Origin of the sequence: Pseudoalteromonas sp. MMG007 (assembly GCF_018100985.1) — a bacterium.
Taxonomy (GTDB): Bacteria; Pseudomonadota; Gammaproteobacteria; order Enterobacterales; family Alteromonadaceae; genus Pseudoalteromonas.
The window spans coordinates 1-115,343 of the sequence record NZ_JAGJEI010000007.1 but is presented as its reverse complement, the minus strand read 5'-3'; the positions used below and the strand labels follow the sequence as shown (position 1 = coordinate 115,343).

92 protein-coding genes and 10 tRNA genes (1 of these 102 running past the window's edge) are annotated in these 115,343 nt (G+C 39.1%); 38 read left to right on the top strand and 64 right to left on the bottom strand.

Annotation, left to right across the window (positions count from 1 at the left end):
- Window positions 1-456, bottom strand: the 5' end (the start) of a protein-coding gene (yejK, locus tag J8L71_RS10545) for a nucleoid-associated protein YejK (RefSeq protein ID WP_211000500.1). 561 nt of this gene lie to the left of the window's left edge; 456 of the gene's 1,017 nt are visible here — the first part of the coding sequence; it begins with the start codon at window positions 454-456; its stop codon lies beyond the left edge, outside the window.
- A 62-nt stretch (window positions 457-518) separates the two neighbouring features.
- On the opposite strand from yejK, the gene J8L71_RS10540 reads away from it, so the two are divergent.
- The 6 genes from J8L71_RS10540 (at window position 519) to J8L71_RS10515 (ending at window position 6,294) form a co-directional block, all read left to right on the top strand.
- Complete coding sequence (locus tag J8L71_RS10540) at window positions 519-731, top strand: DUF1414 domain-containing protein (RefSeq protein WP_002961475.1); 213 nt, start codon at window positions 519-521, stop codon at window positions 729-731.
- Window positions 732-736: 5 nt separating this feature from the next.
- Window positions 737-2,233 (top strand): DUF3413 domain-containing protein, encoded by a 1,497-nt coding sequence (locus J8L71_RS10535; RefSeq protein ID WP_211000499.1) that lies wholly within the window; start codon window positions 737-739, stop codon window positions 2,231-2,233.
- A gap of 98 nt (window positions 2,234-2,331) precedes the next feature.
- Complete coding sequence (locus J8L71_RS10530; RefSeq protein ID WP_211000498.1) at window positions 2,332-2,799, top strand: DUF4124 domain-containing protein; 468 nt, start codon at window positions 2,332-2,334, stop codon at window positions 2,797-2,799.
- 196 nt (window positions 2,800-2,995) lie between these two features.
- The gene (gene aceK, locus J8L71_RS10525; RefSeq protein ID WP_211000497.1) at window positions 2,996-4,714 is read left to right on the top strand and encodes a bifunctional isocitrate dehydrogenase kinase/phosphatase; all 1,719 of its coding nucleotides are present in this window, start codon (window positions 2,996-2,998) and stop codon (window positions 4,712-4,714) included.
- Between the two features lie 19 nt (window positions 4,715-4,733).
- A complete protein-coding gene (locus J8L71_RS10520; RefSeq protein WP_211000496.1) occupies window positions 4,734-5,672 on the top strand; it encodes a LysR family transcriptional regulator in 939 nt (312 codons plus the stop codon).
- A gap of 178 nt (window positions 5,673-5,850) precedes the next feature.
- Window positions 5,851-6,294, top strand: a complete 444-nt coding sequence (locus tag J8L71_RS10515; RefSeq protein WP_211000495.1) for a PA2169 family four-helix-bundle protein — start codon at window positions 5,851-5,853, stop codon at window positions 6,292-6,294.
- Window positions 6,295-6,748: 454 nt separating this feature from the next.
- On the opposite strand, the gene J8L71_RS10510 is transcribed toward J8L71_RS10515, so the two are convergent.
- From J8L71_RS10510 to J8L71_RS10500, 3 genes are read right to left on the bottom strand one after another with little or no spacing between them, the layout of a single operon-like run.
- The gene (locus J8L71_RS10510; RefSeq protein ID WP_247655268.1) at window positions 6,749-9,784 is read right to left on the bottom strand and encodes a TonB-dependent receptor; all 3,036 of its coding nucleotides are present in this window, start codon (window positions 9,782-9,784) and stop codon (window positions 6,749-6,751) included.
- A 9-nt stretch (window positions 9,785-9,793) separates the two neighbouring features.
- On the bottom strand, window positions 9,794-10,873 hold the full coding sequence (locus J8L71_RS10505; protein WP_211000494.1) for a FecR domain-containing protein: 1,080 nt from the start codon (window positions 10,871-10,873) through the stop codon (window positions 9,794-9,796).
- Window positions 10,870-11,436 (bottom strand): RNA polymerase sigma factor, encoded by a 567-nt coding sequence (locus J8L71_RS10500; protein WP_211000493.1) that lies wholly within the window; start codon window positions 11,434-11,436, stop codon window positions 10,870-10,872. Before J8L71_RS10500 ends, J8L71_RS10505 begins: the two co-directional genes overlap by 4 nt.
- A gap of 108 nt (window positions 11,437-11,544) precedes the next feature.
- Here J8L71_RS10500 and J8L71_RS10495 point away from each other — a divergent pair, with 108 nt between their 5' ends.
- Window positions 11,545-12,060 carry a DUF2937 family protein gene (locus J8L71_RS10495; protein ID WP_211000492.1) on the top strand — a complete coding sequence of 172 codons (516 nt, stop codon included), beginning with the start codon at window positions 11,545-11,547 and terminating at the stop codon, window positions 12,058-12,060.
- On the opposite strand, the gene J8L71_RS10490 is transcribed toward J8L71_RS10495, so the two are convergent.
- Window positions 12,040-12,927, bottom strand: coding sequence for a LysR family transcriptional regulator (locus J8L71_RS10490; RefSeq protein WP_211000491.1), 888 nt, complete (start codon window positions 12,925-12,927; stop codon window positions 12,040-12,042). The two genes, J8L71_RS10495 and J8L71_RS10490, sit on opposite strands and share 21 nt — an antisense overlap.
- Window positions 12,928-13,048: 121 nt before the next feature.
- On the opposite strand from J8L71_RS10490, the gene J8L71_RS10485 reads away from it, so the two are divergent.
- The 8 genes from J8L71_RS10485 to J8L71_RS10450 all read left to right on the top strand — a co-directional run bounded on the left by J8L71_RS10485 (window position 13,049) and on the right by J8L71_RS10450 (window position 22,096).
- A complete protein-coding gene (locus J8L71_RS10485) occupies window positions 13,049-13,699 on the top strand; it encodes a peroxiredoxin-like family protein (RefSeq protein WP_211000490.1) in 651 nt (216 codons plus the stop codon).
- The gene (locus tag J8L71_RS10480; RefSeq protein WP_211000489.1) at window positions 13,699-14,466 is read left to right on the top strand and encodes a haloacid dehalogenase type II; all 768 of its coding nucleotides are present in this window, start codon (window positions 13,699-13,701) and stop codon (window positions 14,464-14,466) included. The genes J8L71_RS10485 and J8L71_RS10480 overlap by 1 nt, the downstream gene beginning before the upstream one ends.
- A 367-nt stretch (window positions 14,467-14,833) precedes the next feature.
- Window positions 14,834-15,442 (top strand): PilZ domain-containing protein, encoded by a 609-nt coding sequence (locus J8L71_RS10475; RefSeq protein WP_211000488.1) that lies wholly within the window; start codon window positions 14,834-14,836, stop codon window positions 15,440-15,442.
- Between the two features lie 57 nt (window positions 15,443-15,499).
- Window positions 15,500-16,555 carry an agmatine deiminase family protein gene (locus J8L71_RS10470; RefSeq protein WP_211000487.1) on the top strand — a complete coding sequence of 352 codons (1,056 nt, stop codon included), beginning with the start codon at window positions 15,500-15,502 and terminating at the stop codon, window positions 16,553-16,555.
- Window positions 16,552-17,445, top strand: a complete 894-nt coding sequence (locus J8L71_RS10465; protein WP_211000486.1) for a carbon-nitrogen hydrolase — start codon at window positions 16,552-16,554, stop codon at window positions 17,443-17,445. The genes J8L71_RS10470 and J8L71_RS10465 overlap by 4 nt, the downstream gene beginning before the upstream one ends.
- 70 nt (window positions 17,446-17,515) lie before the next feature.
- Window positions 17,516-20,989, top strand: coding sequence for a transcription-repair coupling factor (gene mfd / locus J8L71_RS10460; RefSeq protein ID WP_211000485.1), 3,474 nt, complete (start codon window positions 17,516-17,518; stop codon window positions 20,987-20,989).
- Window positions 20,989-21,825 carry a peptidoglycan binding protein CsiV gene (locus tag J8L71_RS10455; RefSeq protein WP_211000484.1) on the top strand — a complete coding sequence of 279 codons (837 nt, stop codon included), beginning with the start codon at window positions 20,989-20,991 and terminating at the stop codon, window positions 21,823-21,825. The genes mfd and J8L71_RS10455 overlap by 1 nt, the downstream gene beginning before the upstream one ends.
- 19 nt (window positions 21,826-21,844) lie before the next feature.
- Window positions 21,845-22,096: a DUF3862 domain-containing protein gene (locus tag J8L71_RS10450; RefSeq protein WP_211000483.1), complete on the top strand. Its 252-nt coding sequence runs from the start codon at window positions 21,845-21,847 to the stop codon at window positions 22,094-22,096.
- A gap of 71 nt (window positions 22,097-22,167) precedes the next feature.
- Here J8L71_RS10450 and J8L71_RS10445 read toward each other — a convergent pair whose 3' ends face one another.
- The 3 genes from J8L71_RS10445 to J8L71_RS10435 form a co-directional block, all read right to left on the bottom strand.
- A complete protein-coding gene (locus tag J8L71_RS10445) occupies window positions 22,168-23,520 on the bottom strand; it encodes a hypothetical protein (protein ID WP_211000482.1) in 1,353 nt (450 codons plus the stop codon).
- Window positions 23,521-23,624: 104 nt separating this feature from the next.
- Window positions 23,625-26,312 (bottom strand): TonB-dependent receptor, encoded by a 2,688-nt coding sequence (locus J8L71_RS10440; RefSeq protein WP_211000481.1) that lies wholly within the window; start codon window positions 26,310-26,312, stop codon window positions 23,625-23,627.
- Window positions 26,313-26,890: 578 nt separating this feature from the next.
- Window positions 26,891-27,316: a hypothetical protein gene (locus J8L71_RS10435; protein WP_211000480.1), complete on the bottom strand. Its 426-nt coding sequence runs from the start codon at window positions 27,314-27,316 to the stop codon at window positions 26,891-26,893.
- Between the two features lie 341 nt (window positions 27,317-27,657).
- Here J8L71_RS10435 and ccoN point away from each other — a divergent pair, with 341 nt between their 5' ends.
- The 11 genes from ccoN to ttcA all read left to right on the top strand — a co-directional run bounded on the left by ccoN (window position 27,658) and on the right by ttcA (window position 37,703).
- Window positions 27,658-29,091 carry a cytochrome-c oxidase, cbb3-type subunit I gene (gene ccoN / locus J8L71_RS10430; RefSeq protein ID WP_058549680.1) on the top strand — a complete coding sequence of 478 codons (1,434 nt, stop codon included), beginning with the start codon at window positions 27,658-27,660 and terminating at the stop codon, window positions 29,089-29,091.
- A gap of 12 nt (window positions 29,092-29,103) precedes the next feature.
- Window positions 29,104-29,778, top strand: coding sequence for a cytochrome-c oxidase, cbb3-type subunit II (ccoO, locus tag J8L71_RS10425; protein WP_058549800.1), 675 nt, complete (start codon window positions 29,104-29,106; stop codon window positions 29,776-29,778).
- A gap of 6 nt (window positions 29,779-29,784) precedes the next feature.
- Window positions 29,785-29,970 carry a CcoQ/FixQ family Cbb3-type cytochrome c oxidase assembly chaperone gene (locus J8L71_RS10420; RefSeq protein WP_004588824.1) on the top strand — a complete coding sequence of 62 codons (186 nt, stop codon included), beginning with the start codon at window positions 29,785-29,787 and terminating at the stop codon, window positions 29,968-29,970.
- Window positions 29,967-31,001 carry a cytochrome-c oxidase, cbb3-type subunit III gene (gene ccoP / locus J8L71_RS10415; RefSeq protein WP_211000479.1) on the top strand — a complete coding sequence of 345 codons (1,035 nt, stop codon included), beginning with the start codon at window positions 29,967-29,969 and terminating at the stop codon, window positions 30,999-31,001. Before J8L71_RS10420 ends, ccoP begins: the two co-directional genes overlap by 4 nt.
- A gap of 141 nt (window positions 31,002-31,142) precedes the next feature.
- Window positions 31,143-31,634 carry a FixH family protein gene (locus J8L71_RS10410; protein ID WP_211000478.1) on the top strand — a complete coding sequence of 164 codons (492 nt, stop codon included), beginning with the start codon at window positions 31,143-31,145 and terminating at the stop codon, window positions 31,632-31,634.
- 8 nt (window positions 31,635-31,642) lie between these two features.
- Complete coding sequence (locus J8L71_RS10405; RefSeq protein WP_211000477.1) at window positions 31,643-34,018, top strand: heavy metal translocating P-type ATPase; 2,376 nt, start codon at window positions 31,643-31,645, stop codon at window positions 34,016-34,018.
- Window positions 34,015-34,182, top strand: a complete 168-nt coding sequence (gene ccoS, locus J8L71_RS10400) for a cbb3-type cytochrome oxidase assembly protein CcoS (protein ID WP_002963071.1) — start codon at window positions 34,015-34,017, stop codon at window positions 34,180-34,182. The genes J8L71_RS10405 and ccoS overlap by 4 nt, the downstream gene beginning before the upstream one ends.
- Window positions 34,175-34,846, top strand: coding sequence for a sulfite exporter TauE/SafE family protein (locus J8L71_RS10395; protein ID WP_211000476.1), 672 nt, complete (start codon window positions 34,175-34,177; stop codon window positions 34,844-34,846). Before ccoS ends, J8L71_RS10395 begins: the two co-directional genes overlap by 8 nt.
- A gap of 68 nt (window positions 34,847-34,914) precedes the next feature.
- The gene (locus tag J8L71_RS10390; RefSeq protein ID WP_211000475.1) at window positions 34,915-35,652 is read left to right on the top strand and encodes an FNR family transcription factor; all 738 of its coding nucleotides are present in this window, start codon (window positions 34,915-34,917) and stop codon (window positions 35,650-35,652) included.
- Between the two features lie 106 nt (window positions 35,653-35,758).
- A complete protein-coding gene (gene uspE / locus J8L71_RS10385; protein WP_211000474.1) occupies window positions 35,759-36,685 on the top strand; it encodes a universal stress protein UspE in 927 nt (308 codons plus the stop codon).
- Window positions 36,686-36,788: 103 nt separating this feature from the next.
- Window positions 36,789-37,703, top strand: coding sequence for a tRNA 2-thiocytidine(32) synthetase TtcA (gene ttcA / locus J8L71_RS10380; protein ID WP_211000473.1), 915 nt, complete (start codon window positions 36,789-36,791; stop codon window positions 37,701-37,703).
- Between the two features lie 34 nt (window positions 37,704-37,737).
- On the opposite strand, the gene J8L71_RS10375 is transcribed toward ttcA, so the two are convergent.
- The 8 genes from J8L71_RS10375 to J8L71_RS10340 form a co-directional block, all read right to left on the bottom strand.
- Window positions 37,738-38,802 (bottom strand): hypothetical protein, encoded by a 1,065-nt coding sequence (locus tag J8L71_RS10375; protein WP_211000472.1) that lies wholly within the window; start codon window positions 38,800-38,802, stop codon window positions 37,738-37,740.
- A 51-nt stretch (window positions 38,803-38,853) separates the two neighbouring features.
- Entirely contained in the window at window positions 38,854-39,915 is a 1,062-nt protein-coding gene (locus J8L71_RS10370; protein ID WP_211000471.1) for a hypothetical protein, read from the bottom strand.
- Between the two features lie 550 nt (window positions 39,916-40,465).
- Window positions 40,466-41,791 carry a methyl-accepting chemotaxis protein gene (locus J8L71_RS10365; protein WP_211000470.1) on the bottom strand — a complete coding sequence of 442 codons (1,326 nt, stop codon included), beginning with the start codon at window positions 41,789-41,791 and terminating at the stop codon, window positions 40,466-40,468.
- Between the two features lie 374 nt (window positions 41,792-42,165).
- Window positions 42,166-44,196 (bottom strand): exodeoxyribonuclease V subunit alpha, encoded by a 2,031-nt coding sequence (recD, locus tag J8L71_RS10360; protein WP_211000469.1) that lies wholly within the window; start codon window positions 44,194-44,196, stop codon window positions 42,166-42,168.
- Window positions 44,193-47,765 (bottom strand): exodeoxyribonuclease V subunit beta, encoded by a 3,573-nt coding sequence (gene recB / locus J8L71_RS10355; protein WP_211000468.1) that lies wholly within the window; start codon window positions 47,763-47,765, stop codon window positions 44,193-44,195. The genes recD and recB overlap by 4 nt, the downstream gene beginning before the upstream one ends.
- The gene (gene recC / locus J8L71_RS10350) at window positions 47,752-51,072 is read right to left on the bottom strand and encodes an exodeoxyribonuclease V subunit gamma (RefSeq protein ID WP_211000467.1); all 3,321 of its coding nucleotides are present in this window, start codon (window positions 51,070-51,072) and stop codon (window positions 47,752-47,754) included. The genes recB and recC overlap by 14 nt, the downstream gene beginning before the upstream one ends.
- 350 nt (window positions 51,073-51,422) lie before the next feature.
- Entirely contained in the window at window positions 51,423-53,696 is a 2,274-nt protein-coding gene (locus tag J8L71_RS10345; protein ID WP_211000466.1) for a TonB-dependent receptor, read from the bottom strand.
- A 194-nt stretch (window positions 53,697-53,890) separates the two neighbouring features.
- Window positions 53,891-54,934 carry an alkene reductase gene (locus J8L71_RS10340; RefSeq protein WP_211000465.1) on the bottom strand — a complete coding sequence of 348 codons (1,044 nt, stop codon included), beginning with the start codon at window positions 54,932-54,934 and terminating at the stop codon, window positions 53,891-53,893.
- Window positions 54,935-55,161: 227 nt separating this feature from the next.
- Here J8L71_RS10340 and J8L71_RS10335 point away from each other — a divergent pair, with 227 nt between their 5' ends.
- Complete coding sequence (locus J8L71_RS10335) at window positions 55,162-55,551, top strand: DUF2750 domain-containing protein (RefSeq protein ID WP_058549662.1); 390 nt, start codon at window positions 55,162-55,164, stop codon at window positions 55,549-55,551.
- Between the two features lie 142 nt (window positions 55,552-55,693).
- Here the strand turns inward: J8L71_RS10335 and J8L71_RS10330 are convergent, their stop codons facing one another.
- Window positions 55,694-57,019 (bottom strand): OprD family outer membrane porin, encoded by a 1,326-nt coding sequence (locus J8L71_RS10330; RefSeq protein ID WP_211000464.1) that lies wholly within the window; start codon window positions 57,017-57,019, stop codon window positions 55,694-55,696.
- A 406-nt stretch (window positions 57,020-57,425) separates the two neighbouring features.
- Here J8L71_RS10330 and J8L71_RS10325 point away from each other — a divergent pair, with 406 nt between their 5' ends.
- Window positions 57,426-60,095, top strand: coding sequence for a CHASE domain-containing protein (locus J8L71_RS10325; protein WP_211000463.1), 2,670 nt, complete (start codon window positions 57,426-57,428; stop codon window positions 60,093-60,095).
- A 65-nt stretch (window positions 60,096-60,160) separates the two neighbouring features.
- Here the strand turns inward: J8L71_RS10325 and J8L71_RS10320 are convergent.
- The 21 genes from J8L71_RS10320 to J8L71_RS10220 form a co-directional block, all read right to left on the bottom strand.
- Window positions 60,161-60,250 (bottom strand) — tRNA-Ser (locus J8L71_RS10320).
- A gap of 166 nt (window positions 60,251-60,416) precedes the next feature.
- A complete protein-coding gene (nadA, locus tag J8L71_RS10315; RefSeq protein WP_104642874.1) occupies window positions 60,417-61,457 on the bottom strand; it encodes a quinolinate synthase NadA in 1,041 nt (346 codons plus the stop codon).
- Between the two features lie 141 nt (window positions 61,458-61,598).
- Window positions 61,599-61,674, bottom strand: a tRNA-Lys gene (locus J8L71_RS10310).
- 64 nt (window positions 61,675-61,738) lie between these two features.
- Window positions 61,739-61,814: transfer RNA gene (locus J8L71_RS10305), tRNA-Lys, on the bottom strand.
- An 81-nt stretch (window positions 61,815-61,895) separates the two neighbouring features.
- Window positions 61,896-61,971, bottom strand: a tRNA-Lys gene (locus J8L71_RS10300).
- Window positions 61,972-62,051: 80 nt separating this feature from the next.
- Window positions 62,052-62,127: transfer RNA gene (locus tag J8L71_RS10295), tRNA-Lys, on the bottom strand.
- An 82-nt stretch (window positions 62,128-62,209) separates the two neighbouring features.
- Window positions 62,210-62,285 (bottom strand) — tRNA-Lys (locus tag J8L71_RS10290).
- An 81-nt stretch (window positions 62,286-62,366) separates the two neighbouring features.
- A tRNA-Lys gene (locus J8L71_RS10285) sits at window positions 62,367-62,442 on the bottom strand.
- An 82-nt stretch (window positions 62,443-62,524) separates the two neighbouring features.
- Window positions 62,525-62,600: transfer RNA gene (locus J8L71_RS10280), tRNA-Lys, on the bottom strand.
- Between the two features lie 69 nt (window positions 62,601-62,669).
- Window positions 62,670-62,745, bottom strand: a tRNA-Lys gene (locus tag J8L71_RS10275).
- A gap of 226 nt (window positions 62,746-62,971) precedes the next feature.
- Window positions 62,972-63,721, bottom strand: a complete 750-nt coding sequence (ybgF, locus tag J8L71_RS10270; protein ID WP_138681694.1) for a tol-pal system protein YbgF — start codon at window positions 63,719-63,721, stop codon at window positions 62,972-62,974.
- 13 nt (window positions 63,722-63,734) lie between these two features.
- Window positions 63,735-64,277 (bottom strand): peptidoglycan-associated lipoprotein Pal, encoded by a 543-nt coding sequence (gene pal / locus J8L71_RS10265; protein WP_211000462.1) that lies wholly within the window; start codon window positions 64,275-64,277, stop codon window positions 63,735-63,737.
- A gap of 34 nt (window positions 64,278-64,311) precedes the next feature.
- Window positions 64,312-65,670 (bottom strand): Tol-Pal system beta propeller repeat protein TolB, encoded by a 1,359-nt coding sequence (tolB, locus tag J8L71_RS10260; protein ID WP_211000461.1) that lies wholly within the window; start codon window positions 65,668-65,670, stop codon window positions 64,312-64,314.
- A gap of 9 nt (window positions 65,671-65,679) precedes the next feature.
- The gene (tolA, locus tag J8L71_RS10255; RefSeq protein ID WP_211000460.1) at window positions 65,680-66,606 is read right to left on the bottom strand and encodes a cell envelope integrity protein TolA; all 927 of its coding nucleotides are present in this window, start codon (window positions 66,604-66,606) and stop codon (window positions 65,680-65,682) included.
- Between the two features lie 4 nt (window positions 66,607-66,610).
- Window positions 66,611-67,042 (bottom strand): protein TolR, encoded by a 432-nt coding sequence (gene tolR, locus J8L71_RS10250; protein WP_004587274.1) that lies wholly within the window; start codon window positions 67,040-67,042, stop codon window positions 66,611-66,613.
- The gene (gene tolQ / locus J8L71_RS10245; protein WP_058549653.1) at window positions 67,029-67,733 is read right to left on the bottom strand and encodes a protein TolQ; all 705 of its coding nucleotides are present in this window, start codon (window positions 67,731-67,733) and stop codon (window positions 67,029-67,031) included. The genes tolR and tolQ overlap by 14 nt, the downstream gene beginning before the upstream one ends.
- A gap of 955 nt (window positions 67,734-68,688) precedes the next feature.
- Window positions 68,689-69,696 (bottom strand): Holliday junction branch migration DNA helicase RuvB, encoded by a 1,008-nt coding sequence (gene ruvB, locus J8L71_RS10240; protein WP_104642877.1) that lies wholly within the window; start codon window positions 69,694-69,696, stop codon window positions 68,689-68,691.
- A 7-nt stretch (window positions 69,697-69,703) separates the two neighbouring features.
- Entirely contained in the window at window positions 69,704-70,321 is a 618-nt protein-coding gene (ruvA, locus tag J8L71_RS10235) for a Holliday junction branch migration protein RuvA (protein WP_211000459.1), read from the bottom strand.
- A gap of 2 nt (window positions 70,322-70,323) precedes the next feature.
- The gene (ruvC, locus tag J8L71_RS10230; RefSeq protein WP_058549799.1) at window positions 70,324-70,848 is read right to left on the bottom strand and encodes a crossover junction endodeoxyribonuclease RuvC; all 525 of its coding nucleotides are present in this window, start codon (window positions 70,846-70,848) and stop codon (window positions 70,324-70,326) included.
- Between the two features lie 127 nt (window positions 70,849-70,975).
- Window positions 70,976-73,477 carry an FtsX-like permease family protein gene (locus J8L71_RS10225; RefSeq protein ID WP_211000458.1) on the bottom strand — a complete coding sequence of 834 codons (2,502 nt, stop codon included), beginning with the start codon at window positions 73,475-73,477 and terminating at the stop codon, window positions 70,976-70,978.
- Complete coding sequence (locus J8L71_RS10220) at window positions 73,467-74,180, bottom strand: ABC transporter ATP-binding protein (RefSeq protein WP_211000457.1); 714 nt, start codon at window positions 74,178-74,180, stop codon at window positions 73,467-73,469. Before J8L71_RS10220 ends, J8L71_RS10225 begins: the two co-directional genes overlap by 11 nt.
- On the opposite strand from J8L71_RS10220, the gene J8L71_RS10215 reads away from it, so the two are divergent.
- Both J8L71_RS10215 and J8L71_RS10210 read left to right on the top strand, forming a co-directional pair.
- Window positions 74,181-74,804, top strand: coding sequence for an arylesterase (locus tag J8L71_RS10215; protein WP_211000456.1), 624 nt, complete (start codon window positions 74,181-74,183; stop codon window positions 74,802-74,804).
- 111 nt (window positions 74,805-74,915) lie between these two features.
- Window positions 74,916-74,992, top strand: a tRNA-Pro gene (locus J8L71_RS10210).
- A 195-nt stretch (window positions 74,993-75,187) separates the two neighbouring features.
- Here the strand turns inward: J8L71_RS10210 and J8L71_RS10205 are convergent.
- The 3 genes from J8L71_RS10205 to J8L71_RS10195 all read right to left on the bottom strand — a co-directional run bounded on the left by J8L71_RS10205 (window position 75,188) and on the right by J8L71_RS10195 (window position 77,579).
- The gene (locus J8L71_RS10205; RefSeq protein WP_211000455.1) at window positions 75,188-75,844 is read right to left on the bottom strand and encodes a hypothetical protein; all 657 of its coding nucleotides are present in this window, start codon (window positions 75,842-75,844) and stop codon (window positions 75,188-75,190) included.
- Window positions 75,845-75,909: 65 nt separating this feature from the next.
- Window positions 75,910-77,253 carry a hypothetical protein gene (locus tag J8L71_RS10200; RefSeq protein WP_211000454.1) on the bottom strand — a complete coding sequence of 448 codons (1,344 nt, stop codon included), beginning with the start codon at window positions 77,251-77,253 and terminating at the stop codon, window positions 75,910-75,912.
- Between the two features lie 89 nt (window positions 77,254-77,342).
- Complete coding sequence (locus tag J8L71_RS10195) at window positions 77,343-77,579, bottom strand: helix-turn-helix domain-containing protein (RefSeq protein WP_004587264.1); 237 nt, start codon at window positions 77,577-77,579, stop codon at window positions 77,343-77,345.
- 1,130 nt (window positions 77,580-78,709) lie between these two features.
- Between J8L71_RS10195 and J8L71_RS10190 the strand changes: the two genes are divergently transcribed.
- Both J8L71_RS10190 and J8L71_RS10185 read left to right on the top strand, forming a co-directional pair.
- Entirely contained in the window at window positions 78,710-78,931 is a 222-nt protein-coding gene (locus J8L71_RS10190; RefSeq protein WP_182702478.1) for a hypothetical protein, read from the top strand.
- Window positions 78,924-79,805 carry a site-specific integrase gene (locus J8L71_RS10185; protein WP_211000453.1) on the top strand — a complete coding sequence of 294 codons (882 nt, stop codon included), beginning with the start codon at window positions 78,924-78,926 and terminating at the stop codon, window positions 79,803-79,805. The genes J8L71_RS10190 and J8L71_RS10185 overlap by 8 nt, the downstream gene beginning before the upstream one ends.
- Window positions 79,806-79,834: 29 nt before the next feature.
- Here J8L71_RS10185 and J8L71_RS10180 read toward each other — a convergent pair whose 3' ends face one another.
- The 5 genes from J8L71_RS10180 to J8L71_RS10160 all read right to left on the bottom strand — a co-directional run bounded on the left by J8L71_RS10180 (window position 79,835) and on the right by J8L71_RS10160 (window position 85,675).
- Window positions 79,835-80,503: an RloB family protein gene (locus J8L71_RS10180; protein WP_211000452.1), complete on the bottom strand. Its 669-nt coding sequence runs from the start codon at window positions 80,501-80,503 to the stop codon at window positions 79,835-79,837.
- Window positions 80,496-81,752 carry an ATP-binding protein gene (locus tag J8L71_RS10175; protein WP_211000451.1) on the bottom strand — a complete coding sequence of 419 codons (1,257 nt, stop codon included), beginning with the start codon at window positions 81,750-81,752 and terminating at the stop codon, window positions 80,496-80,498. The genes J8L71_RS10180 and J8L71_RS10175 overlap by 8 nt, the downstream gene beginning before the upstream one ends.
- Window positions 81,753-81,962: 210 nt before the next feature.
- Window positions 81,963-83,222 carry a tyrosine-type recombinase/integrase gene (locus tag J8L71_RS10170; RefSeq protein ID WP_211000450.1) on the bottom strand — a complete coding sequence of 420 codons (1,260 nt, stop codon included), beginning with the start codon at window positions 83,220-83,222 and terminating at the stop codon, window positions 81,963-81,965.
- 426 nt (window positions 83,223-83,648) lie between these two features.
- A complete protein-coding gene (locus tag J8L71_RS10165; protein WP_211000449.1) occupies window positions 83,649-83,897 on the bottom strand; it encodes a hypothetical protein in 249 nt (82 codons plus the stop codon).
- Window positions 83,898-84,016: 119 nt separating this feature from the next.
- Window positions 84,017-85,675, bottom strand: coding sequence for a cyanophycinase (locus tag J8L71_RS10160; protein WP_211000448.1), 1,659 nt, complete (start codon window positions 85,673-85,675; stop codon window positions 84,017-84,019).
- A 331-nt stretch (window positions 85,676-86,006) separates the two neighbouring features.
- On the opposite strand from J8L71_RS10160, the gene J8L71_RS10155 reads away from it, so the two are divergent.
- Together J8L71_RS10155 and J8L71_RS10150 are read left to right on the top strand one after the other, a co-directional pair.
- Window positions 86,007-86,918 (top strand): zinc dependent phospholipase C family protein, encoded by a 912-nt coding sequence (locus J8L71_RS10155; RefSeq protein ID WP_211000447.1) that lies wholly within the window; start codon window positions 86,007-86,009, stop codon window positions 86,916-86,918.
- A gap of 4 nt (window positions 86,919-86,922) precedes the next feature.
- Complete coding sequence (locus tag J8L71_RS10150; protein WP_211000446.1) at window positions 86,923-87,324, top strand: hypothetical protein; 402 nt, start codon at window positions 86,923-86,925, stop codon at window positions 87,322-87,324.
- A 191-nt stretch (window positions 87,325-87,515) separates the two neighbouring features.
- Here the strand turns inward: J8L71_RS10150 and J8L71_RS10145 are convergent, their stop codons facing one another.
- From J8L71_RS10145 to J8L71_RS10135, 3 genes are all read right to left on the bottom strand, one after another.
- Window positions 87,516-89,786, bottom strand: coding sequence for a GGDEF domain-containing phosphodiesterase (locus J8L71_RS10145; protein ID WP_211000445.1), 2,271 nt, complete (start codon window positions 89,784-89,786; stop codon window positions 87,516-87,518).
- Window positions 89,787-89,878: 92 nt separating this feature from the next.
- On the bottom strand, window positions 89,879-89,992 hold the full coding sequence (locus J8L71_RS10140; RefSeq protein WP_211000444.1) for a hypothetical protein: 114 nt from the start codon (window positions 89,990-89,992) through the stop codon (window positions 89,879-89,881).
- Window positions 89,993-90,187: 195 nt separating this feature from the next.
- Window positions 90,188-92,743 (bottom strand): UvrD-helicase domain-containing protein, encoded by a 2,556-nt coding sequence (locus J8L71_RS10135; RefSeq protein ID WP_211000443.1) that lies wholly within the window; start codon window positions 92,741-92,743, stop codon window positions 90,188-90,190.
- A 259-nt stretch (window positions 92,744-93,002) separates the two neighbouring features.
- Here J8L71_RS10135 and J8L71_RS10130 point away from each other — a divergent pair, with 259 nt between their 5' ends.
- The 3 genes from J8L71_RS10130 to J8L71_RS10120 all read left to right on the top strand — a co-directional run bounded on the left by J8L71_RS10130 (window position 93,003) and on the right by J8L71_RS10120 (window position 95,251).
- Window positions 93,003-93,740 carry a hypothetical protein gene (locus J8L71_RS10130; RefSeq protein WP_211000442.1) on the top strand — a complete coding sequence of 246 codons (738 nt, stop codon included), beginning with the start codon at window positions 93,003-93,005 and terminating at the stop codon, window positions 93,738-93,740.
- A gap of 112 nt (window positions 93,741-93,852) precedes the next feature.
- A complete protein-coding gene (locus tag J8L71_RS10125) occupies window positions 93,853-94,767 on the top strand; it encodes a M14 family metallocarboxypeptidase (protein ID WP_211000441.1) in 915 nt (304 codons plus the stop codon).
- Window positions 94,768-94,840: 73 nt separating this feature from the next.
- Complete coding sequence (locus J8L71_RS10120; RefSeq protein WP_211000440.1) at window positions 94,841-95,251, top strand: hypothetical protein; 411 nt, start codon at window positions 94,841-94,843, stop codon at window positions 95,249-95,251.
- Between the two features lie 42 nt (window positions 95,252-95,293).
- Here the strand turns inward: J8L71_RS10120 and ccoG are convergent, their stop codons facing one another.
- From ccoG to J8L71_RS10070, 10 genes are all read right to left on the bottom strand, one after another.
- On the bottom strand, window positions 95,294-96,676 hold the full coding sequence (gene ccoG / locus J8L71_RS10115; RefSeq protein ID WP_211000439.1) for a cytochrome c oxidase accessory protein CcoG: 1,383 nt from the start codon (window positions 96,674-96,676) through the stop codon (window positions 95,294-95,296).
- A 144-nt stretch (window positions 96,677-96,820) separates the two neighbouring features.
- Window positions 96,821-98,239, bottom strand: a complete 1,419-nt coding sequence (locus tag J8L71_RS10110; protein WP_211000438.1) for a sigma 54-interacting transcriptional regulator — start codon at window positions 98,237-98,239, stop codon at window positions 96,821-96,823.
- Window positions 98,240-98,311: 72 nt separating this feature from the next.
- A complete protein-coding gene (locus tag J8L71_RS10105; RefSeq protein ID WP_211000437.1) occupies window positions 98,312-99,616 on the bottom strand; it encodes an AarF/ABC1/UbiB kinase family protein in 1,305 nt (434 codons plus the stop codon).
- A gap of 60 nt (window positions 99,617-99,676) precedes the next feature.
- Window positions 99,677-100,234, bottom strand: coding sequence for a DUF1439 domain-containing protein (locus J8L71_RS10100; protein WP_211000436.1), 558 nt, complete (start codon window positions 100,232-100,234; stop codon window positions 99,677-99,679).
- Window positions 100,235-100,330: 96 nt separating this feature from the next.
- Window positions 100,331-103,012 carry a DUF349 domain-containing protein gene (locus J8L71_RS10095; protein ID WP_211000435.1) on the bottom strand — a complete coding sequence of 894 codons (2,682 nt, stop codon included), beginning with the start codon at window positions 103,010-103,012 and terminating at the stop codon, window positions 100,331-100,333.
- Complete coding sequence (locus tag J8L71_RS10090; RefSeq protein ID WP_211000434.1) at window positions 103,002-103,283, bottom strand: DUF1315 family protein; 282 nt, start codon at window positions 103,281-103,283, stop codon at window positions 103,002-103,004. Before J8L71_RS10090 ends, J8L71_RS10095 begins: the two co-directional genes overlap by 11 nt.
- Window position 103,284: 1 nt before the next feature.
- Complete coding sequence (locus J8L71_RS10085; protein ID WP_211000433.1) at window positions 103,285-103,611, bottom strand: zinc-ribbon domain-containing protein; 327 nt, start codon at window positions 103,609-103,611, stop codon at window positions 103,285-103,287.
- A 59-nt stretch (window positions 103,612-103,670) separates the two neighbouring features.
- Window positions 103,671-105,299 (bottom strand): AGCS family amino acid carrier protein, encoded by a 1,629-nt coding sequence (locus tag J8L71_RS10080; RefSeq protein WP_211000554.1) that lies wholly within the window; start codon window positions 105,297-105,299, stop codon window positions 103,671-103,673.
- A gap of 197 nt (window positions 105,300-105,496) precedes the next feature.
- Complete coding sequence (locus J8L71_RS10075) at window positions 105,497-106,624, bottom strand: M14-type cytosolic carboxypeptidase (protein ID WP_211000432.1); 1,128 nt, start codon at window positions 106,622-106,624, stop codon at window positions 105,497-105,499.
- Window positions 106,625-106,825: 201 nt separating this feature from the next.
- Window positions 106,826-108,268, bottom strand: a complete 1,443-nt coding sequence (locus J8L71_RS10070) for a glyceraldehyde-3-phosphate dehydrogenase (RefSeq protein WP_211000431.1) — start codon at window positions 108,266-108,268, stop codon at window positions 106,826-106,828.
- A 175-nt stretch (window positions 108,269-108,443) separates the two neighbouring features.
- Between J8L71_RS10070 and J8L71_RS10065 the strand changes: the two genes are divergently transcribed.
- Entirely contained in the window at window positions 108,444-109,244 is an 801-nt protein-coding gene (locus J8L71_RS10065; protein ID WP_211000430.1) for a DUF2989 domain-containing protein, read from the top strand.
- 87 nt (window positions 109,245-109,331) lie between these two features.
- Here J8L71_RS10065 and ihfA read toward each other — a convergent pair whose 3' ends face one another.
- The 5 genes from ihfA to J8L71_RS10040 all read right to left on the bottom strand — a co-directional run bounded on the left by ihfA (window position 109,332) and on the right by J8L71_RS10040 (window position 114,865).
- Window positions 109,332-109,631: an integration host factor subunit alpha gene (ihfA, locus tag J8L71_RS10060; RefSeq protein ID WP_002960690.1), complete on the bottom strand. Its 300-nt coding sequence runs from the start codon at window positions 109,629-109,631 to the stop codon at window positions 109,332-109,334.
- Between the two features lie 2 nt (window positions 109,632-109,633).
- A complete protein-coding gene (pheT, locus tag J8L71_RS10055) occupies window positions 109,634-112,021 on the bottom strand; it encodes a phenylalanine--tRNA ligase subunit beta (RefSeq protein ID WP_211000429.1) in 2,388 nt (795 codons plus the stop codon).
- 15 nt (window positions 112,022-112,036) lie between these two features.
- The gene (pheS, locus tag J8L71_RS10050) at window positions 112,037-113,017 is read right to left on the bottom strand and encodes a phenylalanine--tRNA ligase subunit alpha (RefSeq protein ID WP_211000428.1); all 981 of its coding nucleotides are present in this window, start codon (window positions 113,015-113,017) and stop codon (window positions 112,037-112,039) included.
- 82 nt (window positions 113,018-113,099) lie between these two features.
- Window positions 113,100-113,810: a DnaA regulatory inactivator Hda gene (gene hda, locus J8L71_RS10045; RefSeq protein WP_211000427.1), complete on the bottom strand. Its 711-nt coding sequence runs from the start codon at window positions 113,808-113,810 to the stop codon at window positions 113,100-113,102.
- Window positions 113,810-114,865, bottom strand: a complete 1,056-nt coding sequence (locus J8L71_RS10040) for a DUF2066 domain-containing protein (RefSeq protein WP_211000426.1) — start codon at window positions 114,863-114,865, stop codon at window positions 113,810-113,812. Before J8L71_RS10040 ends, hda begins: the two co-directional genes overlap by 1 nt.
- Window positions 114,866-115,343: the final 478 nt, after the last annotated feature.

Below are 115,343 nucleotides of genomic sequence, written 5' to 3'. Positions count from 1 at the left end.
CGCAGCTAATTGCATACGCGAAATATCTAAATGACGAGATGCGGCTAAATCAAGCTCAGAAGTCATTGAGTAATGCTCTTTGATATTGATCATTGCAATAAGCATGTAATCAGTAGCTACATACTGGTAATGACAAAAAACTAAATAACCTGTTTCACTAAATGCATATTTATCCAGCTCTTCTTTTAAAACATTAGACGCTTGCTCGGTCATATGCCAAAAACCTAGTTCGTCATTACGGTAGCTTTGCATTGCAGATGCTACAACACTGTTTTTATCACCACTAAAAGCACAGTAACCTTTACCTGGCTTACCATTGTATGCATGATGTAATTGTTCGATAAAAACGGCTACTTTATCGTTAATAACCATCTCATCATTTCGAAGGTGAATTTGCGTATCGTCGTCTTTTTTGTCTACATAATGAACGACTAGTTTTTTAACGTCTGTTGTCATCTTTGTTTTTCACGCCTCTGGTGTTAAAATACGGGAATATAACTCTTTTATTGAACCAACTGATGCCAATCTTATCAAAATACTCTAATGAAGAAGTAGAACAAATCGTCGATCAGCTTATTGATGTGCTAACTAAACACAATGCGCCGGTTGATTTAAGTCTTATGTGTTTAGGAAATTCTATCACGCATATCCTAAAAGAGCATGTACCAACAGGGAAAAGACAAGCCGTAACCGAGAACTTTGCAAAAGCACTCGCGCAGTCGGTTAAATAAAGTCTATGAATTTATCGCAGCACAATCAATTTTCATCAAAGGCTAGTCAGTTATTAAGTTGGGGGCATTGGTTTACCTTTGCCAACATTGGCTTAGCGCTATTAATTAGCTTAAGCTATTTATTTGCAGACTCGCCACCATCAAGCTTTATAGGTATTACTTATATGCTAGTAACATGGTTAAGCCATACTAGCTTTATTGCCTTTTTAGCGTTTGTGCTGACGGTATTTCCGCTTAGTTTAATATTCCCATACCCTAAACATATACGCGGCATGGCAGCAGTTATAGCAACTGTTGGCGCATCGTTACTTACTTTAGATGCCTATGTTTATGTTAATTTAGGTTACCACTTAAGTGGCTCAGCTTTGCCAGAAATTATTTCTTTGTTATGGCACCGTTTAACTAGCTCACCGGCATTAACTACTATTTTAGCCGGTGGTATTGTACTCCTTATTTTAGGTTTTCAACTTGTAGTAAGTAACTATACATGGCATCACCTTGCACGTTTAAAACAATACAAATTTGCGCGTTATGCCATATCGTCTTTAATTGTGTGTTTTGCACTTAGCCACAGTATTCATATTTGGGCTGATGCAAACTTAAAGTTTGACGTAACAAAGCAAGATAATGTGTTACCGCTTTCATACCCAACAACGGCTAAAAGCTTACTCGCTAAGAATGACTTACTCGATATAGAAAGCTATAAACAAGCACATAATGTTAAAATAAATAACCAAAACATTAGTTATCAATTACCTGCCCCACTCGAAAAGTGCGCAGATTACACGCAGGCCAATGTTGATATTTTTGTATTTGATAACAATGAAGGATTAGCTGCATTTGTTGCTAACAACAAAAATTTGCACAAAACAGAACAATTTTTACAACCAACCAATCACGACGACACTTTATTTAGCTTAGTGTATGGCTTACCCGCCTTTTATAAAGCAGCAATATTGAATGAGCAAACATTACCTGCGTGGCAAAGCCAACGCCGAAGCATTCAGGTAGATGGTGTTAAAGAATTAGGCTTTGTTAATGACCAAGCTCATAGCTCAAGTGCGATACGTATTATTAAAAGTAACGATAAGGTTGCTATAAAAGATGATAACACACATGTTTTTGCCTTTAGCCTAGCTCGTGATAAAGCAGAAGTAGTTATCACGTCAACTTTATACAGCTCAGATAAGCGTATTTCTAAGGTTGACGGGCTTATTCAACCCAGTGATTTAATTGCAACAAGTGTTGGCCAATACTTAAATTGTAAAGCAATCGCTAAACAAACAATGCTTGGTGTAAACCTATACAAGAAAAAAGACGATATGGGCGTTAATTACTCACAAGGCGTCGTAATTGCGTATAAAAAAGACAGAATTACTTTAATAGATTCTGACGGTAATTTTAAAAATATATCAGCCGCAGAAGGCTTTTCTATTGAGCAAGGTTTAGACATCCCATTTTTAGTGCAAAGCATTAAAAAGCTCAAAGCGTTTACTCAATAACTTAAAGCGATCGCTCTTACCTAGCTTGCTATAACAGTAAGCTAGGTTATAGTTTTATATTGTTTAATTAACGTGTAAAACTCACAGGGATAGACTCAATGCTTCGATTGATATACTGCTCTTTACTATTTACTAGCTTTTGCACCCTAGGCAATACAACCTATTATAAATGCGTGACCGAACATGGAACTACGTTTTCTCAATTCCCCTGTGATGATAAAGCCACTACCTATAAAGTAAGCACTACTGGTAACCAATATTCAGGCCCTAAGATTGATTATACTAAGCAGTTAAATGATCTTGAACGCGAAAGGCTGCTATCTGGCTTAGAGTCAGAACTTAGAAGTAATAACCATAAACTGGCAATACTCGATAGAGAAAAGCAGCGTGCTGAATACAAACAGCAAGAGCGGCTAAATCATATATTAGCTGAAGATGATAAAAAACGGATTACTAAAGATATAACCAAAAAACTGAAAGTAATTAATCAAAATTACAAAAAAGACGTTGCAGCGATCACAAAACATATTAAAAAACTCGAAAAGAAAATAGCTCGATACCAATAAATATGCCTAAACTGTTTTGGTTATTTCACTACATCTGCAGCTATTCTTAATATTGAATTGAAAATAAAAAGAGTAAATTGCAGGAAGGTCATTTAGCAGCACCCAGGTTACTTAGAATTTATCTTGGTTTTAAACTTAAAATAACATACCCTTTACACAATAGAGTATAAGCTCTACGATGTATTAAGGAGTTGATATGCAACCATGCCAGATTGCAGAGCTAATTTTAACAGGCTTTAAAAAGCACTATCAGCTATTTCAAAAAATAACAGCTAAAGCACCGATGGCTTTTGCTCAACAAGATTGGCAAGCAATTAATGATATTAGCCGTTTACGCATAAGTTATTATGATGATCGTGTTAACGAAACTACACACATATTAAAACAACAAAATCCAACCGAACAACTCGATGAAACACTTTGGCTAAATGTAAAAAAAGCATACCAGCAATATTTATGCTTTCATCCTCAAGCTGAATTAGCCGAAACATTTTATAACTCTGTATTTTGCAGACTGTACCATAGACGCTATTTTCATAATGATTTTATCTTTGTTGAGGCCTCATTGAAAGATGCGCCATCAGTGCCTGTTGAAGCCGAGTACAGAACTTACTTCCCAGTTGTTGAGGGTTTAAAACCGACAATAAAACACATTATTAATCACTTTGATTTTAAAGCTCCCTTTGTCAATTTAGAGCGTGATATTCGCCTGCTCGTAAAAGCATTTTATAAACAAGCACCTGATACTCACCATCAACCTTGGCAAATGCGTTTTGATATATTACACACGCCTTTTTATCGTAATAAAGCAGCTTATATAGTTGGCCGTGTGGTGTCACAAAGTGGTGTTCAGCCTTTTATTATTGCCGTATTACATGATGGAGATAACGGTCTTTATTTAGATGCGCTCTTAACTAAATCATCTCAAATGCGAGTTGTTTTTGGCTTTGCTCGTGCTTATTTTATGGTAGAAACACATGCGCCTTCTGCGTTGGTGCGCTTTTTAAATCAGTTAATGCCTAATAAAACATTGGCCGAACTCTACAACGCAATAGGCTTTCACAAACAAGGCAAAACAGAGTTTTATCGTGAGTTTTTAAGCCACTTGTCACACTCAAATGACGAGTTTACTATTGCCCCCGGCACACCTGGCATGGTGATGATGGTGTTTACTCTCCCCTCCTTTGGTTATGTGTTTAAAGTAATAAAAGATAAATTTAGCGAGAGCAAACCTTTTGGCCGTGATACTGTTCTAAAGCGTTATCAACTCGTAAAAAGTCATGATCGCGTAGGCAGAATGGCCGACACAATAGAGTACTCTAACGTCGTATTTCCTTTAGCGCGTTTTGATAGTAATTTACTTGAGCAGTTACACAAAACAATAGGCTCATCTATGATCATCGAAGGCGATTGGTTGATCATCAAGCATCTTTATATAGAAAGACGCATGACACCGCTTAATTTGTTTTTAGAAAGTGCCAGCGAAGAAAGTGCGGCTGACGCAATAGAAGAATACGGCCAAGCGTTAAAAGAAATGATTGCCGTTAATATTTTTCCCGGTGATATGCTTTTAAAAAACTTTGGCGTTAGTAAGCATAAACGCATTATATTTTATGATTACGATGAAGTTCAGTACTTAACAGATATGAACTTTAGAGCCCTACCAAAGGCCAAAAGCTACGACGATTACTTAACCGATGATCAAAGTTATTCTGTTGCTCCACAAGATGTATTTCCTGAGCAACTTTGTACCTTTGTAATGCCAAACCCTATGTATAAAAAGTTTTTACTCAGCACTCACCCAGAACTAATAGATGTTAGTTATTGGAAGCAAGCACAACAAAATATAAAAAATGGGCAGGTAAGTCATATTTATCCCTACCCGACAGCACAGCGCTTTATTCACCACTGGTAAGCGCTAAAGGACACACACAATGAATATAAGTAAAATAGATTTAAATTTACTGGTTTACCTCGACACATTACTACGAGAATGCAACGTAACGCGTGCTGCCAATCAGCTAAGCATAACGCAACCTGCAATGAGTAATGGGCTTAAACGTCTACGTAACTTATTTAACGACCCCATTTTAGTACGTACTAGCGATGGTATGGTACCTACTGAGCGCGCTATTGAACTTCAACCGGTTATTCGTGGCATACTAATGACCCTTGAAGAAACCCTTGCGCCTAATCGCGAGTTTGAAGCAAGCCAAAGTAAACGTGTGTTTAGAATAATGGCGAGCGACTACGCAGCCAGTACACTAGCGCCAAAGCTTTTAAGTAAATTACATGAAGAAGCCCCCGATACAACCTTAGATATACTTACACCCAGTGATGTAACGTTTCATGATGTTGAAAATGGTAAAGTAGATATGGCTATTAATCGCTTTGAAAATTTACCGCAATCTTTTCACCATAAACGTATATGGAAAGACAGCTTTTGTTGCTTGGTAAAAGCAGATAACCCAATTATTGAAAATTTCAGTCTCGACAGCTATTTAAAAGCTCGCCATATATGGGTAAGTAAAACAGGTTTTGGTGTAGGTGTGGGTATGGACCCTAAAGATGTTCAAAAACTAGGTTGGGTTGACGAAGCGCTCGCTCACTTTGGAAAACATCGCAACATTGCCACCTTTACGCGTAATTACCATGTAGCTATTCACCTAGCGAAAGAGAAAAACTTAATTGCAACCTTACCCTCAAAAGCCGCTAATATTTATTTAGATGATCCGGGCCTTAAAATATTAGAGCCACCGTTTCCTATCCCGCCGTTTGAGCTGGATATGATTTGGAGCCCGCTTTTACATCGTGATGCTAGCCATATTTGGCTTCGTCAAAAAGTAGCCGAAGTAGCTGAAGAGCTTAAATAACCTTATTACACGACATAATGTAAAAATTGCTAGGTTTGATCTACTCACCTAAGCCTAGCAATCCATAAAACCCATTTAAACCATTGCATATCAAGCAGTTAAATAAAATAAAAAACATTGGAACGTGCTTTGCTTTTATTAAATTGAACGATACATTCATTTAATAAAAGAGGTCATTATGAACACCCATCAAGGAACAGAAGTAAATCATATTACTGACATCATCCAAGTTATGAACAGCGGCATCGATTTTTATCAAAAAGCACAAGAGAAGGTAGAAGACCCTGCTATTGGTGCACTTTTTCAACGTATGATAGATGCCCGAAAAGTGAGTGTAGAACGCTTACAACCTTATGCAATTAACGAAAAAGGTGAACGAGAAGACGGCTCGTCTTTTGCCGTTGAAGCAAGACGTGCTTATACATCACTGCTAACAACTTTTAGCTCGCATAACGATAGTACATACGTAAAAGAGCTTGAAGAAGTTGAGGATAAGACGCTTGACGAAATTAAAACTGCAATGGATAAGCCGCAACCTGCTGACTGTGAAGCAGCTCTTGCTAAAACCTTATTAACGATGCAAAGCTGTCATGCTGAAATGAGCCGCATGCAAAAACACTAAAAGCAATAGCATAAACTACAACCCAGCTTTTTAGCTGGGTTTTTTATTGGCAAGTAATGGCGTGAGCAGAACACGAACCCTTGCTCAGTTTCTACTTATTGTGATCATGTAGAAGCAACTATTAGCCCATTACACTCTAATCTCGCGTCTTGATTAAACTTCCCCTAGATTGAACAAATTTCAATCCGCAAAGTTCAACACGCCCTAATAAACTTAGAACAAGTAACCAATAATCTTGCGATGTTTTCGGCTAAATACAAAGTAAGTGCTGTACTTATTAAGGCTCACGAAAACAGTAAACATAATACATTAATGAGAGTAATGGATAATATTAAAGAGTATTAAGATTACACTATTAGCTTAGTATACAAAAAAAGTAGCTATACATTGATGGTAAACCAAAAAAAGGGCCTTACGGCCCTTAGAGTTAAATAACGAAAGGGAGTGTTATTAATTAAAAGCGGTATTCTGCGCCTACATAGTAGTACGCACCATTAAAACCAAATGGCGCTGAGCGACGTGAGTATTCAAATACACCTGAGCTGCTGACAATTGTATTACCGTTTGCATCTACAATAGTCCCTGAGCGAGAGTTACCAATTTCGTTTTTATCTGGGTATACGTCAAACAAATTGTTTGCACCAATATTTACCGATAAATCTTCAGTAACAAAGTAATTAACTTTAACATCAGTTAATATTTCTGCGTCGTAAGTTTGGCGACCACCATCTTCCACTGTGTACTCACCAAAACGGTTAAGTGATAAGTTTACTGTCCAATCATCGCGCTGATAAAGTGCACTTAAATTAATACGGTCTTCTGGTTGCCATTCTTCAATAATCGAAATTTCTTGATCAGAGAATACATCTTCTACTGGCACTGTTTCGAGGCCTGAGCCTGATGGCGTAAATAACGATACAACATCCGTTTCAGTAAAGTTAGCCGCTAGGGTAAAATCAAGGGTGCCACCAAAACCTTCGGTGTTCCATGTTGCAACAAAATCGATACCCGAAGTTTCAGTATCTGCACCATTTAAGAAAAATTGGCCCGCGCCTGCGCCTGAGCTGAGGAGTGCAGCATCTAAGCTTGAAGAAAGCCCTTTGCCTAAACGATTACTAATTACAATACGGTCGTCAATATCAATTGAGTAGTAATCAACAGTGACATTAATGTTGTCTGTTACGTTGTAAACAATACCTAAACTGCGGTTTTGCGATTTTTCTTCTTTTAGTTTTGGAATACCTAAACTTTGTGCAAGTGTAGAGTCATTTCTAAATGTACCTACTTCCTCAGCAACTAAAGAACCATCTTCTGCAACTACAAACTGTGTACTAATGTTATTAAAGTATAATTGCTGCATTGAAGGCGCTCTAAAACCAGAGCTTAATGCACCACGTAATGAAATATCGTCAGTAACAGCCCAGTTACCTGCAAGTTTAAAGTTTACAGTGTCGCCAAAACCTTTGTAGTTATCGTAGCGAAGTGCACCCGATAAAATAACATCTTCAATAATGTAAGTTTCTGCATCTAGGTAAAACGAAATCACATCACGCGACTCATCAACTGACGATGCAGGAGAAGAACCACCAAACCCTTGGGTACCGCCAGATGCATCTTCAGAGCCTACACCGCCACTCAAACCACTATAAATACTAACTCCATTTAATGTGTCGTAATCACGATATGCATATTCACTGCCTTCTAAAATTCGATATTCATCAGTACGAATTTCAGCACCCATAGCAAGTGAGTAATCATCAAAGTTTTTAGTAAAATCAATATTGATTGTTTGCAGTGATAATTCCATGCCATAAGCATACGCTTCACGAGGAATAGTGGTACGGATATCTGCAGCGCTTAAGCCTTGATCGTAACGTAAAAAGTTAGCGTAAGAGGCGTTAATTGTGTCGCTTGTTGTGTAATCAATGCTATTTTCACCGTATGTGTACGACAAATCTAAGCTAGCATCGTTATCAAATTCAGTTTTATAACCAAAGTTGTATGACACATCATCAATCGTTGTATTAATTTTTGGCAAAAAGCCTAATGGGATAGTCGCATCATTGTCTTGTAATACAGGGTTACCGCCCGCATTTGCATTATGACGGAAAAATGCTGCTGATTCATTATCACGCGTTGAGTACGTAATAAAGCCATAAAGCTCGCCATCACCTAACTCATAACCCGTATTAACGGTTAAGCCAAATTGCTGAGAGTCTGCATCACCTATTCTAAACGTGTCTCTATCAACCGTTAATTCACGCGGATCACCGGCAAGTAAAGTGCCATCACTTAACTCAGTACAGCCGTAAAACTGACATGAGCCATGTAGACCTGCACGGTTTGTAGGCGAGCGGTCACGATAATTAATTGTGGTGTTTAAATAACCATCATCGCCTAATGCAAAGCCCTTGTTGAAGTCAATGTTAATTGTTTCGCCATCACCTTCTGAATACTCGCCGTAATTGATGGCCGCTTTGCCACCTTCGCTCGCATCTTTAAGTACAATATTAATAACACCCGCAATAGCATCAGAGCCATATTGTGCTGCGGCTCCATCACGAAGTACTTCAATACGTTTAATAGCCGATGCTGGAATAGCGTTCATATCGGTACCCGCAGTACCACGGCCTACCGATGTATTAATATGAATGATACTTGCTTGATGGCGACGTTTACCGTTGATCAATACGAGTGTTTGATCTGGACCTAAACCACGTAATGTTGCAGGTCTTAATGCATCGGTACCGTCACTAATTGACGAACTTGAAAAGTTAAATGAAGGTGCAATAGATTGCAGCATACGGCCAACTTCTGTTTGGCCTGTATTTTCAAGTGCTTCGGCACTTAAAATATCTACTGGAACAGGTAAATCCTCTACTGAACGGCCCGCTACGCGGCTACCAACAATAGCAATTTTTTCGATTTTTTCTTGAGCAACTTCTTCTGCTGCATTTACACCTTGCGAGTTTGCTGCAAGTAAAGCTGGTAATACTGCTGCACTGACCGCTGAAAGCTTCATCATGTTGTTATCATTCCTGTTGATTTGTTTGAGTTTTATACTCAGTAAACCATTTTGATCAACAACCGCATCGAGCTCAGTCCCACCTAGTAATGCTTCGAGTGCATCTAACTGAGTGTAAAATCCATAAACCGAATTTGCGTTATACTGCTTCGCTAACTCAAAGGAGAAAACCACGGTTTGCTCAGTTTGTTTAGCGTATTCAATTAAGGCTTTATCTGCTCGCTGCGCTTTTATATCAAATTGCACCATTTGCCCAGTAGTTTGAGTTGCAGCTTGCACACTTAAGCTAAATAAAGCTGGAGCAAGCACACTTAAACCACTCAATAAATGCGTTTGGTTACTGCGCAACTTATATAAACAGCTGACAAACAAAAATCCTCTATTAAATGCTTTCTTTTTTTTAATGTTTTTTTTACTTACTGTATTTATAGATGCAACTTTAGCTAACATTAATTTGATGTGCATAACGTCTACTTATGACTTTTTATGGTGTTTTAGCGTTACTACATGCTCACCTAAACGCTCATGTTCAATCGAAAAATTAGTTTGTAAGCTTTCTAATAAACCTTCCACATCTCCCGCTTTAAAAACACCGGCTACTTTGATACTTGCCAACTCATCAGACGACAACTCAAATCGAGTCGAAGTGTACCTACTAACTTCATTTAGTGCGTCACTTAGTTGTTCACCATTAAAAATAAGCATGCCATTTTGCCAAGCTAAATCACGTTGAACATCACCCATCGAAAGCTGAGTAATAGGTTTAGTAACACTTTGCTCTATAATTGCTTTTTCGCCAGAGATAACAATATTGGCGTTAATTTGACGTACTTTGTGATTGCTATTATCTGCTTGCTGATAATCTTTAAAGTCGTTCGCCTCAACTGCTACGCTAGGATCAGTAATCATAACTTTGCCCTCGGTCACCACAAGCTCTAAATCTGATGACGTGTTGCGCTGCACATTAAACACCGTGCCAAGTGCTGTAAAGCTTTTATCACCTGCCATAACACTAAACGGACGTGTTGCGTCTTTTGCTACATTAAAACGCCCTTCCCCTCTGCTTAGTAACAACTGTCTGCGCCCTTTACTGTATGCAACTTCTAGTAAGCTATTGGTGTTAAGCTGTACTATGGTGCCATCGGGCAGTACATAAGTGGCCTGCTCACCAACCTTAGTTTTATATATTTTGGTGTAATTTATTCTAGCCTGCTCCTGGTTATACCCGCTTTCTAAATTAATTAATAAGTAACTACACATCATTAATGCAGCAAATAAACTTGCAGCAATTGAGTATGAAAACATCCACTTCTTTTTAGATTCTTTAGCGCTGTTATGGTGAGGAAATAAATTACTTAACTCATTTAATACAGATAATTCATCCCACAATTGGGCTAATTCATAAATAGCATCTTGGTGAGCTGTACTTTGCATCATCCATAATTTAAATTGCTCTTTTTCATCATCGGTTAACCCCCTATCAATGGCGCTTATCCAATCACATGATTTTTCTAAAATAAGATCTTTTGAATTAAATTGATGAACATTACTCATTCTGCAACCCTCCCCACTGATATAGGATGAGCTTGTGCTTTAGGGCGCATTTCACCATTGTGTTCATGCTCGCGCATATAAAGCGTGGTCTGTAATAATCCTTTTGCAATATGCTTTTCAACAGTGCTTTGACTTAGCTGCATTTGTTCTGCTATCTCTTTTTGGCTCATACCGTAGACTTTTTTTAATATAAAGCATTTGCGAATAGACGAGCTTAATTGCTCTGTAGCTCTACAAAAAAGTAAAAAGCGCTCTTTAGATGTGTATTCATCTTCAAGCTGCATTGATTTGAGTAATACGGGTAATTCGTTATCGTGCTCTAACGAATCATTAAATTTGTTGTCCCATTTAGCAATATGGTTAAGTGCTAAGTGCTTTGCTGTTTTAAGCATATAACTGCGGGTAAACTGGATGTCTTGTTTTAAATCAGCCTCATAGCTTTTTATAAAGGTTTCTTGCACAATGTCTTCTACATCGTCGGGCTGAACTATACGCGACACAAAGCGTTTTAGTTGCTTTGAAATATCAACAAATGTTGACGTAACTTTTACTTTTTTCGTCATCCTTAACACGCACCTGTTGTTATTTTTATTACCGATAGGTTACGAGTTTTTGACATAAAAACAAGCTCAAATGTTAATTTGGGGTTATTTAAATGGATAAGAAGATAAATGAGTAAATTTTTAGATTATATTCGGCTTAGTTTTTTTGCATGCGGGTTGCTGCTAGGGGTACAAATTCCGGCCTTTGTGACCGATTTTGGGCAAGCGCTTAATGCGCAATTAATTGAAGCAAATAACGCAATTTCTCCGTTTAAAAATGATGCCAAAAAATACTTTAAAAATGATTTAAACAAGCTAATAAAACACTATAAAAATCTAGGGGATGACATTGTTGGTAAAGGCGCTGAACATATCAGCATGCTTAACATGCGCCAGCAATCTCTTGAGTCAGCGGTTAAACAATTTGAGCAATCGCCTTACATTTTTACTCTCACGAGTAGCTTAAACGATATAAAGCAACAAGTATGGCAGCGCTTTGAAGGCCAGATAATACTAAAAAAAGACTCAATAATAGCGGCAGTTATTAGCGCCATTATAATTGCAGTGCTTGCTGAGTTATTTGGTTTTTTATTTATGTTAGGGTTAACGCGCGGATATAATAAATTATTCGCAGCTAACGAATAGCGATTTCATAAATTCATAAAACACATCTGTTTTACGGGTTGTTAAACTGTTTTGTGGGCGTAAAAACCAAACAGGTGCGTCACTTTGCGCCATAACCTGTGGCATAACTTCAACCAGCGCACCACTTTTGAGTTCTTCATCTATCGCTATCTTTGATTTTATAGCAATACCATGGCCAGAAATGGCCGCCTGCGTCATGTTATCTGAATTAGAAATAGTAAAACGTGTTTTTGCATTAAACGTATTTATACCACCTTGCTCATCAAATAACTTAAGTTGCCTTTGCCAAGGTAAGCATACCCAGTAATGCTTTTCTAGTTGCGCAAGCGTTGTAGGCATTCCATGCTTTTTTATATAACTAGGCGCGGCACAAAGTAAACGGCTATTATTCACTAGTTTACGAGAAAGCAGTCCTGAGTCAGTTAATGCACCCACTCGTATCGCTACATCTTGTGCATCATCCACAACATTTACAAAATGATCGGTTATTAGAAAGTCGAGTTTAAGTTGTGGATACTTACTTTCAAATTCAGTCAGTTTTGGCATTACATATTTTGAAAAAATCCAAGGCGGCATAGTAACGCGCAACAACCCACTTACCGATGAGCTTCGGGCACCAATACTGTGCTCAGCGTCGTGTAAAGCTTCTATTATTGCCCCCACTCGGCTATAAAATAGCTCTCCAGCTGGGGATAACCTAACTCTCCTACTGTCTCTAAATACTAAAACAGTGGCAAGTTCTCGCTCTAGTTTACTGAGCCTATGACTTACAGTTGCGGGTGATAGTCGCTGCTCACGCGCTGCAGCTAATACCCCTTTATTTTCTACCACAGCAATAAAGGTTTCTAGGTCACTTAAATTATACATTGGCTAGCTTAGGTATGTTTTCAATGTTTAACATTTTCGAATGAAGCTTTCAGTTTTGCAATGTTTATTTAAATAACTAGAACACACATAATCGCAATATGTTTTAATTTGAGATTTAGTAATGAGTTTAAAAGCACAAATAGATGCATACAATGTGCAAAAAGAAGCAAAATTACCTGCTGATGTACTCGCATTAATGGACACAACAAATGAGGAGCTTATTGCTCAGCATATTAAAGATAACGCCTTACAAATTGGTGCAAAGGTAGAAAACTTTAGCTTAGTAAATCACAAAGGTGAAAATATTGAGCTTAATGATTTATTGAATAAAGGCCCAGTAATAGTTAGCTTTTATCGTGGTGGTTGGTGCCCTTATTGTAATTTAGAGCTAAAAGCACTTAATAATTACTTGCCACAATTTAGAACACAAAGCGCCCAGTTAATTGCTATCTCACCACAGCTGCCAGATGAAACGCTCTCAACTACACAAAAAAATGAACTGGATTTCGATGTACTGTCTGATGTGAGTAATAAAGTAGCAGAGCAGTTTGGCTTATTGTTTACACTCGATGAGCGCATTCAAGCACTTTATACACAGTTTGGAATTGATTTTGAGCACTACTACGGTGATAAAAGCTTTAAATTACCACTACCCGCTACATACGTAATTAACCAAGAAGGTGTTATTACTTACGCATTCTTAAACGAAGACTACACCCTACGTGCAGAGCCTATTGATATTATGGCAGCACTCGAATCGGAGCAAAATTAATGTCTATTTTAAAATCGTTAAAAAACCTTACTCTTTCACTACTTGTCGGCTCAAGCTTAGTTTCTGGCTATGCGATGGCTGATGAAATGAAAACTCAAGAAAAACCTAAAGTACTTATTTTCGATGTGAACGAAACACTCCTTGATTTAACATCAATGCGTACCTCAATTGGTAAAGCGCTAGGCGGCCGTGAAGATTTACTACCTTTATGGTTTTCTACCATGTTGCACAATTCATTAGTAGATACAGTAAGCGGTAGTTACCATGATTTTGGTCAAATTGGTGTGGCATCGCTAATGATGGTGGCACAAAACAACAATATAGACATAACAAGTGAACAAGCAAAAACAGCCATTGTTACTCCGCTTTTAACACTCCCACCACATAATGATGTTAAAGAAGGACTGGCAAAACTTAAAGCACAGGGCTATAAGTTAGTAAGCCTTACAAATTCTTCAAACAAAGGTGTTAAGGCACAGTTTGAAAGCGCTGGTTTAATGTCTTACTTTGACGCACGTTACAGCATTGAAGATATTAAAATATACAAACCAGATTTACGTGCTTACGAGTGGGTACTTAAAAAGTTAAATGTAGCGCCAAATGAAGCAATGATGGTAGCAGCACATGGTTGGGATGTAGCAGGCGCTAAAGAAGCCGGGTTACAAACTACGTTTATTGCACGCCCAGGTAAAGCACTTTACCCACTTGCAAAAAAACCAGATCACGTTGTGAAAGATTTACATGAATTAGTCGCTCTACTTAAGTAAGCACGTTTATACGCTAATTAATCAATACCCAAGCGGCCGATGTCAGGATGACATTGGCCGCTTTTTTTGGGCAAACTTGCTTATCAAAGTATAGGCCAATCAATGTATTTACTATTTTTAACTGCTAGTAATTTCTTCCTCATAACGCTACTATTTAATTAGCCTGAAATTGGTTAAGGATGTAACTAACATATTGAACTATAATGATATTTAAATATACCTTCTTAACTTAATACATTTCAGTGTAAATAAAGTGAAATTGCGGATAATGTCAGAGTAAATTCAATAAAATTATCGCTTTAAATAGCTTCTTAATATGGATTTAGTATCCAAAGTTAGTGTTAGTTAATGCGTAGTGGAGACAGTTATGAAAAGCCAAAGGTTAAGCGAGTTTGAAGAGTATTTTCAAATAAATGAAAGTATAAGAGTGAATTTATTCGCGGTATCTGACAATCAGGTTCCTAAATCACAGCTTGAACTTGAAGACGACATCCCTCCCCTATTTAGATTAGCTAATGAGGTAAGCGAGCTTGAGCAGAGTTCATTACGCCCGCTTAGAAATTTAGGTGATGTTGCGCAAGAACTAGCCGTCTTTTTACAAGCGCAGTCTCGTAAAATTGATTTAATTATGAGCCATATTTTAGCCTCTGAGCAAGCACAAGATAGTGCCATTCAATGTGACAGCTATGGCGGTGGCGGTATTCGCTTTACCTCCTCAGACGTTTATTCAATTGGCCAAGCGTTTAGAACAAAGCTATTTTTGCATCACGAAGCCTCTGCAGTGTATTGTTACACTGAGATAGTTGCTGTTGAGAAAAAAGATAATGAACATTATCAATACACTATGCTATTTACATCAATCAGAACTACCGACCAAGAGCTTGTAGTAAGAGCAAGCTTACACGCCCAAACACGCCAACTAAAAAAACGCCAAGAACTTGAACAAGTTAATGCTGAACCTAACAGTGATAATTAGCTGACATATTTACGTAAAATGCTAAACTAGCGGCACCTTAATTTGTATCAAAATTTCATGAACTTTAGACTTTTACCAGAATGGGCTGAGCAAGATGCTGTAATGTTAACTTGGCCGCATAAAGACACCGATTGGGCTGATAATTTAGCACGTGTAGAACCCATTTATGTTGAGCTTGCAAAGCAAATAACACACAAGCAACAGCTTGTAATAGTAGCCCACAGTGAAGCATTAAAAATTAGCATAACAGCGCTGCTTAAAAACGCCGCTATTGATCTAAGCCGTGTTCATTTTGTAGTTACCCCTACAAATGATACTTGGGCACGCGATCATGGCCCTTTAACGTGTGCATCAATAAACAATCCACTTGAGCTAAACGTGGTTGATTTTACATTTAATGGTTGGGGCAATAAGTTTGAAAGCACACTTGATAATCAAATTAACAAAAGCTTGGTAAAAGCGCTTAGCAGTACAAATAACCAGTATCAAGCAGTAGATATGGTGCTTGAAGGCGGTGGTATTGAAATAAACGAACACGGCGTTTTACTTACAACTACCGAATGTTTACTCAATAAAAACCGTAACCCTGATTTATCAGCTGACGAAATAGAGAGCCTTTTAAAAAGCCATTTGGGCGCTACCGACTTTTTATGGGTAGATCATGGCTATTTAGCGGGTGATGACACCGATAGCCACATTGATACCTTAGTACGTTTTGCCCCTAATAACACACTGGTCTATGTAAAGTGTGATGATGAAAATGATGAACATTTTAGCGCCTTAAGCGCGATGGAAAAACAGCTAAAGAGCTTTAAAACAGCAAATGACACCCCATATACTCTAATTGAATTGCCTTGGCCAAAAGCAGCGTACGATAATGAAAATACGCGTTTGCCTGCAACCTACGCTAACTATTTAATTATAAATAACGCGGTACTAGTACCTACTTATAACGATAACAATGATGAACTTGCTCTGTCGCAAATTCAAAAGGCGTATCCAAGGCATGAGATTATTGGCATTAATTGCCAATCTATTATTGAACAATTTGGCAGTTTGCACTGTATTACCATGCAACTGCCTCGTGGATTTTTAGCTGGAGCAGCACAATGACAAGCCCTGCAAAATTAAATGTAGCCTTAGTACAACAATCTAACAGCGATAACGCAGAACAAAATATGGCAAAATCAATTGCCGGAATTCGCAATGCCGCTCAGCAAGGGGCACAGCTAGTTGTTTTACAAGAGCTACACCGCAGCCTTTACTTTTGCCAAACTGAAGACGTAGACGTATTTGATTTAGCTGAAACAATTCCGGGCCCAAGTAGTAATACCTTAGGCGAACTTGCCAAAGAGCTTGGGATAGTCATTGTTGCCTCCTTGTTTGAAAAACGCGCGACAGGCTTATACCACAATACCGCTATAGTCCTTGAAAAAGACGGCAGCATTGCCGGTAAATACCGAAAAATGCATATTCCTGATGACCCTGGTTTTTACGAGAAATTTTATTTTACCCCAGGTGACTTAGGTTTTGAGCCTATTCAAACCTCTGTAGGTAAATTAGGCGTATTAGTTTGTTGGGATCAATGGTTCCCAGAAGCAGCGCGCTTAATGGCAATGGCTGGTGCTGAAATATTAATTTATCCAACTGCAATTGGCTGGGATCCGCGTGATGATAGCGCCGAGCAGACTCGTCAAAAAGATGCATGGGTTATTGTTCAGCGTGCTCATGCTGTTGCTAATGGTTTACCTGTTATTAGCTGTAACCGTGTAGGCCATGAAAGCGATCCAAGTGCACAAAGTGAGGGCATTCAATTTTGGGGCAACTCATTTATTGCAGGCCCCCAAGGTGAAATATTGGCAGAGGCCAATAACACTGATGAAAAAATATTAGTGGTAGAACTTGATCAAAAAGCCTCAGAAAACGTAAGACGTATCTGGCCGTATTTACGCGACCGCAGAATTGATCATTACCAAGACCTAACAAAAATATACCGAGACTAAGTAAACTGCGCTGGGTAAATAATATTATGGCGCTTATGTATTAAGCGCCAAATTATAAATGGAGTAATAAATGGCGTTTGAGCAATGGGCAGCCTTGCCGTGGGTAAAATCTCAAAAAGATAAAATTCAATGGGGGCAGCTTAGTGGCAGTGGTTTAAGTATTGCCATTGCTGAGGGCGTAAAACAACAAGATGACTTGGTTTTAATTGTAACACCTGATACGCCAAGTGCTTTGCGCCTTGAAACCGAGCTTGAATACCTATTACCCGATAATCCGGTCATGGTTTTTCCTGATTGGGAAACCTTACCGTACGATCACTTCTCTCCGCATCAAGATATAATTTCAGCGCGTTTAGCTACACTTAATACCCTTAAAAACGAAAAGCAAAGCGTTTTAATTGTACCTGTATCTACATTAATGCTTCGTACTGCGCCTGCTTCATTTATTTACGGCTCTACACTTAACTTTAAAGTAGGCGATAAACTCGACACTCATAATTTGCGCAGCAACTTAGAGCAAGCTGGTTATTTACATGTACAACAAGTTATGGAGCACGGCGAGTATGCTATTCGCGGCTCTATTGTTGATTTATACCCTATGGGTAGCCCGCACCCATTTAGGCTCGACTTTTTTGATGACGAACTAGATACCATTCGCTTATTTGACGTAGAAACCCAGCGCTCTGACGAAAAAGTAGATAAAATTGAATTACTTCCTGCTCACGAATTTCCTACAAACGAAGCCGACGTTGAACGCTTTAGAATAAGTTACCGAGAAAAATTTGGTGCAAGCTCAGAGCAAGACTCTGTTTACATGCAAGTGAGTAAAGGTACTTGGCCTGCAGGCATTGAATACTACATGCCTTTGTTTTTTGAAAAACTCGCCACTATTTTTGATTACTTGCCAGATACAACCACAGTAATGCAACTTGGCGATTTAGAACATGCTGCAGATAACTTTTGGCACGACATAAATGTACGCTACGAAAACCGCCGAGTAGATCCATTACGCCCATTGTTAGAGCCAACAGAGTTATATCAGCCAATTAATGAGTTGTTTTCTAACTTAGGTGAGTTTTCTCGTATTCGTTTATCACTCGCTAAGCTTGGCACTAAAGCAGGCAATAAAAATCTAAGCGTTAGTGAATTACCTGCCATTCGTATTGATCACAAACAACACGAACCATATGGTGCATTTATAAATTACGTTGCCCAGCAAAAAAAGAACAAAGGCCGTATTTTACTAAGTGTTGAGTCAGACGGACGACGAGAATCACTATTAAGTGTATTAAAACCGAGTGGCATTAAATTTAAAGAGTTTGACACGCTAGAGCAATTTACAAAAAGCGACAGCGACGTAGGTTTAATTGTAAGCCCGCTTGAGCAAAGTGTGGTCCTTGGCACTAAGCCAAGCCTTGCTATTATCACCGAGCAAGAATTATTAGGTATTAAAGTATCGCAGCGCAGGCGTCGTAAACACAAATACGAAGCAAGCCAAGATGCACTTATACGCAACTTAGCCGAGCTTAAAGAAGGTCAACCTATTGTTCACCTAGATCATGGTGTTGGCCGCTACCAAGGGCTGCAAACAATAGATGCCGCAGGTGTTATTACTGAGTTTGTCACTATCACCTACGCCAGTGAAGCTAAACTCTATGTACCAGTATCAGCGCTGCATATGCTTAGCCGTTACTCAGGGGGTGAAGAAGCCAGTGCCCCGCTTCACAAATTAGGTTCAGACGCGTGGGAAAAAGCTAAAAAGCGCGCAGCTGAAAAGGTAAGAGACGTAGCAGCAGAGCTGCTTGATATTTATGCTCAGCGACAAGCCAAACCAGGTAACAAATTTAGCCTTGATGGACAAACATATCGTCAATTTAGCGACAGTTTCCCGTTTGAAGAAACCGACGATCAGCGTAATGCAATAGAAGCGGTACTTGGCGATATGCAATCAAAGCAAGCCATGGATCGCTTAGTATGTGGTGATGTAGGATTTGGTAAAACAGAGGTAGCCATGCGCGCTGCTTTTGTGGCTGTTAACGATAACAAGCAAGTTGCTGTATTAGTGCCTACCACTTTGCTTGCGCAACAACACTATGAAAACTTTAAAGACCGTTTTGCTGACTTTCCAATTGAAGTGGGTGTGCTTTCACGCTTTAACTCAACCAAGCAGCAAAAAGACACTCTTGAAAAAATGGCTGATGGTAAGTTAGATATAGTTATTGGTACCCATAAACTCATCCAGCAAGACATTAATTTTAGTGACCTAGGCTTACTGATTGTTGATGAAGAGCATCGTTTTGGTGTTCGCCAAAAAGAAAAAATTAAAGCACTACGTGCTGATGTAGATATACTCACACTAACCGCAACGCCAATACCACGTACTTTGAATATGGCGATGAGTGGTATGCGTGATTTATCTATTATTGCGACCCCGCCAGCTAAGCGTTTAGCTGTTAAAACGTTTGTACGCCAACGAGATAGTGATTTAATTCGTGAGGCTATTTTGCGCGAAATTAAACGCGGTGGCCAAGTATACTTTTTACACAACAATGTAGAAACTATTGAACGTGTATCTCAAGAAATTAGTGAGTGGGTGCCAGAAGCAAGTGTGACCTCAGCTCACGGGCAAATGCGCGAGCAAGAACTTGAGCAAATAATGGCTGATTTTTACCATCAAAAATACAACGTACTAGTGTGTACCACTATTATCGAAACAGGTATAGATGTACCCACTGCAAACACCATTATTATGGACAGAGCCGATAAACTTGGCCTTGCTCAGCTACACCAATTACGAGGACGTGTAGGACGAAGCCATCACCAAGCGTATGCTTATTTGTTAACGGGCGACCCTAAATCTTTATCTAAAGATGCATCAAAACGCTTGCAAGCTATAGAGTCACTCGAAGATTTAGGTGCAGGCTTTGCACTAGCAACTCATGATTTAGAGATACGCGGTGCCGGTGAGTTATTAGGTGACGATCAATCTGGGCAAATGCAAACTATTGGTTTTAGTTTATACATGGAAATGCTTGAACAAGCCGTAAATGCACTACGTGAAGGCAAAGAACCAACCCTTGAAAACCTACTACAAAAACAAACAGAAGTAGATTTAAAACTTCCTGCATTACTGCCAGATGACTATATTCATGATGTTAATGCGCGTCTTGGCATGTACAAGCGCGTAGCAAGTTGTGCTAGTCTTGCTGATATGGATGAATTACAGGTAGAACTAATAGACCGCTTTGGGTTACTGCCTGACGCTGCTAAAAATCTATTTAGTTTGCAACAACTTAAAATGCAAGCGAGTAATTTAGGTATAACAAAAATTGAAGCTAACCCTAAAGGGGGCTACTTTGAGTTTAGTCAAAACACTAAAGTTAACCCTAGCTTCATCATTGGCTTGATACAAAGTGCACCTAAGGTGTACAAAATGGATGGCGCAAATAAACTGCGCTTCGCAATTAGTGAAGCTAACGCTCGCGAACGCTTAAAAATGGTCACTGCAATGATTGCAGATTTCGAAAAAAAGGTTAGCCATTAATGTTGCTAAAAAAATCGCTTATTGTTCTATGTTGCTTATTTAGCAGCACTGCATTTGCAGAACGTTGGTTTGAAGTTGAAGTACTCGTATTTAAGCAGCACCCTGCGCCATACTTACAAGAGGACTTTACGCTTAAACACGACGCTATTGAAGATAAGAACAGTCTAGATTTAATGACACCTCTTTATACAGAGCAGGCAATGCAAGCATGTATAGATGGCGACGTGCGTTTTCAAAAGCACTCTTTTACCGATTCATTGGTTAACTCAAACCCGCAGTCTGGCGTGTGCGACGATAGCACTGATTACATGCAAAGTTATGATGAGCTACCTGTTACGCCACAAGTAACTGCGCAAGATCATATGCAGCAAACCTATTTGTTAGCACCTGAACAATTAAAGTTTAAAACTCAGCTGCGTCAGCTCGACCGAAAAGGATTAACCCCTATTTTGCATACTGGATGGCGCTTTGAAGGCGCCAGTAAATCACGAGCACCGAGCATGCATTTAATAGCAGGCAAACACATTAAAAGTGACATCAATGCTATTCCTAGTTATTCAAACCCCGATTTTGTAAGTTTATTAAATACGCAACCAGCGCTATTCGACGACCCTGATAATGCAAATGTGCAGTGGGAGCTAGATGGTTTATTTAAAATACATTTACGACATTATTTATACATTACGGCTAATTTTGACATTAGCCATAAGCTAGAAAACGGCGAGATTGAATCAGCCCGCTTTTCACAATTTAGACGTGTAATAAGTGGCGAAGTACATTACTTTGATCACCCTCGCATGGGCATGATTGTCCAAATTAGAAAATTTAAACATTAATACTAAGTAGGATATAACAATGAAAAAACTCCTTATCATCGCAGCTACACTAAGTCTTGCCGCGTGTTCTAAAGTAAATCTAGAAAGCTATGAAAAAATTAAAGTAGGCATGGACAAAACTGAAGTAGAAGCCATTTTAGGCAGTGCTGATAACTGTGTTGAAAAAACACTGCACACAAACTGTGTATGGGGCGACGAGTCTAAAAATATCGAAATTACACTTGTTTCAGACAAAGTGACGTTATATAGCAAGCATGGTTTGGCTAAATAAATAACGCTTTAACAATTTAAAAAGGGGGATAGATTTTATCTATCCCCCTTTTTTAATGTATGGCTATAAACCTATTTTTTAGAGTAAATAAGTTCTATATTTATGATTTTACTGCGGTTTAGCGTTATTTTATAGCGCTGGTAAAGCTTTTTATCTTCCTCAGTTAATACAAGTACCATATTTAACTGATAACGCCGCTCTACCCCCTGTTTAGATATTTTATTACTATCTAAGTGATATAACTTCCCTTCCCCACGCTTTAAATAACGTGCAAAAGGCGCCAAGTTAAATTGTAATGTTTGCTGGAGAGTATCGTACCCTGGTAAAAACTCTTTTGCACTTACTCGCGTTTCACTTGCAAAGTGCAGCCACTGCGCAGCTTGCTTATTTTGCTGTCGACGTTTTGAAAAAATTGATTTAACTTCTTGCGGTATATTTTTAAAGCGCACATATTCAAGCCAAATAAACTGACTCGCAATTTTATCTTTGCTAATACTGTTTTTGAAACTAAAACGCCACTTAGGTCGGCCACGTACAATAGCCCGCCAAATAACCCGTGTTATATCTTCTTTGAATATCTCACGTAGTCCATAAATAACTCCTAGGATTAATATTAGCGTGGCAGTGACCTCCGTAAAGGTTGAGCGAGCGTTTAAAATAACCACCATTACAAATGCCATAATAACCGCAGTCACAGTACCTTTTACCAAACGTTTGAGGTAGCTATTAAGAAACCGTGTTTGGCGCTGTAAAATAACGCCATGCTCTATTAGACGTTGTAACAGGCGCATTTTATTAGTTATACGGTTTGCATCTTGTAATGTGGTTTCGGAGTTATAGTTTTTTTCGCCACGATAATTATTTTCATTTTTACAAAACTGCAGTAAATCGTTACGTTCTTTTGCAAAGTCACTACTACGCGGGCCCTCGTCTAATAATTTTAAAAATGACTGTTCTACATGCCAACTTAAGTAATTATCAGCGTTAGTGAAAAATGGGATCAGTTTTTCATCATCAGGGGTATAACGCCTTAGTTTTTTTAGTAACCCTTCACTTTGCCCAAATAACTCAATAGCACGCTGGAAAAAATCTTCAACATCATTAATTTTAAGTGCATCACGTATATCAGCATCAAGCGCTAAGCGAACCTGATAGCAAAACAAATTAAGGTTTTGTCGGTAATCTTGCTGTTCACCCTTATTTTTACTAACAAAACGGCTTCTTACTAAGGGTAAGTGTATGTTGTTAGCGTTATAGGCTAAGTGCGATTTAAAATTGTTATTAAAGTAAGATTCTTCAGTGAGGGTTTGCGGATTTATACCCATTTCATTGGGAATAGAAAAATACAGATCAATACGCTGCTCGGCACGCGGGCTGAGCTCTGGTTCAATGACAAAAGATAAGTTTTCGTCTTGCTTTAACAATCAGTTCTCCTTCTAATAATACGCTTAAGTGTACTTGTCTCCTTTGTTTTGTTCAATAAAAAAGGCCCAGTACAAACTGAGCCTTAATATGGTTTAAATACTGATTATAGCTTAATATTAATACCAGCAAATAAACGGCGACCTAATGTGTCATAAGTGTACGGGTCAGTATTTGAGTCGTTATTACCTGAGTAATATGGCGGCTCTTTATCAAACATATTATTAACGCCTGCAGAAACCGTTAATACGTCGTTGATCATGTATGAAGCACTAATGTCATGATATACAACAGAAGGAGTTGTAGGTGCTAAACAAGTATCGTCTCCAATACATGCAAAGCTATCCATTCCTGCAATATAACGTGCTTCGTATGTTGCATCCCAATTATCACCTTTAACGTTTAAGTTAAAGTTAGATTTGATATCTGCATAACCACCGGCACCACCAGTAATGAAGCCTGAGTAATCAACAACAGCACCAGTATCAACAACATATTCGTCTAAATAAGTTGTATCTAGGCCTGTCTTCCAGCTTAAGCCCAACGCTTCAAATGCATAGGTAAGATTTAAATCAACACCAGATGTTTTCTCTGAGCCAATATTACGTAGTTGGTTATTGAAAACAATACGACCATCAGCTTGGAATACAGCAGAAGTACTTGTACAAATTGCATTAGTACTGCTGTTAGCATTACCAATACATTGATCAACAACATATTGATTATTATAAGTAGAAATGGCATTTTCGATTTCAATGTCGTAGTAATCTACAGTCATTGAGAAACCTTCAAACCACTGCGGCTCGTAAACTACACCAACAGTAAGCGTATCTGCTTCTTCTGGTGTCAAATCTCTATTGCCGCCTACTGTTACTTCAGCTTGGCTATCTGCACCTGGATAGCTAACTTGCTCGTAAGATGGAGCGTTACCAGAGTAAAGCTCATCTACTGTAGGAGCACGGAATGCTGTTGAACGAACACCACGTAGCATTAATTCGTCGTTTACACGCCAAGTTAAACCAAGTTTCCACGTTTCATCAGAGCCAAATGTGCTGTAATCAAACGCACGAACAGCCGCGCTAAAGTCAATTGAATCAGCAAAAGCTGCGTCAGCAAGCAATGGAATTGCAAACTCAACATAAGCTTCATTTACATCAAATCCACCACTAGTAGCGTCAACGCGTGGATCGTTACCTAAACCTTGTGCTGCGATTGAGTCTGGTGTGTACCATGCTTTTTCTTGACGATGTTCAACACCTGCAGCAAATGCTGCATAACCTGCTGGCATTTCAAACATTTCACCAGAAAGTGAAGCAGCTAAAATAAATAACTGGCTACCACCTGAATTCTGCTCCGTGTAAATGTAATCTTGTACATTTGAAAGAGCCCAATCAGCTTCGTCTAATGGATTAAACGTACCATCGGCAATAGCTGAATTAATAGCAGAAACGTTATGAAGATTGCTTAGTTTATCCACAGAGTCGTTACGACCGAAATTAGCTGAGAAATCCCAAGAGTAATCGCTGATAACGCCTTCTGCACCAACAACAATACGTACAGTATCTACTGTTTGTGATAAACCACGTGCACCGCTTTCAGTCATGCGTCGACGGTAACTAATTTCATCGCCATAAGCATAATTAGTAGGTGAGGTTACATAATTACCATCTGCATCTTCTACAAATGCACCATCAACGACTTGGCGCTCGTCATACGTTTGCCCTAATAAACTATTGCCCATAGCTGCATCATAGGTAAAACCAAAATTAATTGGTTGTGGTGCCAACTGTTGCTCAGACCAACGTTTTGTGTAGGTAAATTCACTGAAAAGGCTAGTGTCATCACTTAACTCATAAGTACCTACACCTGTAATATTTAAGCGTTCCATTGGTGTATATAAATAGCTTTGCTCAGCGTAGTTGTAAGCATCGGCTTCATCAGTAAAACGGTGTAAGCTACCACCACGATTGCTTAAACCACTGTCGTTTGCTATACCTTTCTGCTCAATCTCACCATCGCTATTGGCTATGCCAACAGTGTTTACGTTATAAATGTGGCCGCCTTCACTGAACGAAGAACCACCGCAGAAAAGGCCGTTTTCACCTTCAAATAATGGGCAATTTGAAAATCCACGATCACCTTGACTAGCTTCACCACGGTTTGTGTACTGTGCACCGAATACGATATTACCTTTATCGAACGAAGTACCAACAGTGAAATCTATAGACGTTTCAGAAGCATCATGCTTTGATGTCATTGCAGAATTAACGTTTAGATCAAGACCTTCAAAGTCGTTTTTAAGAATGATGTTTACAACACCTGCAACAGCATCTGTACCATAAACAGCAGATGCGCCATCCTTAAGTACTTCAATTTGCTTGATCATTGAAACTGGAATAGTATTCAAATCAACTGTAGAGGCCGCACCAGTACCTGAATTGATCATACGACGGCCATTTACAAGTACTAAAGTACGTTGTGAACCTAAACCACGTAAGTCAATTGATGCATTACCACCAGAACCGTTATTTACGCCCGGGTTAGTCATTGCACCACCGGTAGCAGTCATTTGTTGAAGCACGCTATCAACTGATGTGGCACCAGAAGCTCTGATTTCGTCTGCACCAATCAACGTAACTGGGCTAGCGGTTTCCATATCAGAACGCTTAATGCGAGAACCCGTTACTTGAATTTTTTCGATTGCTTGTGCTGAATCTTCAGCGGCTAGAACTTGCACACTTGAGAACATTGGGAATGCTGCAATTACAGCTAAACCAAGAGTTGACTTTTTCATGAATAAACCCTACTTGTTGGAAATTTACCTTAATTGGTAATGCTCACTTTTTATTATAATAGTGAGTCAGGGGGGCAACTTAGGCGCCTTTAACTGAACGAAAACTTAACGGCAGTGTAATTTATAACACACGATAAAACGGAACAACCATTTTAGGTACATAGGTTACATGATGTTTCAATGTTAATTAATAAATACCCATATATAACAAAAAGGTACTTTAGTTATGAAACATAAAAAACACAGTTGAAATCAAACTAAACAACTTTGTAATTAAGTGTAATCAAGCGGGTTTAGAGCCAAAACCACACAAATTAACAACTTGATCACAGCAGATTATTAAAAGCGTAAAACTATATGTTAATTACTAACCATATTTATGCATAGAAAGTGGTTAAATAGTCTTAATTGGTTACTTAGGAAGGAATTTTGGATTTGTTTTTTATTCAGCGGCAATTAAAAATTGAACTTTTTAGGGTTACTTTTACCACGAGTGAAAATTGTATAGATTTAAATCAGACACTGAGTTTTAATGATCTTAATAAAGTAAAAAACGTACAGTATAGGGAATATAAAATTTAGTAAGTGACATAAAAATAATAGTTGAGAGTGTCTACTTGCGCTGTGGCGTTGTTTGTCACTACTAGCTCTAAGCTCCACAACATGTTTTGCTCTGAGCAAATACCAACCATCGTATTGCTTTGCCACACATTATTATTTTTTTTGAACAATTGTGGAATGTAGCCCATATACATAGTGATGCCTTTAAGCTTGGCATCTTCAATTTGTATGTTTGCAGGTAAGTCGCTAAAAATAGTAAATGGAGTCTCTGGTGAAAGGCTTCGCTCACTTAACCATACTTTAACACCATTTGAAAAAGTACAAGGCAGATTAGGTTCACATTCGGCGTTTTTAGGTAATTTGCCGCCTGAACTTTGAGAAAAATCACACGCTGTTAATATAAAAATCAACGCTGTAAATAAACTTAACCTATATATAAGCATAACAATGTCGCACCAAAGAAAAGCAAATACTAATAATCACGACTATAAATAACAAGTGTGAGTGTTACTATTAGTGAAAATTAGGCACAAACTGTATCAAAAAATAAACAACAAGCTCACAAAGTTTGATTGATGTCATAATTTTATGTAATTGACCTATCTTTTTTAGGCCAAAAAATTTATCATTTCACCCGCAAAAAATAAGGGTTTCTCGAGTTTGTTTTCTGAAGCATTCACGCTTTGAACGTTTTAGGTAACACGCTTGAGAAAAATAGTAGGCCCCACTTTTTTAAAGTGGGTAATTCATTTCTAAACGCATTTATTGCAGCGGAAGCCAGAAAATGAGCCAAACAGTAGCATCACAAACTGAGTATAACTATAAGGTTGTACGCCAATTCGCTATTATGACAGTGATTTGGGGCATCGTTGGCATGAGTATTGGGGTTCTGATTGCTGCCCAATTAGCTTGGCCAGCACTTAACTTTGATACACCATGGTTAACTTACTCTCGACTACGTCCGTTACACACGAACGCAGTAATTTTCGCATTTGGTACCAGTGCACTTTTTGCGACGTCTTATTACGTCGTTCAACGTACTTGTCAAACGCGTCTTTTCTCAGACAAACTTGCCGCCTTTTCGTTTTGGGGCTGGCAGTTAGTTATTGTACTAGCAGTAATCACTTTACCTCTTGGTATTACTAGCTCAAAAGAATACGCAGAACTTGAATGGCCAATCGATATTTTAATCGCAGTGGTTTGGATAGTGTACGCAATAGTATTTTTTGGTACTTTAATTAAGCGTAAAGTGTCGCACATATATGTTGCTAACTGGTTCTACGCTGGCTTTATTATTACTGTTGCAGTGCTACACATTGTAAACAGCATGGCAGTACCAGTATCGTTAACTAAATCATACTCTATTTACGCAGGTGCGGTAGATGCAATGGTTCAGTGGTGGTACGGTCACAACGCTGTAGGTTTCCTACTAACTGCTGGTTTCTTAGGTATGATGTATTACTTTGTACCAAAGCAAGCTGGCCGCCCAGTTTACTCATACCGTTTATCGGTAGTTCATTTTTGGGCACTTATTTCATTATATATTTGGGCTGGTCCTCATCACCTTCATTACACTGCACTTCCTGATTGGACGCAGAGTTTAGGTATGGTTATGTCTATTATCTTATTCGTTCCATCTTGGGGTGGTATGATTAACGGTATTATGACGCTGTCTGGCGCTTGGCATAAGCTTCGCACCGACCCAGTACTTCGTTTCTTAGTTGTTTCATTGTCTTTCTACGGTATGTCTACGTTTGAAGGCCCTATGATGGCAATTAAATCTGTGAATGCGTTATCTCACTACACAGATTGGACAATCGGCCATGTACATTCAGGTGCATTAGGTTGGGTTGCTATGATTTCAATTGGTGCTATTTACCACCTTATCCCCGCGTTATTCGCACAAGGTCGTATGTACAGCGTTAAATTGGTTAACACCCACTTCTGGTTACACACGGTAGGTGTTGTACTTTACATTGTTGCAATGTGGATCTCTGGTGTAATGCAAGGTCTAATGTGGCGCGCAGTTAACTCTGACGGTACATTAATGTATAGCTTTGTTCAGTCTTTAGAAGCGTCGCATCCTTTCTACATTATGCGTTTTGTAGGCGGTGTATTCATCGTAACAGGTATGTTAGTTATGGCTTATAACGTTTTCCGTACAATTTCAGCTGAAAAAGAATCACTGAAGTTAGACGCGCAAGCACAATTAGCATAACGGAGTGAGATGATGAGCAATAAAAATTCACAAAACAAACATGAAATAGTAGAAAAGAACGTTGGCCTAATGGCTATTCTTACTGTTTTTGCTATTAGTTTTGGTGCATTAGTTGAAATTACTCCGCTAATGTTCCAAGACGATACAACTAAACCTGTTGAAGGCCTGCGCCCACTTAACGCGCTAGAAATGGAAGGCAGAGACATTTATGTACGTGAAGGTTGTTACAACTGTCACTCACAAATGATCCGTCCTTTTCGCGACGAAGTTGAGCGTTACGGTCACTACTCTGTAGCTGGCGAGTCAGTATGGGATCACCCTTTCCAATGGGGTTCTAAACGTACTGGTCCTGACCTTGCTCGTGTAGGTAAACGTTATTCGGACGATTGGCATTATGCACACTTAGTTGACCCACGTGCCGTGGTTCCTGAGTCGAACATGCCAGGTTTTCCTTGGTTAGCAGAGACAACGGTTGATACCAGCCTAACTCTGAAAAAACTACAAATTTTCCGTGATACTTTTGCTATCAACCCTGAAAACCCTAAACATCCGGGCTTAGGTTATGGCAGCGACGAAGAGCTTCAAGCAGATGTTGAAAAAGTTAACGCTATGAATAACGGCGAAGGCGCAACAGAAATGCAAGCCTTGATCGCGTATTTACAGCAACTTGGCACCCACTTGAAGTAAAAAATTATGGATTACGGAACATACAGAGGCATTTTGACTCTGGTAATTTTAGTATTGTTTATTGTGATTGTTGTATGGGCATACAGCAAACGTAGCAAAAATCGTTTTGATGACGCTGCTAATGCCATTTTTGAAGATGAAAAAAAACATAACAACACACTCTCTAACGAGGAAAAGGAGTCTGAAAAATGACTAGCTTTTGGAGTATTTGGGTTATTGTTTTAACCCTAGCCTGTTTAGTTATCATCTTTAGCTTATTAGTTTGGAACCTTAAAAACTATGCTGGCGTAAAAGAAGGTGAAGATTGTGGGCATGAATATGACGGTATTACAGAGCTGAACAATCCGCTACCAAAGTGGTGGACATATATGTTCTTTGCGACATTCATATGGTCTGTATATTATCTTGCAGCTTACCCAGGTTTAGGTAACTGGGAAGGTTTAGGTAAATGGACCAGCTCTAACCAAGGTATTACCTCTTTAGCTGAGTCTAAAGAAGCAACAAAACTAGCTGCTGAAGAAGGCCGCTATGTTAAACTTGATAAAGAGTATGAGGCTGCACAAGAGCGTTTTGGTCCTATTTTCAACAAACTTGCACAAGTACCCGTTTTAGATTTAGTTAATTCTAAATTTGAAGGTGATGCAGCGCAGCAAGTTGCTCTTGAAAATGGTGATAAACACGAGCAAACAGATGGCCAATTAGCACTTGAAATTGGTCAGCGCTTATTTTCGCAAAACTGTGCTCAGTGTCATGGCTCTGATGCCCGTGGTGGAACTGGTTTCCCTAACCTAACTGATAAAGATTGGTTATACGGTGGCTCACCTGACAAAATTAAAGAAACGCTTCTTTATGGTCGTATAGCTGCAATGCCTTCTTGGGGCGCTGCACTTGGTGAGCAAGGCGTTAAAGAAATGACGGCTCATGTTTTAAGCCTTTCAGGTCGTACTGTTAACCAAAAAGATGCAGCCGCTGGTGCCGCTAAGTTTGCCATGTGTGCAGCGTGTCACGGTGCTGATGGTAAAGGGTCGGTTGCGCATAACCTTCCGTTTGGTGCACCTAACCTAACAGATAACATTTGGTTATATGGTGGCTCTCAACGCGCTGTTGAAGAAACGCTTAACCATGGCCGCGCCGGTGTTATGCCAGCATGGAAAGACATTTTAGGTGAAGATAAAATTCACTTGTTAACTGCGTATGTTTACAGCTTATCGCAAGATCAGTAAACATTGGGTTAACCAATAATTAATCTTTTTATTTCAATAGATTAATCCAGATCAAAAAAGCCTCCAGTCGGAGGCTTTTTTTTAGTCTTTTACAAATATTTGCTATAAAATAACCCCACCTAAACTAATTTTAGAGCAACTATGCAACCTACTCCGTGGTATAAAAATTTTTGGCCTTGGTTTTTAATCTTTTTCCCGCTCGCGGCCATTATTGGGTGCATAACATTAATTATTACTGCTGTGGGTAATGGCCCAGATATGGTGGTAGATGATTACTATAAAAAAGGTAAAGCTATTAATTTAGAGCTTACTAAGTTTGAAAAAGCCAAAGCTCTATTTTTACATGGTGAGCTTAATGTGACTGATGAACGTGTTAGTTTTAAATTCACTAAAGGCGATTATAGTAATGTACCTGCGTTAAAATTATCATTTTATCATCGCACCATTAAAGCCCATGACTTTGCCGCTACACTAACTGCAAATGCTAATAAAGAATTTACAGCTCTACTCGAAAACTACACGCCGGGCGCCTACTCTGTGTTTATAGAGCCTATAGATGGCAGCTGGAAGTTAAAAGAAAACATCACACTTCCTACAGAGCAGCCTTTGTTAGTTACGCCTAATTATAAGTAGTAGTAAATATGAGTACTTCTTGCTTTCATTGCCTTGAAAGTGTGCCTAAAGGGTTCAGTGCCACTGTTATTATAGATAACACGGTACAGCCAATGTGTTGTATTGGCTGCCAAGCAGTTGCACAAAACATTGTTGATCAAGGCATGACCGACTACTACAAATACCGCACTGTTCGAGCCGGTAAAGTAGAGCAATTAGTACCTGAGCAACTCACGTTTATAAAAAGCTACGATAATGAAGACATACAAGATGAGTTTATAGCCACAAACGACAGCATCTCTGAAGTATTATTAAGTGTTGAGGGCATTACCTGTGCAGCGTGTGCCTGGCTTATCGAAAAACAATTACTAAGCCTAAAAACAGTTAAGCGCGTTGACGTAAACACCTCAACTAATCGCGCTATGATCCAGTGGGATAAAACAAACACACCACTGAGCGAAATCATTACCTCTTTGGCTAAAATTGGCTACAAAGCCTACCCGTTTCAAGCTGATACAGAAGCCCAACAAAAACAGCAAACAGCTAAAGCGTATATTCGTCGCTTAGGTGTTGCTGGGCTAATGACCATGCAAGTAATGATGTTTGCCTTTGCCATGTACTTTGGCATGTTTTCAGGAATGGATAGCAACTTTGAGCAATATTTTAGGTGGATAAGCTTAGTGCTTGCCTCACCGGTTATTTTGTACAGCGCGCTACCTTTTTTAACTAATGCCATTAATGGTTTGAAAGCCAAACAACTCAACATGGATTTACCCGTATCGCTTGCTATTTTTGGAGCTTATGGGGCAAGTTGCTATGCTACGTTTATGCAAGTGGGCGAAGTTTATTTTGAATCGGTTTGCATGTTTACCTTTTTGCTATTGCTAGGTAAATACTTAGAATTTAGAGCCCGATTAAAGGCCAGTGAATTTACAGCTAACTTACAAAAACTACTCCCTCTTACTGCCCGCACACTCGATGAAAACGGTAATGAGCACATTATTGCGGCAAAAAAACTAAAACTAAACGATATAGTACTCATAAAAGCCGGTGAAACAATCCCAGCCGACGGTGAGCTAGTTAAAGGTAAAACAACAGTTGATGAGTCAATGATGACCGGCGAGCATCAACCCGTTACTAAATTTATTGGTCACAATGTTTATGCGGGCTGCGTTAATCACGATGGCGTAATAGAAATAAAAATTAATAAAATTGGCCAAAACACGCTTTTAAACCAAATTATTCGCTTGCAACACAATGCGTTAACTAAGCGCCCTAAATTAGTGGAGATAACTGATAAAGTAGCTCAGTGGTTTATTGCATCTTTACTTATATTTGCCTCGATAACTGCTATTGGTTGGTATCAAATAGACCCTGAGCACGCATTTTGGATCACTATTTCTGTACTGGTTGCCACTTGCCCATGTGCTTTGAGTTTAGCTATTCCAACCGCACTTACTTGCGCCGTTGCAACACTTACCCGAAAAGGCATATTGATAAAGCAAGCGCATGTACTTGAAACGCTCTCACAATTAACATTATTTGCTTTTGATAAAACAGGCACGCTTACCCAAGGGAAATTTACACTCGACGCGGTAGATATACTTGATGATAACTACAGCAAAGCTGATGTTTTAAAAATAGCGGCTCAGCTTGAGCGTTACTCTGAGCACCCTATAGCGAGTGCATTTAACGAATATACCCCCGCTCAGCATGATTTAAATAATATAGAGGTGCATCCAGGCCTCGGTATTAGCGCACAAAATGAAGCCAACCATTACGCTATTGGTAAAAGCGGCTGGTTTGAAAGTAAAAAAACCAACGCCCAAGCCAGTTTGTACATAAATAAACAGGTAGTCGCTCGCTTTTATTTTGTTGATAAAGTAAAAAGTGATGCAACAAAACTTATTAGCGCTTTGCAGTCGCAAAATTTAAGCTGCCATATGCTAACGGGTGATGCTTCAGATGCAGGGCAAAAAATTGCTAAGCAGCTAAAACTTGAAAGTGTGCAAACAGGCCTCTCACCTAAAGATAAACAAACTGCTGTAGAGCAGTGGTCATCGCAAAATGAGGTGGTTGCAATGGTCGGTGATGGCATTAACGACAGCCCCGTATTTGCCAGTGTCCATTTATCTATTGCGATGGAAACCGGCGCTGATATTTCTAAAAATAGTGCTGATGTTGTACTGCTAAATAGTGACTTAGCGTCAATTGATCACCTATTAAATGTGGCTAAGCAAACTAGGCGTATTATTAAGCAAAACCTTGCCCTGTCTTTGTTGTATAATGCATCAATATTGCCGCTGGCAGCTCTTGGCCTTGTTGCTCCATGGATGGCCGTTATTGGAATGTCTGCCAGCTCAATCATTGTTATTAGCAATTCACTAAGGCTTTTAAAGTTATGAGCATAATTTATATTTTGATCCCCATTGCTATATTGTTCGTCATTATTGCTATTGGCGTATTTTTTTGGGCTGTTAAAAGCGAGCAATTTTCTGATTTAAACAAACAAGGTCACAGTATTTTGTTTGAAGACGATAAAGAGCAGCACAACAAAAGTAATGATTGACCCTCTTTATATTAGCGCTTTTTTAATGGGCCTAATTGGTAGCGGCCACTGCCTTGCTATGTGCGGAGGTATTGCAAGCTCTTTACAATTAGCCAGCAACAAGCGAAAAACACTTACCTACTCATTCGCTTATAATATTGGGCGAGCATTAAGCTACATGGTTGCAGGCGCACTCGTTGCAGGTATAAGCAGTCAGTTTGCTAAACAAAACACATCATTTTCTATCACGCTTTCATTTATTGCCGCAATTTTTATGCTACTAGTAGGCGTTTATATAATGCGCTTAGGGCCTACATTGCAGTGGTTAGAGAAAATAGGTAAAACACTTATTTGGCAACATATTGTTAAGCTTAATAAATACTTAATGCCCGTTGACTCAACAGTTAAAGCATTGGGTTATGGCGCATTATGGGGCTGGCTTCCGTGTGGTTTGGTTTATTCTGCGCTCACGTGGGCAATGACGAGCCCAACCGCCTTAGATGGTGCTATTGTAATGTTATGTTTTGCGCTTGGTACATTTCCAGCCATGATCACACTGGGTTTAGCGGCTCAAAAACTCAACAGCATAATAAATCATCCATGGACCCGAATTGTATTAGGCAGCGTTATAATTTGGTATGGTATCTACTTATTGATTATTGCAACCGACAAGCTAGTACATTAATCTTAGAATGTATCAGCCTTGAAGGTTTATTTGCCTCAGTGTATATAATAACTAAAACGGATTAAATTATGGATTTCTCTCAAAGTCGCGCTAAAAGTAACTGTGCTATTAGCTGTAATAATTGCAGTATAAGCCAGTTATGTCTGCCATTTTCGTTAAATGGCCAAGAAATGGATAAGCTTGACGAAATTATTGAGCGAAAAAAACCACTGCATAAAGGTGACTATTTATTTGAATCTGGTGCACCTTTGCAGGCTATTTACGCTGTACGTTCTGGCTCATTTAAATCTTATACACTCTCAGAGCAAGGCGATGAGCAAATTACTGGCTTTCATTTAGCGGGTGATTTAGTTGGTTTTGATGCGATAAGTAAAATGGCTCACCAAAGCTTCTCTCAGGCACTAGAAACCTCTATGGTATGCGAAATTCCATTTGATACCCTTGATGAACTCGCTGGTAAATTACCTAAGTTACGCCAGCAAATAATGCGCTTAATGAGTAGCGAAATAACCTACGATCAAGAAATGCTATTACTGCTTAATAAAAAATCGGCAGAAGAGCGCTTAGCCAGTTTTATTTATAATCTTTCAGAGCGTTTCGGTGAACGTGGCTTTTCGCGCAAAGAGTTCAGATTTACCATGACTCGTGGCGAAATTGGTAATTACTTAGGTTTAACTGTTGAAACCATTAGTCGATTATTAAGTCGTTTCCAAAAAGCTGATTTAATCAAAGTTGAAGGTAAATTTATTACTATTTTAAATAATGACGCACTCGCTAAAGCGGCGGCAATCGTTAAGCCTTGTTAAAAACCTCACTGCAACTTTGATTTAGAACAACAATTTATGTGCTACCCCTTTAACTGTTTTGTATATGCGTTACACTAAATACAGAACTTCAACTAAGGAGTAGCTCATGAACACCATAAAACGCATTTTAGCGGTTGTCGATCCTACCAAAGACGATCAGCACGGCTTATCTCGCTCAATTGAGCTAGCTAAGAAGTCCGGCGCAAGTATTACCGCCTTTATGACGGTTTACGACTTCTCTTACGAAATGACCACCATGCTCTCCGGTGAAGAACGAGAAGCCATGCGAAGCGCCGTTTTAAAAGACCGTGAACTATGGCTCACTGACTTAGTCTCTCCCTACAAAAATATCAATATAGATACCCAAGTGGTTTGGCATAACCGCCCTTACGAAGCCATTATTAATACCGTTATGGAGCAAAGCTTTGACCTAGTCATTAAAGGTACACATCAGCACGGCGCGCTTAAATCAGTTATTTTTACTCCTACTGATTGGCATTTAGTGCGTAAATGCCCCTCTCCAGTGTTGTTCGTAAAAGAAATGGCGTGGCCAGAAAAAGGTAATATTTTAGCTGCTATTAATGCTGTAAGCGAAAATGATGAACACGTTGCACTTAATAAGCGCATTATTAAAGATGCGCAGTTTTTATGTGAACTGGCAAACGCAAAACTTAACTTAGTTAATGCATACCCAGCAACACCTGTAAATATTGCGATAGAAATACCCGAGTTTAACCCGGGTGTTTATAACGAATCAGTAAAAAAACATCACATTGAATCTACAACACAGCTTGCTAACGACTTTAATTTAACGACAGAGCAATGTTTTATTGAAGAAGGCCTACCTGAGGACGTAATTCCTGATGTAGCTAAACGTTTAAATAGCGAATTAGTGGTTATTGGCACTGTTGGACGTACTGGTTTAAGCGCGGCTTTAGTGGGTAACACCGCAGAGCATGTAATTGATAGTTTAGATTGCGATGTACTTGCATTAAAACCAGACGGTTATGTTAGCCCTCTTGCCAAAAGTTAAACAAAGCCTTAACTAGCGCTTTAATACCCATAGTACTTGGGTATATAATACGCCCCTTTATTTTTAGCAATTAACTTTGCGTATGTTTATCAAGGGGGCGTAATTGTCACATTCAGATCAAGCTAAAGCTCAATTTAATTTAAATAAGCTTCAAAAGCGTTTACGCCGCCAAACTGGTCAAGCCGTTATGGACTTCAATATGATTGAAGAAGGCGACCGTATCATGGTGTGTTTATCAGGCGGCAAAGACAGCTACACCATGCTTGAAATGCTTCAGCACCTTAAACGTGTAGCGCCAATTAAGTTTGACTTGTTCGTGGTAAACCTCGATCAAAAGCAACCTGGCTTTCCTGAGCATGTACTGCCTGAGTATCTTGATAAACTTGATATTGAATACAAAATTGTCGAAGAAGACACCTACAGCATTGTTACCGATATAATCCCTGAAGGTAAAACAACGTGCTCACTTTGCTCTCGCTTACGTCGCGGTATTTTATATCGTACAGCAAAAGAGCTTGGCGCAACTAAAATTGCACTTGGCCATCACCGCGATGACATGATCGAAACACTCTTTTTAAACATGTTTTACGGTGGCAAACTTAAAAGTATGCCGGCTAAATTAATGAGCGATAATGGCGAGCATATGGTTATTCGTCCATTAGCGTACTGTAAAGAGGCTGACATAAGCCAATATGCTTTTGTACAAGGTTACCCTATCATTCCGTGTAACTTATGTGGCTCTCAAGAAAACTTACAGCGTAAGCACACCAAAAACATGCTTGCTAAGTGGAACGAAGAACACCCTGGTCGTATAGAAAGTATTTTTACAGCAATGCAAAATGTAGTGCCTTCTCATTTAGCTGATGCAGAATTATTTGATTTTGAAAACTTAAAAACCGGTGAAGTCATAGATGGTGGTGATATTGCGCTTGATAAGCCAGATATTCCAAAAGTGCCTATAAATACTGACGATGACCAGCCAGCTCAAGCTGATGTAGTTACTATAAATTTAAGCTAAATTACAAATTAAAGGGCTTGTTTTAAGCCCTTTTTTAACCCTTAGCTAATCCTTGTAGAAACTCTAAACTTAGCTTTTCTTGATTATTTGCCTGATACGGTAATTGTTGCAAGCTATCGTATGCAAAATCAGTGATTTCAAACATACTCACCTCACTATTACCAAAACTATTAAGCTCACCCGGGCTTGGTGACATTCTCTCAATCACAAAGTCACTTAAGTGCATATTAGTAATACCCTGCGGTAACACCGACCAATGCGCTTTTAAGGTTACGCTTTGGCTCCCCATAGACAGACGCTCTTTAGCCACTAAATGTGCAAGAGGTGTGTCACCGCTGTATAAATTAGCCCTTACACGATAGAGACCACTCTTTTTTACAGTTAAATTTGCAGGCACAAGCATATTTTCATTTTGAGGATAAGCACTTTCGAACCCTGTTAACGTGGCACTGGGCAGCATGTATTGAATCTGCGCGACTACTGGTATTTTTTCCCCTGCTATATCGGCATCAACATATATTTGTAAATTACGTGGGTAGTCTTCTTTAGCTTTAAAAGTAACAATAGCCTCGCCTTGTCGCGCTGAGCCCTTGTGAGTATTTAGCACTTCTTTGGTATCTGTATTTGATAACTCAACGTTTACTTTAGTTAAGTTAGTAGCACTTACACTCAACTTAATTTCTTCTGGGTAAACATACCTATATTGCTTTAAGCTTAAAGTAAGCGCTTCATTGCCAGACTCATTAATTGGGCTTATTACAGGGTAAAATTGATTTGGCTTTAAACGGTCTTCATCATGCGGGTTTAAAGGTTGAGAGTAAGGTGGATATTTAAGGGCACTTTCATATTGCATAACCACTTGCTCTGCCGCGCTTGTTAAATCTTCATTAAAGGCAACTTGTTTTTTTGACTCTATTTTTTTATTTTTTGGTAAATCAATGGCTATCACTTTACTAGGCACAGGTGCAGCAGCTGCAGCTGATTGATAAACCGGCTGTTTTTTTTGCTTAACGTTTAGAGTTTCCCCACTTCGGTTAACAAACCATAAAGCATATAAAGCTATACTGATAATTAACGCCACTGCGTAAAATTTCTTCATAAGTATTAAATATTCCTTTAAAGCGTGCAGATCACTACACGCTATTTATTTTTATGGGATCACACTATAAATAAGTGCTGACGCACTTTTACTATTTGAGTCTTTTATGTAGCGATACTGCTTTTTCCAAAACCAAGTTCCTGTTGTTTCATCAAAAGTAGTAAAACCAACATTTTGACCATCAACGCCTATATTATTCATTGCAGAAGTCACATTGCCTTTGCGCTGCGCGTTATGAATTTCATTATGGCTGTAACTGTCGCTCATCATCATTGGGTAATGGTTTGGCATAAAGCTATTTACAGCATCACCTTGCGACTTTAAACGTCCATCTGTATCAATCGTTTGACTGCAACTGCCAAACGATTGTGCAGAGCTTGCGCCACATGACGAATGCGATGCAACGACCGAATCATCATTGCCTCTTAAAAAAACACCGGTTAAACCTAAATATGCATTTCCATCGGCTACAAAACGTAAACGAGGGGTACGAGCATCAGGAAGCGGAGAAATTTTACGCGCATTATTTACTTTTAAGTCGTGCAAAACGCCCACGGCTTTTGTTACATCACTTCCTAACCACCATTTGAGTGCAGCATCGACTGCAAAGTTCCATGCTGCACCAGTTAATGCACTTACTGCAATATCTGCAAGCTCGCTACCGCCCCCTGCACCCGCTAAATCGAAGGTCGCCACAATTTTCAGCGGTTCTAAGCCCGCATTTTCTAGCCAATTTTCTTGATTATCAATGATATGGCGCGCAATCAAATCACCCGTTGAATGCGTTACTAACACACAGCCCTGATCACATAGATTTGAACGTGAAATTTGCTTTAACTTAGGCCATACCCAATCGGTTGCAATTTTACCTTCTACCCGCTCGTATGCAGGCCAATCTATACGTTCGTCCGCTTTGTTATTCCAGTACGACTGCCAATAGGTTTCGCCATCATTAACAACATCGCTTCCAGACTTATTTGTTATTTGAGAAGTCTGTAAACCGTGAATTAAAATAATCTTGTAGTCTTTACTTACCGCAGAAAAGCTCATTAACATAGCAAGGCCTGCACCAAGTAAGTAACTTAGTTTTTGTGTGCGCTTTTTGTTGTTCATATAATATCCTAATCGTGTGTGTTCAATGTGTTTTTAATCATTTAAGGTATTCATGTCGTGTGTTGTTCTGCACTAAGACAGCACAAGCATCAGTATTAGGAGCAGCGCTCTAAATTGCAACAGCTTATTATCATTTACTTAAATTAAGACTACTGCTATTTCAAATCAATTAGTTAACATGAACTCTAATTAAGAAATCAACTAACATATTGAATTTTAGTGATATTTTAGTTTATTTCTCTAGTCAAATATATTCAGTGAGAAAAGGCGCATCTATGGGCTTATAGCAAGTAAATTCAACGTAGTTAGGACAAAATAGCAGCTAGAGATAAGTTTTCTTATTCAGAACTCAGGTTAGTTAATAAACAATAATTGTATAAAGTGAAATTATTTATATGGGGCTAATTTTTGAGGACAAAAATTATTAAACTGAGTGCGATGTAGGATTTCTTAATTTCAGGTGAGGGGTTGATATAATGAATTTATTTATAAAAGTTATACATTAATTTAAATACTTGGCTCTATTAAAGCCAAGTATTTTACAAGTAGATTAACTGTTCGCTTTTAGCTCGTTTGTAAACTGGCCTATCGCATTGACTACTTCCTGCGCGCCGTTTTGTATTTCGCTCATAACATCACCAGACTCTTTAGATAATGCTAAGCCACGTTCTGCTTTTTCCTGCCCTTGCTCTATAACCGAAACCGTATTTTGAGTTTGCGAGCGGTTTCGTTGCACTACTTCGACAATTTCTTCAGTTGCTTTTGATGTACGCGACGCTAGAAGTCTAACTTCATCAGCTACCACAGCAAAGCCTCGCCCTTGCTCTCCAGCGCGTGCGGCTTCTATTGCAGCATTTAAAGCAAGTAAATTTGTTTGCTCAGCTATGCTGCTAATGCTTTGTACAATACTTGCTATTTGCTGCGACTGCTGATCAAGCGCCGATATTTCGCTAGCTGCTTGCTCCATATTTATTGCCAGTTCAGTCATGACTGCAACAGTGTCTTTAATTACACCAGCGCCTTGCTCTGCCTTTTTATCTGTTTGTGTTGATGTGTTGTAAGCAATTTCTGCTGCTTGCGATATAGCTATTTCTTGATTAACTTGATCTGTAATAACCGTTGCAAACTTCATAACCTTGTAAAGTTCATTAGCATCATTTGAAATAGGATTGTAAGAAGCCTCAAGCCACACAATGTTCCCATATTTATCAACACGTTTAAAACGCTCCGCTATAAATTGCCCTTCACGTAGCTTTTTCCAAAACTCTTGATATCCTTGCGAATTTGCTTCTGCTGGTTCACAAAATGTACGATGGTGTTTGCCTATTAATTCTTTTTCTTGATAACCCATTGCAGCTAAAAACTGATCATTTGCTTTTAATACATGACCTTCTAAATCAAATTCAATCACTGCCATTGAACGATAAATAGCTTTGATTGTGTCGCTTTGCTCACGAGATGCCGTAATAGTTTTGGTTAAGTCGCTGCCAAATATAGAAAAATAAAGAAGCTGATCTTGCTCACCTTTTACTGGGTGTACTATTAAGCGTAACCATTGTGCTTTACCATCAAAACAGGTAATTTGTAATGTGCCACCCCAGTGGCCTTCTGTTTTAATTGCTTGTTGTAAGCTTGCAAAATCTTTAGATTGACGCGACTGCTCAGTAATAAAATCATTAAAGGGATTATTCGTTAACGTATCTTCGTCATAACCGAGCTTCTGCAAAAATAAATCATTGGCATGAGAAATACGCCCATCATAAAGAATATTAACAACTAACATCTCACGATAAAGGCCTTCCCATACTTGTTGCAAAGGATAAAGCTCAGCTTTTAAAGAGGCGATTTCATTTTGTTTATTTTTAGAAAAAAACATTAATATCCTTACTAAGGCGAGTTGATCTTTGTTAATTGAAATTTGTTCAATCTAAAGCGATTTAATCGCGGTACAACATTTGTAACCTAGTGGGCTAGGTAACTGATCCTGCGTTACACTACTGGCTTAAGGCACAAAAAATAATAATCCTAGAAAGAACCCTTTGAACAGCGCATGTTTGGTATTTATATTGTGTTATCGCCTATGAGTAGGAAATAACCACACTACATCAGCTCAGCCTTGCCTAAAAACCACATAGGTTGCTTGTAGTTCAACCACTAAAAACAACATGCCCTGATACAATTAATATAAGTTAATCTCAGTATAGAAGGTAATTACAATAACGCGATAAATAATAAGCAGTTAAAACTAAATTAACTATTTAATCTTTCATATAAGCCAGATGCTCGGGATACACTTTTATTCATTGCTAGTTGCAACACTTTTTTATCTGCCACCAGCTCAAACTTATTTTTAGCACGTGTTATACCGGTATACACTAATTGCCTGTTTATACCCATACGAGCTTGCTTAAGTGCAGGCAGCACCATTGCTGTATAGTTAAATTCAGAGCCTTGAGATTTATGTATAGTCATTACATACACTTTATCGTGAGCAGGTAAGCGCGCGGGTGAAAATGCACGTTCATTACCTTGCTCATCTATAAATATTGCTTTTAGCTGATTACTTTCATCGGGCATTAAAATACCAATATCACCATTAAAAAGCTTAAGCTGGTAATCGTTTTGGCTCACCATAATAGGCATACCACTATAATGACGCTGATTAGGGCTAACGGTAATTAAACCCTGCTGCTGTAGGGCTCTTTCAATACGTAGATTTAAACTATTTACACCGTAATCACCTTCGCGCACGGCAGCAAGTAATTGATAATTAGCAAATGCGCCATGTATTTGTGCAACGCTAGCACCTTGAGCAATAAGCTCTAAGTAATTTTTATAATGCCCCGCAGCACTCTTTACGAGCTTTTCGATGGGTTTTGCTACAAAGTCGTAATCTAAAATCACATCATTAAAGCGCCCCTCAGTACTTTCTTGCTCAACGTAATTTAAAATACCGGTGTTATTGGTGTTTACCGCAAGAGCTAGTTGACCAATGCCACTTTGTGCATCAAATCGATAACTGTGCTGTAAAAATGCAATACAGTCAGCAAGTTTAAATTCGCTATGTGTTTGAGTCGCTAATTTATTATGACCATTAAAACATAACTGATTAAGCTCTTCGCACCGCGCTTTTGAATAATTAGGCGTTTGTCCAAGCTCTAACCCTTGGCATAAATCACTCATTACACTGCCGGTATCAACCGAGGCTAGTTGATCTTTATCGCCTAGTAATATTAAGCGTGCATGTGCAGGCAATGCCTCTATTAACTTGGCCATTAGCGATAAATCGACCATGCTCGCTTCGTCAATAATTAATACATCTAAATGCAGTGGATTAGCTTTATTATGCCTAAATTTATTAGTAAACGGTTTTACGCCTAATAAACGATGAATAGTTTGAGCACTTTGAGGTATCAGCGTTTTAATATCATCGGGAATCGTTGTAAGCTTATTTTTAGCCCCTAAAATAGACTCACTTAAACGTGCTGCCGCCTTACCTGTTGGTGCCACCAGCTTAATGCTTAGCGGTGCAGTTTTATAAAGTGACTGTAAAATAGCGAGTAACTTAGTCACCGTAGTGGTTTTACCAGTGCCAGGCCCCCCGGTGATCACACTAAACCCTTTGGTTGCAGCAATAGCACACGCTACTTTTTGCCAATCAGTTTCAATTGCTGGGTTTGCCGGAAAATAAGTATTTAAAAGCGCTGCTAACACCTCGTTATTTATATTGAGCTTTCGCTCGCTCATACTTAATAGCCTTGTGGCTAATGTTTGCTCATAACCTGCTAGGCGCGCAAAATAAAGGCGCTCATTAAACAATTGCAGTGGTTTACTCTCGCCTACGCTTTGGTGATTTTGTAAGTAGTTATACGCGGTTTGAGCATTAAAGTCCTCTGCAAAGGGCGTTAATGTGTCGGGTATATTTCCTTCGAGTTTATTAAAATCACTTTGGCGCAAATTAAACGGGTTACTCCAATCAACATCGTTTAATGTTAAGCAGCTATGCTGACTTTGCTGCGATAAACACAGTAACAAAATAATATAAAATAATTCATTATCCGATTGTTCAAACTCATTACCGCATAGCAATTGTGCAAGCTTTATATCAACCATACGAACACGGTTTTGCGCTGTTAAATATTCAAGTAACGAAACAGTACTCACATTATTGGCTAACTGTGGCTGTGGTATTAGCTCTGCCGGATCATGTGTAAACGGCTCGTCGATGTGTGCCTCGTCAATATCATCAAACAAACCCGGTTGCTGGTTTAAATCGCTCATAGCATGGCTCCTTGGCTAAACAAGCCATCTAAAATAGTTACTTGCTCTTGCGTTAATTTTTTAAAATACACGCCTTGCCCTGCAGGCATCCCGCGTAAAAAGGTGTAATAAACGCCACCTAAGTGGGTATCTATTGAGTAATCACTAATGCGTTGTTTTAACAACCGGTGCAAAGCAACGGTATATATTAAATACTGTAAATGATACTGATGACTACTCATCGCTTGCTCTAGTAAGTCACTCTTATAATCTGCCGGAGTATTACCTAAGTAATTAGACTTATAATCTAAAATGTAATACTTATCTTGATAGCAAAATATTAAATCTATAAAGCCTTTTAAAAGCCCTTTTACATGAGCAAATTCTAGTTTGCTTTGAGTAAAACCAAAATGTTTAATAAGGATTTCGTTTAACTGAGGGGCACTTAAACTGCTCAGCGGTAAATTAAACTCCATTTCTACCAAGCAATCACTTGGCGCTAATTTACTCAAGCTTAAATCATTACTGCTGTTAGCATTTAATGGGCATTGCAACGAATCGAGTATCCACTGCTCAGTTACATCTTGCCAGCTCTCGCTAATGTGGTATTTTTCAAGCGCACGCTTTACAACCTCGTCTAGGTTTTGCTCTTTATTTGTAGGGTGCTCGAGTGGGCTTGTAAAATCAATTTGCTCAAATATTTCGTGTAAACAGCTGCCCGGTTTTGCACCTTTAGGAAAACTGTAAGGAGAAGGTAGCTCGTCTTCTTGTGCTGCAAACTCATCCTTTTCATGATCTTCATCACTACGCCCTGGCTCTATATGGTCGGTGTGCTTTTTAAAGCTCAGCGCACTAAAGCTAGTTGCTCGCCAGTCACGCTCAATAGTTGCCGTTACACTATTAATGCTAAGCGCTTGGGATGAGTTTTCGCTTTGTGCAAAACGTAATGTGCCCTGCTCTAACAACGCTTGTGAGGTAAATTGCTGATAACTCATCGCTTTATTAGCATCGCAAAATTCACTTAAATGTGTACGCCATACTTGGCTGCTTGAAAGCTCAAGCCCTGAAAATAAAACATGCCCAAGTGCACTACTTTGAATCGCTAAGCGGCTGCTCTGCCCTTGCCCTAAGTTATAAACGCCTAGCGAGCAAAAATGTACAGCACGGGTAAGCGCTACGTATAATAGCCGTAAGTCTTCTGCAAGGCGCTCTTGTTCTGCTTTTTGCAGTGCGTCTTCATTTTTACTTAAATCGTAAACCAATTTACCTTTATCATGATAAAGCGCTTCCTTGGTTTCGCGATAACCACTAGCAAAAGGCATAAATACCAGTGGGTATTCAAGCCCTTTTGATGCATGCATTGTTACAATTTTAACTAAGTTAGCATCGCTTTCTAGGCGTACTTGTACGGTTTCACCATCTTGTTGACTTACCTTTTGTGCAAACCAGCGCAGTAAACGTAAGGTGCCTTCAAGCTCAATTTGTTTTTGCTGGAGTATTTCACCTAAGTGTCTAAAGTCGGTTAGCCACCGTTCTACGTTATACCCTAAACCTTGCCATTTAGCGCTTAGCTGATTGTGGCTCATTAAGCGCTCAAGCATAGCCATAGCGCCTTGTTTGTTCCAAACATGGCTAAGCTGTGCAAAAAAGTTTAAATGCTCTTGCCATTTATTTTCATCATCGGCGAGTGCAAATATATCGTTATAACTTAAACAAAATAATGGGCCGGCAAGCACACCACGCAGCAACGACTCGTCGTACTGACCATGTAAAGCCGTTAAAAAGTTAAGTAAATGATGGCTAAGCTCTTGGCTAAATACGCTTTCTCGTGATAAGTAAACGCTAGAAATTTTGGCATCACCCAGCGCTTTTTTCATTATTTGTGCTTCTACACGGTCGCGTACTAATATACAAATATCGGCAGCGCTTACGGGCTTATTGCCTATGCACGCTGTGCCTTGTTTTGCTTTTTCAAGCAAGGTAACAATTTTATTAGCAAAGTGAGTGGCTAAATGTGCTTGCCCCACTCCTTTGTTTGTTGGTTTGTTTTTTTCATCTGCGGCTTCATCAACAAATACATTAAATTCAAAGGCAGTGGCTGGTTTACCATCTACTATAAATGTTTCGTCAGCTTTTTTACCTTTAGCAGCCACCGCGTTAAACGGTATAGCGTCGTTATAAATAAAGCTATTAGCGTGTTTACCGAATAAGCTATTAACGCTGTTGACTATATCGGTGCTTGAGCGAAAATTTGTACCTAGGGTAAATTGTTGCTCTGTTTGCACCGCTTCTTTTGCACCAATATAGGTAAAAATATCAGCGCCCCTAAAGCCATAAATAGCCTGCTTTGGGTCACCTATCATGGCAAGCGTAGTGTTTTCTTGGCCGTATATTTTACTAAAAATACCGTACTGAATGGGGTCGGTATCTTGAAATTCATCTATCATGGCTACAGGGAATAGTTGCGCTACTTTTTGCGCGAGTGCATCGCCTTGCTCACCATTAAGTGCTCTGTGTAAGTTGGTGAGTAAATCATCTGGAGTGATTACGCTTTGCTCTTGCTTGCGTTTTACTATGGCGGCTTTAACCCAGCGTGAAGCGTACTGCACTATCGCTATTTTTAAGCCTTGATTTATCGTGTTATTAAGCGCAGCAAGCTCGTCAAATTGACTCAGTAATGGATGCGTAAATAATGGCTGATTTTTTTTATAATTTGCTGCATCACTTAAATTTTCGCTGCTCCATACCTCAAACGAATATTTGCTAGTGCCAAACTCAAAAAACAAATCATCACTTGCACAAAAGGCTTCAAGCGCAGCCAAGCTCCCCTTACGAGCAGGTGTTTTAGAACCGCTTAAGCCTGATCCTTTAATCGCAGCAATAAATTCTTGATCTATTACCGCCCTTTTAAATGCAGGTACTTTATTTATGTATTCATCACGGGCTTGCCATACATCGTCTAAATTTATTTGCGGTGTAATGTGCGCATTAGCTTTATTAAGCACGCTACTTACTTGGCTAAATAACGACTCAGGGGCTGCAAATACATCTAAAATGGCATCGGTGCGTTCTTTATTGAGCGGGTATACAAACGCGCGCCAAAAATCTTTAATGGTTTCGAGCAGTATGTCGCGCTCGTCTAAAATAAACTCAAGGTTAAACGCCACACCCGATTCAAACGCATGCTGTTTTAACATTCGCTGACAAAAACCATGAATGGTAAATATGGCTGCCTCATCCATTGATTTAGCCGCTGCATCAAGTAAATCAAATGCGCGGTGTTTGTCATCAATTGCGGCTATTACACCTTCTATTAACTCATCTTTTGGGTCTTGTCCAAGTAGTGCGTCGCGCGCAGCAATAATACGGCTGCGTACACGGTCTTTAATTTCTTGTGTAGCGGCATCGGTAAATGTCACCACTAATATTTGCTCAACACTGAGTGGCGTATTTAGCTCACCTTCTATTTGCATCCCTAATAAATAGCGCAAATAAAGGCCTGTTATAGTATAGGTTTTACCAGTACCGGCGCTGGCTTCTATTAAGCTTTGCCCTATTAGCGGCATAGTTAGTGGGTTAAGCGCTTGCATGGTCACTCTCCTTTGCGTGTTCAAACAATGGTGCAAGTAACTTATCGCTCCACTTTATAAATTCTTCTTGGCAGTCATTGAGCGATTGCACTGTTAAGCGAATATAAGGGTTTTCGCCCTCGCCTCGCCCTATATACTGCGGGCTAAACTTGCTAGTGGCTTTGCCAATGTCACCGCCGCTTTTTACGTACTCGTAGCCACTAACCGGAAAAAACGGTATTGGCTCTTTGCGAAGCGCTTTATATAGCTCAAACCAATCACTTAACAAGGCATCTGCATCGGCTTTGCTGATTGGCGCATAACTAATTTGCTTATCAAGCCCAAGCAGAAGAGTTTCTACTTCTTGCTCCATACTTTGTGCAGCTAGGTGGTATATAAAGCCTTTAATTAAATCTTTCGCTTTAATGCTGGCGCTTCGATAAAACACTTGTTTTTGCAGATAAATATGATTTAGCCAGCCTTCTATTTTGGTATTTTCTATTTGTAGAGCGACTTCAATGGGCTCACTTTTCCCGCCTTTAATCTGCTCTTTAACTTGCCCTGCAAGTGCATCTACTCGATGCTCCATCCCTTCAAAAATTAAACTACCTACATTAGCCTGCGGCAGCTCACCGCGCTGTAATATTTGCTCAGTACTCAGTGGTTGCTCGTTAATATTAGCGTCGAGTATTTCATCAAGATAAAAGTAACGACGAAGTGCATCTAGGCTAAAGGGTTCCTCGTCTTTTGCGACTTCGTTAAATTGTGGCAGGCGTAAACCTAACGTTTGCTGATAAAAGCTCTCTTGTGCATTGCACACGCTTCTAATAAAGCTGTCTAAATCGAGTGTGTCAGGAGGGGTAACGTCAAGTGCACTAACAGGTTGTACCGTAATAGACTCGCTCGGCAGCCAAATAGGGTTATAACTGTGATTATTTAGCGCACTACTTTGCTCATTACTTTTTAAATAATAAGCACTATTAAAGGGCTGTAAATGTTGCTGGTTAATCAAACAATTTGGTAATCTAAATTCTAACTTGCCAGGAATTACCGGCCCCGTATTATTCAAGATAAAGCTACGGCCAATGTATTCTAAAAGCTCACTTACTAAGGTTGATGGCATACGGGGTTGGTTATCAAAACATGAGCGCCCAATATAGCTCATATATAAACTATCACGAGCACTGAGTAGTGCCTCTAAAAATAAGTAACGGTCGTCTAATTTACGTGAACGGTCACCTTTTTGTTTTTTAGAGTACGGCACTAAGTCAAAACCAATAGGTTGTACGTTACGCGGGTAATCAGCGTCGTTTAAACCTAGCATACACACCACTTTAAACGGTACTGCGCGCATTGGCATTAAGGTACAAAAGTTTACCTGGCCGACTAAAAACCGCTGCCCTACGCCTTTTTCTTGAATGCCTTGTTTGATTAAGTAACTTACAATGCGCTGCGACACAGCTTGGCTGTAATCGCCGTTATCGTGATGCTTTTGTAACTCTTCAAGTACTTTTTGTAGTACTAATAAATCCCAACTATCATCACTTTCACTTTCGTATATAGCGTTTAATAACTCACTTAAAATAAGTGCTTTATTAGTCAGTGTATCGTCAGGTGTTAGTTGCTCTTTAAAGTGTTGCAGCACATTAATAAAATCCACCAGCTTATTAAGCGTATCAAGTGCCATGCCTTCTACTTCATCGGCACTATAAATACCGTTAAACGGGCATTGTTCGTCGCGCTGCGCTATGCCGAGTAATAAGCGGTTAAGCCCGTGTTGCCAAGTATTTAAATCGATTGCCGGTAAGTCAAAGCTACTTTTATGCTCAGCATTTATACCCCATTTTACGCCCACTCGCTCAAGCCAGTATTGAATTTGCTCGTACTCGTGCGCTTCAAGGCCAAATTTTTCGGCAATTTGCGTTACTTGCAGTAAATCAAGAATATCTGACACGCCAAAGCGCGAAAACGGTAAGTTAGCTAGGCTGGCAAACGAGCTAAGCACGGGTTTTTCTTGCTCTATGGCTAAATCGGCCAAGGCATACGGAATAAAACGGCTGCCTTGCGCGCCACCAAAAACGGCCTCAATATAGGGGCTGTATGTGCCAACATCGGGCATCATTACAATAATGTCTTTTGGTGTAAGCGCCGGGTTTTGATTAAACAAATTAAGTAAGTAGTCGTGCAGACGCTCAACTTCTCTAAGAGGGGTGTGGCAATCGCTAAGGGTAATACTGGTGTCGGTCGCGCTTACCGGCAGTTTGCCTTCATCATTTATAAACCACTCTTTGTTATCGGTAAGAGACTCCCCTTTAAACGCAAGCTGGTAAATTTCACTTTGAACTTGCCCAAGTAACGTGTCGTCAAATACGTCTATAAAGCCATCTATCCATCGGGCATCAAGTTGTACTAGTTGCTCAAAGTAATCACGCCCTAACTTACCCCACGACGATAAAAGCGGGTTACCTATAAAGTAGTATTCTTCGTCAGGGTCAGTTTGTTTTTTTTGCTGAGCTTCTATAAGCGGCATTTTGGCGTATTTTGCTGCTATTTTTGCAGCGGTTTTTTCATCTATTATATCGCCCCAATAATGCTCACTAGGGTTAAAAAAGAATAAAAACACGTCTGTTTTTTTACTCAGCGCTTCAAATACTTCAAGCTGAGAACTGGCAATCGCCGATATACCAAATAAGCTAATGCGCTTAGGTAACAAGCTATTATCCATAGTCTCAAGTGCTGCAAGTAACTGCCCTTGCATATTAGCGCGATGAAATTGGCTTTGCCCAAGCTCTTTGCTTAGTTTTACAATGCGTCGCCATAAGTCGGGTTGCCATGGCGCAATGTTTACATCTACGTCCTCAAGTTCATCTTTGCCACTATCCCAGGTGGCAATCCAATGCGGACGGTACATTAAATATTGGTCGTACACGTCGGCTATTTTTTCGCACAGCGCAAACGTTTTTTGCCCGTCTATATCGCCCTCTAAATAGGTTTTTAGCGGCAAGTAAAGTAGCTCATCAATACAGTTAGGGAGTATTGCAAATAATTTCCAAGCCAGGTTAGGCTTATTAAACGCAGACTCTTTGGGTACATTTGGTAGTAATTGTTGATACAACTGCCAAATAAAACTCGATGGCAGCGGAAAATCAACCTGCGCTGCGATCCCCAAATGTTCACTTAAACCAATTTTTAACCACTGCGACATACCCGGCGATTGCACCAGCACCACTTCTTTATCGAAAGGGCTTTGTAATGGGCTTACTTTTAACAGCTTATGAAACTGCGCTTGTAGCGCTTCCATACGGTTTGATTGGATAATATTGAGCATACGCGAACTACCTTACTTGAGATAAAACCAGTGTAAGATATTTTCAATTATAGGGGTAGCACAATCAGTAAATTGGCACTAATAAATCAGCGAGTTAGCATGTAATTGCATATGCATCATACGTATGTATTAAAGCCTGTTTATTTTTTAAATTTAATCTCGCTTATATGATTGGCGCTAAACTCAAACATGGTGCATTTAGCGTGGCTATTAATCAAAATAAAATAATAAACCAGCACATTTTACTGGGTTGTTTAACTTTAAACTTTACTCGTGCAAACACCCTAGTTCGAACTCGACTATAAATATAAAAAGCCCATCAGTGATGGGCTTAAAACAGTTTTGTTTACTTAAAAAGTAGCAGTAAGCGTAACCGCTGCCGTACGAGGCGCACCAATATAATAAGTACTCCCGTTGCCAGTACCGCCCGCTAAATAGCTTTCATCAGTAATGTTATATACCACAAAGGCAATATCTAGCGCTTTAAATGGCCCTGCATTTACATCAGCTGAGTAACCGGCATTTAAATCAACCACAGTGTAGCCATCAACATCTCCTCGCTCACCAGTGTATTTAGCCGATAGCCCAAAACGAAAATCGCCGCTGTAGTAGTCTGTAGAGAGCACAAACAAGTCATCAACTGAGTCTATTACTTTTTCACCTGCTTCAAACCCTGGTGCATCGCCTTTGTACTCTGAGTCATTATTCGTGTACGAGCTGTATACGCTCCACTGCGCGTTAAGCATATAACTTGCCGCTAGTTCTAAACCTTTTGATTCAATACCGCCTACATTTAAGTAAGAGCCATTTGTACCTATGGTGTAATCAATACCGCCGGTATCGCTACCCGGTGCTATAAAGGTTATGCGGTTATCAAATTCTATTGAGTACGCTGTTGCCGTGAGTTTTAGCGCGTCGTTTTGATAGCGTACACCTAGGTCAATGTTTTCAGCGGTTTCTGGCTCAATGGCTGATAAATCAGAGCTATCGCGCTCAAGTACACCGTCTTTTATGGCTGCAAAGTTTTCACTGTAACTGGCAAATAACTCGGTTGAATTATTTAATTGATACAAAATACCGCCACTAAATAACACGTCAGAGTCGCTATTAACTTTAGCTGTTGTGGCATTTTGGTAATGGTCGTACTTTTCAATATCAACAAGGTACTTTTTAACACCTAAGTTAAGCGTAAAATCGCCAAGCGCCATTGAATCTTGCGCGTACCATTTTAGCGTGTCGGTCTCAAACGTATTTTTATACTGCGTCCAGTACGGTGTGCTATCAAAATGGTGGTAAATGCTGGCATTAATCACTTTGTGCCAATCGCGTGATTCATCACGGTTGCTTTGCTCATACCAAAAACCGGCTTCTATATCGTGCATGCCAAAGGTAGCTTGGTAGTTAGCTGTTACACCTAAGCGGTCTTTTTTATAATGTGTATGACGGTACGACATAACAGGAGTTGCTGTATCATCGTAACACGCAGGGTTTAAACCAGGGCCCGACTCCCACGGCCAGCTTAAGCTTGCCGTACAGCCCTCATTTGGCGCAAATGCATTGCCATCGCTATCTACAAAACCATACGAGAGCGCGTTAGTGCCGCCCTCGGTCGTTGGGTTGCCGTTTTCATCTACGGGCGTTGTTAAATAAGGAGGGATCCAATCGCCCCGGCCCGAGTTATTATGATAATAAGGGCTTACTGTAATAAGCGATGTTGGCGAAAGCGCATATTCAAACTTTAAATACGCTAAGGTATTTTCACGAAGCGTACCCCAGCCCTCGGCAAACATTTGGTCGTAATGTGGTACGCCTGTCCAGTTCCATGTTAGCTGATCCCACTCGGGTGTTTGTTCAAATTGCTCAAGGCTTACACTATTGTAGTTAGTCTCGCTTACATCATCGTAAGATAAACGCCCTGTAATGGTTAAATCTGTAAGCGTTGTTACAAATTTAAGCTCTGCGTGTTGGTTGTCTTTCCCCCCATTACTACCCGAGCCAATCCAGCGGCTGGTATCAGTTTGCGAGTAACTTACATACGCTTGTGTATTGTCAAAAATAGTGCCGGTTTCGTGTTTAAAATAGTAACGAGTTGCATCATGGCTACCTGAGGTGTAAGCAAAAGTGGTGCTTTTATCAAGGCTTGGCGCTTTACTTACAAAGTTAAATGTACCGCCTAGCGCTTCAAGCGAGGCCGATTTAATATCAGATGTACCTTGACCTACTTCTACGGTAGCGAGGTTTTCGGTTTCAAGGTAACGGTTAGCTTTAGCACCCCCGCCGTAGTTTGAGCCACCATTAGGAATACCATCAACAGTCATCCCTAATTGCTGCTGGTTTGAATCAATACTAAAACCGCGCATAGTAATGGTTGTTGACCAATCATCGCCACCAAATGCATCACCTTCATTTATGCTAATGCCTGGTAAATTATCGATTACTGATAACACACTCGACACCGTACTTTGCTGTTCAAGCATTGCTGGCTCAATCACATTATTTGCGTAACTCGTTGGTTTGGCAGTAACGATTATTTCTTCTATTTCGTTGTCGTTAGCATAAGCGGCTGATGAAACGGCCATAGCAATTGCCATACTCAAAACTGATTTATTTGTTAAAGCGTACATTGTTGTCCCGTTGGTTTTAATTATTAAAAGTAATTATGAAAGCGGGCACAGTATGGTTTTGAAATATGACAACAAAAATGAAGTTTATTGACAGAGGTGTTAAAAAATTATGGGAGTTTTATGGCTTAATTATGTCGTGGAGATGTCAGCCTAGAACTTAAATCCTAGGCTGACTTACTTAAAACTAAACTATTTTAAATCAGTTTAGCGAGCATTTCGTCGTTATAAGCAACAAGCTCTTCGTTGTTTGCAACTTTGCTAATATAGTCTGGATTAGCAATTAGCGGGCGTCCAATGGCGATTAAATCAAACTTAGCATCGTTAATTGCCTCTTTCGCAGTTTCAAAACTGTAGCTACCTACGCCAACTAACGTACCTTTATAGCCAGCTCTTAAAAATTCAGACGTTGTTTTGCCCTCTAAAGAGTCAAAACGCGTGCTGTCGTCAAATATACCGCCGTGTAAATACGCTAGATCTCTTTTTTCAAGCTCTGGTAATAGGTAATCAAATACGGCTTTATCGCGGCTATCTTCGCTCATATTAAAATAAGCGCCTGGAGTTAACCTTAATGCAGTGCGCTCATTACCCACTGCAGCAATAACAGCATCCGTTACTTCTAGTGCAAAACGCGACATATTTTCTGGTGTTTGGCCATATTCATCTTCACGTACATTAGCCTCATAATGTAAAAACTGGTCAATTAGGTAACCATTTGCGCCGTGAATTTCTACGCCATCAAAACCTGCTTCCATTGCGTTTTCGGCGGCTTTGGCAAAATCTGCAACCAGCGATTTTATATCGTCAGTTGTTGCAGCTTTTGGCGTAATGTAAGTAAGCTCACGCATACGTGGTACTGAGCCTTCCACGCCAATTGCCGATGGTGCCAATACATCACCATCAAAAAAGTGAGGATGCGCAACACGGCCAACATGCCAAAGTTGTGCAAACATTTTGCCACCATTGGCATGCACTGCATCAGTTACTTTCTTCCAACCTTGAATTTGCTCACTGGTAAATAACCCTGGTGTATTTGGGTAACCTTGCGCATCTGGGCGAATAATAGTGGCTTCGCTAATAATTAAACCTGTTTGTGCGCGGCGAGCATAATATTCAACCATATCTTGAGTAGGCACTAAATTATCATCGGCCATACAGCGTGTTAAAGGCGCCATAAGTACACGATTTTGAAGCTCAAGTGTGTCGTTTAGTTTAAACGGTGAAAGTAAATCAGTAGTCATTCTTTTCAATCCTTCTTTAAAGTATGTGTATGAGATGAGGTCTTTTAAAATACATTCAAGAGTAATTTTGAATGATCGCTCAAATTTATGGGAACATATACTGATCAATACTTAAATTAGATCTGCGAGGATGAAATTAAATAGTAACTTTTCAACACTCTGTCATATAACTCGATATACTTGTACGCTATACATTAATAATCGATAGCAACTAGAGTGAGCCAATCATGACGAGCGAAAATGCAACCGAACAACAAGCAGTAATTTTAGGCCTTGGCGCAAAAAAGCGACTCGCGTTTATGTTCGAAACCGTGCAGCAATACAAGCAAGTATGGATTTTAAATGATGACGATGGCTGCGTTATGCTTACCAACGAAGACGACGATTGCGTACCTGTGTGGCCAACGCGCGAATTTGCCCAGGCATGGGCCACGGGTGAATGGGAAGGCTGTACGCCAAAAGCAATCCCAACCGTAGATTGGTTTAGCCGCTGGACACCAGGCCTTGAAGAAGACGACTTACTTATCGCTGTATTCCCAACCGAGGAAGACGACGGCACTATTTTATTTCCTGACGAATTTGAAAAACAGCTAAAAGCACCAAAGAAAAAATACTAAGTAACCAGCATAACTTTAATTAGTTTATAAACGCGGCTTTAAAATAGCCGCGTTTGTTATATCTGCTTTTTAAAATTTAAATAAGCCATAGTCACAGCTTTGCCATTTTGTACTTGCGGGTAGTCTTACTTTTAAGGTTATTTTAAAATTTAAATGTGTAATCTACGTAAGCTCGATGATCAGCTCTATCTCCTTTAACACCATCAACATTTCCGGTTTCGTCGGTACTATAATCAACAAACATCCAGCGTAGACTTAAACCTTTTACTGCGGCCACTTTGTAACGGGTATCTATAGCCCAGTATTTTTCATCAGCGGTACCGCCTACTTTACCTAAAGACGAGTTTTCAGCGTTGCTACCACTTGTATAGTAAAGTTTAGTTGTTAAACCTGGCGCAACAGCTTGTAAGTTAATACCTAAGCGGGCTTGCCAGGTTGCCTCATTTTGATTTGTTAAATCCGCTCCAATTAATGACCGTGTAGGAAATGGGTTAGTGCCGTGATCACCGTTAAAGCTATCCTCTATCCATGCATCACGCACTTTAGTAAACGCTGCTCCAACATCCCAAATATCTTTTTCCCAATTAGCATCAAGGTAGTAAGCTAAACCATCATTTTCACTTTTAGTTAGTCCTATAATAGCGCCAGGTGCGTCTTCATCATCTAAATCCCCGCCCTCTGCACCAGTTACAAACAAGTCACCGTTGTCTTTTGAGGTAAACACACCACTTGAAAGTGTTAGTTTACTTTGTTCAAGCTCAAGTTCGTAACTAACTTTAAAGCCTAATTTACTTAAATAGTCGTGAGAGTTTAAATATTCAGCATTAATTTTTAACCTATCTTTTTCATAACTTGCACCTAGCCCCCAAATTACGCTTATAGCACCTTTATTTGATTGATCAGTAGAAAAGTCCTCCCACTTATCATCATGGCGGCGGCTCCATTTATCGTATGCATAACCAAATACTTTGGTATTACCTGTTTTGTAATCACCAAATACACCTCTAAACGAATTTGGAATAGCGCGACTTCCAGAACTTTTTAGCAGCATGCTTTTGGTTTTTTGTCCGCCTACTTTTATATGTCCTGCATTACCTAATTTAAAGTTAATAAAGTATTGCCCAAATTTAGAAAAGCTATCGTCAACGCCACCTTTTTCGCTGCCTGCGGGTAAAATATTATTTTGTGCACTGCCAGTAGAGTTATAATTTAGAACTGTGTAAGTAGATGCGCCCACACTAATCAAACCTTTAAGATAGCCTGATTTGTAATTGATCTCTATTCCTTGTGCAAAGGTTGAATCGTCACTGGTGTTGTTCTCGTAATCACGATCAAAATAAATTGCTCTAAGCTTGATATTAAGTTCATCCTGCTTTGTAAGAACATTGATATCTGCATACGCGGGAATAGCAATACATGTTAGCCATGCACTCATTACTGCTGATAATTTAACGTTCTGTTTAGCCATAACTTATCCCGCTTATTTATTTAAACTACGATTTTTTAGTGCACTTAGACGTGTAAATCTTTACCTATTAAGCTAAAACTATAGTTTACTTTTTAAGGAAGTTAGGGACTGTTAGTCTAAACTTTTATAAATTAAGCATATAACCGTAACTTCAACCTAAATTGTTAGCGCCTGATCCTCTTAGGTAATCTGTATGTCGCTGTAACTGCCTACTTATAGCAAAGGTCTCGGTAAACCCCTTAACATTGAAAAAAGATTAATTTTTAGCTAATAAGTCGCCAAGCTACTCTTAAATATATAAATTTTTAATTAAGAACAAAGTTGTATCCTCTCTATAAAGTGCTATATTTATTACAGTATTAAAATAGAAACACGCCTACTACTACCCATACAAAAGGATTGATTAATGACGCAAGCACGCCTGGTTAATAAGGGGTTATTAATCTCACTGCTTACGCATATAATTATATTAGCTGCAGGAAGTGTACTGACTTATTTTGCTCATATTAAACATCAAGAATTCATTGATAATAAAATTAATAATGCGCTCAATAACCGCCTTACCTCGCTCTCTAAAGGTATAGTAGGCAGGCTCGATTTATATCAGTATGGGCTATATGGACTAAAAGGATTTGTTCACGGCATAGGCATTAACAACTTAAGCTATCAAGCCATTTATAACTATTCTGCCAGTCAAAATTACGCTAAAGAATTTCCGAGTGCTAATGGCATTGGCTTTATAAAAAAAGTAAACGCTGGGCAGTTAGATAAATTTTTGAATAGTGCAAAAAACGATAGGCCCGATCAAACTTTTAATTTAAATACACTCGCAGCCCCCACAGACGAACACTTTATAATTCAATATATTTTTCCTGAACCAAAAAACTTAAAAGCTATTGGGTTAGATATCGGCTCAGAGACTATGCGAAGGCAAGCGGCTCTCAATGCCGCGATAAACAATAAAACACAATTAACGGCCCCACTTACTTTGGTGCAAGCAAATAAACTCTCGCATCAGGGCTTTCTAATATTAGTACCCATATACAAAAACCTTATTATTGCTGATGATAAAAGCCAGCGTTTTAATGAGCTTTTAGGCTGGGCCTATTCACCTTTATTAATTGATAAGATCCTAAATTCACTTTCTAATATTGATGAAAACCAGTTAAAAATAAGTGATATAACTAAAAACTCAGACACCGATTTTTTTAGCTATGGCGTTAAGAGCAACACTAACGATTACCAATTAACTAAAATAATACATTTAATGGGAAGAACGTGGAAAATTACCATAAATGCCTCTGATGCTTTTATTAAAAATCTGCATTTGCAGGGGCGGTATCAAGCGGCTGTGAATGGCATTTTTGCTACAGTCATTTTTATGTTTTTAGCTTTTTTAGTACAACTATTTGTTTTTAGAAGAAGCCAAAGAATTAAAAGAAAAGCGCTTCAAGCCAAACAAAATAAACTAGCGTTACAACAAGCAAACCTAAAACTAGAAAGCGAAGTTAAACAGCGCACGCAAGAAATAGCCGATATGAGCATGTTACAGCGCAGTATTGTAAACAGTGCTAGTTACTCAATTATTGCAACTGACTTACAAGGGGTTGTGACTTTATTTAACCCTGCTGCTGAGAAATTATTAGGTTATAAAGCCGATGATATTATAGGAAACCAAAGCCCAATTACTTTTCATTTAAAAGAAGAGTTAATTAACAAAGCCTCATTGCTTACTAAAGAATTAAATATGCCTGTTACTGCAGGTATGGACGTACTAACCATTAAAGCAACAGCCACTACACCAGATATTAATCAATGGACTTACGTCACTCAAAATGGGCAACATATTCAAGTCAATTTAAGCGTAACCTCTTTATTAAATAACGAAGGAGATACGGTTGGCTACTTAGGCATTGCGTATGATTTAACTGAGCAAATTAACCACGAGCAAGCGCTCGGTCACGCTAAAGAACTTGCTGAACAAGCATCGCAAGCTAAATCTGAATTTTTAGCAAACATGAGCCACGAAATACGTACTCCAATGAACGGCATACTTGGTACTTTGCAGTTATTACAAGAACAGCCACTTAATGAAAAATCGAAAGAATATTTAAAAAAGTCATTGTATTCAACCCGAGCGCTCACAACCATTATTAACGATATTCTTGATTTTTCTAAAATTGAGGCAGGCAAACTATCGCTTGAACATAAACCCTTTGACTTATTTGAGCTTATTCATCATTTAGAATCTGATTTAGCAGTACAAACCCATGATAAAAATATATACCTTAAATTTGAAATTAATATTAAGCATAAGTTCTGGATTGGTGACCCTGTTAGATTAAGGCAAATATTTTTAAACTTAATATCTAACGCTATTAAGTTTACCTCTGACGGCGGTGTTACGGTAAGATTTAGCCTAACAGATGAAAAAAAAATCTGTTGTAGAGTGTCAGATACCGGCATTGGTATATCAGAGCAAGCTATAGAGCGGTTATTTAAGCGCTTTGAACAGGCAGAAACATCAACCACCCGTGAATTTGGTGGTACTGGCCTTGGTTTACCTATTACGAAATCGTTAATCAGTTTAATGCATGGCGAAATAAAAGTATTAAGCCAGTTAGGTGCGGGTAGTCAGTTTTACGTCTACCTACCTTTAGAGCAAGCTGAAGTAGAAGAAAGTGAATTAAAAACAAGCAATGCAGAATTTCCGAATTTATCGAAAAAAGTTATCTTATTAGCCGAAGATAATAAAATAAACCAATTAGTAGCCTCAGCGATGCTTGAACCAACTAAAGCAACAATTGTAATAGCCAATAATGGCCTAGAAGCTATTGCCCTTTACAAGCTGCATAAGCCCGATATTATGTTTATGGATATTCAAATGCCAAAAATGGATGGTCTTGAAGCGTGTAAACAAATTAAAGTACTTGATAAAGAGCAAATCGTTATCGCATTAACTGCGAATGTATTTACCGAGCAAAAAGAAATATACAAACAATTATTTGACGGCTATGTATCTAAGCCAATAGAAAAAAATGAGCTTATTGAAATGCTGTATAACCTTACATCTTAATATTAGCCATTAAAAAACCCGCAGGTTTATATCGAGCGATATAAACACGCGGGTTTTAAGAATAATGGTGGAGAGAGAGGGATTCGAACCCTCGTTAGGGATTAACCTAAACACACTTTCCAGGCGTGCGCCTTCAGCCACTCAGCCATCTCTCCAAAGTGTTGCACTGCAACAGCGCGTTATAGTATGAAATAGGTTACACAGGTGCAAGGCATTTTTAAGTTTGCACCGTTAAATGCCTATTTATCAACCAGCAATCTATAAAAGACATAAAAAAACGGCTAAACCAATAGGCTTAGCCGTTTTTATACATTGGGATAATTACTTAGCCATGTTTGCTGTAAAGTCCAACATGCGGTTAAGTGACTTAAGCGCGCCTTCACGTAAGTCCATATCTACAAATATTTCCTTACCTTTAGCGTCGATTAAAGCTTCTTCAATCGCTTTTAAGCCGTTCATTGCCATCCAAGGGCAATGAGCACAACTTTTACAAGAAGCGCCCTCACCGGCTGTTGGAGCTGCAAAAAACTCTTTCTCTGGACATAGCTGCTGCATTTTATAAAATATGCCACGATCAGTGGCTACAATAAACTTTTTGTTGTCCATTGTCTGTGCAGCTTTAATCAATTGGCTTGTAGAACCTACGGCATCAGCCAGCGCTACAATTTCTGCCGGCGATTCTGGGTGAACCAACACACCCGCGTCTGGATGTAGTGCTTTCATGTCTTTAAGTGCTTTTGTTTTAAACTCATCATGTACGATACATGCGCCATTCCACATTAGCATATCGGCACCGGTATTTTTTTGAATATAGCTACCAAGGTGCTTATCTGGGCCCCAAATAATTTTTTCGCCTTGCTCGTCAAGGTGCTCTACTATCTCAAGTGCACATGATGAGGTTACAATCCAATCTGCACGCGCTTTAACAGCCGTTGAGGTATTTGCATACACAACGACTTTACGATCAGGATGCTCGTCACAAAACGCTGAAAACTCGTCTATTGGGCAGCCAATATCTAACGAACATGTCGCTTCAAGCGTTGGCATAACGACGGTTTTATTTGGCGTTAAAATCTTCGCTGTTTCGCCCATAAACTTTACACCCGCTACGATGATCATATCGGCATCGTGACGTGCACCAAAACGCGCCATTTCCAGCGAGTCGGCAACGCAACCGCCGGTCTCTTCAGCAAGGGCTTGGATTTCTGGATCAGTATAATAATGCGCTACAAGTACTGCATTTTTATCTTTCAGTAATTGTTTAATACGCGCTTTATATTCGCCTTGCTCGTCTTGTGTTAACGGTGCTGGCTTAGGAGGGAAAATATAACCTTCAGGCATAATAGTTTGAGCTAGACTCATGTTCTCGACCACTTATCTACAGTGCATTAATTACGGCGAATTATACGAGAATATAAACATAAATAACAGCAAACTAGCGGGGCTGTTTATAAAAAATAACATGGGAAATTAAAAAAGAATATTAAGGAAAGTATTAGAGAGTGGTGGGTCATGATGGATTCGAACCATCGACCAATTGATTAAAAGTCAACTGCTCTACCAACTGAGCTAATGACCCGCTCTAATATAAATTTGCTTTGAAAAAAGCTACGTAAATCCGCCGATTAAAACTACTCATAGAATGGTGGGTTATGATGGATTCGAACCATCGACCAATTGATTAAAAGTCAACTGCTCTACCAACTGAGCTAATAACCCGCTCTATGCACTTATTCAATTTAGAATGAAGCTTACGTAAATCCGCCGATTAAGCCACGCTGTATTCATTAGAATAAAGAATGGTGGGTTATGATGGATTCGAACCATCGACCAATTGATTAAAAGTCAACTGCTCTACCAACTGAGCTAATAACCCGCTCTTTTGCTGCATTAACCGCAACTTACTTTTTTGTGTAAATCCACCGATTGGACCAACTTAATTCTAAAGAAATAAGATGGTGGGTTATGATGGATTCGAACCATCGACCAATTGATTAAAAGTCAACTGCTCTACCAACTGAGCTAATAACCCGCTCCAAGTGCTTACTTATACCTAAGTTAAAGCGTGCGTAAATCCGCCGATTAAGCCACTCTATATCCATCAGAATAAGGAATGGTGGGTTATGATGGATTCGAACCATCGACCAATTGATTAAAAGTCAACTGCTCTACCAACTGAGCTAATAACCCGCTCTATGCACTTATTCAATTTAGAATGAAGCTTACGTAAATCCGCCGATTGAGCCAAACTGTATTCATCAGAATAAAGAATGGTGGGTTATGATGGATTCGAACCATCGACCAATTGATTAAAAGTCAACTGCTCTACCAACTGAGCTAATAACCCGCTCTATGCACTTATTCTATAAAGAATGAAGCTACGTAAATCCGCCGATTGAAACCATGCTTTATTCAAAAAGAATAAAAAATGGTGGGTCATGATGGATTCGAACCATCGACCAATTGATTAAAAGTCAACTGCTCTACCAACTGAGCTAATGACCCGCTCTGACGCTGCATTTATAGCAACTTGGTACTGTACGTAAATCCGCCGATAAAAGACCATTTTAAAAATGGTGGGTTATGATGGATTCGAACCATCGACCAATTGATTAAAAGTCAACTGCTCTACCAACTGAGCTAATAACCCGCTCTTTTTGCCGCATTTCGAGTGGGGTAACCATTCGTTTGCTGCGGGCGCTTATAATACTTATTTATAAAATGAGTGCAACCGAAATTGTCTCTTTTTTTAAGTTTTTATGTCTAGATGCACAAAATTAAAGCGTTTGTGCTCAAACTACATGCAAATACAAGATTCACCGAGAGTTTCCATGTAGTTTGCTGGCCTAAATAAGCAATTTAATTGCTGGTGAACTTTAGTTACCTAAACGGTCAGTTGCTAGCTTTGCAGCGGTTGTACTTGGGTACTGATTGATAAGATCACCCAGTATTTTTTGTGCCTCAGCCGTTAACCCTTGATCTTGTAAAAGTGAGCCTAATTTTAACATTGCATCTGGGCGTTTATTTGAATTTGGAAATTCATTTACTACCACTTTAAAATGCTCGCTTGCTTTTACACCTTCATTTTTAATTGTTAGTAATTGGCCTAACCAGTAATGCGCGTTAGACGCATAAACCGAATTTGGGTAGGTCGTTAAAAACGTTTGAAATTCAGGGATCGCTTGATCATAGCGCTTATCTTTCATTATTAACGCAACAGCACGCTCGTAAGCTTCGTTTTCAGATAAATCGTTACTGTAGGTCTGTGCATCGCTTGGCTGCGTGTAGTCGGTTGTAGGCGCCGCAGTGGGCTGTGTATAAGCTTGGCTTACACGGTTTTCAATTTCTTGATACAACTCACGCTGACGCTGCAGTACTTTTTCAAGTTTATAGCTTTGTTCTTCCGTTACACCACGAATTTGACTTACTTCGTCTTGTAATAAATTGAGCTGTTGTTGTAACTCTAACTGTAATAAGTTGCGCGACTGCATCATGTTTTCAAGCGACGCTAAGCGTTTCTCAATACTCGATTGTGAACTTGCAGCTTCTGAAACAGGAGCGGGAGCAGCCATTAACTGGGTGCTCCCGCTCAATATCATGGCTGCCAAAATAATTTTCGGCTTCATAATATCTCTTATCTTAGTAAACTAGTACCGCACGGCGGTTTTTAGCGAAAGCTGATTCAGTGCGAGACTTAACCATTGGCTTCTCTTCACCGTAGCTTACTACTGACATTTGGCTAGCTGAAACACCTAAGCTTTGTAGGTACTTTTCAACTGCTTGGCCACGGTGCTCACCTAGTGCAATGTTGTACTCAGGTGTACCGCGCTCATCAGCGTGACCTTCGATTAATACTTTAACTGAAGGGTTTTGAACTAAAAACTCAGCGTGTGCGCGAAGTAACTCTGCGTACTTGCTCTCAACAGTGGCTTTATCAAAATCGAAGTAGATTACTTGCTCTTGACGTAGTGCTTCGTATTTTTGACGAAGTTGCTCTTCTGCTTGTTGCTCAGGAGAGATTGTAGCTACTTCAACAGTATCATTGTTTGTTGATTGCTCAACAACACCTTGATTTGATTGATTTGCAGCGCCTTCGTCAATATCTGACGATGAGCTACAAGCTGCTAGTGTCATTACTGGCACAGCAATTAGCAGGCCTTTAAGTATTTTGTTAAGTTGCATTGAGTAGATTCCTATTTTGAGTAAACCAGTAATATTACTGTAAATATGGCGACCAAGCTGGCGCCTTTACTTGTCCGTCTAGCACAGGTAAACGTGCTTTAAAGCGACCGTCCATCGATACCAGCGCAAGTACCTGTTTATTATTATGAAGCGTGCTGTAAATAATCATCGAACCGTTTGGCGCTATGCTCGGTGATTCATCTAGGCGAGTTCGCGTTAATACTTGAAACGCGCCTGTAGCCAGCTCTTTCTTAGCAAGATGATACTGCCCGTTGGTACGGTTAACCATCACTAATTCTTTACCGTCCGGTGTTATAGAACCCGCAAGGTTCATGTCACCGTCAAAGGTCAATCTATTTGACCTACCAGTTTTTAAATTTAACTTATAAATCTGGGCATTACCACCCCTTTCAGATGTAAACACAATATCTTGGCCATTTGGGTACCAAGATGGTTCAGTATCTATACTACGATGACGTGTAAGGCGTGTTTCTTTTCGCGTAGCCAAGTCAAGCAAATAAACTTCGGTTGCACCTGTTTTATCTTTAGAAAGTACTAATAATAATTTTTTACCATCTGGCGAAAACTGCGGCGCACCATTAATACCACGGTAACTTGCAATAATTTCGCGCTTACCTGTGTATATATCTTGAATATAAATTTGGCTCTGGCGGTTTTCAAACGTTACATACGCTAACTTAGTACCATCTGGTGACCAAGCTGGCGACATCAATGGCTCTTTTGAACGCAGTAATACTTGCTCGTTAAATCCGTCGTAATCAGCAACCACTAGCTGATAAGGCTTAGGGTCTTCATCACGTACTATTACATAAGCAATTTTAGTTAAAAACGCACCTTTCTCGCCAGTTAGCTTTTCGTAAATCACGTCACTTATACGGTGCGAATATCGACGAAAACCGTTTTCACCAATCACACTCTCACGCGCTTCTAATACGTGATCTTGGCTTTTAATTAATTTACCGTTACTCATCATTTGTGTATTACCGCCAGTAATTTGGCCGCGTATTACATCTACTAATTCATAACGTACTAAGTAACGCCCATCAGTTTGCTGCTCTACTTCACCGACTAATATAGCCTCTACACCTTTATTAACCCACGAAGCGTAATCAATCTCGCCATCTTTATTAGGTTGTTGAGGCATTTGCGCTACATCTATTGGCTTAAATTTACCACTGCGCATTAAATCGGCAGCAATAACATTGCTTAATTTTTCAGGGATTTGGCCAATGCCTTGGTATTTAAAAGGCACAATCGCAATGGGTCTTGCGCCATCCACACCTTCTGTTATTACAATTTCAAGCGCGGCATTAGCAACACCTACAAACCCAAACAGTAAAACTAAGCAGGCTATTTTTATTTTGTTGAACATATCATTCCTTTAAAATTCTGGCTTGATTGTTAAATTAATATTCTTAAGTTGTTCGAATACGTCTTTATCTTTAGATACCGGTAACGTGTCGGCCATGCGCACAGCTCTTAACGCAGCTTCACATACTAACTTATCACCACCTAACGATTTAACTTGCGTTACTAAACCATTAAAGCCTAAACGAATATTTACTCGGCACTGTTGGTTTTTCATTTTTTCATCAATAAGTAAGTTTTGCTGTATACGCGCCATGATTAAAGCACGATATTTATCAACTTCACTCACTACTTGCTGCTGACGTATTTTACTACGGGCCGCCTGCTCTTTGGCAAGTTGCTCTTGTAACATTTGCTCTTGCAATGCTTGCTGACGCTTGCGCTCTGCTTCTTTAGCACGTTCTTTTGCTTCGGCTTCACGTTTTTTACGCTCTGCTTCTGCTTTTTTTAGTGCTTCTTCTTCAGCTTTGCGTTTATCGGCTGCAGCTTTAGCGGCAGTTTCAGCCTCTTGCTTTTGCTTTTCAGCTTGTTTAGCTTTAGCACGCTCTTTTTGCTCAATTGCACGAGCTTTTTTAGCTTCAGCCTCAGCTTGGGCTTTTTCTTTCTCTTTCGCCTTACGCTGTTGCTCTAACTTTTTAATATTACGCGCTTCGGTTTCACGTTGCTTTCGTGCATTAGCCGCTCGACGTTCTAAATCGCGAATACGTTTATCTTCTGCACGTTTTTTAGCATCTTCTTTCTTTTGTAGTTCAGCAATTTTTTGCTCAACTTGCTTTTGATCAACCGTTACTGCCGATACTGCTTTTTCAGGCGTTGGAATAGCCGAATTAAGTGTAACCTCCATTACTTTTGGCGCAGGTGGATGAAGGTTTGCAGTTGCCCACAAAAAACCACCTAACCCCAAATGTAAAAGTACTGACTTGATTATAGAACTATTCATGTTACTACTGTGTCCCCTCAAAGGATTCCGTCATTAAACCCACAGATGGTACGCCAGCATTCTTTAAAAAGTCCATTAATAACAATACTTCTTGGTACGATACCTTACCTGAGCCTTTAATCATTACCGGCACATCAGGATTTTTCATTAGTTGTAACTTAATAACGGCAGCTACATCTAACGCTTCCATTGGCTCTTCAGGATCGGTGCCTATACTCACATAGTACTTACCCGCAGAATCAATTGACGCAATAATTGGTGGCGTGTCTTTAGTATCGACTAAATCCGACTCTTCCATTTTTGGTAAATCTACTTTCACACCATGCGTGATAAGCGGTGCTGTAGCCATAAATATTATTAGCAATACCAACATTACATCAATGTAAGGTACTACATTAATTTCTGCGACCGGACGACGCTTTTTACGCTGATACATTCGCTTGAGCCTCTATTTGGGTAGCTGCTTGACGGTGTAAAATATTTGCAAACTCTTCCATAAAGTTAATGTAATGAGATTCTAGTTTTTCAACTTTATTAGAAAAGCGGTTATAAGCAATAACAGCTGGAATAGCCGCAAATAAGCCCATTGCAGTAGCAATCAATGCTTCAGCAATACCTGGGGCTACCATTTGTAATGTTGCTTGTTTAACTTCGCCTAGTGCAATAAAGGCATTCATAATACCCCACACCGTACCAAACAAGCCGATGTATGGACTAATAGAACCAACCGTTGCTAAAAACGATAAACTTGACTCTATTTTTTCAATCTCGCGAGAAAGTGCAACGCGCATTGAGCGGTGCGTGCCTTCCATAACAATGCCTGCGCTTTGAAATGTATTCTTTTTATGGCGTGCAAACTCTTTAAAGCCTGCTGTAAATAGCGCTTCAATACCATGAGATTGACCACTACGCGACGAAATTTCGTTGTACAGTTTGCTTAGGTCAATACCTGACCAAAATTTTTGTTCAAACTTTTTAGCATTCGCTAACGCATCTGATATCGCTTTTTTGCGCTGAAAAATAATCGCCCACGACATAACCGACATGGCAACTAGCCCTAACATCACTAACTGAACAAGCAAACTGGCTTCTAGAATTAGATCTAAAAAATTAAGCCCTGATCCCACGTTAAACTCCTAAATAATTTCAAAATACGGCAAATTGGTTCATTTGTGTAAATACGACCGTCTACGCGGTCAAAAGTTGCATCTAGTGTATCTAGTCCATTTCAAGCTGACAACGATATTGCTATGAATAAGCAACAAAAAACGTTAAAAATCATCTTTATTATGCTTTTGTATCTTTATTAGGTTTTTATAAAACCCAGTCTATTATTTTAATGCGGGTAAAATGCTTAAATATATGCCTTAAACGTCATAAAATGCACCGTTTATTCAATTTTAGCGCATAAACACTCAAAACCACTTTCGAGCAACCTAATCGTAATAGTAAAACTAATACTGAGCTAGAATGAAAAATATTACTTAAGTTATAATTTTCATCTACTTATAAAATTAACGATTAATTAACGCACAAATTTAAAACAACGATAAAACTCATAGCATTAGTTTTTTTAATCTGAAAATGCAAATTTTCTAGTTTGAATAAAAAAGCAATCTTACGTATTATTCTCCCATACCGAGCTGACGCACTAAATGAAAGATTTTTCTTTAAGTCGAGTTCTTAGTAATAGGATATTTTGTCGTATTACATTGTTTTACTCTTTTTGGATAAAACCAATATTAAGTAAAACGTAGTTCCCCTGGATTACTTCCTTCAACTTGTTGTTTGCCCGCATTATATGCGGGCTTTTTTTTGCCTAAATTTTAACTACTAGCCCAAGAAGGGTTAATTGTAATGAACGCAATTTTTCTCTAGCTAAGAACAAATGAATATCATTAGCTCAAATTGATTGATACGCAGCATAGCCACGCCAGTCTTAACGTTAAGTGAATTACAAACTGATTTTAATTTTTTGATTACATTTGCAACAAAGCGGGTGACAGTTGATTATATTTTATAAAAAATTTACAACTAGGCAGGAGTCAGCCCACTACATTTACTGCTGCAGGCTGCACTAATTTAGTCTTGTTTTGGGAGTAAACCAAAATGATGATAAGCATTGTCAGACACGATTCGCCCGCGCGGAGTACGCTGAATAAAGCCTTGTTGAATTAAAAAAGGCTCTATTACATCTTCAATGGTTTCTTTTTCTTCACCGATGGCAGCTGCTAAGTTATCAAGCCCAACGGGCCCGCCCATAAACTTTTCTATAATGGCGAGTAAGTATTTACGGTCCATGTAATCAAAGCCGCTTTTATCAACGTCAATCATATCAAGCGCTTGCTCAGCAACATTTGCATTTACTGTTCCGTCTGACTTTACTTGTGTGTAGTCGCGTACGCGGCGAAGTAAACGGTTAGCAATACGTGGCGTACCACGAGAACGCTTTGCAATTTCAGTTGCGCCGTCGTCGCACATTTCTAAATCGAGGTAATGTGCTGAACGCCCTACAATATGTGATAGGTCGGCTACAGAGTAAAACTCTAAGCGCTGCACAATGCCAAAGCGGTCTCTAAGCGGTGACGTTAGCGATCCTGCTCGCGTAGTCGCACCAATAAGCGTAAATGCAGGTAAATCTAATTTAATAGAACGCGCAGCTGGGCCTTCGCCTATCATAATATCAAGCTGGTAATCTTCCATTGCTGGGTAGAGTATTTCTTCAACTTGTGGGCTTAGCCTGTGTATTTCATCAATAAACAGTACATCGCCCTCTTCAAGGTTGGTAAGTAGCGCAGCTAAGTCGCCGGCTTTTTCAAGTACAGGGCCTGAGGTTGTTTTAATGCTTACGTTAAGTTCATTAGCAACAATGTTCGCAAGCGTTGTTTTACCTAAGCCTGGCGGGCCAAATATTAATAAATGATCGAGCGCCTCGCCTCGGCTACGAGCAGCTTCTATAAAAATTTCCATTTGCTGCTTAACATGTGGCTGACCTCGGTAGTCGGCTAACAGTTTTGGCCTTATTGCACGATCGATGGTGTCTTCGTTGGTTTTTTCAGTCGCGTCAATTAAGCGATCCGCTTCAATCATGGGTTACTCACAACATTGATTTTAAAGATTCTTTAATAAGAACCTCAGTAGACATATCTGGTTTACTAACCGATTTTACTGCTTTTTGCGCTTGTGGCAATTTATAACCAAGTGCAACCAATGCTGATACCGCATCATCGGCGGCATTATTAGCAATTGTGGCATCGCTCATAGGCTCAATAACAGCATTGTCGCTAAACGGTGTAAATAAGTCATTGCCCCAATCTTTTAATCGGTCTTTCATTTCAAGTACTAGGCGTTCAGCGGTTTTTTTACCTACACCAGGTAGCTTAACTAAAGACGTAGCGTCTTCGTTATTTACACAGCTCACAAATTGCTTAGCCGACATGCCCGATAATATAGCTAACCCAAGTTTAGGCCCTACTCCGTTAGCTTTTAATAGCTCTCTGAATAGTGCGCGTTCAGTTTTATTATTAAATCCAAATAATAACTGTGCATCTTCGCGTACTACAAAATGAGTATAAACTATGGCGTTTTCGCCAATATTTGGTAAGTCATAAAAGCAGGTCATTGGCATTTGGACTTCGTAACCTACACCGCTTACTTCTAATAAAATTTCGGGTGGTTGTTTTTCGACTAAAATGCCATTTAAGCGGCCAATCATAATTATTTCCTTAAACGTCCTCTAACGGTTTTGCTTGCGCTACCCGCTAGTTTAATTAAATTTTGTTCTGAGTGTGCATGGCAAATAGCAATAGCAAGTGCATCGGCTGCATCAGCCTGAGGCGTACCTGGTAATTTTAAAATATTTTTTACCATATGTTGTACTTGCGATTTATCGGCGCCGCCGTTACCCACCACGGCTTGTTTAATTTGCCTTGCTGAATATTCAAATACCGGTAAATCAGCCATAGAAGCGCCTACAATAGCGGCTCCTCGCGCTTGGCCTAGTTTTAAAGCCGAATCGGGATTGTGCGCCATAAATACTTTTTCGATGGCGAAAGTTTCTGGCGAAAATTGTTCGATTAATTGCGTGATCCCTTGGTAAATCATTTTAAGCCTGATAGGAAATGGATGATCGGCCAATTTTATGCAGCCACTGCCTAAGTATGTGAACTTAGCGCCCTGATGCGCCACAACACCATAACCGGTTAATCGTGAGCCAGGATCTATCCCTAAAATAATAGCCAAACAGGGCTCCATTATTGTTATTTTTTAATTATGCTAATAATGCCAGAGCACTGTATAAATTACCAGTAACAAGTAAAAACAAAAACGCCCACAAATTAAGTGGGCGTTTAATGATTCAAAGTATAGCTTACGCCAATGCGCGAACTAACCCTTGAGTATTTTGTTTAAGTTTACTGGCAATCATAAAGTAGCCAAGCGCGGCGACAAATACACCACCCGATACAGGCCCTATAAGCCAAATAGCGGGGTGTAATTTGCCTGCTAGGTCAAACATCTGCTGTTGCACAATTAAAAGCGCGACATCACTAAATAGTGCCGCAACAAAACCCGCTAAAGCACCCAATATTAAAAACTCATATAACGTCGCATTTTTAATTAAGCGCCCTTTAGCTCCCAGCGTTCGCAAAATTACAATTTCTTGCATACGCTCGCCTAAACTTGCCTGTACTTGCGATATAAGCACCAGCGCACCGCACAATACAACTATGGCAAGTACAAACCCAATAGCTAACGACACTTGCTGAATAGTTGTTTGAATTTGTTTAACAAAATTATCAACATCAATTGCGGTTATTGTTGGGTAAGTACGTAATAACTGGCTAAAGTCTCGTTTTTGCTCTGGCTCTATACGCACCGATGAAATATAAGTCGCCGGAAAATCTTTAAGTACGTCGGGGCTTAAGATTATAAAAAAGTTAGGTTTCAGGGTCGCCCAATTTACTTTACGAACGCTAGTAATTTTAGCGTCAAACGACTGTGCACCAATTAAAAATGTTAAAGTGTCACCTATTTCAACGTCTAAACGTTCTAACATTGACTCCTCAACCGATGCTTCACCTACTACACCTTCACCAAACCACTGCCCTTCTATAATTTCGTTTTGCGCTGGGACATCTTTAAGCCACGTTAGGTTTAGCTCACGGCCAATGCCCGAGCGAGCTTCTTCGTCTTTTTTCTCGTTGTCTTGCAGCGATACTTTACGTGCAACCAACTCGCCATTTACTGCATTTACACGCCCACGAATGGTTGGGTAAAAGTCTGATACCTGAATATCATTTTGCGCTAAATATTCATTTACTGGCTCAAGCTCATTTTGCGTAATATTCACTAAAAAGGCATTAGGCGCATCAGCTGGAAGCTGCGATTGCCAATCAGAAATCATGTCATTTTTAAGTACAATTAAGAACAACAACAATTTAATCGCTAACGAAAAGCTAATAAGCTGCACAGCATTTACGTTTGCACGCTTTTGAATAGACGCAATAGCTAAAGACCAGCTGTTACCCGGTTTTAATCCCAGTTTACGCCCACCACCAAATATAAGTTTAGAGAGTAAAAACAACACTCCAATAAGCGCTAAAGTAGACACAAACAAAATAAGGGTAATTTTTATATTGTTACTAAAAAGCCACATTAATAAAAACACCGTTAGCGCACTCATACCTAAATGCATTCGGCTTACTGCTAACTGATCACCTAAATTACGGCGCAGTACTCTAAGCGGCGGGATATCAAATAAATCAAATAACGGCTTAATAGAAAACATAACCGCACATATTACGCCTGTACTTATAGCGATTAACCAGGGTCTAAAGCCACCTAAAGGCAGCTCCATTCCCATACTTTTTGATAAATAGCTCGTTGCGATTTCTTGCAAGCCATAACCAATTAATAAACCAATAGACACCGCCATTACACACACTAAAAGCAAATGCAGCATGTATATTTTACGTATAGTTGAACGGCTTCCTCCTAGCGTTTTCATCATCGCTACGGGGTCGTACTGGCGCTCACAATACCGTTTTGCCGATACAGCAATCGCCACTGCAGCTAAAATAATACCCAATAAACCGGCTAGTAGTAAAAAACTCTCTGCACGATTTAAGCTCTTAGAGATTGGCGATTGGCGGTCTTTAACACCGTACCACTGCTGGTTTTCAGCCATTTGTGGCTTTAACCATTCGTAAAAGCTATTTATGTCAGCCTCATCACCTGCATAAAGCTGGCGATAATAAACACGACTACCAGGCTGAATAACCTCTGTTTTTGGCACATCAGCAATGTTTATTAATACACGACGACTACTCGAAAACACATTAAATGGCGCATCGGGTTCTTCTACAATTACTTTTTCAACATTGAATAGGGCTGCCCCTAGCTCTACTTGTGCGCCTATATCAATATTTAAGCTATAAAAAACTGACTCACTTAACCATACATTGCCAGGTGCAGGCCCGCCCTGGGCAATAACGGTTTCACCCATTAGGCTATCTTTAACTTTTAGTTGCCCTTTTAACGGATATTCGTTTGAAGCTGCTTTTACTGAGCTAAACTGCATTTCGTCGTTTGCAAAAAGCATGGTATCAAAATAAACCATTTGTGCTGTTTGCAGGTTTTGCTCTTTTGCTTTGGTAATAAAAGCAGTATCGAGTGTATGAGCACTTGCAAGTACACGGTCGGCGGCTGTAAACGCACTACTTTTTTGTGCAATACTTTGTGCGATGCGCTCAGTAACCATAGAAAGAGTAAGCACCGTTAATACAGCAAGCGCAATTGCTGCGCTTATAACAGTAAGCTCGCCACGTCTAAACTCTCGCGCAAATAATTTAAGCGCTAACTTAGCCCACATTTGCAGTATCCTCAGCTTCACTTTTAACAAGTAATCCTGCTTCTATTTGAATAATATGTTCACACTTTTGCGCAAGTGCTTCATCGTGCGTTACTAAAATAAGCGTAGTGCCGTGCTGAGTGTTTAAATCAAATAAAAGTGATTCAATCATTTTGCCATTTTTACTGTCTAAGTTAGCCGAAGGCTCATCAGCAAAAAGAATTTTTGGTGTACCAATAAATGCTCGCGCAATTGCTACACGCTGCTGCTCACCACCAGATAGCTGCGACGGATAATGATCAACCCGATGGCTAAGCCCTACTTTTTCAAGTAACGCAAGCGCTTGCTCTTTTGCATCGCTTTCGCCTGCAAGCTCTGCCGGCAACATAACGTTTTCAAGCGCGGTTAAACTCTGTACCAACATAAAAGATTGAAAAACAAAGCCCACTTTTTCCGCTCTAAGTGCTGCGCGCTGCTCTTCGTCTAAATAATGAAGCGGTGCACCGTCTAAAAATATTTCACCATTGCTTGCTGTATCAAGCCCTGCCAATAAACTAAGCAACGTAGATTTACCAGAACCCGACGTACCAACTACTGCAACTGACTCGCCATGCTTGACATTAAAGCTGATGTCGCTGAGGATGGGCAACTCACCTTCAAAGGTAGAGACCACTTTAGACAAACCATTTACCTGAATTATATTTAATTGAGAAAGCGCTGACATATGACTTATTCAATCCTTCGTTTTGTATTCATTTTATTTTTAGTTATCAAGCCACTGAGCGCAGCAGCCGACAACACGATTTTAATACTCGGTGACAGTTTAAGTGCAGCCTACGGACTTAAACAAGAACAAGGCTGGGTCAAATTGTTACAAGATAAATACGATGCAGAGCAAAGTAATATCGAATTAATAAATGCCAGTATTAGTGGCGAAACTTCCGGTGGCGCCCTTCGCCGCCTAGATGCATTGCTTGAGCAATACGAGCCTACTCATGTACTTATAGAGCTTGGCGCTAACGACGGTTTACGTGGTTTTCCGGTTAATAAAATGCAAGCTAACTTAACTTCGCTGATCGAAAAAAGCCAAGCTGCCAATGCGATGACCGCCTTAATGGAAATTTATATTCCCCCAAATTACGGCCCACGCTACAGTAAAATGTTCACCGACAGTTTTACACAAATAAGTGAGAAGACAGATGCACATTTAATGAACTTCTTCATGCTTAATGTTGCAGGTAAACCTGAACTAATGCAAAGCGATAGTTTACACCCTAACAAAAAAGCTCAGCCATTAATACGAGATGAGATGTATGGCTCGATCAAAAAGTGGTTAAATAAAGACTAGCCAATTGTTATATTGCAAGAGCGCCTTTTTAGGCCTCTTGTGTAATAAACATCCAAACAAACAATCGCTTATTGATTTTTAAAAAAATACACGTACTATTGCATACAACGTCGGTATGTGGCGCAGCTTGGTAGCGCACTGTCATGGGGTGGCAGGGGTCGAGAGTTCGAATCTCTCCATACCGACCATTTAACTACTTTTAATTTCAATTAGTTATAAATAAACCTCACTTCTTTATCGCACGATTAAATTAGCCTTTCTAAATATTTATCGCACATTTATCGCACGCTTTTTAATCTGATTTATTTTCTACTTTATGATTCTGATTGGGGGGGATATATAGGAATAGAGCTAATGGCACCATAAAAATTCAGTAATTTAAACTACCTTCTACGTCTAATAAGATAAAAAATACATCCTAAAAGGATGAAAATAAAAAATATAAATATGTAAAATGAATAGATTGAACCAAAGAATAGCTTTTCCGTAATAAATATAACTAACAAGATACATGCCCCCATAATAGCAAATCCAGCGCTACTTTCTGATGGCTTGATACCTAACCAGTTAATAAATGAAGGCAAGCAAATAAGAAAAATATAAGCTGCTACCATACCAGCTATAACTAATGGCCAATGAGTTAAAGCAATCTCATCTAAATTATCAGATACTAAAAAGTGATAAAATAAATTAATAACTGTAAAAACCAAAGCGGGCGCAATAAACCCAATCACCGGAAAAAGTAATAGATTTTTAGCATACCAAAAAACTTTACTTCTATAGATATCAGCTTTAGCTTCATGCTTAATTAAAGCAACACTTAGAAAAAACGTGTAGCCAATTGTTCCCATTAATAGATAATCAAACCCCAATAAAGCCTCAAATAAGTGTATGTACTTCTCACCTTCATAACTTGAATAGCTTCCAGCAGCAGTTACAGATAAGAAAAATATTGCAATCAAACACCCTTGTATTAATGTAAGCAATTCACGTTTTATGTAAAAAAGTAGGTCAAAGTTGTCCTTCATCTCTATATCCATTTAAATAAACCTTTTTATTTTAACTATCAAAGGACACTATAAGTTTTCATTTCAAATAAGCAAAACTATTTAAGATTACTCCAATACCTTTTGACTGTTGTTAGGCTCAGGCCTGATCTAAAAACAACTTCCTTTTGAGTTGGTTTTTTCCCTGTTTCTTTGGTTATTTCCTTAACTGTTTTCTTAACAAGCTGCTGTGAATTACTTCGCTTTTTAACCGCAGTCTCTGTAGCTGCTTTTTTTTGCCTTTCCTTGATTTCAGCCTTTGATAATTTAGCTTTAGGTTTTGTATTTAAATATTCAGGACTCAAGCCAAGTAGATCCTCCATGTAATCAGCTAATGTTTCTTTTTTGTATTTGTAGTGGGTAGTTTTTGCTGTTTTAGTCAAGTTAATCAATTCTTCCATTGATAAACCAATTAACTCATCGTTTATTTTTGTTAGCTTTTCAAATGCAGTGTTTTTATTCAGGTGCTGAAAAGCAACAAACAAAATGAATGCGGCTTTGTCCCGTTTACCCTTTGGCACAGCTCCTTGCTTATAAAAATGATTTTGAATCGTGTTGATACACTTTAACCACCACTCTTTAATATTATGTCCGTAACGCCTTGGCGTTTTTGAATTACCCCTTTTAGCTTGAGGCTTAAATGGTAGTTCAATTACGCGCTTTTCCTCTTGCTTTAGTTTTAGCTCATTATAAAACTTTCCCAGATTCAGATAATTAATCAACTCATCAAATTTATACTTAAAACCACCACCAAAATACCTTGCTTGCATTCCGGTTCTTCCGTGTACTGAACCAGGTATTCGTAAATTTCCATAGGCTCGTTTTGAAGCCATTTTATCGACAAACCATAAACCATCTTTACTAATTAATTGCTCGACAAGCGTATTAGCTATTTTCTTCCAGAGCTCTTTATTCACACTATTTGCATCGACGGGATCATATATCCAATATAAATGAAGCCCACCAGAGCCAGAGCACACATAACCGGTAGGTGGCGGCAACAAACTAGCCTCAACTTGTTTTAGCACCTCTTTAATCACTCTTTTCTCTACGCTACGTACAATTGGTACATCAAGTTTTTCTGTAATATCTATATCGAGCCAGTTTGCTCTGAACAGGGCTAAGCCCTTCTCTCGAGGCCAATTAAAAAATTCATTTGGACTAAAATAGATATTCACTGCCTCACTCTCACGATTCAATATTCCTTGTACGAATCGACTTGTTTTACACTTAAAAGTTTTTAAATCTGTAACTCTTTTAGACTTACTATTCCCTAACAGAAAAGTTTTGGTTTTAGATTCATGATTATGGCTAAATAAGCTCCTTACATATTTAGGTGAATGAAAATCTACCAATTCAAAAAAGTCTTTTGGATAGGCAATAGCGTACTCTGGCCACGACAAAGGTGGCCTTTCTATTAAGGCAAGCATATAATTTGAAGATGCAAAGTGCGGTTGGGGTGTGGCCGGTCAAGCTGCCCCTTTCGCCTTTATTACATCTTCACTCCTTCAAATCGAGCAAGCCATTGCTCAACTGTTTCGCGTTTAAATAAGCGAACTCGTCCCAATTTAATTGAAGGTGGTGCTAAACGCTGTACTTGATATAGATTGGCATCTTTTCCAGACTCAATAGCCTTACGCTGGGCGCTAAGACGATTATTAATTGTGCCTGTAGATAGGTGTAAAAGCTCTGATAGCTCTTTAATTGATAAGATTTCTGATGATGGCATGTTCGCTCTCCAATACGTAAATGAAAGCGAAGGGCGTTATGGATGCGCAAGACATCACCACGTTAAAGTGGTTTCATAAGTTTCCTCGTTACGTATTGAAGGCAGCCTGAAGGCGCCTGTTTTTAATGTCACCTAAGTGACTCCCTTCGCAGGAACGCACTTAATGTGCGTACAAATGAATATAAATGATGAAACGTGAACTTTCAAGGGCTGTTTTAGAGGATAGCTTTACCTCTAAAGCTTTTTTATCCTTTAACTATTAACTTGCTGTCCCTCACCTACCAATTTAAACCAATATTCTAATGCTGCTAGCTTAATACTTTGATCCTCATGCTCCCAAATTAACTTTTCGAGGAACGCCAAAGCGATGTACTTTTCAAGTCGAGTTTCAGTTAACCCCTCCGTAAGTTTTCTAAGCCGACTATTTGACACTTTTCTAGTTCTGCTGCTGGCTGTCGTTTCTGACTCACTGTGTATAGAGCTATGATGATTCATTTTATTCTCTTTTCCTTTTAACTATGGCTTGCCTGTTTCTATAAAACAGGACTGCGAAAAATATAACTATGCTAATGATGAGTATATTACTCACTATCAATGGACCCATATAAACTTCCCAATCGCTTATAATCTGGGTTCTTATTGAGTATATGCCATTGGTTAAACTTCATAAAACCAAGCCCTTTTAAACTGAGGCATCATGAGCAAATGCCTCCTCTTTTAAAAGGGGCTACGCCCCCCGCTATGTCGAAGCGATAAATCGCTCGCTTCATAGCGGGGGGCTTGGTTTTGCATGTCTTATGCGCAGGTTTTTATTTGCAGATTGCACAGAATCAATTTTAACGCTAACCTAATACTGAAATAGCCTATTAGGCATTTACTAAAAACGGCGCTGTTCAGCTGCCGACAACACGTAGTGAGGACCCTCACTCATATCAATTTAATAGTCATGTCTCACGCCACATTTAAGGCGTAATGTCGGCGCTTTCTGCTGCCGTTTTTCACGTAAAGAGGAAATACATTAAGGCGAGATCGGTCCGAGCCTTTCGCATGTGCGAAAAACAGGGGCGAATAGGCTTCAGTGTCGCTGAGTAACTAAGTTGCCAGTTAATCTTACAACCTTGGAGATAGACATGACTTTTGATCTGAATAAAGAAATCGAACAATTAAATGAGCTAAAAAAGCTACGTACTAAAAAACGGCATAAACCTTCAAAGCTTGACAAATACCAACACCAGCTTAGGAAGTTTTATGAAAATGGGACTACAAAATCTGACCTTCAACTTTGGCTAGCTAAACGAGGGGTGAAAGTGCATTGGACAACTGTAAAACGATGGATTGATAAGAATGCCTAAATTTGCTAAAGCTGAAACGCAAGCTAAAAACGTTATCAAAGGACTAACTAAAACAAAGCGTATAAAGTCTCTAGGTACTGCCAGAAACTATATGCAGTCACTTAAGACGGTTGCTAGCTGGGCAAAAGATATCGGGATTAATGGCATTCAGGCGATGAGTTTAGAGCAAGCACGCATGTATCTCGATTACAGAGCTGAAATTGTTGGTCAAAAAACCTTAGATATGGAACGCCAAGCAATACAAGCGATGATGCAATTCAATGGCAAATTACAACCAAAACAGACTCTTTACCGAGTAAAGTCGTTATTAGAAGAAATCAAACGTTCGCGTGCATACACACCTGAACAAGCTCAGGCGATCTCTCGACGACAAACTGTTAAACACGAACTAGCAACACAACTTGCTTACGCCGCAGGCTTAAGAGCCCATGAACTATTAACACTTTCTAAAGCAAGTGAAAGACCGCCAAATAACCGCCCAGCCCTAGATTCGAAATGGCAGGGCCGAAGTGGTGAGCTATACACTGTAGCAGGTAAAGGCGGCTTGATACGCCATGTATTAATACCAAACCATCTTGTTGATCAATTAGAAGCTAAAAAGCTCAAGCAACCTATCACAGTCACCGATAGAGAAATTAACTATTTGCAGCATTATGATATCGGTGGTGGTAAAAAATGGTCTGATTCTTTTTCTAAGGCCTCTAACCGCACCCTACTATTTTCAACTGGCGCACACGGCCTGAGGCACAGCTATGCTCAAGAAAGAATGGTTGAGCTTCATGCACTAGGTTTTAAATATAAAACGGCCTTAGAGGCCGTTTCACAAGAGATGGGGCATTTTAGGCCGGAAATTACAGTTGTATATCTAACCTAAACTAATTCATATTTCAGGTGTAAAGATAACTAACAAGAAGTCTTTTTCTTACCATTTTCTATTATTAGGTCAAATAGCTCATAAACATTTGTACTGGGGTTCTGTTCTATCTCTTCGATTCCTACTTGTTGATGGTTCTGTCTAAGTTTTATAGAGCGAGCTTTAGCTTCTTCATAGTCACCGGCTAAGTCCAACTCGAAAGGGCAGACAACCTTACTATTATTACTATCATAACTTTTCATTAACGGTTCTAATTTTTTCTGCATTTCCTTTCGGTGTATATCAGCAGATTGCATTTTATAATGTAAATATGGCCAAAGCTCAAAACAAGGGTTCGAAAAAGCAACTCGTACATCATTAGCTCGTGCTTTATCAAATGCAGCTGCGACATTAGGATGTTCATCTCTATCAAAAACTCCCCAAACTTGAAAGTTTTTATCTAAAGGGTCATCGCTTTTCTTAGCTAGTTTGTTCAATTTTTTTACTTTTTCAGAACAAGCGTCGACTAGCGTCATTGGAACTCCAGCAGCTCTAACGCACTCAACGAAAACAAGCCCATTACCATGGAGTTTACTAAATCCATTAATAAAATCAGGCTCTGTGTTTTTCCCTTCACAGAATGCGACTATCTTAATCTTTGGTTGAATAGAGCCTGCCTTACGTTTTATGCTCCTAGCTTGTCTAAAGTTCCTACCCATTACTCCCCCATAGATTTTCAAAACTGTCGATCAACCCTAGGAAAGGAATTGCACCGAAACGACCGTCTAAATAGCCATTACGTACATTAGATTTATTTGGTATTGCGTAGTCAGATAGTGGGGCTAATTTAGTACTGCCATTTCCGCATTTTTCAGTAAGCCATATCTCATCTTTTCTAAAACCTGAGTAACTCAAAAGTTGAGTTTCATGTGTTGTGAAAATAAGTTGAGCGCCCTTTGAGTTTATCTTACTGCAATTAAATAACTCAACAACTTTCAAGGATAATAGAGTATGTAGACTAGACTCGAGTTCATCGACTATGAAGACTCCCCCATTCCTTAAAATAAGAAAAACTGATGCTAAAAGTGAAATAAGAGATCTTGTTCCTAAGCTTTCATCACCATATTTAAAGTTAACGATAGCTCCTTCACTATTCTTCCTAGAAATACTTAAATTATATTCAACAGATTCATCGTTATCACCGAGCTTAAATTCAATGCTTTCGTTAGTATTAAGAAGTGAAATAAAAGCTTGTCTTAACCCTTCCTTTAACTCTTTTTGCTCATCTTCTAATTTATGCTTTTTGACATCTAAAGATACAGCCCCAATATCAATTAACGATAAAAAGTTTCCAATATCCTTTTTTAAATCATTTTCAAGTATCTTTTTGGCTATTGAGTTTTCATTATTTCCATTTCTGAATCGAAAGTTATAGCAGTCATCAAAATATTCAAAAACCTCTCTGGCTGTATCATGGTTACTTTTAGCAGCTGTAGATAAAAATAATGTACTCGAAGAAGTGATTTCAGATATAGCTACATTTTTACCCTTAAACTCTTTACTAAAGTAATACTCTTCATCAGCCTCTGCATCGCGATGAAAGAGTACAGTTCGAGACATTCTTTTCTTATATGAAAATAAATAAAGCCATTCGCTTTGAACTATACCTTCCTTAACTAAATAGCCATAATGGTAATGTTTACCGTTAAGATAAAAATCAATATCAAATCCAGTATCAATATTCTCAAACTCCGTATCCAACTTAAATTTCGGAATAGATACGTCAGAGAAATCACGCTTAGTATTCAGGCGAATACTATTAACGAAAAAGGCTAATGCAGAAAGTATATTTGTCTTACCTGCTCCATTTGCACCGTATATGGCCGTAATAGGTAAAACTCCTTCTCGTATACCATCTGGGTGAAATACGTTATGTTGCTCAATCTCCTTGATATTTGTCGCAGTCATTAAAAGCTCTTGGTAATCACTAATTGACTTAAAGTTACTACAACCAAAGCGAAGTATCATATTTAGACCCTCCAGGGTTCCCATAATAGCGTTTTTTGGGCATTTACCCCAAAAAACTAAGTTACAGCGTTTAATGAGTTCATAGTAATTGCTTTGGCTTCTTAATGGAAGCACTACTTATATGCAGATGTTTATACTTTTAGGAAACGTTCAGTTTTGATAGAGTTTCTTTCCCCAAGTATTCAACACATCTACTCTTTTAATCATATATTCCTGCAAGTTATAAACCCCCTGCACACCTTGCAATTGATGGTTGAGAATTTTTTCAATCACTATGGGATCAGCTCCAATATCTGCATCACCTAACCGAGTGGCTACGGTTCTTCTTAAATCGTGAGGTACAAACTTTGGTACTCCAAGTTGCTCTAACTTCCGACTTATAGATCGTGACAGTGAGTGCCTGTCAATCGGTTGTTCACCTGGGCCTGATTTATTGGTTGCTGTACTCGGGAATACATATTTAGAATTGAGGTAGCCAAATGCTGCACGAAGTTCATCAAGCAAAATTACCATATTTTGAGTAATCGGGACTTTATGGGTTCTCTCGCCATTTTTATTTTGCTTAACGCGCTCGGCAGGGATTGTCCATATCATCTTATCAAAATCAAACTCTTGCCACTGTGCGCCTGTGACTTCTATTGGCCTACAACCAGTTAAAGTAATACACTTCAGTGCGTATATAACTTGTTGGCTTATACCTAGCTTCGGTAGGCGCTCAAATACTTGAACAACCTCTTCAAATTCGAGCGCTCTGGTTCGCGACTTTTCTAGGCCACCCACGCTTTTCTTTTTCACTGTGCTGATGGGATTACCTTGTATTAAATCTCGCTCAACACCAAAATTAAACATTTGTTTTAGAATGGATAGTGTTTTATTCGCCTGCGTTTTAGCACCTCTATCTGTTATTGGATCAAGCACCTTTTCGAAAATTTCACGGCGGGTTATTTCTTTAAGTTTGTAATTACCAATAAAGGGCAAAATGTCTTTATCAAACATTCTAATAACAGGCTTTACATCTTTACGGTTAGCTTTAATATCTCTTTCAATAAACTCATTAGCAAGCACAGCAATTGTCGGTAAAGCGCTTTCTTGCTTTTCAATCTGCGCTGCTTTCTTATTTTGTAAAAAAACATCAATACCACGCGATACATCACCAATATATTGCTTAGCAAGCTGCCTGGCCTCACTCACTGTTATTACCGATGAGCTGCCTAGGGCTAACCTTCTTTCTCTTGAACCTCGGCCTCCAAGGCGGTAATACAGATAATATACTTGTGAGCGTTTACCCTCCTTATTTGGCCTTCCAACATTGAGATAAAAACCGGAGATCTCAGTGTCATTGATTTTGGTAATTTCCAAGGGAATATTTTTGAGTATCGATTCAGTTAATTTTACTTTAATTGACGCCATTTTTCGCACACCTAGAGTTAACCCAAAACTTTTGTCGCACATTTATCGCACGAGCTGATTTTAGTTCACTAAACTTCACGTTCATTCACTAGGTATAATTTAAAAGCACAATCCTTTCAATAGCAATGAGTTACAATAACTTTGAACACTTCACGATAGGACACGTTAAGCCACTTTTGTACACTAAAGAACACAGGTAATTTTTATGGGGTGGCAGGGGGCGATAGTTCGAATCTCTCCATACCGACCAATTAAATCCTTAAAGTAACTATTCCAAATTTCTCATATTTAATGCAGTAATAACTAATTTTCTCTCCAATAAAATGATATTTTAAACTGAAATCTCCCTTAGTTTGCATTTAAATACGAAAAAGCGCCTTTAGCGCTTTAAAAATTTATAACTTATCTGAATTCAGATTAATAAATTTAGTGCTTTCGCCCTACGCCGTTACGCACCATGTCTTTGCCATTATCAAAAACATCTTTAGTAACACTGCGAGCTAATAAAAGTTGCTGACGGTCGTCAAATACAGCGACAAAGTGGCTGCCATCTTTATTGTTTGTAGCCATTCCTACGCCTGCAACGCCTGTTAAACCTAAACCGCCATTTTCTACAGCGAGTAAAAAAACTTCAAGGTCTGCTAAGTTATCTATCATGTCGTGTTCGTTATTCATAAAAGCTCTTTGTTAGTCGTGCTTATTAAAGGGATAAGCATATAATTTAATATAGTCATATTTTATAGGGCACTTAAGCAAACTTAAACCCTTTGCTTTGAATGCAGCGCCTATATATTTTAAAACATACTAAGTGCTAAATTTAAGTTACTTATTGCACAGCCAAATTCTTTTGCATTTACGCGATAATAGGTTGTATTTTCAGTACTACTAAAACCAATTAAAAACTCATCTTGTTGGGCTACCGTGCTTTGCTCTTGGCTTAAGCACATTGCTTGTGTGAGTGAGCGTAATTTTGAGTCATACAAAATACCGCCAAAACGTTGCACTGGCAGCGGAGGAATTTTTATACTTGGCAGTGATTGATTCACAGTGCGCTCACTTAAGCTAAATTTATTATTTTTAATATCTATTACGCTACCAGCTGGCCAGTAAGAATAGTTGTAAATCGTTTTAGTACCTTGCGTTTTACCTTGAGTGTTTGTTGTTAAGTGCACCACTCCACCACTGCCTAATACGGTTATTAAATTACTCCCAGGTGATTTAATAGCCACCAAAGCGGTATTTTCATCAATACCAAAGCCTTGCTGTAATTGCTCATCACTTTTGGCTTTTGTGCTTGCTTTACTTAGCAGTGTTGCAAGCCTAAGCGTTCTGTTTTGCTCACTAAATTGGCTATCGAGCAGCCCATAATTAAAACTACCTAAGCCGCCAGCTGTGGTATAAGTAAGCTGTTGCTGCTTAGTGGCTTTGTCACCTCGCAGCGCCCCAAGGCTTGAGCCGCCTGTAACAATTGCAGTATTTAAATTACTTTTAGCGGCTGCACTTTGTACTAAGCTGCCAGCCCCTTCACCTACAATTACAGGGCGAGATTGCAGTGCTTGTGTCCAAGGGTATGGGTTATTGTTTTGATCGAATAATACTTTACGAGTAAGGCTTACATCGCCATCGTTAAACATAACGCCTGTACTATTTTTTATAAGGCTAGTTAATGCGTGTACGCCACCTTTACACAGTGCCATTTCAATTTTTGTTTGCTCAGGGTAAACAACGTCTCGGTTATAAACGCCCATTTCGCTTTGCCTAAGTGCAGGTAGACTATTACAGCTATTTGTTGTAATTGCTTTGACTAACGCAGGGGTAAGCGCTAACCACTGAGTGTTGATATTTGTTGAATCAAAAAGAGCTGTAGAACGATTAGCTGTACTGTATGGGTCTTTGCTAGATGCTGTAACTACAAGCATGCTTGGATTGGGGTTATTTACTTTTAAGCTGCCCGATATAAACTGCAAAATATTGTTAGTACTGTTTTGAGCATTTAATGCGGTGTTAACCTGTACTTTGTCAGCTTTAAATTCCTCTAGCATATCAATCACAAAGTTATACTCTTGTTTTGATAAACTATTTAGCCCTTCGTTGTTTATATCGCGCCATTGCCATAATAAATCACTTTTTGAGAGTGACTTAGTGCTTTTATTAAGCATTTTAGTTAATGACTGTACTGCAGCGCTTTTATTGTTTGTATTATTAGTTGGCCAATTTAAATTTATTTGTTTTATTTTAGCCTTCGTTACTTTAAACCAACTGTGTTGCTTGCCTTTAATTTGCTGACTATTTATGCAGTTTTTAGCGTTACTGCTGTTACACACATCCAATGTACTGCCTACTAAAATGAGTGTTTGGCTTTGCTCTTGCGCAACTGTATTTAATGATAAAAAAGCAGGGAGTAAAGTAAATAAAAGGCGTGTTCGCATATTTGATAAAAACAAAGTACGCATAAAATTCTCTATAGTGTTACTAGTAATATTTATTTAGTTTATCAGTATGCTAACGTTGGCTAAATACCTATTTAAAAGAAGAGTTCTAGTATTTTTGATTTTCATTTAGGTAATAAAAAACTAAGCAAGTTAAAACAATTAGTTTATTGACCAAATGCAATATTTAAAATAGCGTGGATTTTTTATTATGACGAAAGTGAAATATGGACTTTTCTAATGAGGAGCTAGATTTTCTATCTAGGGTATTTAAACCAATTGAAAAACTACGCCTCTGATGTATATGTATTACTTATGTTAAGGTAAGTACTCTTAAAACCATAAGGATATGACAATGCCAGGTGCTTTTGCCCATATAACGGCGGCTAATATTGCAACCGAAACGAATTCTCTCACAAACATCGATATTCCTAACAAAGCTAAGCTAATTTTGACTCAGCGCCAAGCCTATGTTGAGCTTGGCTGTGTAGCCCCCGACTACCCTTATTTAGCAATAGCGCAAGCCTCGCAAAATGCATGGGCCGATTTAATGCATTACGAGCGCACAGGCGATTTGATAAAAGTAATGGTTGAGTATTGTAAAACATTAAACGGCGAGGCATTTGAAAAGTGTTTTGCATGGCTGTGTGGTTATATGGCACATGTTGCAGCCGATATTACAATTCACCCCGTTGTTGAGTTAAAGGTAGGCCCGTATGAGCAAAATAAAACCGCGCACAGAACCTGCGAAATGAATCAAGATGCCTATATATGGCAACGCTTAAATTTAGGTGAAATTGGCTACGCCGATCGAATAAAACATAACATGGGGTCGTGTACTGACTCCTTGGGAAATTTTGATCCTGACATAATAAATATATGGCAGCATGCGCTAACAAGCATTCACCCTAATTATAATAACAAACATGCACCAAACTTTAATACATGGCATACAGGTTTTCAGACTGTGGTGAATAATGTAGAAGAAAGCTACCGCTTGTTTGCATTTGCAAGGCACGTTGCTGCCGATAAGGGCTTATTTTACCCTCGCCCTGATGAAATAGACCCAACTTATATTGAGCAATTAAATACGCCTAAAAATCTTATGCATTACGATGCTATTTTTGATTTTGCGGTAAAAAATATTCAGCATTACATAAGCATTATTACTAACGCTGTATTTTTAGATACCGACCTAAACGCTATTAAAAATTGGAATCTAGACACAGGTTACGACGATCAAAATAACTTAACCGCATGGAATTAATAATATGAAACACTCACTTTTAGCCACATTATTAATTTTGGCAATGGGATGCACGACTTCATCGCAAAACAAAAGCCCTGAGCTAATGAGCGACCTCGCCTCACAATTAAAAGATATAGCTACTGCGGTGGATGGCACATTAAAATTTAGTGATACAAAATTTGAGTCAACCGATGCCCTGTTAATGGCCGCTATAAATAACGATTTAAGCAAGCTTGCACCTTTTGACACATATACACTTATCGTTGACGTTCAAAAAAATAATGCGGTATTACTTTTGTGTGATAAAAACTCAGCCTTAATTGAAGATGTAGGCTGTACAGCGCAATCAGACATACAGCATTGGCAGGCTAAAAAAGCGCAAAAATGCGAGGTTACTGCAAATGCTCAAAAGCTTTGTAACTGAGCATTTAAATAACCTGAACTCTGGTTAAGAGATTTACTAACGTATTTTATCATAATGATATTTAAGTTTATTTTCTCTAGGCAGAGAGTTTCAGTGAAAACAAGGCGAATTTACAGGTCAATAGCTGCGAGAGATAGATTTATTATCCAGAGCTCAGGTTAAATACTAAACACCATTTAATAAAATTTATATTAAATGGTGTTTGACTCTTTAGGCCTAGCATGGCTGAACATTAACCCTTCGCGATTAATATGCGTCTCTAATTTTTTAGCCGGCATTGGTTTGGCAAAGTAAAAACCCTGAAATTCTTTACATCCCATTTGTGCCATTATGGCGACTTGCTCTGGTGTTTCTATGCCCTCAGCGACACATTTAATATCTAGCTCTTCACACATAACGTGCACCGCTTTTACTAAGCTCTTTTGCCTTGAAGAGGTAGTTACTTGACTAATTAAAGAACGGTCTAGTTTTAACTTATTTATTGGGTACTCCGCAAGACGCGCTATATTAGAATAACCAACACCAAAATCATCCACCGAAATAATAAAACCCCACGACTGCAGTGTATTCATTAGCTCTAATGAGTGCGCCTGGTTTGCCTCTAATGATGTTTCGGTCAGCTCTAACTCTATTTGGTGGGGCTTTATATTAAAATCAGCTAAGTATTTCACTAGCTTCGACATGAAGTCGGCTTGGCTAAAATCAAGCAGTGAAATATTAATTGCCACTGGTACAGTGGGTAACCCTTTTTGACTCCAATCGGCTATTTGCGAACATACTTTTTGAATAATTAGATCAGTTAATCGGCTAACCATTGCGTACTCTTCAGCGATAGGAATAAACACACTTGGCGATACAACACCAAGTATAGGGCTATCCCAACGAGCAAGTGCCTCTAAGCCGATACACTCGCCACTTGCAGTTACTTTAGGCTGATAATGTACATTCAAGTCGCCTTGTAAAAGTGCTTCGTCGAGGAGCATTGATATTTCATACTTTTCTAAAAAAGCCTGTGAAAGCTTTTCATCATAGCCACTTAAAGGCTCGCTTTTATTAGCATGTTTAAGTGCACTACTTGCATTAGTAAGTACCTCAGCACTGTTTTGCCCATGCTGCGGGTAACATGCATAACCAAACATAAAATTTTGCTGGCAGCGCTCATTGTTAATTTTGTATGTTTCGTCGAGCGTATGCTTAATACTTGGTAAAATTTTAGCTTTTAACTCTTCATGTGATTGAGTACCAATAATAAGAGCAAGCTTACCTGCGCCAATATGTGCACACAAAAAAGGCCCCTCTGGCATTATTTTTAAACGTTTGTATGCATTAATTAAAAGTGCCTGAGAGTCTTGCTGCGCAAGTTTTAATTTTAAATATTCACTATTAGCTGTTTGCGTAACAACAATATAAAAGCCGCGTTGATATTTAGTAATTAAGCGATCACATTGCATTTCGAACCAATGTTTATTAGGGAGCTTTGTTTGTGGGTTGCGGTATTTTAGCCGTTTGTTTTCTTGCTCCATATTGGCTAAATTTTGCTTAATTATTTGCTCTTGAGTACAGTCATAAAATTCAAACACCCGATAATTTTTATTCATGGCTAGTGAGTAATTAGCCCTTAAAAATCGTCTTTTATGCTGTAGAACCTGGCTCATATTATTTGTTTTAAGGTTTAGCTCAGGAACTAACGACGTTATATTAATGCCCTTACTTATCTGCTTTTTATTGACAGCAAACAAATTGTCGGCGCACCTATTGGCATCGGTAATATTAAAATGTTCATCAACAATAATTTTAGCTTTATCTGACTCGGTAAAAAATGTTTTGTATAACTCGTTTTTATCTATTAATAGTGAGTTGGCCACACTCATCGACTTATTTAATCGCTTTGCAGCGACGATTGTCCTGGCCACTGCTAACGGAATACAGATATTAAAAAATAAGAATATAAGCCCGGTTATATACAAATTTGCGCTTGGGAGCTGCTGAGCTATACCCGTAACACTTGATAGGTCTATATTATTAATAATCATATAAAACGGGACTGTATTTAGTACGGCGTAAACTATGGCCGTTCGGTTACCAATTAGCATCAGTGCAATTATGGGACAGGAATACATAAACATAGAGCCCACTTTAGCAAGCTCCAGATCGGTTAAAAATAAGTTCATACAAAGACTGGAAATTACAATCGCAGCTAACAAAGCATGCGCACTTTGCTTATAAAAACGCTTGCTGGCTAAGACTAAACCGGCAGAAATAGTTAAAAAGCTAAAGGTAAGTACTACTATGTGAAGTAGGTCAAGCTCTACAGCCGTTGTGAATGTATGCCACGCTACGCCAAAGCATAGCAACATCACTAAGGTGGAAATAATACGCAATGCGCTAACCCGCCAATGAGTAACCTCATTGTCATGGGTATAGTGATCAGACAGCAAAAAGTACTTATTAAGAAAATGCATAATTAATAAAAAGTAAAAGCTCAATAGTTAATTAAACATTTTAAAATCGTTAAAATCAAACAAATACGATGCATTACTAACTTTAAGTTCGATTAATTAGAAAATGCATTATTTTTTACTTTTCGGGTATTTTTACAGTTGTGCTCTTTTAAAGCATATCCGCTGCATCCTAAAAACTCACCATGCTTTGACTGAAGTAAGCGCATTTCGCGTCCACATTTTTCACAAATAGGTTGGCGTGCTTGGCACTCATGGTTTGTACATTGGGAATGTGTAGCTTGATCAACCGATGGACTTTTACAGCTTTTACATACTCTAAAGTTGGTCTTACACAGCTGAGTATTAGTGCAGCTAAAGTCGTCGCCGTATTTACCCGATTTAGGTGTAACTAATCCATCACTTCACGTTACACATTGTCTTTGCTGCAATTGCGATTTTTTGAAAAGATCAGATGCTATATGAATGGGGTAGTCGTCGTTAATGAGCTCTTTAACAAACGCTGAGCAAGCGTAAGGATCAGCAATTAAGTAACTTTTATGCTTTGCGCGCGTAATACCTACATATAGTAATCGGCGCTCTTGTGAATGAGTAAAGCTATCTTGCTTTGGTAATAACGACTCCACCAGCAAATTATTTTGGTTATCACTTGGAAACCCTAACTTACCTTGCTCAAAACCAATAATAATACAGTAATCGGCCTCGAGTCCCTTTGCGCTGTGCAGCGTCCAAAAATAAAGTGGGTTAGTGTGTTTTTTACCTTTTAAATGCTGTTGAACACCGTTTAGCATGTATCGATATCGGCTAAGTATGGCAATACTGGCTGAGGCGTCATTTTTTTCGATGGTACGTATTGTTTGCTGTACTTTTATCTCGATTGATTTAGTCCCTTGGTATAAGTCGTCGAGTAAAATAACTTGCGGTGCAATTACTTGAGTGTGGGTAATAATGTGTTTTTTATATTGCTCTGGGTTTTGCATTACAAAGCGCCCTGCCACATCACTTATGCTGTTGTTATACCTAAATGTTTTTTGTAGCATAGTAAGAGAATGGTTACCTACAAGCTCGTTAAATTGTGTTGTTAGCGCTAAATTACCACCCGAGAACCTATAAATAGCCTGCCAGTCATCGCCCACAGCTGTAAAGCGTATCCCATTGCCGTGTTTAATAATTGCATTTAAAAACGCCATCCGCGCGCTTGATATATCCTGAAACTCATCAACTAAAATATGGCTCCATGAAACATTAAAATCCCCATTTTTTACAGCCTTAGTTGCTTGAATAATCATATCGTCAAAATCAATACTATTGTGAGTGCTTAGTTCATTTACATACGCATCGTGAATTTGCATTAAAAAGGCCGCATATTGCTTATAGTTTTTAATACCGCTTTGCTTTATTCGCTGCTCTATTTGCTGGTGAGATAATTGCTCTACCCTAATGGCTTGCAAACATTTTATGTATTTATCAACCCCTTGTTGTAATTGCCCAGAGTTATTTAAGGTATGAAATATTTTGTCACTACTCAAAGGCACAAGCTCAACATTATGGTGCTTTAGTTGTTTAGCTAAGGTTTGTTCAAGCTTTCCCTCAAGCCAGTTATAGTGAAAGGTTTCAAGTAACGTAGTACCATTTTGCTTATGTAGTTTACGTTTAAACGCTATTTGCTCAATATAGTGTTTTTTATCTATGTCGGCACGCGTATTACCACGTCTATCAATTTCAAAATGATCTAAATATAAATTGTATTGCGAAATGTAAAAACTTGGTTGGTATCTGCTTTGCAGCTGCAAAGTATTATTAGGCTGGTAAGTCGCTTCATACCTATGCGGTACAGAGTGTAAATGCAACCAATTAGAAATTAACAGTTCTTGGTAACCTTTAACTTTATGACCCGCTAAGCTGCTATATTCATTGCCGCGCACGTATCGCTCATACTCTGCATTATTATTAAAGCTAAATATATCTATAGGCTCGTGCAGCAAATCTACAAATGTTTTTAAAAATTTAGGGTCTGCTTGTAGTTTTTTGCTCACCCACTGGGTAAGCCAACCATTTAATAATATTGGATCGGTTGCAAATTTTGACAGTTCAACCGATTTTTTTGCACTTTGTAATAACTTTAGACCCAAACCATGAAACGTTAAAATTGTCGGTGTTTTACAGGGTAATTTTGCCTGTACCGCGCGTTTAATAAAGCGCTCTTTAAGTTCGTTAGCAGCGCTTTTGTTGTACGCTAACACTAAAATTTGCTCAGGTTTTGCAATGTCACTGGTTATTAAATTTAATGCTTTTGCCACCATGACAGATGTTTTACCTGTACCCGCAGCGGCTAACACTAGGTTTTTATCGTTATCGCGTATTACCGCTAAACGCTGCTCTGTAGTGAGTGGATTAGATTCTATTTTATTAAAAAAATCATTTCTAAGAGTCAGTTGTTTTTGCTCATATTTTTGGCGCAGTAATGCCACTGCTTGAGCATTATTAGGCGTGCTACTAAGTATATTTAAAAATTTAATACTGGCGGGTGATAAATGCTCAAGCCATGTATTTTTACTTTTATTGTAATGACCACATAGCATAAATACATTGTTTTTGAGTGTATTTAGGGAGCTATCACGTAAGAATTCATCTAAAGCATAACGCTTTAATACTGCTTTAGCGTTGTTAACCTTTTGTTCAAGCAACTGCGAAAACTGATTGTTAATTGCAGAGTTTAGGACGTGAGCTTGCGCTTTATTTAAAAAGCTAATGGATGTGTTGCGATCGTCGCTTAAGATTATTTTAGCACTAAATACGCGGTTACTTACTACGGCAAAATTATAGAAGTCTTTAATTAAAAAGCGGCGTGTTTGCGCATGTTTAAAGTGCACTACTAGTTCTGTTTGCTCAATACTTACGTATTTAATGCGGGTAAAAAAACGGCCTAGCCAACTCGGTGTAGCGATATACTGCGCCATAATACTCAATATCAATACATGCTTTGGTTTAATTGTAACATATTCTTTTGATTGCATTTAGCGTTGTAAACTTGGCTTTAATACGTTAATAAAACGCTAAGATTCTATTTAGATCTATTATTTAAATTTTTTATTACACCCGTTAACAAATTTAAACATTTATAGATAGTTAGATATGCAATAATACAAACTCACAATTAAATTACAGCTAATTAACCTATTGTTACGTTTAAAGCTAATACTATTAAAGGAGCTAATTATGTTTAAAAAATGCGTTATGTCTGCAGCACTCATTTTAGCTTTATGTGCCTGTAATTCAGAAACTGAATCAGACCTAGTAGAAACAAAAGAAATTTGGGCTGGATTTAACTTGGTGTCTGATGGCAGTAAAACGCGTATTAATGCCGAGCTAAACGTTAATGATATTACTGGCTCTAACGTTACATTAACTGACTCTGATACGCTACAAGCCGCTTTCAATAGTAGCGTTGTAACACTTAAAAAAGATACCGAATTTTTAGATGATGACTACCAAGCTTATATAAACACAACTGACGATAATCAACTATTTAATATAATATTTGGGCGTAGTAATGGCATAAGTGCAAGCTCAAACGTAGAACTTCCACTAAACTTTATTATTTTAACGCCAAGTAATGAGCAACCATTTAAGATTGATAGTACGTTAACTTTACAGCTTGATGGAACAGATCCTAATAGTACAAGCTATGTAGAGCTAACTAGTCGCTGTATAACGTTAAGTAACGACTCGCTTATTCAATCTGGCACCTTAGAGCTTTCTTCGTCACACCTTGAAATCCCCCTTGAAAATCTTGATATGTTTAAAAACATACAGATAGATAAAAGTAAGCCATGTAATTTAACGCTTAGCGTAATACGAGAGCGCTTTGGTAATATTGCTGATGAGTTTACAGATCAAAGCTACATTAAAGCCCAGCAGTCTCGTGCTATTAAAAACATGACTTTAACGTTTTAATTTGCACGCTATTTTACTCAGCGTTAAGCTATGCCTTTATTAAGTAATTTTACTCATTGCACTGCCCTTTTTTATAAAAAGCAAATGCATTAGTACTACATAAAGGTTAATTATGACTCATAGCACCTACCCTATTGGCACACCTGGCATTAAATGGAATAACAACGATAAAGACCAGTGGTTAAAAAGCCAAAGCATTAAACGCAGCTACCAAAATGACGTTGTGTCTTTAATTAACGAGCTAAAAAATTTATTAACTGTTGAGCAATACGGCGAGCTTAATTACGCTGCGGGTACCTACCCTTTATATGTGCTAAAAACACCTCAGTTAGATAAAAACAAACCGACTATTTTAATCACTGGTGGTGTGCACGGCTACGAAACCAGTGGCGTACATGGCGCACTTAGGTTTGCTAAAACCACTGCTTTAAATTATACAGATCACTTTAACATTGTTATTGCCCCATGCATTAGCCCTTGGGGATACGAAACAATTAACCGCTGGAACCCTGCGGCCATTGATCCTAACCGCTCGTTTTATGAAAATAGCCCAGCGCCAGAATCGGCTGCGATTATGGCGTATGTTAAGTCTCTTGATTTAGAGCTTACAGCGCATATTGACCTTCATGAGACTACTGACAGTGATAACAGCGAATTTAGACCTGCACTTGCAGCACGAGAAGGCACTACAAACACTAATTGGAACATACCTGATGGTTTTTATTTAGTGGCCGATACCAATAAACCTGAGCCTGAATTTCAAAAAATAATTATCGAAGAGGTAGCAAAGGTTACTCATATCGCGCCAAGCGATGAAAATAATCAGCTTATTGGCGTACCCCAAGAGCAATTTGGCGTTATTAACTATGCGGCTCGCGATTTAGGTTTATGTATGGGCTTTACAGACGCCCTCTATGTAACTACAACAGAGGTATACCCAGATAGCCCAACTGCAACAGATGAAGAATGTATATTAGCGCAGGTAGCGGTTATTAAAAGCGCACTTAACTTTATTAAAACACTTTAATAAGTTAGCAGCTGCTTGTACCGTTTTGGCTGCTAAACTAAATTTAAATAAAAAGCTAATTTAGGAAGTATTAATGGAATATAAAAATAAAAATGGACACGTTAATTTATCGCTTGAAGATAATATAGTTATTGCGCAATTCAGCGGAAATCTAGAACTTGAGCTTCTAAGTAATTTTAAAGCTGCACTTTTTGAAACTATTCAATCATTTAAAGGCGAACAATGGGGTTATATAAGTGACTCCTCAAACGTTATTGCTGCAACCCCACAGGCCGAACAAGAAATGGTAGCAATCAGCCATAGCATGCAGCAAAACAACTGTTTAATTAGCGCGTTTGTGCTTACATCACCTATTGCTATAAGCCAAATGCAACGAATAATGCAAAACGCCAAAAGAGATGTTTCGTTTAAAGATTGTCTTTTTGATAATCTAGAGTCGGCAAAGCAATTTATCTTAAATGAATTAAACCATGACTTGAGCTAAGTAAGGCTCAAGTCACTGTTTATATGCTGCTCTTATACTGTACTAATTTTTATAAAATTGGCTATCTTTGGTTATAGTGATGCTGGCATCTTCTTGCGCTGTTACTATAAATTTAAGTTTAGTTACTTTTCGCTCAATGTCGTAGCTATCGGCGGTAACGGTAACCGGTACGCTCTTCATTACACCTGGTTGTACAAGTGTTGACTTAGGGCTTGTAAGTGTCGCGCCTGCCAATCCTTCAATAGCAATGCTGTAATGCATAGGCTGCTGCGTTTTATTAATAATAGTTAGCGTATAAGGGTTTTCTACCAAGCCTTCGTAGTTCACTCTGTAAAGCGCATTTCTATCGCGAAGTACTGACGCCTCAATAGGCGTGCGCTGTAACATCCATGCAAACATGGTGATAACCAATAAAGCAGTTAATGCACCATAGCCAAGTAGCTTTAATCTGAATGGATTGGTTTTTTTGCCTCCCATTTGCTTTTCGCTAGCGTATTTAATTAATCCTTTTTGATAGCCAAACTTATCCATTGTGTCGTCGCAGGCATCAATACATAAACCACAGTTTATGCACTCATACTGTAAACCATTGCGTATATCTATACCTGCAGGGCACACCTCTACACATAAATTACAGTCTACACAATCACCTAAATTAAGCGCTTTAGGATCGGCTTTGCGTTTACGCGGTCCACGGTTTTCGCCTCGTGCGCTATTGTAAGTAACCACTAAAGTGTCTTTATCGAACATAACCGATTGAAAACGAGAATACGGGCAAGCAACGGTGCACATTTTTTCACGTAAAAGCCCGGCATTTCCGTAAGTACACAATGCAAATAAAAATACCCAAAAGCTAGTAATGCCTGACCACTCAAAAGTGAACATTTCCATATATAAACTTTTAGCGGGTATAAAATAAGCCATAAATGAGGTAGCAGTTAGCACCGATATTACAATCCATGCACTATGCTTAGTGATTTTTTTACGCCAAGTGTTCAATGTCCATTTTGATTTATCTAGCTTGATACGTTGATTGCGAGTGCCCTCTATACGCTGCTCAACCCAAGAAAATATCAGCATCCAAATAGTTTGCGGACAAGTATAACCACACCAAACTCGCCCCAACCAGTTAGTTACAAAAAACAACGCAAAGGCGCCCACCATAAATAGCAGGGCTAAAATCATAAAGTCTTGCGGAAGTAAGGTTAAGCCAAAGATTGTAAATTTTTGAGTTGCTACATCAAGCAAAACAGCTTGCTGACCTTTATATTGCAACCAAGGAATAGCTACAAATGTGAGCATAAGCAACCAACCTAGATTACGGCGTATTCGCTGAAAAAAACCTTTTTGCTGACGAATATAAATAGGCCCTTCTGTTTTATAGGGCTTGATGATCATGTCTTCTTCTTTAATATCAAACTTCATAGTACTTACTTAATAGTGACGGTATTAAGTAAGCTTCTGCAACTTTCAGACCACCCTGAAAGTTAAATTAAACCATTGATATTAAACAATTATTAAAAACAAATAAAAAACACCTTCGCGAAATAAAACGAAACTCGCGATATATCACGAATTTTTATTAATTCCTAGCTTACGCATTTTTGATCTTAGGGTGCTCTCTGGCAAGCCCAGCTTAGCAGCAGCGCCTTTATCGCCCGATATTTGCCAATGCGATAGATCAAGTACACTTATAATATGTTGTTTTTGTGCCTCATCGAGGGTAAGGGCGGGATTGATTGGGTGCTGATCTTTTAGCGTTAACGGCTGAGTTAACTTAAGTACCTGGTGTTTAGATAAAATAGCTTCGCGTTCAAGTACATTTTGTAACTCGCGAATATTACCTGGCCAGTCATATGCTTGTAATTGGCTAATTGCCTTTTTGCTCAAACCACTTAATTGTTTTCCAAGGCGCTTGTTAAGCTGAGTGATTAAATTTGTGCATAAATATGGAATGTCTTCTTTTCGGTCTTTAAGCGCAGGTACCGTAATAGGAAATACATTGAGCCGGTAATATAAATCGATTCTAAAACTGCCCTTTTGCACCATTTGCCATAAATCACGGTTAGTTGCCGCTATTACCCTAATGTTTACTTTAAGTGTTGTGCTGCCGCCAACGCGCTCAAACTCTTGCTCTTGTAACACTCTTAACAATTTACTCTGCGCTTCTAATGGCAGCTCTGCAATTTCGTCTAAAAATAATGTGCCTTTATCAGCTAGTTCAAAGCGGCCTTTGCGCCGCTCACTAGCGCCTGTAAAAGCCCCCTTTTCGTGCCCAAATAGCTCTGACTCTAATAAGCTAGGCGTAAACGCAGCACAATTTACTTTTATAAAAGCTTGATTGTTACGCTTACTTAAACGGTGCAAGTTACGTGCGACTAGTTCTTTGCCTGTGCCATTTTCGCCAAGTATTAATACGGTACTGTCGGTCTCGCTTACTAGCCTTATTTGCTCAAGCATAGTTTGAAAAATATGGCTTTGCCCAACTAAACCAGAGTCTTGCCAGTCTTCATTAAGCTCAGCTATTAAATAACTGTTTTCATCTTTAAGCTGCTCGCTTAAATGTTTAACTTGTGCAAGTGCATTATGTAACTCGTTTTGTGTACGCTGCTGCGCTGATATATCGCGAAATACCGCTACAGCACCTATCAGCTCATCATTGCGATAAACAGGCGTTGACGTGTACTCTACAGCAAATGAGCTGCCGTCTTTTCGCCAAAATACTTCATTTTTGATTTCGCGACGTTTGCCATCAAACATAGTGCAATATATTTGGCACTCGTCTGCAGGATAAGGTGTGCCGTCTGCGTGGCTATGGTGATGGTATTGGTGTATTTTTTTACCAAGCAATTCATCGGCTTTCCAGCCGGTCATGCGCTCAGCTGCAGGGTTTACAAATACAGCATTGCCGGATAAGTCAAAACCATAAATCCCCTCACCTACCGCATTAAGTAATAGTTTAGGGTCGTTTAAAAATTGTTTTATCACTGCAATCACCTCGCGAAATATCGCGAGCATTATGCCATAAACCAGTGTGTTGTTCAGTTAAATAGTAAGCAATTAAATATAAGGCTTAAATAACGCTGTAATATTTATTTTTGCATTTAACTTGGCTGCAATTAAGTAAAGCCCAGCTAATTTACGATGAATAAAAAGCGCATCGACAGGTGGGGTGTGCCATTGCTGCGATTGAGCGCTCAGCTCAAGCCCTGCATTTTTAATATTGTTAGCCAACGTGCTGTTTTTAAAGTCAAAATCACCATCGACTCTTAACGGCTCACACGCCATTAAAAACAAGTCAATTACATGATTTTTATAACTATCTACAATATCATCTTTAAAGTAACCTATTTGAGTTGCAGCGGCTAACACCCCCGCTCTGTTGTTTTCACTCCCTGCTTTAAACAAAGATAGGTAAGCTTGACTCAATTGCATGGATATTTCTCGCGTGGCGCCAAAATCAAATAGCACTATTTTTTTACTCTCGCGTTGGTAATGAAAATTGGCAGAGTTTGGATCAGTTTGAATAAGCTTAAACTCAAACATTTCTTTAAAAAATAAATCAATAAGTGCCGCAGCCACCTGATTTTGCTCATTTTGTGCTAAATCATTGAGTGTTTCGATAGGTGAGGCTTTTACATACTGCATTGCCAAAATTTGTTTAGTATTGTGCTCGGTGTATGCTTTAGGAACGATAAAGCGTTTGTCTTCAGCTAAAAGATAGTGATACTTTGTAATAAATTGTGCCTCTAAAGCATAATCAGCCTCAGCGAGTAATTGTGCTTTAGCCTCACTTACCAACGGCTTTATATCCAAATCTTTAGGAATTAGGCGAGCTATATTTAAAAGCGATATAACGTTATCAACGTCACTTTCTACACTTTTTGCGATACCCGGGTACTGAATTTTGATTGCCAGTTTTTCACCATTTTCTTGATACGCTAAATGCACCTGTCCAATAGAGGCTGCAGCAAAAGGCCTTAACTCAATATGTGAAAACCTCTCAAGCCAATTATCTCCCCACTGCTGTTTTAACACTGCAATTAATTGTTTATGAGGCATAGGGTTAGCATCTGATCGAAGTAGTGCTAATAGCTTCGTAAGCTCAGGGCTTAGTAGCTCACCAGCATCCATTGAGAGTAATTGGCCAAGCTTCATTGCCGCCCCTCTAAGATGTGCAAGCTGGGTGGCTAGTTTTTCAATATTTTTAGGCTGTAGCAGTAAGCTTTTATTATCCCAGCCATTGCCACTTAAAGCACTTTTAGTACCCTCTATTAGCATATTGGCAGCAACGCCACTGGCTAAAGAACCTAGCTTTGTAAATCGAGAGAGTCGTGAGGTAGGAATGCTGCGCGGTGCGGCCATAATTTAAAACCTAATAAAATAAGTTTTATAAATACGTAAATGCCGCCGCGCTAGATCTACTTAAAGGCGAGGTACTAATTTAATTGCACCCTCAGCCACTTTCATATCAAGGGGTAGTTTACTCAGTAGCATTATTTTAGGGTCGTCCATATTTAACGTATAAACAGGGTTAACCGCTAAAAAAGCGTTAATTACTTCCATAGCTTGGCTGTCAAGCGCAGCTAAATTACCTTTAAAGCCACCGGCGTCTACGCTTGAATCAAGTAGCTTTACATTACGTAAAAAAACCGCTTTTTTCTCACTATCGTAAAACGGGCTACCTTCTATTTGCAGCTGTAAACGTACCGGGTATTTAAGCGCAAAAGCGTTAATTTCAGCGCTTGAGTCAGCACCTAGTACAACTACATCGCGGTTGTCTGGGCCAATGTTGACACTTAAATCGTTTACATCAAACTGAACAGGCAATCCCATCAAGCTCACTTTTTCGCTTAGCTTTGGTAATTGCTTACCTAATACGGTTTCAACTTCTGAGTTAGTAAACGAGTAAACAGATACACCTTGGGTTGTGTTACATGCCGTTAAAAATAGTGTTGTTGCAATCAGTAGTAATACTCTCATGAGGATCCCTTATATAAAATTTTAATTATAAAAAAGCCGCTTTAACAGCGGCTTTTACAATGCATTACCTGTATTTAGTACAGGTGTATTACATTATTATGCTGTAAAAATTGTTTTAATTTTAGCTAGTGTCTCAGGCTCAACTGAACCCTTACTGAGCGCTAACAACTGCTTTAAATAATAGTTTAAATCAGCATGTTCACCACGGTGTTTATCATCTAGCATTGCAACTTGTTCAGCCATTCTAAGCGATGCATTTTCTGAGCTCACGTTGGCTAAAATTTCCATTCTAGTAAGTAATTGCTCACGGCTCAGTGATGTTATTAACGATGTTTGGTATTGGCTTGGCAATACATCGTTATTTTCAATGGCGCTAAATAGTGCATCTAAATTAGCTTGTTCTGCTTGGCTATGAAGCAATGCTAACTTGTGCTCTATCGCTTCAAGTAGGCTGTTTACTTTACCTGTGAGTGATTTGTATTGAGCGTAACCTTTCACTTTAGTTTCTAGATCATGCAATTGCGCTTTTTGATTCACATTATCAAGTGCATCTTCAAGTTCGGTCAGTTCAACTGCAGCTTGTTTATCGCTTTCGCTTTGAGCAAGTTTTTGCTCTTCAAATTCGCTGCTACGTTTAGTAAAGGTTTCATCATTAAATTGGCGAAACTTTTGCCACAATGCGTTTTCAGCTTTTAAACCTGCAAAGCCTATTGTTTGCCATTGCTGTTGAAGCTGTTTTAGTTCTTGGCATGCACTTGCAAGGTCATCGCTTTGTGATAGTTGCTGCGCTTTTTCAACGAGTTCATTTTTTTGATCTGCATTTGCTTTATGAAATGCATTAAGTGTTGCAAGTACTTGCTGTTGCTCTTTTTTGTAACGTTCGTTTAATACGCGGTATGTTTTAGGGTCAACTTTACCTACATTGCGCCATGCTTTATTTAAGCGATTGTATTGGCTCTCATATTGCTTCCAGTCAAAGCCATCGTCAGCCGAAGGCGCAGCCAGTAAAGCGCTCATATCAGCGATTATAGTTTCACGTTGAGTTTTAGCGGCTTCTCTCGCTACTTCTTGCTCTGCAAAGTAGCTACGACACGGTGCAAATAGCTCCTCAATTTTTTCATCAAACTGCTCGCCTTGCTGCTTTTCTTGCTCAGTATCAAGGCGTCCTAACTCATTCCAACGTTTACGCAGTGTTTTTACTAAATCTGCGCGTTGCTGCGGATCGGTACACTCTTCACCAACTAAAGCAGTTACTTCTTCAAGTAGCGCTTCACGCTTTGGCGCTGCTGCGTATTTTTGCCAGTCTTTAGCATCTGCAAGTTGCGCTTCAAGTTCTGCTTTAATATTTACTAATGGCTGTTGATAATGCGCAGTGAGTGTATTAAATAGCTCTTCAAAGCCTTTAAACACACCAAAAGCGACATTAAAACGGCCTTCTTCAATTAGGCGTTTTACATCACGTGCTTTACGTTTAGCTTGGCTTTGATTTTTTTCAAGTGGCTTAGTTAATTCACTCATAGCAGCTAAAAATTGCTTTTTATTTGCATTTAGCTGTGTTTTAAAGCTTTGTGCAAGTGAACCATCAAGTGCATTTAAATGATTACGTGCAGCTTTAAACGCACTATTAAAGGCATTTAAAGAGTCATCGTAATCACTTAATTGCTCAGCCGGCTGTATGTCACACAGTACCGCATAGGCTAATTTATACTCTTTAATTGCATTTGTAAGCTCTGGTAACTTAGCAACTTGAGTAAATAATTTTTCTAGCTTATTAATTACTTGTTTAGACTGCGCATCATTAGCAAGTTGTGAATCGCTTAGCGATTGCTTAGCTTGAGCTACTTTTGCATCTAACCAATCTTGTTGAATTTGCTCTGGCGTTTCCAGCCCTAACTGTAATGCATTTTCTATTTCTTCACTTATTGCTTCAAGCGTTGCAAGCGCGAGTAACTGACGTTGTTGTAAAGCCAGTTTTTCTTGCTCTTTATCATGTTGCTCTTTTAGTACTGCAATATGTGCATCAAGCTTGTCGGTAATACTGATGTACTTAGCATCAAGTGTTTTGACGTGATCTGCACTTAACCATTTAAGCTCTAAAGCTTGCCACTGCGCCATTAAATCACTCGCTTGAGGATTCACTATTGCATAGTCTGTTTTATCACGAAGTGCATTTAACTTCGCTAAAATTACACGTGTAGAAGCCTCTACTTGCGCTGGCATTTCTATTGCCAAACGTTCATTTTCTATATGTGTTTCTAAGCTTTGCTTAGCACTACCTTTAGCGTGTTTTAATAAAGGCTTAGTAAGCTGATGCGTTATAACAAGCTCGACTAAATGAACTTGTAACTCTTCACTACCTTCTTTGAATGCTTTTTCGATAAGTTTAGGGTTAGCCAAACGCTTTAAAAGTTTAACCCGTACTTGAAGCTCTTTTTCAGCAAATGCTAGTTTTTCAAGTGTTTTAACCGGCGCAAAACGCTCAATGTATTCACTTTTAATATGTGACGAAAGTGCGCTTTCGTCGCTTAGTACTGCATTTGATATTTGTTGTTCTGCAACATCTTTTAACGCTTGATCTTGTTTATATGCTTTCCACCACAGTGCTAAATCGTTCATTTTTTGAAGCGCTTTACGACGAATTTCGGCCGAATTATCTTCAAGGGCTAATGTATTTAAAATTGTAGCATCGCGCTGCACATCTAGGTTTTCAATTGCATCTAGACGAACTTGCTGCTTCGGGTGTTTCCATTTTGGTGTAAAAAGGTGCTTAAAGATCATGTTCACTAAACCTAGCTATTTCGTTGTCTGATTTAAATTCTTTTTGTAGTTGTGCTTTTGTTTTTTGGATCATTTCGCCATTTGCGCCAATAGTAAATTGCTCGTTTGATTGAGCCACTTTCGCTTGGTACAACATAACTAACTGCACAGTTTGCTGCTTTTGCTCTTGTGATAAAACAGTGCCATCAGGCCATTTTCCTGTTGCAGCACCGTACTGTAAGCGTTCAAATAATTCGGGCGTAATGTTTTGTACTAGATTGTCGATATTCATGTCATTTTTTCTTTTTTAGAGATACTAAAATAATTCGATTGATAAGATACCAAATACACCCTACTCCAATTGCTATTGTGTAGGCGTACCACTCAAGAGTTTCTTCTTGCGGTTGTAAAAAGTACAAGCAGAAAAAACCACCTAAAAATAAGATTAGCGCCAAAAAAGAGTGATTCATAAACATCTGGCGTTTTTTAATTCGCTGCTCACGTTGCAGCTGCAAAACTTGCTCGTCGTTAAGCTCTGAAATACTACTACCGCAATGCGGACACTGCTTATGTTTGTCTGAAATTGATTTTGCACATTTGGGGCAACGAGTAATCGCCATACATCTCTCCATACTACGCATAAAAAAAGCGCCTTGCGGCGCCTTTTATTGTACGTGTTTTATTTCTCGTTGTCTTTTTTGAATTTTACCCAGTAGTCATCTACTGACTGTTTCATTTCTTTACGTAACAACATAATGCCGAATAAGTTAGGGAGTGTCATAACGACAATGGCCACAGCTGCTAATTTCCATACTAAAGTGGTATCGGCAAACGAAGCCCAAAAGAACGCGGCAACATAAAATACACGGTACGGCATTACTGAGCGATGGCCGAGTAAATAAATCATCGCACGATCACCGTAGTACGACCACGCAATAGCGGTCGAAAATGCAAATAACAACAAACCAATAGATACAATGTATTGCCCGCTTTCGCCAAAGTAGCCTCGAGTAAATGCTTTAGTGGTAAGTTCTGCTGAATGCACTAACGATTTACCGACTAAGCTAATACTGTCGTCAGTTGGCATACCATTTGTCACTTCAACTATACCGGTATACTTATGCTTTTCTGTTAAACCAAAACGAACATCTTCAGCAATTGAACGCGAGTTAATAACGGTATAGCCTGTTGTGGTTGAAACTCCATTTACCACTTCAATATTACCTGTAAATAACTCAATGTTACTATCGTTATTGTTTAGGTAGTTATATAACTCAGCACGCTGCGCTTCGTTTGTTTCAGAGTAGTCACCTTTAATGATGCTCATCGAAGAGCGTTCAAAGTGTGTTTCAAATTTTTCATTCCACACACCTGAAGACAAAATAACTAGGCCTGTAAGTGTACAAATAATAATGGTATCAATAAACGGTTCTAGTATAGATACTATGCCTTCTGATACCGGTTCATCTGCTTTTGCTGATGCATGGGCAATTGGCGCAGAACCCTGACCTGCCTCATTTGAAAACAAACCTCGGTTTACACCTTTATTAAATGCGTAAGCGAACGATGCCCCCAAAAAGCCGCCAGCTGCTGCAGAACCAGTAAAGGCATCCATAAAGATTGACGCAAAAGAAGGACCGATATTTTCGATATTGTAAAAAATAACGGCAAGTGCACCAATAATGTAAACCGCGGCCATTAGCGGTACTACGCGTGAGGTAATAGCTGCAATACGCTTAATACCACCCAAAATAACAAGTGCTAATAAAATAGATAAGACAGCACCCGTTGCCATTGGTGCAAAACCAAATGTAGCTTCCATGCCTTGGGCTATATTATTAATTTGTGGCAAGCTGCCTGTACCGAATGAGCTAATTACCGTTGCAACTGCAAATAAAATGGCAAGCCATTTCATGTTTAAGCGCTTGTCCATGTAATACATAGGGCCACCCGACATGGTGCCGTCTTCTGTTTTTTCGCGGTATTTGTGTGAAAGCGTTACCTCTACAAATTTGGTTGTCATACCAAAAAAAGCGGTCATCCACATCCAAAATAGAGCTGCTGGACCACCGATAGAAATTGCAAGTGCTACACCACCAATGTTACCTGTGCCCACAGTACCAGAGAGCGCAGTAGCAAGAGCTTGAAAATGTGTTGTATCACCCTCGGTGCCTTTTTTATCAAACTTACCGGTAACAACTTTACACGCATGTTTGAAATAACGAATTTGTGGGAACTTTAAATAAACAGTAAAAAATAAACCAACCCCTAATAGTATGTAAGGAAACCATACGGCCCCCCCTAACATACCATCGAGACTATCTAAAAATTGTCCAAATACATCCACGCTGAATTCCTCTTATTATTTTAATTGAGACTGTTGATTGTGTATTACTCAGTTTTAGCCAAATAATACGATAACGCTGTTATTGCTAATTTTTATTATTTGTAAATTTTGTAATAAAAAAGGGCAACATTTTATTGTTGCCCTTACCTTATACTAATTTATCTCAGTTTATCAACGACATTTACGATTGCCGCTAAAGTATCTTGACCAAATTGATACGAACGACGGTCAGACCAGCCATAATCTGGGTCTGGTAGGTCGTTATTGTCTTTAAACGGCATCTCAATGGTATAAGTAAGTGCTTTAAACTCTTCTGCTGTGGCTGATGAGCCAACAGTTAAATTTGCCTTACCGGGTTCATCTTTGTCATAGCCGTGCTCGTCCTGAAATTCTGGAGTAATAGTTAAAAGCGCCGCTTTAAAGCTATCTTCTAAATCCTTCAAACGATCATCGTAACTTGGGATACCCTCACTACCTGCAACAAAGTTATACGGAATTGCTTCATCACCGTGTATATCTAGGTGCATGTCTAGGCCTGTTTCGCGCATTTTATTAAGCACTAAGTAAACCTCAGGGCTATTTTCCATGCTAGGTGTTTGCCATTCACGATTTAAGTTAACGCCTTTAGCATTAGTACGAAGGTGCCCACGTACGCTGCCATCTGGATTCATGTTTGGCACGATGTAAAAAACCGCTTTAGATAAAAGCGCTGCTGCATGCGGGTCTTCATCATCAAGTAATTTATGCAACAAGCCTTCAACAAACCACTCTGCCATAGTTTCACCTGGGTGTTGGCGTGCTGTGATCCAGATTATTTTTTTATCTTCGCTTGGTTGGCCAATTTTAAGTACGCTCATATCGCGACCATCAAGTGTTTCGCCAAGGGTTTGTAAATGACAGAGCTCTTCGCTTTGCGCCCACGATAGTAAATCTAAATGACGTTCATAGCTGTAAGGCGCGAAATACGCAAAGTAAACACTGCCGCTTTCTGGCTCTAGCTCAAATGTAAGCGTGCCATTTTCGTAATTAGAAGGCACGCGAAACCATGTTTGACGGTCATAAGATGCAACGGCTTGATACCCATCCCAGCCATCTGGATATGCTGACTTTTCAAGGTTATTAATATTTAATTTATGCAATTGGTAAGGCGTTGTTTCAAGACGAAAGTGAAACCACTGATAAAACTCAGATTGGTGATCGCTATTAATCTCTAATTGAATATTTAAAGGATCGGTGGCTTCGATAACTTTAATGTTACCACTATCAAAATTGCTGCTGATTTTCATGAAAAAACCTTAAGGTAGAATACATTTATCTGCTCAATACGCAGAACTAAAACTATTTTATGAATAGCAAAATACATAATTAGAAGTTAACCATATTATGCATCTCAATAATTAAAGCCTATCACACAGGGTGCACTTTAAAAAATATTACGCGACTAAAAAAGCCAGCAAATAAGCTGGCTTCGTTTATGAAGTCTTTAATTAGCGGGGTAAGCTTGGGAAAGCAGCTTCTGCCATGTCACGCATACAACGAACAACCTGGCAGCTATAGCCAAATTCATTGTCGTACCAAACGTAAAGTACTACACGGTTGCCTTCAACAATAGTTGCTTGTGAATCAACAACACCTGCATAACGGCTACCTACTAAATCAGTAGATACGATTTCTGTAGAAGCAGTATAGTCAATTTGATCTCTAAGTTCTGAGTGAAGCGCTGTTTCACGTAAAAACGCGTTAAGCTCTTCAACCGATGTCCCTTTTTCTAAATTAAGATTTAAAATAGCAAGCGATACATTTGGTGTAGGTACACGGATGGCGTTACCCGTTAATTTACCTTCAAGTTCTGGTAATGCTTTAGAAACCGCTTTAGCTGCACCTGTTTCGGTAATTACCATGTTAAGCGCTGCAGCACGGCCGCGACGCTCTGCTTTGTGGTAGTTATCAATAAGGTTTTGATCGTTTGTGTACGAGTGCACAGTTTCTACATGGCCGTTATTAATACCAAACTTATCGTTTAATGCTTTAAGTGTTGGCGTAATGGCATTAGTTGTACAACTTGCTGCACATACAATTTTATCAGCAGGTAAAATGTCTTGGTTATTTACACCATATACGATGTTTTTAATATTGCCTTTAGCCGGTGCAGTTAATAATACTTTTGCAGCGCCTTTACATTCTAGATGCTGACCAAGGCCTGCTTCATCTTTCCAAATACCTGTGTTATCAACAATCAGCGCATTTTCGATACCGTAAGCTGTGTAGTCAATTTCGCTTGGCGAGTTAGCATAAATTACTTGAATGTAGCTACCGTTAGCTTTAATTGCATTACGCTCTTTATCAATTGTAATTGAACCATTAAAAGGCCCATGGATTGAATCTCGACGTAATAAGCTAGCGCGCTTTTCTAGGTCGCCATCTTTACCACCACGTACAACAATTGCACGTAAGCGTAAATCGGCATATGGGCCTGACTTTTCAATTAATAAACGTGCTAATAAGCGGCCTATTCGACCAAAACCATAAAGTACTACATCACGCGGCTCTTTAGCTGGTAAATCCGCAATTTCTGCTAGTTCAGCTTTTACAAACTCGTCTACCGTACGCCCATTAGCTGCATCAGTATACAAGTAACTATAAGCAAGTTTACCAATATCTATACGGGCAGAATTTAGCTCCATTTTACTAATCGCTTCTAAAAACGGGAAGCTTTCACGTAAGCGTAACTTGGTACCTTCAAACTGTGCTACAGTTTTATGGGACTTGATGATATCTATTGTACTGGCATTAACGAGAGGACGGCCATATACAGCGATTTCTATGCCACGGTTACGATAAAGCTTACCAATGATAGGTTGCATGCTTTCGGCGTAATCTTGGCGTTCTTGCCAACTATTTGTATATTCTAACTCGTGAGATGAGGTCATTTTATTTACCTAAATTTTTTCATTTTGAACGGATAGCCTTCAAAAGTGCACTATATTTTGAGAGTAATACACTTTAGGCACGGCTATTCTAAGTTAATCTTAAGTTATTCTCTACTGTTAGAGCACAAATGATTACGTTAGAATGGTCACGTATAAATTCACTTGGGGTTAAGGGATGATTTTAAGAGCAAGCGTGTTACTAACAATGCTAGCGCTAACAGGGTGTGATGAACCACTAACACTCGCTCAGGTTTGTAAAGAAACGCCTGGATTTTGTAGCGATCTAAATAAAGACAGCCATTGTAAAAATGAGCGTTCGGTAGTTATTTTAAAACGCTATACTGAATATAAAAAACCAACAGATGAAAACAAATACCAATTACTTAAAGGTTTTGAGTCTTATAATCAATGCATAACGTTAGCTGCAAAAATAGAGCATAAAAAGCTAAAATCTAAAACAACATCGCGCATTGTAGGGCAACTGACCAGTATCAAAGAGATAACGCGTTTATATCAAGACACTCAAAAAACCAACCACCCAGGACTACTTTATTACCATTGGTCACGAAATAACGACCAAGGTGCGCTAAATAAATTACTTACTTTAGAGAACGATAAAAGCGTAACCCAAAGTGCCGAAATGCAATTTTTTCTAGCATCTTACTATATGAAGTTTGATGATGAAAAAACGATAGACTTGCTTTATAAAACACTGGAGTTAAACAAAGAAGGCATTGAACCAAACCCTGAGGTTTATACGTCTCTTATTAGCCTATTTTACAAGCATAAGAAATTTAAACATGCATATATATTTTCGAAGGTGGCGCAAATGTCTGGCATTGAAAATATCGATTTATTACCAATAGAGCATCAATTACTGAGTAACGGTAAAAGTTTGGAAAGCTTAGATACACTTGCCCAACAAACATATGAGCACATACAAAATGGTGAATTTGTCTCACCAAGAGAATTTTAGATAGTTAAAAATCAACGACAAAAATAACTCAGCATTTAAAATGCTTAGCAATCTTAAAAAATAAAAGGCAGCTTACGCTGCCTTTTTTTATTTTGCCTTGCTTGTACCCACCTCTACGCGAGTTTTAAGCTTTTGACCTGGTCGAAATGTCACCACGCGACGCGCCGAAATAGGAATATCTTCTCCTGTTTTCGGGTTACGGCCTGGCCTTTCTTTTTTATCACGAAGATCAAAATTACCAAATCCGGAGAGCTTAACTTGCTCACCTTTTTCAAGCGCTGAGCGGATTTCTTCAAAAAACGCTTCAACTAAGTCTTTGGCATCTTTTTTATTGATACCCAGTTTTTCAAATAGGTGTTCAGCTATGTCGGCTTTAGTAAGCGCCATATCTAGTCCCTCAACGATGCATTAAATTTATCAGCCAGTTCGGCCACCACGTTATCAACTACCAGATTGATGTCTTTCTCTTCGAGTGTTCTATCAACCGCTTGCAGTGTTAGAGCAATCGCCAAACTCTTATAATTTGGCTCAATACCTTTGCCCTTATACACATCGAATAAGTTTAGGTCAACCAATTGATTTCCGCCAACTTTTTCTATCGCGGTTAAAATATCACCAGACTTAACGCTGTCGGCCACTAAAATAGCGATGTCGCGGCGATTTGAAGGAAATTTTGATACGCCAACTGCCTCTGGTAAATTTCTTTTTTCGATTGCCGACATTTCAATTTCAAACACAAAAGTTGCGTTATTGATATCTAACGACTTTTGCGCTTGTGGGTGTAATGCACCAAAAAAACCAACCTTTTTACCATCAACATAAATAACTGCTGATTGGCCTGGGTGAAGTCCATCTGACTGCTCTGCTTTAATTTCAAAACGGCTAACATCATTAGTGATCGCAAGTAACGCTTCTACATCACCTTTTAAGTCGTAGAAATCAACGTTACGTTTTTCTTCAACCCAATGTTCACCATGTGCTAAACCGGTAATGACCCCACCAAGGACTGGCACCTGATAAACACCGTTTTCAGCACTTTCATCACTAATAAATTTAAGACCGTGCTCAAATAAGCGAATACGCGGTTGTTGGCGGTTTTGGTTATAGGCCACTGAAGACAATAAACCAGGCATTAAGCTGACACGCATAGCCGACATTTCAATTGAAATTGGATGCGGTAATACAAGCGCATTACTATCTGGGTGTAAAATAGTTTGTGCTTTAGGATCGACAAAGCTATAAGTAATTGCTTCTTGGTAACCACGCGTAACTAACGTGTTACGAAACTTACTCAGCGCAATTGTTGACTCGTCGTGCGTTGTCATTTTGAGTTTTGCAGTAGGTGCAACATTTGGAATACTGTTATAACCGTATACACGCGCAACTTCTTCAATTAAATCTTCTTCGATGCGAATATCAAAACGGTAACTCGGTACATCTGCACTCCAGCTATCATTTTCTACTTTAACATCAAGGCCTAAGCGAGTCAGAATATCGGTTACTTTAGCATCATCGATGTGATGGCCAATAACACGGTCTAAACGGGCACGGCGAAGGCGTACTTCAGTCACTTTTGGTAATTTACCTGCCGCAACAGCTTCAACTACAGGACCTGCTTGACCGCCAACTATCTCAAGTAACAAAGCAGTGGCACGCTGCATAGCATCATGTTGTAGTGCAAAATCGACACCACGCTCATAACGATGTGATGCATCAGTATGTAAGCCGTAACTACGTGCTTGACCAGCAATTGCTACCGGATTGAAAAAAGCACTTTCAAGTAGTATGTCTGTTGTTTTTGCAGTAACACCTGATTGCTCTCCACCGAAAATACCGGCAATAGCAAGTGCCTTGTTATGATCGGCTATAACAAGTGTAGAGTCATTCAATTTAGCAGTATTACCATCAAGTAGTACTAGCTCTTCACCTGCGGTTGCACTACGTACTTTAATTCCACCTTCGATAGCACTTAAATCAAAGGCATGCATTGGGTGACCAAGCTCTAGTAATACATAGTTAGTTACATCAACAACCGGATCGATTGAACGTATACCACTACGACGTAGCTTTTCAACCATCCAAAGTGGTGTTTCTGCATCAAGATTAATACCCTTTATCACGCGACCAAGGTAGCGAGGGCATGCATCTTCGTTCACAAGTTCAATTGATACTTTATCGTCAATCGTTGGAGTAACAGCTGGAATAGCTAATACATTTACATCAATACTGTTTAAAACACCTACTTCACGAGCAAGACCTTTAATACCTAAACAATCACCACGGTTTGGTGTTAAGTCAACATCAATAATGTTGTCATCAAGGCCTAAGTATTCGCGTAAATCAGTGCCTACCGGTGCATCTAGTGGCAATTCCATTATGCCATCGCCCTCTTCGCTAATACCTAGCTCAACAAAGGCACACAACATACCGTGAGACGGCTGACCGCGTAGTTTTGCTTTTTTGATTTTAAAATCGCCAGGTAACACAGCACCTACAGTTGCAACAGCGACTTTGATGCCTTCACGACAGTTTGGCGCACCACAAACGATATCAAGCAGCTCATCGCCACCTACGTTAATTTTAGTAACACGAAGTTTGTCTGCATCAGGGTGCTGACCACATTCAACCACTTCACCTACTAGCACACCATTAAATTTGGCTGCTGCTGGCTCAACGCCATCAACTTCAAGACCAGCCATAGAAAGCTGTTCCGAAAGAGCTTGCGTATCAATAGCAGGATTTACCCACTCTCTTAACCACTTTTCACTAAATTTCATTTTATTATTTCACTCTTAACGGAACTGGTTTAGGAATTTTAAGTCATTTTCAAAAAATGCACGTAAGTCGTTTACGCCGTAGCGCAGCATAGTTAAGCGCTCTACGCCCATACCAAATGCAAAACCAGTGTATTTTTCTGGATCAATACCCACCGACTTAAGAACGTTAGGGTGAACCATGCCACAGCCTAGTACTTCTAACCATTTACCGTCTTTACCCATAACATCCACTTCAGCAGATGGTTCTGTAAATGGGAAAAATGAAGGACGGAAACGAATTTCCATATCTTCTTCAAAAAAGTTACGTAAAAAGTCATGTAAAATACCTTTAAGCTCAGTAAAGCTTACATCGGTATCAACCATTAACCCTTCTACCTGATGGAACATAGGAGTATGAGTTTGGTCATAATCGTTACGATACACACGCCCTGGTGAAATAATACGCAGCGGTGGCTGTTCTGTTTCCATAGTACGAATTTGCACGCCACTTGTTTGTGTACGCAGTACTAATTTAGGATTGAAATAAAAGGTATCGTGATCAGCACGCGCAGGGTGATGCTCTGGGATATTCAATGCATCAAAGTTATGAAAGTCATCTTCAATCTCAGGCCCTGATTTAACCTCAAAACCTAACTCACCGAAAAAGCTTTCAATACGTTCAATTGTTCGTGTTACCGGATGCAATCCACCTGTTGGCATTACACGCCCAGGTAAAGTAACGTCAATTGTTTCAGCGGCTAGCTTTTCTTCTAATGCTTTACTTGCTAAAAGCTCACGCTTATCGTTAATTGCTACTTGGACATCTTGCTTAGCTTGGTTAATTACCTGCCCTGCTTCTTTGCGTTCTTCAGGAGCAATTTTACCCAGTGTTTTAAGTAAGCTAGTGATTTCGCCTTTTTTACCAAGGTAGTTAACCCTGATCTCTTCTAGTTGCGCGATTTCACTGGCACTGGCTACCGCCTCAAGTGCTTGCGCTAATATATTTTCTAAGTTCATTCGATACCTGATCTTTCACAGAAGGTGATTACAATTTAATTGACTAATGATAACTGAAAGCAGGGTCTAGATTCTAGACCTACTACAGCTTTAACGTTGATTTTATAAAGGGAATTGTTAATTTTCGCTGTGCAGCCATAGATGCATGATCTAATTTGTCTAATACATCAAGTAAAGCGCGCATATCACGACTTAAACGCGTTAGTAAAAACCGTGCACATTCATCGCTCAATTCCAATCCACGCATATGCGCACGCTTAACAAGTGCCTGGGCTTTGTCATCATCGCTCATAGAACGAATTTGAAATGTAGTGCCCCACTTCAGCCGGGATTCTAAATCGGGAAGACTAATATTGAGCATATCAGGAAGTAAGTCAGCGGTAACTACGAGCATTTTCCCGGGTTCGTTAAAGCGATTATAAAAATTAAATAATGCTTTTTCCCATGGATCATTTCCAGCTACTAAGTGAACGTCGTCTATACATAATACATCGAGAGCCTCTAAGCCATCGAGCACCATCGGGCCAAAATCAATAACTTCACGCATTGATAAAAGCATATTGGATAGCCCGCGCTCTTGTGCTTTAACGCAGGTTGCGTATAACAAGTGAGACTTACCTGAATCACCTAAACCACATAAATAGGTGTACTGAAACGTTTTAGATAACTTTAAAAAGCTGTCCTTTAAATGGTTAACCTCTAACGAGTCCTCACCACCAAAATATGATGCAAAGGTTTCATCATCCGGTAAGGTAACCGGTAAAGCCATTTGCATAGGCTCAGCGTTTAGCATTACTCGCCAACCCACTGATATTCTAAACTACTTTTATCAACCACATGATAAAAAGCACGTGGGTCAACGTAATCTCTAAAAGCAGAATCTAGGCCAAGTGCTTTTTTAAGATCGTTTACACTGCCCGTATGGTTTAACTTAAATTCAACAAGCTCTGGAGTTTTTCGTAAAATAGTCACGTCGGTGACTACACTTAAACTAAGTAGTCTACGTTTTGCTAATTCGATATCAACAAAGCTATTAGTTTCTTTTAAAGTAAGTGTTGCAGAAGCTTGCTGATAGTAAGCATTAGGATCTATTGCATATTCGCTCGCAAGGCCTTGCGCGAGAGTATCAATCATTTGCCCTACAATTTGCTGCTTGTCGCCTGTTAATCTATTTGATTCGAACAAATCGTCGTTAGTAAAGCGCCAATCTAGTATCCAATTTTCACTGTCTTGTTCTTGAAACATTCTTGCAGTAATACTTCGCTCTGCACTGTAACGCTTAGACGCTTCTTCAACAGGTTCAGAAAAATTCCCCCAAACTTCAGGTACACCTACTAAGCGCCTGTCTTGTAAATCAAGCAAAGGCACAACAACTGGTAAGCCACGGCGTCCTGCTTTATCATAAATTAACTGCTCTAACTGCGGGTAACTTTCTTGTGTTACTAATTCTCTGCGCCAATTGTCTTCAATGCCTAACCAAATAGCAACGAGTGGTCGCTGAACACCCCACAGTGGTAAATTGAGCTCTTTAATAAGCGCATTTATTTTACGCGCTTCAAATTTAACAACTAATTTAAGTTGACCATTTGCTCGCTCGTCATACTCAAATTTGAGCATATAATCTGAGATATCTTTTGTACGTTGTTGCGCTAGTTTATTTTGATCTGCAGTTTCATCACCGCTCACTTTAACTAAAACATTAAGCAATGCCTTACGGCTCGCACTTAAACGCGTATCTCTGGTTTTATCATCGACGTTTAATATATCTTGATACAGATCAGTTACTTCAACCGCCGATACAGAAAAACAAAATATAAATGATATGGCACTAATTAATAATCTATACACAGGCTATTAGTTCTTGGTTTTAAACTGTTTTGATCCTAAATCAAAGCCAGTAACAAAGCAAAATTATATTTGTTATCCAACACTATCTGATTAGTAAATATATAAATAATAACTATACCTTTGTGCTTACTATAAAAGCTCTTTGATTTGATCTCGACATGTTCACAACATTAAGGAATTGGATGATGTTATGCACACAGGTAGTGGATAATATAGCAAAAGCGATACTTGTCAGGCAGAGAAATTTTGATTTTGTCGTCGGGAGTCACTATGCCCGACCTTCGTGATAGAGGCTTGACGAGTGTATATTAACTGTGCGTATTTTACTTTTCTGCAGACGTAAAAAAGCCCGACTATTGCTAGTCGAGCTTTCTACAATTTGAAGTCGGTGCGCTACGCAGCAGAATGTCATGGTGCCACAGCGGTGGAGAGTCACATAGTAAATGGGATACTCTCATTGCTCGGGGCTCGCCTTCGC

What these genes read in the sequence shown, in the direction of transcription:
- pheT (WP_211000429.1), bottom strand. Translation starts at nt 112,021, where the DNA reads ATGAAATTTAGTGAAAAGTGGTTAAGAGAGTGGGTAAATCCTGCTATT.
- J8L71_RS10375 (WP_211000472.1), bottom strand. Translation starts at nt 38,802, where the DNA reads ATGAAGAAATTTTACGCAGTGGCGTTAATTATCAGTATAGCTTTATAT.
- J8L71_RS10325 (WP_211000463.1), top strand. Translation starts at nt 57,426, where the DNA reads ATGACGCAAGCACGCCTGGTTAATAAGGGGTTATTAATCTCACTGCTT.
- J8L71_RS10225 (WP_211000458.1), bottom strand. Translation starts at nt 73,477, where the DNA reads ATGTGGGCTAAGTTAGCGCTTAAATTATTTGCGCGAGAGTTTAGACGT.
- J8L71_RS10160 (WP_211000448.1), bottom strand. Translation starts at nt 85,675, where the DNA reads ATGCGTACTTTGTTTTTATCAAATATGCGAACACGCCTTTTATTTACT.
- J8L71_RS10150 (WP_211000446.1), top strand. Translation starts at nt 86,923, where the DNA reads ATGAAACACTCACTTTTAGCCACATTATTAATTTTGGCAATGGGATGC.
- tolB (WP_211000461.1), bottom strand. Translation starts at nt 65,670, where the DNA reads ATGTTCAACAAAATAAAAATAGCCTGCTTAGTTTTACTGTTTGGGTTT.
- J8L71_RS10135 (WP_211000443.1), bottom strand. Translation starts at nt 92,743, where the DNA reads ATGGCGCAGTATATCGCTACACCGAGTTGGCTAGGCCGTTTTTTTACC.
- J8L71_RS10410 (WP_211000478.1), top strand. Translation starts at nt 31,143, where the DNA reads ATGCAACCTACTCCGTGGTATAAAAATTTTTGGCCTTGGTTTTTAATC.
- hda (WP_211000427.1), bottom strand. Translation starts at nt 113,810, where the DNA reads ATGCTAAACGCTGAGCCTATGCAAATGGCTTTACCGGTTACCTTACCG.
- J8L71_RS10190 (WP_182702478.1), top strand. Translation starts at nt 78,710, where the DNA reads ATGACTTTTGATCTGAATAAAGAAATCGAACAATTAAATGAGCTAAAA.
- uspE (WP_211000474.1), top strand. Translation starts at nt 35,759, where the DNA reads ATGAACACCATAAAACGCATTTTAGCGGTTGTCGATCCTACCAAAGAC.
- J8L71_RS10220 (WP_211000457.1), bottom strand. Translation starts at nt 74,180, where the DNA reads ATGTCAGCGCTTTCTCAATTAAATATAATTCAGGTAAATGGTTTGTCT.
- J8L71_RS10345 (WP_211000466.1), bottom strand. Translation starts at nt 53,696, where the DNA reads ATGTACGCTTTAACAAATAAATCAGTTTTGAGTATGGCAATTGCTATG.
- J8L71_RS10480 (WP_211000489.1), top strand. Translation starts at nt 13,699, where the DNA reads ATGTCTATTTTAAAATCGTTAAAAAACCTTACTCTTTCACTACTTGTC.
- J8L71_RS10535 (WP_211000499.1), top strand. Translation starts at nt 737, where the DNA reads ATGAATTTATCGCAGCACAATCAATTTTCATCAAAGGCTAGTCAGTTA.
- J8L71_RS10420 (WP_004588824.1), top strand. Translation starts at nt 29,785, where the DNA reads ATGGATTACGGAACATACAGAGGCATTTTGACTCTGGTAATTTTAGTA.
- J8L71_RS10510 (WP_247655268.1), bottom strand. Translation starts at nt 9,784, where the DNA reads ATGCACATCAAATTAATGTTAGCTAAAGTTGCATCTATAAATACAGTA.
- J8L71_RS10145 (WP_211000445.1), bottom strand. Translation starts at nt 89,786, where the DNA reads ATGCATTTTCTTAATAAGTACTTTTTGCTGTCTGATCACTATACCCAT.
- ybgF (WP_138681694.1), bottom strand. Translation starts at nt 63,721, where the DNA reads ATGAAGCCGAAAATTATTTTGGCAGCCATGATATTGAGCGGGAGCACC.
- J8L71_RS10395 (WP_211000476.1), top strand. Translation starts at nt 34,175, where the DNA reads ATGATTGACCCTCTTTATATTAGCGCTTTTTTAATGGGCCTAATTGGT.
- J8L71_RS10365 (WP_211000470.1), bottom strand. Translation starts at nt 41,791, where the DNA reads ATGTTTTTTTCTAAAAATAAACAAAATGAAATCGCCTCTTTAAAAGCT.
- recD (WP_211000469.1), bottom strand. Translation starts at nt 44,196, where the DNA reads ATGAGCGATTTAAACCAGCAACCGGGTTTGTTTGATGATATTGACGAG.
- J8L71_RS10500 (WP_211000493.1), bottom strand. Translation starts at nt 11,436, where the DNA reads ATGACGAAAAAAGTAAAAGTTACGTCAACATTTGTTGATATTTCAAAG.
- J8L71_RS10125 (WP_211000441.1), top strand. Translation starts at nt 93,853, where the DNA reads ATGACTCATAGCACCTACCCTATTGGCACACCTGGCATTAAATGGAAT.
- J8L71_RS10085 (WP_211000433.1), bottom strand. Translation starts at nt 103,611, where the DNA reads ATGGCGATTACTCGTTGCCCCAAATGTGCAAAATCAATTTCAGACAAA.
- J8L71_RS10495 (WP_211000492.1), top strand. Translation starts at nt 11,545, where the DNA reads ATGAGTAAATTTTTAGATTATATTCGGCTTAGTTTTTTTGCATGCGGG.
- ccoS (WP_002963071.1), top strand. Translation starts at nt 34,015, where the DNA reads ATGAGCATAATTTATATTTTGATCCCCATTGCTATATTGTTCGTCATT.
- J8L71_RS10140 (WP_211000444.1), bottom strand. Translation starts at nt 89,992, where the DNA reads ATGCGCTTACTTCAGTCAAAGCATGGTGAGTTTTTAGGATGCAGCGGA.
- J8L71_RS10195 (WP_004587264.1), bottom strand. Translation starts at nt 77,579, where the DNA reads ATGCCATCATCAGAAATCTTATCAATTAAAGAGCTATCAGAGCTTTTA.
- J8L71_RS10470 (WP_211000487.1), top strand. Translation starts at nt 15,500, where the DNA reads ATGAACTTTAGACTTTTACCAGAATGGGCTGAGCAAGATGCTGTAATG.
- J8L71_RS10075 (WP_211000432.1), bottom strand. Translation starts at nt 106,624, where the DNA reads ATGAAAATCAGCAGCAATTTTGATAGTGGTAACATTAAAGTTATCGAA.
- J8L71_RS10120 (WP_211000440.1), top strand. Translation starts at nt 94,841, where the DNA reads ATGGAATATAAAAATAAAAATGGACACGTTAATTTATCGCTTGAAGAT.
- J8L71_RS10185 (WP_211000453.1), top strand. Translation starts at nt 78,924, where the DNA reads ATGCCTAAATTTGCTAAAGCTGAAACGCAAGCTAAAAACGTTATCAAA.
- J8L71_RS10175 (WP_211000451.1), bottom strand. Translation starts at nt 81,752, where the DNA reads ATGACTGCGACAAATATCAAGGAGATTGAGCAACATAACGTATTTCAC.
- aceK (WP_211000497.1), top strand. Translation starts at nt 2,996, where the DNA reads ATGCAACCATGCCAGATTGCAGAGCTAATTTTAACAGGCTTTAAAAAG.
- J8L71_RS10090 (WP_211000434.1), bottom strand. Translation starts at nt 103,283, where the DNA reads ATGAATATCGACAATCTAGTACAAAACATTACGCCCGAATTATTTGAA.
- J8L71_RS10105 (WP_211000437.1), bottom strand. Translation starts at nt 99,616, where the DNA reads ATGGCCGCACCGCGCAGCATTCCTACCTCACGACTCTCTCGATTTACA.
- J8L71_RS10530 (WP_211000498.1), top strand. Translation starts at nt 2,332, where the DNA reads ATGCTTCGATTGATATACTGCTCTTTACTATTTACTAGCTTTTGCACC.
- pheS (WP_211000428.1), bottom strand. Translation starts at nt 113,017, where the DNA reads ATGAACTTAGAAAATATATTAGCGCAAGCACTTGAGGCGGTAGCCAGT.
- J8L71_RS10130 (WP_211000442.1), top strand. Translation starts at nt 93,003, where the DNA reads ATGTTTAAAAAATGCGTTATGTCTGCAGCACTCATTTTAGCTTTATGT.
- ccoO (WP_058549800.1), top strand. Translation starts at nt 29,104, where the DNA reads ATGAGCAATAAAAATTCACAAAACAAACATGAAATAGTAGAAAAGAAC.
- J8L71_RS10515 (WP_211000495.1), top strand. Translation starts at nt 5,851, where the DNA reads ATGAACACCCATCAAGGAACAGAAGTAAATCATATTACTGACATCATC.
- pal (WP_211000462.1), bottom strand. Translation starts at nt 64,277, where the DNA reads ATGCAACTTAACAAAATACTTAAAGGCCTGCTAATTGCTGTGCCAGTA.
- J8L71_RS10065 (WP_211000430.1), top strand. Translation starts at nt 108,444, where the DNA reads ATGATTTTAAGAGCAAGCGTGTTACTAACAATGCTAGCGCTAACAGGG.
- J8L71_RS10080 (WP_211000554.1), bottom strand. Translation starts at nt 105,299, where the DNA reads ATGTTAGGGGGGGCCGTATGGTTTCCTTACATACTATTAGGGGTTGGT.
- ruvA (WP_211000459.1), bottom strand. Translation starts at nt 70,321, where the DNA reads ATGATTGGCCGCTTAAATGGCATTTTAGTCGAAAAACAACCACCCGAA.
- J8L71_RS10455 (WP_211000484.1), top strand. Translation starts at nt 20,989, where the DNA reads ATGTTGCTAAAAAAATCGCTTATTGTTCTATGTTGCTTATTTAGCAGC.
- J8L71_RS10370 (WP_211000471.1), bottom strand. Translation starts at nt 39,915, where the DNA reads ATGAACAACAAAAAGCGCACACAAAAACTAAGTTACTTACTTGGTGCA.
- J8L71_RS10485 (WP_211000490.1), top strand. Translation starts at nt 13,049, where the DNA reads ATGAGTTTAAAAGCACAAATAGATGCATACAATGTGCAAAAAGAAGCA.
- J8L71_RS10170 (WP_211000450.1), bottom strand. Translation starts at nt 83,222, where the DNA reads ATGGCGTCAATTAAAGTAAAATTAACTGAATCGATACTCAAAAATATT.
- recC (WP_211000467.1), bottom strand. Translation starts at nt 51,072, where the DNA reads ATGCTCAATATTATCCAATCAAACCGTATGGAAGCGCTACAAGCGCAG.
- J8L71_RS10490 (WP_211000491.1), bottom strand. Translation starts at nt 12,927, where the DNA reads ATGTATAATTTAAGTGACCTAGAAACCTTTATTGCTGTGGTAGAAAAT.
- J8L71_RS10330 (WP_211000464.1), bottom strand. Translation starts at nt 57,019, where the DNA reads ATGGCTAAACAGAACGTTAAATTATCAGCAGTAATGAGTGCATGGCTA.
- ccoP (WP_211000479.1), top strand. Translation starts at nt 29,967, where the DNA reads ATGACTAGCTTTTGGAGTATTTGGGTTATTGTTTTAACCCTAGCCTGT.
- ccoN (WP_058549680.1), top strand. Translation starts at nt 27,658, where the DNA reads ATGAGCCAAACAGTAGCATCACAAACTGAGTATAACTATAAGGTTGTA.
- J8L71_RS10215 (WP_211000456.1), top strand. Translation starts at nt 74,181, where the DNA reads ATGACTTATTCAATCCTTCGTTTTGTATTCATTTTATTTTTAGTTATC.
- ihfA (WP_002960690.1), bottom strand. Translation starts at nt 109,631, where the DNA reads ATGGCGCTTACTAAAGCCGACATAGCTGAACACCTATTTGAAAAACTG.
- ruvB (WP_104642877.1), bottom strand. Translation starts at nt 69,696, where the DNA reads ATGATTGAAGCGGATCGCTTAATTGACGCGACTGAAAAAACCAACGAA.
- tolA (WP_211000460.1), bottom strand. Translation starts at nt 66,606, where the DNA reads ATGAATAGTTCTATAATCAAGTCAGTACTTTTACATTTGGGGTTAGGT.
- J8L71_RS10440 (WP_211000481.1), bottom strand. Translation starts at nt 26,312, where the DNA reads ATGAAAAAGTCAACTCTTGGTTTAGCTGTAATTGCAGCATTCCCAATG.
- J8L71_RS10465 (WP_211000486.1), top strand. Translation starts at nt 16,552, where the DNA reads ATGACAAGCCCTGCAAAATTAAATGTAGCCTTAGTACAACAATCTAAC.
- J8L71_RS10095 (WP_211000435.1), bottom strand. Translation starts at nt 103,012, where the DNA reads ATGATCTTTAAGCACCTTTTTACACCAAAATGGAAACACCCGAAGCAG.
- J8L71_RS10155 (WP_211000447.1), top strand. Translation starts at nt 86,007, where the DNA reads ATGCCAGGTGCTTTTGCCCATATAACGGCGGCTAATATTGCAACCGAA.
- ccoG (WP_211000439.1), bottom strand. Translation starts at nt 96,676, where the DNA reads ATGAAGTTTGATATTAAAGAAGAAGACATGATCATCAAGCCCTATAAA.
- J8L71_RS10390 (WP_211000475.1), top strand. Translation starts at nt 34,915, where the DNA reads ATGGATTTCTCTCAAAGTCGCGCTAAAAGTAACTGTGCTATTAGCTGT.
- nadA (WP_104642874.1), bottom strand. Translation starts at nt 61,457, where the DNA reads ATGAGTCTAGCTCAAACTATTATGCCTGAAGGTTATATTTTCCCTCCT.
- J8L71_RS10165 (WP_211000449.1), bottom strand. Translation starts at nt 83,897, where the DNA reads ATGAATAACGAACACGACATGATAGATAACTTAGCAGACCTTGAAGTT.
- J8L71_RS10340 (WP_211000465.1), bottom strand. Translation starts at nt 54,934, where the DNA reads ATGACTACTGATTTACTTTCACCGTTTAAACTAAACGACACACTTGAG.
- J8L71_RS10100 (WP_211000436.1), bottom strand. Translation starts at nt 100,234, where the DNA reads ATGAGAGTATTACTACTGATTGCAACAACACTATTTTTAACGGCATGT.
- recB (WP_211000468.1), bottom strand. Translation starts at nt 47,765, where the DNA reads ATGCAAGCGCTTAACCCACTAACTATGCCGCTAATAGGGCAAAGCTTA.
- J8L71_RS10520 (WP_211000496.1), top strand. Translation starts at nt 4,734, where the DNA reads ATGAATATAAGTAAAATAGATTTAAATTTACTGGTTTACCTCGACACA.
- J8L71_RS10405 (WP_211000477.1), top strand. Translation starts at nt 31,643, where the DNA reads ATGAGTACTTCTTGCTTTCATTGCCTTGAAAGTGTGCCTAAAGGGTTC.
- J8L71_RS10180 (WP_211000452.1), bottom strand. Translation starts at nt 80,503, where the DNA reads ATGGGTAGGAACTTTAGACAAGCTAGGAGCATAAAACGTAAGGCAGGC.
- J8L71_RS10450 (WP_211000483.1), top strand. Translation starts at nt 21,845, where the DNA reads ATGAAAAAACTCCTTATCATCGCAGCTACACTAAGTCTTGCCGCGTGT.
- J8L71_RS10540 (WP_002961475.1), top strand. Translation starts at nt 519, where the DNA reads ATGCCAATCTTATCAAAATACTCTAATGAAGAAGTAGAACAAATCGTC.
- mfd (WP_211000485.1), top strand. Translation starts at nt 17,516, where the DNA reads ATGGCGTTTGAGCAATGGGCAGCCTTGCCGTGGGTAAAATCTCAAAAA.
- J8L71_RS10435 (WP_211000480.1), bottom strand. Translation starts at nt 27,316, where the DNA reads ATGCTTATATATAGGTTAAGTTTATTTACAGCGTTGATTTTTATATTA.
- J8L71_RS10205 (WP_211000455.1), bottom strand. Translation starts at nt 75,844, where the DNA reads ATGGATATAGAGATGAAGGACAACTTTGACCTACTTTTTTACATAAAA.
- J8L71_RS10335 (WP_058549662.1), top strand. Translation starts at nt 55,162, where the DNA reads ATGACGAGCGAAAATGCAACCGAACAACAAGCAGTAATTTTAGGCCTT.
- J8L71_RS10475 (WP_211000488.1), top strand. Translation starts at nt 14,834, where the DNA reads ATGAAAAGCCAAAGGTTAAGCGAGTTTGAAGAGTATTTTCAAATAAAT.
- J8L71_RS10505 (WP_211000494.1), bottom strand. Translation starts at nt 10,873, where the DNA reads ATGAGTAATGTTCATCAATTTAATTCAAAAGATCTTATTTTAGAAAAA.
- tolR (WP_004587274.1), bottom strand. Translation starts at nt 67,042, where the DNA reads ATGTATCAGCGTAAAAAGCGTCGTCCGGTCGCAGAAATTAATGTAGTA.
- J8L71_RS10070 (WP_211000431.1), bottom strand. Translation starts at nt 108,268, where the DNA reads ATGACCTCATCTCACGAGTTAGAATATACAAATAGTTGGCAAGAACGC.